The 82,598-nt window shown below is 69.1% G+C and carries 74 protein-coding genes and 12 pseudogenes; 38 read left to right on the top strand and 48 right to left on the bottom strand.

Going from position 1 to position 82,598, the window contains the following annotated elements; translation table 11 throughout:
* Window positions 1–1,115: 1,115 nt before the first annotated feature.
* Together ABZ904_RS29655 and ABZ904_RS29650 are read right to left on the bottom strand one after the other, a co-directional pair.
* Window positions 1,116–1,382: a hypothetical protein gene (locus ABZ904_RS29655; protein WP_361826621.1), complete on the bottom strand. Its 267-nt coding sequence runs from the start codon at window positions 1,380–1,382 to the stop codon at window positions 1,116–1,118.
* A gap of 470 nt (window positions 1,383–1,852) precedes the next feature.
* On the bottom strand, window positions 1,853–2,059 hold the full coding sequence (locus ABZ904_RS29650; RefSeq protein ID WP_361001989.1) for a DUF6417 family protein: 207 nt from the start codon (window positions 2,057–2,059) through the stop codon (window positions 1,853–1,855).
* A 140-nt stretch (window positions 2,060–2,199) separates the two neighbouring features.
* Here ABZ904_RS29650 and ABZ904_RS29645 point away from each other — a divergent pair, with 140 nt between their 5' ends.
* The 6 genes from ABZ904_RS29645 to ABZ904_RS29620 all read left to right on the top strand — a co-directional run bounded on the left by ABZ904_RS29645 (window position 2,200) and on the right by ABZ904_RS29620 (window position 10,073).
* Window positions 2,200–2,385: a hypothetical protein gene (locus ABZ904_RS29645; protein WP_361001986.1), complete on the top strand. Its 186-nt coding sequence runs from the start codon at window positions 2,200–2,202 to the stop codon at window positions 2,383–2,385.
* A gap of 589 nt (window positions 2,386–2,974) precedes the next feature.
* Complete coding sequence (locus ABZ904_RS29640; RefSeq protein WP_361002031.1) at window positions 2,975–6,628, top strand: nitrate reductase subunit alpha; 3,654 nt, start codon at window positions 2,975–2,977, stop codon at window positions 6,626–6,628.
* Window positions 6,628–8,259, top strand: coding sequence for a nitrate reductase subunit beta (gene narH / locus ABZ904_RS29635; RefSeq protein ID WP_359410363.1), 1,632 nt, complete (start codon window positions 6,628–6,630; stop codon window positions 8,257–8,259). Before ABZ904_RS29640 ends, narH begins: the two co-directional genes overlap by 1 nt.
* A gap of 50 nt (window positions 8,260–8,309) precedes the next feature.
* Complete coding sequence (gene narJ / locus ABZ904_RS29630; RefSeq protein WP_361001982.1) at window positions 8,310–8,975, top strand: nitrate reductase molybdenum cofactor assembly chaperone; 666 nt, start codon at window positions 8,310–8,312, stop codon at window positions 8,973–8,975.
* Window positions 8,972–9,715 (top strand): respiratory nitrate reductase subunit gamma, encoded by a 744-nt coding sequence (gene narI / locus ABZ904_RS29625; protein ID WP_361001979.1) that lies wholly within the window; start codon window positions 8,972–8,974, stop codon window positions 9,713–9,715. The genes narJ and narI overlap by 4 nt, the downstream gene beginning before the upstream one ends.
* 25 nt (window positions 9,716–9,740) lie before the next feature.
* The gene (locus ABZ904_RS29620) at window positions 9,741–10,073 is read left to right on the top strand and encodes a cupin domain-containing protein (protein ID WP_359410360.1); all 333 of its coding nucleotides are present in this window, start codon (window positions 9,741–9,743) and stop codon (window positions 10,071–10,073) included.
* 211 nt (window positions 10,074–10,284) lie between these two features.
* Here ABZ904_RS29620 and ABZ904_RS29615 read toward each other — a convergent pair whose 3' ends face one another.
* The 3 genes and pseudogenes from ABZ904_RS29615 to fdxA all read right to left on the bottom strand — a co-directional run bounded on the left by ABZ904_RS29615 (window position 10,285) and on the right by fdxA (window position 11,592).
* On the bottom strand, window positions 10,285–10,713 hold the full coding sequence (locus tag ABZ904_RS29615; RefSeq protein ID WP_359410359.1) for a hypothetical protein: 429 nt from the start codon (window positions 10,711–10,713) through the stop codon (window positions 10,285–10,287).
* A gap of 51 nt (window positions 10,714–10,764) precedes the next feature.
* Window positions 10,765–11,136 (bottom strand): cupin domain-containing protein, encoded by a 372-nt coding sequence (locus ABZ904_RS29610; protein ID WP_359410358.1) that lies wholly within the window; start codon window positions 11,134–11,136, stop codon window positions 10,765–10,767.
* Window positions 11,137–11,271: 135 nt separating this feature from the next.
* Window positions 11,272–11,592: pseudogene (gene fdxA, locus ABZ904_RS29605) on the bottom strand (ferredoxin).
* Between the two features lie 110 nt (window positions 11,593–11,702).
* Here fdxA and ABZ904_RS29600 point away from each other — a divergent pair.
* The 4 genes from ABZ904_RS29600 to ABZ904_RS29585 all read left to right on the top strand — a co-directional run bounded on the left by ABZ904_RS29600 (window position 11,703) and on the right by ABZ904_RS29585 (window position 13,572).
* The gene (locus ABZ904_RS29600) at window positions 11,703–12,044 is read left to right on the top strand and encodes a hypothetical protein (protein WP_359410357.1); all 342 of its coding nucleotides are present in this window, start codon (window positions 11,703–11,705) and stop codon (window positions 12,042–12,044) included.
* 61 nt (window positions 12,045–12,105) lie between these two features.
* Window positions 12,106–12,414, top strand: a complete 309-nt coding sequence (locus tag ABZ904_RS29595; RefSeq protein ID WP_361826614.1) for a DUF2249 domain-containing protein — start codon at window positions 12,106–12,108, stop codon at window positions 12,412–12,414.
* 50 nt (window positions 12,415–12,464) lie between these two features.
* Window positions 12,465–13,166 carry a DUF2249 domain-containing protein gene (locus tag ABZ904_RS29590; protein ID WP_361001972.1) on the top strand — a complete coding sequence of 234 codons (702 nt, stop codon included), beginning with the start codon at window positions 12,465–12,467 and terminating at the stop codon, window positions 13,164–13,166.
* Entirely contained in the window at window positions 13,159–13,572 is a 414-nt protein-coding gene (locus tag ABZ904_RS29585) for a hypothetical protein (protein WP_359410354.1), read from the top strand. Before ABZ904_RS29590 ends, ABZ904_RS29585 begins: the two co-directional genes overlap by 8 nt.
* Window positions 13,573–13,602: 30 nt before the next feature.
* Here the strand turns inward: ABZ904_RS29585 and ABZ904_RS29580 are convergent.
* A pseudogene (locus ABZ904_RS29580) lies at window positions 13,603–15,141 on the bottom strand (IS200/IS605 family accessory protein TnpB-related protein); the annotation flags it as partial.
* 258 nt (window positions 15,142–15,399) lie between these two features.
* On the opposite strand from ABZ904_RS29580, the gene ABZ904_RS29575 reads away from it, so the two are divergent.
* The 6 genes and pseudogenes from ABZ904_RS29575 to ABZ904_RS29550 form a co-directional block, all read left to right on the top strand.
* Window positions 15,400–15,579, top strand: a complete 180-nt coding sequence (locus ABZ904_RS29575) for a DUF6104 family protein (RefSeq protein ID WP_361005559.1) — start codon at window positions 15,400–15,402, stop codon at window positions 15,577–15,579.
* A gap of 87 nt (window positions 15,580–15,666) precedes the next feature.
* On the top strand, window positions 15,667–16,371 hold the full coding sequence (locus ABZ904_RS29570) for a helix-turn-helix domain-containing protein (protein ID WP_361005556.1): 705 nt from the start codon (window positions 15,667–15,669) through the stop codon (window positions 16,369–16,371).
* A gap of 138 nt (window positions 16,372–16,509) precedes the next feature.
* Window positions 16,510–16,662, top strand: coding sequence for a hypothetical protein (locus ABZ904_RS29565; protein ID WP_361005553.1), 153 nt, complete (start codon window positions 16,510–16,512; stop codon window positions 16,660–16,662).
* Window positions 16,663–16,695: 33 nt separating this feature from the next.
* The gene (locus tag ABZ904_RS29560) at window positions 16,696–16,836 is read left to right on the top strand and encodes a hypothetical protein (RefSeq protein WP_361005550.1); all 141 of its coding nucleotides are present in this window, start codon (window positions 16,696–16,698) and stop codon (window positions 16,834–16,836) included.
* A 132-nt stretch (window positions 16,837–16,968) separates the two neighbouring features.
* Window positions 16,969–17,139 (top strand): hypothetical protein, encoded by a 171-nt coding sequence (locus ABZ904_RS29555; RefSeq protein ID WP_361005547.1) that lies wholly within the window; start codon window positions 16,969–16,971, stop codon window positions 17,137–17,139.
* Between the two features lie 44 nt (window positions 17,140–17,183).
* Window positions 17,184–17,363 (top strand): annotated as a pseudogene (locus tag ABZ904_RS29550) (LLM class flavin-dependent oxidoreductase); the annotation flags it as partial.
* On the opposite strand, the gene ABZ904_RS29545 reads toward ABZ904_RS29550, so the two are convergent.
* Window positions 17,308–19,431, bottom strand: a complete 2,124-nt coding sequence (locus ABZ904_RS29545) for a HEAT repeat domain-containing protein (RefSeq protein ID WP_361826608.1) — start codon at window positions 19,429–19,431, stop codon at window positions 17,308–17,310. The pseudogene ABZ904_RS29550 and the gene ABZ904_RS29545 overlap by 56 nt on opposite strands.
* Window positions 19,432–19,931: 500 nt before the next feature.
* Here ABZ904_RS29545 and ABZ904_RS29540 point away from each other — a divergent pair, with 500 nt between their 5' ends.
* From ABZ904_RS29540 to ABZ904_RS29525, 4 genes are all read left to right on the top strand, one after another.
* Window positions 19,932–20,393 (top strand): hypothetical protein, encoded by a 462-nt coding sequence (locus tag ABZ904_RS29540; protein ID WP_361005537.1) that lies wholly within the window; start codon window positions 19,932–19,934, stop codon window positions 20,391–20,393.
* A gap of 308 nt (window positions 20,394–20,701) precedes the next feature.
* Window positions 20,702–20,995 carry a transposase family protein gene (locus ABZ904_RS29535; protein WP_361005534.1) on the top strand — a complete coding sequence of 98 codons (294 nt, stop codon included), beginning with the start codon at window positions 20,702–20,704 and terminating at the stop codon, window positions 20,993–20,995.
* Between the two features lie 12 nt (window positions 20,996–21,007).
* Window positions 21,008–21,241, top strand: a complete 234-nt coding sequence (locus ABZ904_RS29530; protein ID WP_359411530.1) for a hypothetical protein — start codon at window positions 21,008–21,010, stop codon at window positions 21,239–21,241.
* 251 nt (window positions 21,242–21,492) lie between these two features.
* On the top strand, window positions 21,493–22,167 hold the full coding sequence (locus tag ABZ904_RS29525; RefSeq protein ID WP_361826603.1) for a DUF4097 family beta strand repeat-containing protein: 675 nt from the start codon (window positions 21,493–21,495) through the stop codon (window positions 22,165–22,167).
* Between the two features lie 165 nt (window positions 22,168–22,332).
* Here the strand turns inward: ABZ904_RS29525 and ABZ904_RS29520 are convergent, their stop codons facing one another.
* The 6 genes and pseudogenes from ABZ904_RS29520 to ABZ904_RS29495 all read right to left on the bottom strand — a co-directional run bounded on the left by ABZ904_RS29520 (window position 22,333) and on the right by ABZ904_RS29495 (window position 25,400).
* Window positions 22,333–23,229, bottom strand: a complete 897-nt coding sequence (locus tag ABZ904_RS29520; protein WP_361005527.1) for an ISAs1 family transposase — start codon at window positions 23,227–23,229, stop codon at window positions 22,333–22,335.
* 161 nt (window positions 23,230–23,390) lie between these two features.
* Window positions 23,391–23,549, bottom strand: a pseudogene (locus ABZ904_RS29515) (ISAs1 family transposase); the annotation flags it as partial.
* A 79-nt stretch (window positions 23,550–23,628) separates the two neighbouring features.
* A complete protein-coding gene (locus ABZ904_RS29510) occupies window positions 23,629–24,174 on the bottom strand; it encodes a transposase (protein WP_361826599.1) in 546 nt (181 codons plus the stop codon).
* Window positions 24,171–24,665 (bottom strand): winged helix-turn-helix domain-containing protein, encoded by a 495-nt coding sequence (locus ABZ904_RS29505; protein WP_361826596.1) that lies wholly within the window; start codon window positions 24,663–24,665, stop codon window positions 24,171–24,173. The genes ABZ904_RS29510 and ABZ904_RS29505 overlap by 4 nt, the downstream gene beginning before the upstream one ends.
* 52 nt (window positions 24,666–24,717) lie before the next feature.
* Complete coding sequence (locus ABZ904_RS29500) at window positions 24,718–25,062, bottom strand: HAD-IA family hydrolase (RefSeq protein WP_361002202.1); 345 nt, start codon at window positions 25,060–25,062, stop codon at window positions 24,718–24,720.
* Window positions 25,062–25,400, bottom strand: a complete 339-nt coding sequence (locus ABZ904_RS29495; protein WP_361002205.1) for a hypothetical protein — start codon at window positions 25,398–25,400, stop codon at window positions 25,062–25,064. The genes ABZ904_RS29500 and ABZ904_RS29495 overlap by 1 nt, the downstream gene beginning before the upstream one ends.
* Before the next feature lie 92 nt (window positions 25,401–25,492).
* Here ABZ904_RS29495 and ABZ904_RS29490 point away from each other — a divergent pair.
* From ABZ904_RS29490 to ABZ904_RS29480, 3 genes and pseudogenes are all read left to right on the top strand, one after another.
* Window positions 25,493–26,163 (top strand): annotated as a pseudogene (locus ABZ904_RS29490) (L-threonylcarbamoyladenylate synthase).
* Window positions 26,160–26,651 (top strand): Sua5 family C-terminal domain-containing protein, encoded by a 492-nt coding sequence (locus ABZ904_RS29485; RefSeq protein WP_361826592.1) that lies wholly within the window; start codon window positions 26,160–26,162, stop codon window positions 26,649–26,651. Before ABZ904_RS29490 ends, ABZ904_RS29485 begins: the two are co-directional and overlap by 4 nt.
* Before the next feature lie 626 nt (window positions 26,652–27,277).
* Entirely contained in the window at window positions 27,278–27,814 is a 537-nt protein-coding gene (locus ABZ904_RS29480; protein ID WP_361002208.1) for a phosphate-starvation-inducible PsiE family protein, read from the top strand.
* Here ABZ904_RS29480 and ABZ904_RS29475 read toward each other — a convergent pair.
* On the bottom strand, window positions 27,788–29,962 hold the full coding sequence (locus tag ABZ904_RS29475) for an FUSC family protein (RefSeq protein ID WP_361002211.1): 2,175 nt from the start codon (window positions 29,960–29,962) through the stop codon (window positions 27,788–27,790). The two genes, ABZ904_RS29480 and ABZ904_RS29475, sit on opposite strands and share 27 nt — an antisense overlap.
* A 285-nt stretch (window positions 29,963–30,247) precedes the next feature.
* Between ABZ904_RS29475 and ABZ904_RS29470 the strand changes: the two genes are divergently transcribed.
* The 3 genes from ABZ904_RS29470 to ABZ904_RS29460 all read left to right on the top strand — a co-directional run bounded on the left by ABZ904_RS29470 (window position 30,248) and on the right by ABZ904_RS29460 (window position 32,788).
* Window positions 30,248–30,442 carry a hypothetical protein gene (locus tag ABZ904_RS29470; protein ID WP_361826588.1) on the top strand — a complete coding sequence of 65 codons (195 nt, stop codon included), beginning with the start codon at window positions 30,248–30,250 and terminating at the stop codon, window positions 30,440–30,442.
* A gap of 338 nt (window positions 30,443–30,780) precedes the next feature.
* Window positions 30,781–31,230: a DUF1931 family protein gene (locus ABZ904_RS29465; RefSeq protein ID WP_361002214.1), complete on the top strand. Its 450-nt coding sequence runs from the start codon at window positions 30,781–30,783 to the stop codon at window positions 31,228–31,230.
* Between the two features lie 364 nt (window positions 31,231–31,594).
* Window positions 31,595–32,788, top strand: a complete 1,194-nt coding sequence (locus ABZ904_RS29460) for a PP2C family protein-serine/threonine phosphatase (protein ID WP_361002217.1) — start codon at window positions 31,595–31,597, stop codon at window positions 32,786–32,788.
* A gap of 59 nt (window positions 32,789–32,847) precedes the next feature.
* Here ABZ904_RS29460 and ABZ904_RS29455 read toward each other — a convergent pair whose 3' ends face one another.
* The 12 genes and pseudogenes from ABZ904_RS29455 to ABZ904_RS29400 all read right to left on the bottom strand — a co-directional run.
* A complete protein-coding gene (locus ABZ904_RS29455; RefSeq protein ID WP_361002220.1) occupies window positions 32,848–33,240 on the bottom strand; it encodes a DUF2267 domain-containing protein in 393 nt (130 codons plus the stop codon).
* A gap of 694 nt (window positions 33,241–33,934) precedes the next feature.
* Complete coding sequence (locus ABZ904_RS29450) at window positions 33,935–34,432, bottom strand: Hsp20/alpha crystallin family protein (protein ID WP_361002223.1); 498 nt, start codon at window positions 34,430–34,432, stop codon at window positions 33,935–33,937.
* Window positions 34,433–34,473: 41 nt separating this feature from the next.
* The gene (locus tag ABZ904_RS29445) at window positions 34,474–36,258 is read right to left on the bottom strand and encodes an FAD-dependent oxidoreductase (protein ID WP_361002226.1); all 1,785 of its coding nucleotides are present in this window, start codon (window positions 36,256–36,258) and stop codon (window positions 34,474–34,476) included.
* On the bottom strand, window positions 36,258–36,521 hold the full coding sequence (locus ABZ904_RS29440) for a UBP-type zinc finger domain-containing protein (protein ID WP_361002228.1): 264 nt from the start codon (window positions 36,519–36,521) through the stop codon (window positions 36,258–36,260). Before ABZ904_RS29440 ends, ABZ904_RS29445 begins: the two co-directional genes overlap by 1 nt.
* Window positions 36,522–36,526: 5 nt before the next feature.
* Window positions 36,527–36,973, bottom strand: a complete 447-nt coding sequence (trxA, locus tag ABZ904_RS29435; protein WP_361002231.1) for a thioredoxin — start codon at window positions 36,971–36,973, stop codon at window positions 36,527–36,529.
* Window positions 36,970–39,609, bottom strand: a complete 2,640-nt coding sequence (clpB, locus tag ABZ904_RS29430) for an ATP-dependent chaperone ClpB (protein ID WP_361002234.1) — start codon at window positions 39,607–39,609, stop codon at window positions 36,970–36,972. Before clpB ends, trxA begins: the two co-directional genes overlap by 4 nt.
* Window positions 39,600–39,974 (bottom strand): chaperone modulator CbpM, encoded by a 375-nt coding sequence (locus ABZ904_RS29425; RefSeq protein ID WP_361002237.1) that lies wholly within the window; start codon window positions 39,972–39,974, stop codon window positions 39,600–39,602. Before ABZ904_RS29425 ends, clpB begins: the two co-directional genes overlap by 10 nt.
* A complete protein-coding gene (locus ABZ904_RS29420; protein WP_361002240.1) occupies window positions 39,971–40,909 on the bottom strand; it encodes a J domain-containing protein in 939 nt (312 codons plus the stop codon). The genes ABZ904_RS29425 and ABZ904_RS29420 overlap by 4 nt, the downstream gene beginning before the upstream one ends.
* Window positions 40,910–40,915: 6 nt before the next feature.
* Window positions 40,916–41,500, bottom strand: coding sequence for a nucleotide exchange factor GrpE (locus ABZ904_RS29415; protein WP_361002243.1), 585 nt, complete (start codon window positions 41,498–41,500; stop codon window positions 40,916–40,918).
* 10 nt (window positions 41,501–41,510) lie between these two features.
* Window positions 41,511–43,415 (bottom strand): molecular chaperone DnaK, encoded by a 1,905-nt coding sequence (gene dnaK, locus ABZ904_RS29410; protein WP_361002246.1) that lies wholly within the window; start codon window positions 43,413–43,415, stop codon window positions 41,511–41,513.
* Between the two features lie 81 nt (window positions 43,416–43,496).
* The gene (locus tag ABZ904_RS29405) at window positions 43,497–43,706 is read right to left on the bottom strand and encodes a hypothetical protein (RefSeq protein WP_361002291.1); all 210 of its coding nucleotides are present in this window, start codon (window positions 43,704–43,706) and stop codon (window positions 43,497–43,499) included.
* 166 nt (window positions 43,707–43,872) lie between these two features.
* A pseudogene (locus ABZ904_RS29400) lies at window positions 43,873–44,037 on the bottom strand (general stress protein); the annotation flags it as partial.
* Window positions 44,038–44,630: 593 nt separating this feature from the next.
* Between ABZ904_RS29400 and ABZ904_RS29395 the strand changes: the two are divergent.
* The 3 genes from ABZ904_RS29395 to ABZ904_RS29385 are packed head-to-tail and all read left to right on the top strand — an operon-like array spanning window position 44,631 to window position 46,470.
* Entirely contained in the window at window positions 44,631–45,008 is a 378-nt protein-coding gene (locus tag ABZ904_RS29395; RefSeq protein WP_359557260.1) for a DUF2267 domain-containing protein, read from the top strand.
* 8 nt (window positions 45,009–45,016) lie between these two features.
* Window positions 45,017–45,397 (top strand): glycogen debranching N-terminal domain-containing protein, encoded by a 381-nt coding sequence (locus tag ABZ904_RS29390; protein WP_361002250.1) that lies wholly within the window; start codon window positions 45,017–45,019, stop codon window positions 45,395–45,397.
* Between the two features lie 17 nt (window positions 45,398–45,414).
* The gene (locus ABZ904_RS29385; RefSeq protein ID WP_361826577.1) at window positions 45,415–46,470 is read left to right on the top strand and encodes an LLM class oxidoreductase; all 1,056 of its coding nucleotides are present in this window, start codon (window positions 45,415–45,417) and stop codon (window positions 46,468–46,470) included.
* A 41-nt stretch (window positions 46,471–46,511) separates the two neighbouring features.
* On the opposite strand, the gene ABZ904_RS29380 is transcribed toward ABZ904_RS29385, so the two are convergent.
* From ABZ904_RS29380 to ABZ904_RS29370, 3 genes are all read right to left on the bottom strand, one after another.
* Window positions 46,512–47,120 (bottom strand): NAD(P)H-dependent oxidoreductase, encoded by a 609-nt coding sequence (locus ABZ904_RS29380; protein WP_361002256.1) that lies wholly within the window; start codon window positions 47,118–47,120, stop codon window positions 46,512–46,514.
* A 13-nt stretch (window positions 47,121–47,133) separates the two neighbouring features.
* Complete coding sequence (locus tag ABZ904_RS29375; RefSeq protein WP_361002259.1) at window positions 47,134–47,979, bottom strand: aldo/keto reductase; 846 nt, start codon at window positions 47,977–47,979, stop codon at window positions 47,134–47,136.
* Window positions 47,980–48,081: 102 nt separating this feature from the next.
* Window positions 48,082–49,455 carry an MFS transporter gene (locus ABZ904_RS29370; protein ID WP_361826574.1) on the bottom strand — a complete coding sequence of 458 codons (1,374 nt, stop codon included), beginning with the start codon at window positions 49,453–49,455 and terminating at the stop codon, window positions 48,082–48,084.
* An 80-nt stretch (window positions 49,456–49,535) separates the two neighbouring features.
* On the opposite strand from ABZ904_RS29370, the gene ABZ904_RS29365 reads away from it, so the two are divergent.
* Complete coding sequence (locus ABZ904_RS29365) at window positions 49,536–50,426, top strand: LysR family transcriptional regulator (protein WP_361002265.1); 891 nt, start codon at window positions 49,536–49,538, stop codon at window positions 50,424–50,426.
* Here the strand turns inward: ABZ904_RS29365 and ABZ904_RS29360 are convergent.
* The 3 genes from ABZ904_RS29360 to ABZ904_RS29350 form a co-directional block, all read right to left on the bottom strand.
* Window positions 50,413–51,597, bottom strand: a complete 1,185-nt coding sequence (locus tag ABZ904_RS29360; protein WP_361002268.1) for a hypothetical protein — start codon at window positions 51,595–51,597, stop codon at window positions 50,413–50,415. The genes ABZ904_RS29365 and ABZ904_RS29360 overlap by 14 nt on opposite strands.
* A gap of 143 nt (window positions 51,598–51,740) precedes the next feature.
* Complete coding sequence (locus ABZ904_RS29355; RefSeq protein ID WP_361002271.1) at window positions 51,741–52,121, bottom strand: DUF2267 domain-containing protein; 381 nt, start codon at window positions 52,119–52,121, stop codon at window positions 51,741–51,743.
* Window positions 52,114–52,452: a hypothetical protein gene (locus tag ABZ904_RS29350; protein ID WP_361002288.1), complete on the bottom strand. Its 339-nt coding sequence runs from the start codon at window positions 52,450–52,452 to the stop codon at window positions 52,114–52,116. Before ABZ904_RS29350 ends, ABZ904_RS29355 begins: the two co-directional genes overlap by 8 nt.
* 188 nt (window positions 52,453–52,640) lie before the next feature.
* On the opposite strand from ABZ904_RS29350, the gene ABZ904_RS29345 reads away from it, so the two are divergent.
* Complete coding sequence (locus tag ABZ904_RS29345) at window positions 52,641–54,065, top strand: NAD-dependent succinate-semialdehyde dehydrogenase (protein ID WP_361002273.1); 1,425 nt, start codon at window positions 52,641–52,643, stop codon at window positions 54,063–54,065.
* 838 nt (window positions 54,066–54,903) lie between these two features.
* Window positions 54,904–55,073: pseudogene (locus ABZ904_RS29340) on the top strand (IS5/IS1182 family transposase); the annotation flags it as partial.
* Between the two features lie 111 nt (window positions 55,074–55,184).
* On the opposite strand, the gene ABZ904_RS29335 reads toward ABZ904_RS29340, so the two are convergent.
* Window positions 55,185–56,954, bottom strand: a complete 1,770-nt coding sequence (locus ABZ904_RS29335; RefSeq protein ID WP_361002276.1) for a helix-turn-helix domain-containing protein — start codon at window positions 56,952–56,954, stop codon at window positions 55,185–55,187.
* Window positions 56,955–57,172: 218 nt separating this feature from the next.
* On the opposite strand from ABZ904_RS29335, the pseudogene ABZ904_RS29330 reads away from it, so the two are divergent.
* Both ABZ904_RS29330 and ABZ904_RS29325 read left to right on the top strand, forming a co-directional pair.
* A pseudogene (locus tag ABZ904_RS29330) lies at window positions 57,173–57,446 on the top strand (thioredoxin family protein); the annotation flags it as partial.
* Between the two features lie 170 nt (window positions 57,447–57,616).
* Window positions 57,617–57,951 (top strand): annotated as a pseudogene (locus tag ABZ904_RS29325) (Hsp20/alpha crystallin family protein); the annotation flags it as partial.
* Window positions 57,952–58,575: 624 nt separating this feature from the next.
* Here ABZ904_RS29325 and ABZ904_RS29320 read toward each other — a convergent pair.
* Together ABZ904_RS29320 and ABZ904_RS29315 are read right to left on the bottom strand one after the other, a co-directional pair.
* Entirely contained in the window at window positions 58,576–59,358 is a 783-nt protein-coding gene (locus ABZ904_RS29320; RefSeq protein WP_361826624.1) for a tetratricopeptide repeat protein, read from the bottom strand.
* Between the two features lie 428 nt (window positions 59,359–59,786).
* Window positions 59,787–60,191, bottom strand: a pseudogene (locus ABZ904_RS29315) (HU family DNA-binding protein); the annotation flags it as partial.
* 743 nt (window positions 60,192–60,934) lie between these two features.
* Between ABZ904_RS29315 and ABZ904_RS29310 the strand changes: the two are divergent.
* Window positions 60,935–62,803, top strand: coding sequence for a serine/threonine-protein kinase (locus ABZ904_RS29310; protein WP_361826568.1), 1,869 nt, complete (start codon window positions 60,935–60,937; stop codon window positions 62,801–62,803).
* 735 nt (window positions 62,804–63,538) lie between these two features.
* On the opposite strand, the gene ABZ904_RS29305 is transcribed toward ABZ904_RS29310, so the two are convergent.
* The 5 genes and pseudogenes from ABZ904_RS29305 to ABZ904_RS29285 form a co-directional block, all read right to left on the bottom strand.
* The gene (locus tag ABZ904_RS29305) at window positions 63,539–63,991 is read right to left on the bottom strand and encodes a Mov34/MPN/PAD-1 family protein (protein ID WP_361004111.1); all 453 of its coding nucleotides are present in this window, start codon (window positions 63,989–63,991) and stop codon (window positions 63,539–63,541) included.
* Complete coding sequence (locus tag ABZ904_RS29300; protein WP_361004114.1) at window positions 63,988–64,176, bottom strand: hypothetical protein; 189 nt, start codon at window positions 64,174–64,176, stop codon at window positions 63,988–63,990. Before ABZ904_RS29300 ends, ABZ904_RS29305 begins: the two co-directional genes overlap by 4 nt.
* On the bottom strand, window positions 64,173–64,922 hold the full coding sequence (locus ABZ904_RS29295; protein ID WP_361004116.1) for a hypothetical protein: 750 nt from the start codon (window positions 64,920–64,922) through the stop codon (window positions 64,173–64,175). Before ABZ904_RS29295 ends, ABZ904_RS29300 begins: the two co-directional genes overlap by 4 nt.
* 38 nt (window positions 64,923–64,960) lie before the next feature.
* Window positions 64,961–65,431 (bottom strand): annotated as a pseudogene (locus ABZ904_RS29290) (beta-ketoacyl synthase N-terminal-like domain-containing protein); the annotation flags it as partial.
* Entirely contained in the window at window positions 65,431–66,393 is a 963-nt protein-coding gene (locus tag ABZ904_RS29285; protein WP_361004142.1) for an acyl-ACP desaturase, read from the bottom strand. The gene ABZ904_RS29285 and the pseudogene ABZ904_RS29290, both read right to left, overlap by 1 nt.
* A gap of 48 nt (window positions 66,394–66,441) precedes the next feature.
* Between ABZ904_RS29285 and ABZ904_RS29280 the strand changes: the two genes are divergently transcribed.
* Both ABZ904_RS29280 and ABZ904_RS29275 read left to right on the top strand, forming a co-directional pair.
* A complete protein-coding gene (locus ABZ904_RS29280) occupies window positions 66,442–67,848 on the top strand; it encodes an IS1380 family transposase (RefSeq protein ID WP_361826563.1) in 1,407 nt (468 codons plus the stop codon).
* Window positions 67,849–68,790: 942 nt separating this feature from the next.
* Entirely contained in the window at window positions 68,791–69,390 is a 600-nt protein-coding gene (locus ABZ904_RS29275) for a hypothetical protein (RefSeq protein ID WP_361004122.1), read from the top strand.
* Window positions 69,391–69,582: 192 nt separating this feature from the next.
* Here ABZ904_RS29275 and ABZ904_RS29270 read toward each other — a convergent pair whose 3' ends face one another.
* Window positions 69,583–69,792: a hypothetical protein gene (locus ABZ904_RS29270; RefSeq protein ID WP_361004124.1), complete on the bottom strand. Its 210-nt coding sequence runs from the start codon at window positions 69,790–69,792 to the stop codon at window positions 69,583–69,585.
* 330 nt (window positions 69,793–70,122) lie between these two features.
* Between ABZ904_RS29270 and ABZ904_RS29265 the strand changes: the two genes are divergently transcribed.
* Window positions 70,123–70,734: a hypothetical protein gene (locus tag ABZ904_RS29265; protein WP_361004127.1), complete on the top strand. Its 612-nt coding sequence runs from the start codon at window positions 70,123–70,125 to the stop codon at window positions 70,732–70,734.
* Here ABZ904_RS29265 and ABZ904_RS29260 read toward each other — a convergent pair.
* The 7 genes and pseudogenes from ABZ904_RS29260 to ABZ904_RS29230 all read right to left on the bottom strand — a co-directional run.
* A complete protein-coding gene (locus ABZ904_RS29260; RefSeq protein WP_361004128.1) occupies window positions 70,685–73,594 on the bottom strand; it encodes an AAA family ATPase in 2,910 nt (969 codons plus the stop codon). The genes ABZ904_RS29265 and ABZ904_RS29260 overlap by 50 nt on opposite strands.
* A gap of 290 nt (window positions 73,595–73,884) precedes the next feature.
* Window positions 73,885–74,073 (bottom strand): annotated as a pseudogene (locus ABZ904_RS29255) (hypothetical protein); the annotation flags it as partial.
* Between the two features lie 89 nt (window positions 74,074–74,162).
* Window positions 74,163–78,221, bottom strand: a complete 4,059-nt coding sequence (locus ABZ904_RS29250; RefSeq protein ID WP_361826558.1) for a carboxypeptidase regulatory-like domain-containing protein — start codon at window positions 78,219–78,221, stop codon at window positions 74,163–74,165.
* 55 nt (window positions 78,222–78,276) lie between these two features.
* Entirely contained in the window at window positions 78,277–78,462 is a 186-nt protein-coding gene (locus ABZ904_RS29245; RefSeq protein WP_361826555.1) for a hypothetical protein, read from the bottom strand.
* Window positions 78,463–79,309: 847 nt separating this feature from the next.
* Complete coding sequence (locus ABZ904_RS29240) at window positions 79,310–81,016, bottom strand: hypothetical protein (RefSeq protein ID WP_361826552.1); 1,707 nt, start codon at window positions 81,014–81,016, stop codon at window positions 79,310–79,312.
* A gap of 365 nt (window positions 81,017–81,381) precedes the next feature.
* Window positions 81,382–82,305: an ATP-binding protein gene (locus tag ABZ904_RS29235; protein ID WP_361826550.1), complete on the bottom strand. Its 924-nt coding sequence runs from the start codon at window positions 82,303–82,305 to the stop codon at window positions 81,382–81,384.
* 82 nt (window positions 82,306–82,387) lie between these two features.
* The coding region (locus ABZ904_RS29230; RefSeq protein WP_361826629.1) for a hypothetical protein at window positions 82,388–82,598 on the bottom strand (211 nt) is incomplete at its 5' end.

Here is an 82,598-nt window from a genome sequence, read left to right as displayed (position 1 = left end):
TCCATCGCCGTTGTCGCCCTTGGTCGACCTCGCACGGCCCAGCGAGCCCGGCGCTGAGCGGGCCAAAGCTCGCCCGGTGAATCACCCAGCGATGAACACCCGGCCCAGCCGCTCGTTCGTCTGCCCGGGCAGGCTCGGGACGGGTGTGCCTCACTCAGTCCACCCCAGGGCGGCACGCGCATGCCTGGTAGGTAATAGATCCGCCGGCCCGCCTCCCTTGCGTCAGATCGAGCTGTGCCTGGTCCGGCGCTCGCCGAGCATCGTCTCGAACGTGAGATGCACGAGACCCAGATGGTGCCCGCGAAGTGGTGTAGTTGGTCGTTCTGGGAACGTGCGGGTCACGGCGAGGGCGTCGCGCTGCGGGTGCCGATAAATCATCCGCCCAGTTCACAGCCTTGATCACCAGTCTCCGGCCGTGCCCGCTGATCGCGTCAGAGCCTCGGCCAATGCCGGGCATCGACGGCCGGCCCGGTATAGGGAGGCCAGCCACCTCTCCCCCACGAAGCCCACCAACCTCACGGAACTGGCCATCGCCAGTGTGCAGACACCTCCACCGCAGGGGCGGCGCAGCCGACGCACAGGATCCACGTCGCCGCAGCCCCACGCCGCAACGCGAAAACCCCACCCCCGCGGCAGGGGACGGGGGTTCGCAAACGAGCGCCGGGCCAGCCTTGCACCGGCATCTCCCCGCAGGAAGCGGAACATCTTTTCCCGGACCACCAACGCACAACCGGCCACCAGAAGTTGCGGCGGCCTGCTCAAGATCAGTCCTAGCCCATGCCCACCCGTGAGCCCGCCACTCGGGCCGAGCCGGGCAGTGCGCAGCGTCACCGTGTCCATGCACACACCCCGCCGCAGGGAAACTGAGGCCCATTTGCGCAGGCTTCCACCCCCGACCACAAGCCCGACCACGGCAGGTCACAGTACCGCGCAGCCCGCCGGGCCGGACTACGCAGCTCCCGGGCGCCTGCGCATCGCGTGCGCAACCGGGCCACGCCCTGCCGAGGCTGCACACGCACGGTCAGCGATGACGCATCGCGGCCACGGGCGCCCTCCGCGACCCGGGGCGCTGACCAGGCATGGCCACACCTGTGGTCGGGCCGGCATGGCGACGGTCAGGGGGTGTCTCCGCACCAGTCGAACCGGCGCCGGTCCACCGCTCTCGGGGAATACAGGGCGTGGCCGCCCGACCCGTACCGGCCTATCTCCGTATGAAGGGCGACGTCTTCGGCTCGAGCGTGGTCGGGCCAGTCCGTGACGTCCAGGAGCAGACCATCCAGCGGGCCGGCCACCAGCTCCACGTAGGTGCGCCCCTGCCGCGGTCCGGCATCGTCGTGGTCGGCCCCGTCGACACGGCCGCGCAGGAACTCCAGCTCATCCATGACGGACAGCGTCCGCCACCGACAGCCTGCGTGACCCACTCGTAAGACGGCCGCTGAACCGGGCTGACGGCGACCACATCGTCGCTGCACACCTCAGCCACCGTCGTCTGCTGCGGGCCCAAGCCCTCAGCCAGAGCCCGCACCACCACGTCGCGGTCACTCACTCAGTCTCACTGGAGCGCTCACACACAAGATCGTCGCGCCCCGCAACGGCACTCGCGGCCGCACAACCCGGCCCGGCCACAGAGAATCGTTACATCCCGAAGGGTCACAGGGCTGACCTCCTCGCCCCGGGGCGATGCCCCCGTTGGCAGTCGTCTCCGCCTTCGCCCCTATGGGCATCCCTGCGCATCGCGACGGCTTTATCCCTTCCTGAACGTGGCGGGGAAAGGTTGAGACATCGGAACGCGTCAGGGCCGCACCCGAACCTCGGGTGCGGCCCCATGTCCAGGTTCATCCGGGCAATGCGGTCAGTTCCCCGAGGGGATGCGGGCGGCGATCCCCCGCGCCAGCCGCGCCGCCTCGCGGGACATCAGCGCGCCGGCCTGGGCGACTGCCACCAGCAGGCGCAGCAGATCGTGCGCCTGTTCGAGGGAGAGCAGGGTCAGGCGCTTGGTCGTGTGCCCGACCGGCGCGAAGTCGATCTCGTCGAGGTCGAGGTGATCGTGAGCGTCCATGCCTGAGCAACGTGGTCGGCAGCCCCGGCCAGCGCGGGCACCGGTCGAGGCTGAGCGAAGTGTGATCGTGAAGGGCGGTTCGCCTACGCGGCGAAAGGCTCATGAGGCTTCAGCCGAACGATCGTCCTCATGGGCAATAGGTGAGGCCCGGGGTCCTGCTCGCTGTGCGCACCGCCTCCGGTGCGCCGGTGACGTTCTCCAGCGACCTGCCCGCCGGCAGCGCCTTCGTCCGCGTGGTCGGGGGTGTGCCGATGCATATCCGGCTCACCGACACCGAGCTGTACGGCGGCGCGTACGCGGCCGAGCCCCAGAACCTGTACCCGTAGGCGCCAGGCCCGGGGGGCGAGGGCATGCGATGTGAAGGGCGGGAGAAACGACGCAGCACCACCACCTCATGGCGCAAAGCGATCAGCCCGGCATCTCCGGCCTGGTCGGTACGGGAAGCAGCGGAAGCCGGGCGAAGATCCGGGCAGAGCATGCGCAGTGCCATGCCCGCCGAACGCACCAGGTCCGCCGACCCTCGCAAAGTTCCAGTCCAGTGCCTATACGGGAGTTTCGGCATCTCCCAGGGGCTGGCGTAACCGCAGAGCCTGCGGTGGGTGGATAGGGGGTGGCCCGGTGGCCACGGCAGCGGCGGTTGCGCCTGCCGGCAGGGCCCCGTGCGCAGTATCGCAACGCCTGGCCTGCACACAGGCCACTGTTCTTCAGCCGTTCAAGCTTCTGGTCTGCCGCGTATGTGGGCTGACGGAGTGTCGGCTCCCGTTCGGTTCGGCCGTGGGCAGAGCATGGTGGTCACCACCCCGCGGCCGGCCACGCGAGGCACCGGGGGATGCAGGTCGCGAGTAGGCAACGGCAGCATCCGAGGAGGCGAATGGTGTGAGCACTGACCGGGTCGACGCCGCGGCGGAACGGCTGATGCGTACGGCGCAGTACTTCTTCCCCGGAACCCAGTCACCCGACCGGCGGATGCTGTACCGCGAGGGCGGCCGGGCGGCGGAGGAGTTCTACCGGGAGCGGTGGCGCCACGATCGGGAAGTGCGCTCCACGCACGGCGTGAACTGCACCGGGTCGTGCTCCTGGCGGGTGTTCGTCAAGGACGGTCTGATCACCTGGGAGACGCAGGCGACCGACTACCCCTCGGTCGGCCCGGACTCCCCGGAGTACGAGCCGCGAGGCTGCCCGCGCGGCGCGTCGTTTTCCTGGTACACCTACTCGCCCACCCGCATCCGCTACCCGTACGTGCGCGGCCCGCTGCTTGAGCTGTGGCGGCAGGCGAAGGCGCGGCACGCGGATCCGGTCGAGGCGTGGGAGTGGCTGACCGCAGACCCGAAGCGGTGCGCCGCCTACAAGCGGGCCCGCGGCAAGGGCGGCTTCGTACGCTGCGGCTGGCGCGAGGTCACCGAGTTGGTGGCGGCGGCGCAGGTGCACACCGTGAAACGGTACGGCCCCGACCGCATCGTGGGGTTCTCCCCGATTCCGGCGATGTCCATGGCGTCCTACGCGGCCGGGACGCGGTATCTGTCGATGATCGGCGGCACGATCTCTTCCTTCTACGACTGGTACGCCGACCTGCCGATGGCCTCGCCGCAGGTGTTCGGCGACCAGACGGACGTACCGGAGTCCGGTGACTGGTGGAACGCCGGCTACCTGATCGTGTGGGGCACCAACCTGCCCATCACCCGCACCCCGGACGCCCACTTCATGACCGAGGCCCGCTACCGCGGGCAGAAGGTCGTGGTGGTCTCCCCGGACTACGGCGACCACACCAAATTCGCCGACGACTGGCTCGCGGCGACCCCGGGCACGGACGGCGCGCTGGCGATGGCCATGGGGCACGTCATCCTGACCGAGTTCTACCGCGACCGGCAGGTGCCGTACTTCACCCAGTACGCCAAAACCTACACCGACCTCCCGTTCCTGGTGCGGCTGCGCAAGCGCGGAGACGCGTTTGTGCCGGACAAGTTCCTCACCGCCGCCGACCTGCCCGGCCGGGATGGCAAGGAGGAGGCGGCCGAGTTCAAGACGGTGCTGCTGCACGCCCGTACGGGAGAACCAGTGGTGCCGAACGGGTCGCTGGGCTTTCGCTGGACGTCCCAGGACGGTGGCCCCCGGTGGAACCTGAACCTGGAGAGTACGGATCCGCTGCTGTCCCTGCACGGCCGGCCAGACAGTGAGGCGGTGGCCGTCGACCTGCCGCGCTTCGACGCAGGGCCCAGCGAGTCCGGCGGAGTGCTGGGGCGCGGGGTGCCGACGCTGCGGGTCGGCGGACACCTGGTCACCACCGTCTTCGACCTGGTGCTCGCCCAGTACGGCGTGGCCCGCCAGGGCCTGCCCGGAAAGTGGCCGGCCGGGTACGACGACGCGGACACCCCGTACACCCCGGCCTGGCAGGAGGCGATCACCTCCGTGCCGGCCAAGGCGGCCGCCCGCGTTGCCAGAGAGTTCGCCCGCAACGCCGAACGCACCGGCGGCCGTTCGATGATCGCGATGGGAGCGGGGACCAACCACTGGTTCCACTCCGACCAGATCTACCGGGCGTTCCTGTCGCTGGTGATGCTCACCGGCAGCCAGGGAGTGAACGGCGGCGGCTGGGCGCACTACGTGGGCCAGGAGAAGGTGCGCCCGCTGACCGGCTGGTTCCATCTCGCGTTCGGCCTGGACTGGCAGCGGCCCACCCGGCACATGGTGGGCACCCCGCTGTTCTGGCTGGCCACCGACCAGTGGCGCTACGAGGCGTTCCCCGCCGACACGCTGACCAGCCCGCTCGGGCAGGGCCGGTTGGCGGGACGTAGCCTGCCGGACTGCAACGCGCTGGCCGCACGGCTGGGCTGGATGCCCTCCCACCCCGCTTTCAACCGCAACCCCCTCGACGTGTGCGACGAGGCCGAACGGGCCGGTAAGGAGGTACCGGAGTATGTCGTAGAGGAGTTGAAGGCCGGCCGGCTGCGGTTCGCCGCCGAGGACCCCGACGATCCGGCCAACTTCCCCCGCGTGCTGCTCATCTGGCGGGCGAATCTTTTCGCCTCGTCCATGAAGGGCCACGAGTACATGCTGCGGCACCTGCTCGGTACCGACGACGCGGTGACCGCCGCCGAGACCCCGCTGGAGCTGCGCCCCAAGGACGTCACCTGGCGCGAGCGGGCCCCGGTCGGCAAGCTCGACCTGTCGGTGGCCGTCGACTTCCGCATGACCAGCACCTGCCTGTTCTCCGACGTGGTGCTGCCGGCTGCAACTTGGTACGAGAAATACGACCTGTCCTCCACCGACATGCACCCCTTCGTGCACGCCTTCAACCCGGCCATCGCACCGCCCTGGCAGACCCGCACCGACTTCGACATCTTCCACACCGTCGCGGCCGAGTTCTCCCGCCTGGCCGCCACCCATCTCGGCATGCGACGGGACGTGATCGCCGCCCCGCTCGCCCACGACACGGCAGACGAAATGGCGCAGCCACACGGGCGGGTACGCGACTGGAAGGCCGGCGAGTGCGAGCCGGTACCGGGCCAGACGATGCCGAAATTGATCGTGGTCGAGCGCGACTACACGGCAGTGGCCGAGAAGATGGCCGCCATCGGCCCGCTGCTGGACCGTCTGGGCACCACCACCAAGGGCCTGACCTGGAAGCCCGACGAGGAGATCGACTACCTGCGCCGCCGCAACGGCACCGTGCGCGGCGGCATCGCCACTGGGCGTCCCTCGATCGCCCGAGACGACCAGTTCTGCGAGGCGATCCTCACCCTGTCCGGCACCACCAACGGCCGTTTGGCCGTGCAGTCGCTGCGCGCGCTGGAGGAGCGCACCGGCGTGGACCTGGCCGACCTGGCCGAGGAACGCTCCGGCGACCGCATTACCTTCGAGGACACCCGGACCCAGCCCCGCGCGGTGATCACCTCGGCGGAGTGGTCCGGCACCGAGTCCGACGGCCGCCGCTACTCCCCGTTCACCGTCAACGTCGAACGCCTCAAACCCTGGCACACCCTCACCGGTCGCCAGCACTTCTTCCTCGACCACGACTGGATGGCCGAGTTCGGCGAACAACTGCCCGTCTACCGGCCGCCGCTGAACATGATGGCCCGCTTCGGCGACCCGACCCGCTCACCGGACGGCCACCCGGAACTCGTGGTGCGCTACCTGACCCCGCATTCGAAGTGGTCCATCCACTCCGAGTACCAGGAGAACCTGCACATGCTCACCCTCTTCCGCGGCGGCCCGGTGATCTGGATGAGCCCGAAGGACGCTGAGAAGATCGGGGTGGCCGACAACGACTGGATCGAGGCGTACAACCGCAACGGGGTAGTGGCCTGCCGGGCGGTGGTCACCCACCGAATGCCCGAGGGCACGGTGTACATGTACCACACCATGGACCGGCACCTGAACGTGCCGAAGACGGAGACCTCCGGGCTGCACGGCGGCGGTGACAACTCCCTGACGAGGCTGCTGATCAAGCCGACTCATCTGATCGGCGGCTACGCACAGTTCTCCTACGGCTTCAACTACATCGGCCCCACGGGCAACCAACGGGACGAGGTCACGGTCGTCCGGCGGCGCAGCCAGGAGGTGCAGTTCTGATGCGCGTGATGGCTCAGGTCGCCATGGTGATGAACCTCGACAAGTGCATCGGCTGCCACACCTGCTCGGTCACCTGCAAGCAGACCTGGACGAACCGGCCGGGATCGGAGTACGTCTGGTTCAACAACGTCGAGACCAAGCCCGGCGCCGGATACCCGCGCCGCTACGAGGACCAGGAGAAGTGGAAGGGCGGCTGGACCCTGAACCGCCAGGGCAAGCTGAAGCTGAAGGCCGGCGGCCGGGTCCGCAAGCTGCTCAGCATCTTCTACAACCCCGATCTGCCCTCACTCGACGACTTCTACGAACCGTGGACATACGACTACCAGAGCCTGACCACCGCGCCGCTGTCCGACAGCTTCACCAGCGCCCGCCCCAAGTCCCAGCTCACCGGACGGGACATGCGTCCGGTGCACGGACCGAACTGGGACGACGACCTCGCCGGAGCCGCCGAGTACGCAGACGCCGACCCGAACCTCAAGGGACTGTCGGAGCGGGTGCGGATGGAGTTCGAGCACGCGTTCATGTTCTACCTGCCACGGATCTGCGAGCACTGCCTCAACCCCTCCTGCGTCGCGTCCTGCCCGTCCGGGGCGATGTACAAGCGGGAGGAGGACGGCATCGTCCTGGTCGACCAGGACCGCTGCCGCGGCTGGCGGTTCTGCGTGTCGGGGTGCCCGTACAAGAAGGTCTACTTCAACCACCGCACCGGCAAGGCCGAGAAGTGCACCTTCTGCTACCCGCGCATCGAGGCCGGGCAGCCCACCATCTGCTCCGAGACCTGCGTGGGTCGGCTGCGCCACCTCGGCGTCATGCTGTACGACGCCGACGCCGTCCTGAAGGCCGCCTCGGTCAAGGACGACAAGGACTTGTACGAGGCCCAGCTGTCGGTCTTCCTCGACCCCAACGACCCCGAGGTGCAGGCGGCGGCAGAACGTGACGGCATCGCCCACGACTGGGTCCAGGCCGCCCGGCGTTCCCCTGTGTACGCGCTGATCAAGAAACATCGGGTGGCGCTGCCGTTGCACCCGGAGTACCGCACGATGCCCATGGTCTGGTACGTGCCGCCGCTGTCCCCGGTCACGGACGCGGTGCATGCCACCGGCTACCACGACGACGACCCCGACCGGGTGTTCGCCGCCATCGACGCCCTGCGCATCCCCATGGAGTACCTGGCCAACCTCTTCACCGCCGGGGAGACCACCGTGGTGGAGGGCGTGCTGCGCAAACTGACCGCGATGCGCGCCCACATGCGCTCCCAGCAGCTCGGCGACCCGCCCGACCAGGACCTGCTCTCCCAGGTCGACAGCAGCGCCGACGACATCGAGGACCTGTACCGGTTGCTGGCCATCGCCAAGTACGACGACCGCTACGTCATCCCCCGGGTGCACGCCGAGGGCTCCGGCGCCCTGATGGCCCAGCACTGCTCCCTGGACTACCCCGGTGGGGTGGCCGATCTCGCCGCCCACGAGGAGGATCAGTTGGCCGCCGCTCCGCCACCCCTGCCGGGCCTGGCCCCATCGAGCGGCGGCAGCCAGTTCCGCGACGGCGACGGGAAGGTGCGCTTCAACCTCCTCGGCTGGAACGGCACCGGCCCCGCTCCCGGCCTCTTCGGCGACGGGGGCAACCGGTGATCCGCCGCCGCGCCCGCCGTCCGGCGGCCGATACGCCATTGGTGCACCGCATGGCCTCTATCCTCCTGCGCTACCCGGACGAGACGATGCTCGCCTGCCTGGACGACATCACCGCGGTCCTGCCCGCCGTCGACGATCCGGCTGACCGCGCCCGGTTCGCCACCGCCCGCGACCACCTGTGGCGCCTGGCCCCCACCGAGGCCGCCCAGCAGTATGTGGACACCTTCGACCACACCCGCCGCCGCAGCCTGCACCTGACGTACTACCGGCACGGCGACACCCGCGCCCGCGGCATGGCCCTGCTCGCCCTCAAACACACCTACCGACAGGCCGGCCATGAACCGCCCGAGGCGGAGCTGCCCGACTTCCTGCCGCTGGTCCTGGAGTTCGCCGCCCTCGCCGCCGAGCCCGGCCACCGCATCCTGCTGCAGTGTCGGCCAGGACTCGAACTCCTCCGGCAGGCGCTCCACGAGCACTCCACCCCGTACGCCGGCGTGCTCGACACGCTCTGTGGCCGGCTGCCCGAACCGGCCCGCCATGAGCGCGACGCCTGGCGCCGGCCGGCCATCGAAGGGCCCCCGGGTGAACAGGTCGGGCTGGAGCCCTTCGGCCCACCGGAGCAGACCGGACTGGAGCCGTTCGCCCCGCACGGACACCCGACAGCATCCGCATATCCGACGCCAGAAGCGTTCCTGAGCGCAAAGGAGGGCCGGTGAGTTCCTGGGACCTGTGGTGGTGGGTCATCCTGCCCTACCTCGCCCTTGTCACCTTCGTCGTCGGCCACGTCTGGCGCTGGCGCTATGACCAGTTCGGCTGGACCAGCCGCTCCACCCAGCTGCAGGAGCGCCGCTTGCTGAAATGGGGCGGGCCGCTCTTCCACTACGGCACCTTCGCCGCCATCGCCGGCCACGTCATGGGCATCCTCATCCCCGAGTCCTTCACCCGGTGGCTCGGCATCCCCGAGGACACCTATCGCTGGTTCTCCTCCATCGGCGGTACCGTCGCGGCGCTCGCCGTCTTCTTCGGCGTGGTGATCCTCGCCTTCCGCCGCACCACCGTGCCCAAGGTCCGTGCCACCACCAGCCCCGTCGACTGGGTGGCCCTCATCCTGCTCGCTATCGTCATCGTGCTCGGCATCATCCCGACCATGGGCGTCAACCTCCTCGGTGCCGGCTACGACTACCGCCAGAGCGTGGCACTGTGGTTCCGCGGCCTGTTCGCCGGCAACCCCGACGTCGACGCGATCTCGCACGCCCCGCTGATCTACCAGGTCCATGCCACCGCCGCCTGGGCCATCCTCGCCGTGTGGCCCTTCACCCGGCTCATCCACGCCTGGAGCGTCCCGCTGTGGTACCTGTGGCGTCCTTTCGTCCTCTACCGCTCCCGCACCGCGGCCCACCCCACAGAGCCCGGCACCAGTGGACGCCGCTGGCGCCGCATCGGCGTCCGCTACTGACAAGAGAAACGGCACACCCATCCCCATGCAAAAGCTCTCCCTCGACGCCCGCGTCCGCGAACACCTGGAACGGGCCGCCGCATCCTCCACCGGCCGCAGCGCCGAAACCGTCTACGGCGGCCACGAACACACCCTGCGTCAGACACTCATCGCCCTGCGCGCCGGCACCACCCTGGCCGAACACGAAAACCCCGGCGAGGCCACCGTCCTCGTCCTGCGCGGCCGGGTGCGGCTGCACAGCGGCGACGAGGCATGGGAAGGCATGGCCGGAGACCTGCTCCTCGTACCACTCGCCCGCCACAGCCTGGAGGCCCTCGAAGACGCCGCCGCCCTGCTGACCGTCGCCAAGACCGCCTGACCTCGGCGTCTCCTGGTGGACCGGCTCCGGGAACCGGGCCCGCCTCCGGATCGGTTGCCGAAGGTGAGCGGAGGCGTCGGCTACGGCCCGGGCCAGCGGGTCAAGCTCTCCGGTGAAGGCCGAGGTTGGAGTGCGCTGGCCGCTGCGTGACCTTGCCCGTTCCGCGCGGCCAGCCCTCCCTGTACTGCCTGTAGAGGCCCGGCCAGGCGGATTACCGTGCCAGCAGGCTGATCCCCAGCACGGTCAGGGCGATGACCTTGGCGATCTCGAAGGCCACGTAGTACACGTGCCCGTGGGAGCGGGGCAGGTCCTCCCCGGCGAGAACCCGGTCCGACCTGCGGTTCAACCGAGGGCGGACCACCCCCAACTGCACGGCGAGCAGCACCGCCGTGACGACGGTGAGCACCACGACGCCCGCCGGAGAGCCGCCGACGGCCACCGCCGCGACGACGACGGCTGCCAGGACGGACTCGACGAGGTTCAGTGCCCGGAAGACCATGCGGCCGATGCCCAGTCCGATGGAGATGGTCACCCCGGGGGCGCGAAACTTCAGCGGCGCTTCCAGGAAGGAGATCGCCAGGACCATTCCGAGCCAGAGGAAGGTGACCGCGCCCGCGGTCACGGCCGACGTGGTGTTCATCGATGCGTTGCCTCTCTGCCGTGCCCAAGGACGACTGTCGGATGTGTCGGATCAAGCCGGCGGCCAGGACGCGAGCCGGCCCGCGAACTCCGGTGGCGAGGCCACGACCATCAGCGAGGCCGGCTGGTCACCGGGGTTGGCCAGGCTGACGCGCTCCCCGATGGCGATGTGGGCGGCGGCCGTACCTGCCGTCAGCGTCCGGGTCTGGCCGTTGTGGTGCAGTTCGACGGATCCGGCCAGTGGAATGAGCACGATCTGCGAGGCGCCGTGGTCGTGTTCGGGCATGGTGGCACCCGCGGGCAGTTCCACGTGGAGGACGGCAACCTGGTCGGAGGTTTCCGCAGTGGTGAGCCGGGCCGCGGTCGGGCCGCCTGGCACGGGTGCGCGGCGGCGGGGGGACGTGGCGATCTCGGCGATGTGCATGACGTTCCTTCCTCGGATACGGGTAATGCGGCGTGGGGGAATCAGACCGGGCTGGGCGGTCACGGGCGCTTCGGCAAGTCAGGCTGGTGCCGGGCTCCGCGAACGGCCCAGCGCCCGTGATGGCTTCCGGCGCCCTCACTCCCCCTGCGGCGGAAGGGCAGCGATGAGCAGGTGGTCACGCTCGATCAGTCCCAGCTTGGCCGCACCGCCGGGCGACCCGAGCGCGTCGAAGAACTCCACGTTCGCCCGGGTGTACTCCCGCCACTCGGCCGGTACGTCCTCCTCGTAGAAGATCGCCTCGACCGGGCAGACCGGCTCGCACGCCCCGCAGTCCACGCACTCGTCCGGGTGGATGTAAAGCGACCGCTGTCCCTCGTAGATTCAGTCCACCGGGCATTCCTCGACGCACGCCTTGTCCTTCACATCGACGCACGGCTGCGCGATCACGTAGGTCATCGGCGCACCTCCTCCCCTCGGTAGAGGTTTTTCAGCACCAAGTTTCTACGAATAATAACTGTAATAATTAATGTATCTGTTCGGGGCGTGACAGGAGAAGGGCCAGAGGCATGCCGCTGACGTCCGGGGTGTTCATCCAGGCCACCGATACCGACCCGGCCATCCAGGCGCGGGCTGTGATCCGCACCGGCCAGCAGCGGCTGCTCGCCGACCTGCGGCCGAAGGCCACACTGCTGACCGACCTGGAACTGGGCACCGATGCCCGCGAGGCCGCCCTGTCGACCCTGACCGAATTCTGCACCGGCCCGGTACGCCGCCACCTGAACGCCACCGACCAGGCCCTGTACGCCCCCGCTGCAGACTCTCCGGAAACCCGCCTGCTCATCCGGGGCCCTGCGTACTGCCGCGACCGCACTGGACCAGGAGATCGACACTCTCACCCGCACCGATGACGCGCACCGCGCGAAGGCCATCGCCCAGAGCATTGAGGCGCACCTGACCACCTACGTGGCGGTGGAGCAGGCCGCGCTCCTGCCCGCCCTCGCCGCCCTGTTCGACGGTGAACTCACCACCCTGACCGCAGACTTCAGGGCCCTCCTCGACGGCGGTCGCCTCGACCGGCCCGCCGTCCTGGACGTGACCGGCATCCCCCACTGCCGGCGTCACCCTCATGTTTTCGCCCGCTGGGCACGCCTCATCCCCGGTGAAGCCTTCACCCTCGTCAACGACCGCGACCCCGAACCCCTGCGCCATGAGTTCGAAGCCTTGGGACGCTCCTCGGCAACACGGACGTCTTCAGAATTTTTACGAAGTAACATGTAATAATTGTGGCGGTATTCGCAGTACCCCAGCCGGACGAAAGAGGATCACGCATGCCACCTGCTGCAGAGGTGTTCATCCAGGCAACCGACACTGACCCGGATGTCCAGGCCCAGCGCGTCGTCGAGGAAACCCACCGGCAACTGCTGGAACGGCTGGCCGCGCTCACCGAGCCCCACGAGGAACTCACCACCGCGTCCACCGAACAACTCCGCCGCCTCCTGACGGCCACCGAGCAAACGCTGTACGCCGCCGCGTCCGGCGCCGCCGAAACACGGCTGCTGATCCGGGCACTGCGCACCGCGGCCAGCACGATCGGCCGGCACGCCGACTCCCTGACCATAGCAACGGACGGCTCTGAACGCGCCGGAGCAGCCCGCACCCTCGCGGGCATGCTCAGCGTCCATCTCGGCATGGAGCGCGCCGTGCTGCTGCCCGCCCTGCGGGCGCTGCCGGGAGTCGACCTGTCCGCGCTCGTCGGCGACTTCACCACGGTCCTGGCAGGCGGCCGACTGGAAGATCCGGCGGTCGTCGACGTCCGCGGGATCCCGCACGGCCAACGCCACCCGCGCATCTTCACCCGCTTCGCCCGCCTCGCGGACAGGGAGTCCTTCGTCCTGGTCAACAACCACGACCCCAAGCCGCTGCGCCATGAATTCGAGGCCACCCACCTCGGCCGCTTCACCTGGGAGTACGTCGAGTCGGGGCCCGAGCAGTGGCAGATCCGCATCACCCGGGTCGACGGCGATGCCTGAGGCGCGGACCGGCCGGCAGCCGGAGGAGGCGACCGTGGCACGCATGCTGTGCGACGTCCAGGCCCTCACCGGCAGACTCCCCGAGCCCGCCGGTGTCCTGTGGAAACTGGCCGAATCCGGCCGCCAGCTCGATGCCAACCTGATCCGGCTGCCCGCCGGGGAACACATCGGCACCCACTCCGAGCCCGACCTGGACGTCCTGGTCCTCATCGTCACTGGCGACGGCGTAATGAACACCCCCGAAGGAGAACTGCCCCTGACCGAAGGAGCACTCCTGTGGCTGCCACACGGCTCGACACGCAGCCTCACCGCAGGGCCTGGCGGCCTGGTCTACCTGACGGTGCACCGCCGCCGCCCCGGCATGCAGATCCGTCGCCGCTCCGATCTGACCGTTCCTGAGGACTGAGCATGGGTTGCACAGGCTCAGTCGGACGCTCCGGACGGTGTTGGGCGTCCTGGTCTCCCGCGTTCGCGCCGCGTCTGGTCCCAGTGGATCGTGTCCGTGGTCCGGGGATGCGGGGGCGGGTTTCCTCACGGCCTGGGGTGCCGTGTCCGGCCTGGGCGGTCCGATGCCCCACATGATCGCTCTGGTCGTGTGGGGGCGGTGTTGTCCGTCGCCGGATGCGGTGCCCGAGGGCGCGCCTGCCGATCGCGATGCTCGCGGCATCGTGACGGGTGGTCTTGCGGTTCTTGCCGGTGAGGGGCTTGTGCCAGTGCTGGGCGCCCCATCTGCTGGTGTAGGCGGGGTCGACGGCGATGATGGGGATGCCGAGTTCGGCCGCCATGCTGACGAGCCGGGCCCGCAGCTTGGACACGGGCATGCCGGAGATCACCTGCCTGAACCGCTTCTGGCGGCCGTGTTTCTCCCGGGTTTTCTCCGCGGTGAAGTCGAGGTCTTCGATCACGATCGACAGGCCGTGGCGTTGGGCCCAGTGCAGGAGCCGGATCAGTGCGTGCCGTACCTGGGCGTCACGGTGCATCGCGGTGCCGGACAGGTCGTAGACGAACCGGCGCGGTTGGCCGACCGGATTGCCGTGGGCATCGAGCCGCCAGGCGGCCAGATGGTCGGCGTTGGTATCGACACTGATGAGGCCGCGGGTGCGGGCGTGGGACAGGGGACGGTTTTGACTGGTGGGATGGTCCAGGAGGCGGTGAGGTACCAGCGGGAGCGGTCTGTGTCGTAGTGGATGCGGTAGGCCACGGCCCGGTTCGTGGTGATGCGGTCGGCCCACTCCTCGCGCCGGTGGTGGAAGAAGGCAGCGCCGGTGAGCGTATACCGGCCGTGCGGGGCGTTGGCCAGGTGAGCGAGCGGCGCCGGCAGCTTCAGTGACACCTCGCCCTCAGGCGTGACGCGGATGGTCTCATTGCCGTACCGCTTGCCCGATTCCCCGTCAGCCTGGAGGAACCAGCGTGATGCTTCCCAGCGTTGCCGCCACTGGGCCTGCGTGAGCTGGGCGGCCTTGAGGTGGTGCCTGTTGCGCGCGAGCCGCTTCCCGCCGCGCACCACCCGGACCCGGCCCACGGCGTGGTCGGCCTGCTCGGCACTGAGCCGGTCTTCAAGGGCCTGCAGGCGCCGGGTCTTGGCGAACCACTCCCGTGCGCTGCGGTAGCCGCCCGGCGCTCGCCTGCTTCCCTTCTCTCCGATCGGCAGGGACGGGCGGTGCGCGATCGTCCGCACGCCCGCCTGAAGGCTTTGAATGTGCGCGAGTTGGGCACGCCGCGCAAGCGCCCACTGATCATGCGTGGCCTTGGTGATGCTCCCGGCCCAGCGCGACGAAGACTCCCCCGTCAGGGCTCGCTTGCGCCCCGCCCACGTATCAGTGGAGTGCTCCAAGCCATCAGCGCACCGGCGTTTGAGGTCCTTCGAGGCCAGCGAGCCCAGATGCGCGCCCACCAGACGCAACACCTCCTCGTCCGCGGCGCTCAGGTGGCCCAGACGGGTCCGGATCGCCACGCCCGACGGGCCGACGGCCACGAAGCGATCGTGCGCAGCGACCCCTCATACATGGATGTACTCCCTCCCCAACGCTTGATCAGCAACAGGAAGAACGGTACGGGCGGGCACTGACAGTGCCCGCCACGCGACGTGTGCGCGCTGCAACACCACGAACCAGTACATGCTCGTGCACACTCACGCGCGCTCCTGCACATCTGAAAATGAACAGTTCCCAACCCCGCTGACGGCACAGCCTCACAGCCCATGACACCAGCACGGCACACGGGAGAGTGAGCGATGCACCTCACCGACCAGGCGATCGAGGAACTCCAGGAACGCCGGGGCAAGGAAACCATGAGCATGGCCCGGCTCGCCGACCGGCTGCAGTACTTCGTCGACCTGAACCCGCAGTTCGAGATCCCCATCGACCGGCCCTCAACCTGGCTTGCCCGGCTCGACGACCCCGACGACGAATGACGGCTAACGAATGACGAAGCCAGTAACGGGACGCGGGAGACAATTTTTCACTCGTTTCTACAACGCACAGTGGGTAAAATTGGTGAAATGAGTGAGCAGACGTTGCATGATCCAGCCGGCCCTCCCGCCGTGGGCGAGAGCCGGGCCCATGTACTCGACGTACTGCGCGCCACGCCCGAAGCAGTGGGCGTACGGGAGATCGCCGAGCATACGGGCCTGCACTCCAACACGGCCCGGTTCCACCTCGACACGCTGGTCAAGAAGGGGCTCGCCGAGCGCAGTACCGAGGGACGCGGCCGGCCTGGCCGGCCCCGCACCGTCTACCGCGCCGCCGCCTCCCCCGTACCGGCAGGCCGCCGCAGCTACCAGCTGCTCGCCCAGATGCTCACCGGCCTCGTCACCGAAGCACTGCCGCAACCCGCGCAGGCCGCCGTCAACGCCGGAGAGGCATGGGGCCACTACCTCGCCGACACCCCCTCTCCCGCCCAGCGCATCGACACCGACGACGCCATCCGGCGGCTGACCCAAGTGCTCACGGACGTCGGCTTCGCCCCCGGCCCCGCCGAGAACCGGCCAGACCCGGTCATCCCACTGCGCCACTGCCCGTTTAGGGAAGTCGCCGAAGGGCACCGCGACGTGGTGTGCTCCCTGCACCTGGGCCTCATGCGAGGCGCCCTGAAAGAAGTACGCGCCCCCCTGGGCGTCGAGCGGCTGGAGCCCTTCGTCGAGCCCTCGCTCTGCTTGGCCCACCTCACACCCACGGAACAGCACGGGGCAGACCGCACCGCCTGAGCACGCACGACGACGCTGACGACCTACCTCCGTCACCTCGCCATCTTCCCGGCACCGGCCCACTCCCAGGCCCTGGCCGCCCGCGTACACGTGGTCGCCACGCCCCCAGGGCTGCGGCACCGGAGCTACGCCCGCGCCGTGGTCTCCGCACTGCTCGACCACCTCGCCGACGTCGAGGACGTCACGCCTGTCGGCCGCCGGGTTGCTCAACTACGGGACCGAGCGGTGGCACTGGTCGTGCAGCGCCCCCTACTGGGCGCTGCAGACGAAGCAGCCGGCTGCCCTGTATAGGCCCGTCGAACTGCCGGATAGCGCACCACCCCCGTGTCTTTCACGAACGAGGAGGGCTGGCCCATCCTGCGCCGCGAATTCGCCACCGCCGTACGTACCCACACGCCCACCGCACTCGACGCTCAGCGCGGCCTGTATCTGCAAACCCTCATTGAACGAGCCACACAGCAGTGAGCTGACCCGAGCCCAGACACGACGAGCCCCGCCCTTCCACGGGAGGACGAGGACCGCTCATTCTCACCACGTGAGGCCGCCGAGGGTGACCCGCTGCCCCTTCTGCAAGGACAGGTACGCCAGGCCCAGCAGTTGGATGAGCAAGTCATAGTGATCCTGCGGCAGAGTGCGCCGCGCACGTCCGGCACCCAGGCGGTGTCGAGCACCCTCCTCGGCGTGCTCTCACGGCCTTGCCGACCAGCCTTCCTCGGCGTCAGCGGCGGCGGAGACGACGACATCGCCTTGATCGTCGTCCGCCTGTGAGGCCCCAACTCGCCGCACCGCCGCTTTATCTCCGGCCGCTCTGGAAGATCAAAGCGAAGGGCCTGTACCGCGTCCTCATGCCGCAGCAGAGCGTGGCACGGGCCCTGCAGAGCCTAGTGCTGCATCCGCTGGTGGGTGGGATGCCGGTGGCGGAGGGGTGGCGCAGCCTCAGGCTGTTCGCGGAGCGAGTGCTCCCGGCGCTGAAGAATCGAGCAAGGCGATGAGGGTACGGCCGACCCGCTGGAGTTCCTCGTCGTGGTCGACGCTCTGGAACCTGCCGCCACGCCGGGGCAGGGCCAGTTGCTCGCGGAGCAGAGGCAGGGACGGTGCCGCAAGAGGGCCCATGCGGTCCAGACAGGCCACGACGTGGTTGGCCGTCGCGGAGTTCTGGGCCATCGCCTGCAGCAGGGCGTCCAGGACGGCCGGTGCCTCGGCCTCGCCGCCGATCTCCCAAAGCGCGGCCGCACAGTGCACCCGAACCCATTCGTAGCCGTGCGTCAGGAGGTCCCGCAGGCGCGTCAGTGCGACGGAGGCGGGCGGGCCTATCTCGCCGAGCAGATCAGCCGCGTCGCTGATCCGGAACGTGATGTGGTCGTCGAGGAGGCCGAGCAGGAGCGGCATGACCTCGGCCAGGTCACTGCCGACGGACCACAGTGCGGCAACGGCGGCAGGGCGTACGTGCGCGTCGGTGGCGGTGGTCAGCGACCGGATCGTGTCCCGTGCGCCGGTCGCCGCCGGGCCGAACGCCCCCAGCGCCTTCAGGGCCGATCGCGTGACGCGGTCCTGCTCATGGCACACCGCGGCGTCGAGCGTGTCCACAACCGCAGGAACCGCAGCCGGGTCGCCCAGCGCGGCCAGGGCGGAGAGGATCGCGTTGGCGCTCATCTCGGTCCACTGCTGGGAGAGGTCGATCCGGCGCAAGTGGTCGCAGAGCAGGGGCACCAACTGGTCCGCTGCCTGTGGCAGATGACCTGCGACCTGGATCGCACGCCAGGCGTCGACGTCGCTGTCCAGCGCGGCCAGCAGACTCGGCAGCGCGCGTGCGTCACCGAGGCGCGCCAAGGCCCGGACGGCCTCCTGGTGGCTTCTGCGCAGCCGCGCCTGCGGTGCGGCCCATACGTTGGGGCCGTGCGCCGCGCGTTGGGCGTCGATGTGCGCGGCGAGTGCCTCCCGGGCCGGGGCGGCGATCGGGTGGCACGCCTCCAGGACAGCCGCAGCCTCGGCGGCGACCTCCTGGTCGGCCGTGGTGAGCTGGTCGGTGACCAGCAGGAGGAGCCGGGTGTGGTCCCCGCGCCAGGCCCGCATCAGCTCCCCGCTCATACGGACCGCGTCCAGGCGCGAGCCGGGGTCGGGGCTGCTCAGCTGCTCGGCCAGCACCGCGGTGCGCTCGGGCACCCGGGCCCCCAGGGCTTCGTGAAGCGTACGCAGCAGGGCCGTGGTCGGTGCGTACACGCGCGTGTGCCGGTCGAGATCCTCGAAGGCAGAGACGATCTGGGGCACAACTCCCTCCGTGGGTGCCGCCGGGCGGCTCGGGACGGGTGCGATCCGTCGCACGGGTATGGCGCGGTCGGTCTCGCGCAGCAGGCCGACGGCGGCCGGCACGATGTCCTCGCCGATCTCATCCGGGGCGCAGCGGGCCCGCTGGACCAGAGCCGCGAGCCGGGTCGCCGGGCCCTGGGCAGGGTCGGAGGCGAGCCCGGCGAGCCAGTTCATCACCTGTTGCGAGGCCGCCGGCAGGCGCAGTGCCAGGGTGGCCGCCGCCTCCACGATCCGCAGCCGCGCCGCGATGCCGCGCTCGGCGGCCAGCCGCTCGCGCAACACCGCAGCGGCCCGGTCGGCGTCGTCGAGGAAGAGCCCGAGCCCGGGGATCGCGGCCAGGCGCACGTCCGGGTCGGGGTCGCGGGCGAGGTTAGCGAACTCCACACCCCGCTCGCGCAGGAAGGCGACGGCCTGCGCGCAGCCCATCGGTGGGTAGTACTCGATCTCGGTGCCGTCGTCCTCAAAGCCCCGGTCGAGGGACTCCCGGCCGATGCTGACCAACAGCGCGACGACGGCGGCCCGGTCGGGCGTCGCGCCGTCGACAGCCAGCTCAAACAGGAAGGGCAGGCTGGCTGCCGTGGGCGGGTACACGCTGCCCTGGTGGTGGACCGCGCCGTAGAAGCGGTCGAGGGCCTTGTGGCGTTCCTCGGCGTCCGGGGAACGCAGCGCCGTCAGCAGCACCGGTACCTCCTCAGCCGAGCCGTACGCGTGCTCCAACGAGGCCCAGTCGATGTCATGAAGTCCGTCGAACATGATCAGAACCATGCCAGGCGGCACTGACAACAGTGGCGTCCCGGGACGGAGCCGTACGACACCATCGGCACGGGACAACGGGACCGGGCGGACTGCGCTGGAGGGACGTACGGACGGCAACCACCGCGAGCATGGGCTACTCAACGCCGCTCCCAGACCCAAGAGTTCTCAGAGGGCGGTTCGTGAGTTCATGCCCGTTTCGGACATGGCGAAGCACTTCAGTTGGCGAGTGAGCGCGTCGGGGCAGTAGCTTGACTGGAGGAGGCTGGCTGTGGGGCCTCGTGACACGCCCGGCAAAGGTGCGTCACGATGATCACTATGACCGACGGAATTACATGGCTTGCTGCTCCCCAGTCGATCGCCTTCGGTGGCTACAGCGTGGTGCTCGCTCGAGGGTTGGACGCCGAAGAGCTGGTGTCTCGGCTGACCGCGACAGTGTTCGGGCCGACGCGCACGGGCGTAGTCTGGCCCACCTCACCAGCAAGGACCTGATCGATGTCATGGAGGACGGCCCCTGGGACCCCTACCCCGCGATAGGTCTGCGTTATGGAGAGATCGGCGAATGGGTCTTCGTGGTCAAGTACGGTGAATGGCAGGCTGAGTTCGGTCCGCAGCCACCTGTTTCTCGGGGTGGTGCACACGTCTTCCAGCTGGAATTCGAAGAGGAGAACGGCAAGCCGGTACCGCCTCAGTTCTCCTACCTCCATGACGGTCGTCTCATGTGTGCCTTCAATCTCCACCTGGACCGTTCATGGGGATATGACGGCGTGAACGGTGACCGCGAGGTGGCGGTACGCGTCGAGGAGATGCTGGCTGCTGCCGGCCTACCAGAAGCCAACGTGCCTCGCCGCGAAGTGCACCGCACCGCACTAGAGATCATCGAACGATACTTCGGCCTTTCCCTGCCACGCAGGCAAGTCCTGGAGGCCGCGCTTCCCGCTGTGGTCCTGGAGATCGCGTAGCCGGCGAATCCCTCCAACTGAATCGGCTACTGAGATTTTCGGTTCGGGGTGACGTCATGGCGGGGCCGGGATGATTCCGGTCTCGGCGATGAATCCGTCGAGTAGACCGGGCTGGTACTGCATCCGTTTCAGGCGGGAGCGGGCCAGTGCGGCAAGCTCGTCGAGGCTGCACGGGGCCAGGTCAGGGCCTCGGCATAGTCGCCGGACGTCCTGTTCATGACGATCTATCAGGTATGTCCTGGGGACATGACAGGCACGGCTTCCAAGATCATGGAGTTCTCGACGCCCCGTGATCCGAGTGGAAGACCGTGCCTGCCGACGCATCATCGCCGATCCCGCCTGCTCTTGACCAGCTTCGCCGGAAGCCCGCGCCCCGGCCTGAGGAGATCCCGGGCCTGCTGGAACAGCTCGCGGAAGTGCCAGACCCGCGTGATTCGCGCGGTGTGCGCCACGCCCTGGCCGTGGTGCTCGCACTGATCGCGTGCGCGGTTCTGGCCGGGGCGACCTCGCTTCTGGCGGTCGGCGAGTGGATTGACGACGCCCCGGCCCACGTGTTCGACGTCCGCCCCGATCCGGAAGAGGCGGACCCGGCGGACGACTGACCCGACCTCGTCATGGTGCGCTCCGTAGCCGAGGCAGCCGGATGGGCCGAGCCCCTGCAGAGGGCGGTCCGCAGGGCGCTGCGCACCGTCCGTCCCGGCCGGCAGCGACGTGGCCCGTCGGTCTATCACCCGTGGATGCCGGCAGCGCTGGTCCTCGGCGGCTGGCTGATGGCCAGGGCAGGCGCACTCGTCCCAGCGGGCTGGGCCGCCAGGTCCCACACCGCCGCGGCGCTGCGCACGGAGTAGGGCCTCGGCGCCCCAGGCCGGGCCGGGGGGCCTATGACGCGGCAGGTCAGGGGTGACGGCACCCCGAGCCGAAAACCTCAGTAGCCGCCCGCTTTGACCTTGCGCTTCCCGGAGGCGAACGGCTTAGCCGCTTTCGCACGTCACTCTTGCGACGGACAGGCAAACCGCTCGTACGAGGGATCTCGGCGGGTTCGGCGGATGGCACGCTGTGACCAGCGAGAACCGTTGAGGGGAAAGTAATGATCCACCGTTTGGCAATCCGACTGCTCGGTACGGCCACCGCCGCCACGACCGCTGTCGTGCTGCTGTCCGCATGCTCCGCGCTGGCCCCTAACCAGCACCGCGAGGTCAGCTACGGCGTGAGTGCACCGGTGCACAAGCCGGTCATTGAGGGCCACACAGGGGACGTACAGGTGACCGGCGGTGGTTCGACGGTCAGCGTCACCGAGAGGCAAGACTACAAGAGTGCCCCACCGCACACCACACACACCGCCGCCGACGGTACTCTGACCCTGACCTACAACTGTCTTGACTGCGGCGTCGACTACGACGTACGAGTCCCGACCGGTACGATGGTCTACGTTACCGAGGACACCGGTGCCGTGTCGCTCACCGGCATAGGCGGCCCGGTGACGGCCAACACCGACACCGGTACCATCACCGGCACGCAACTCACGGCCGAGCAGGCCCGATTGACCACGCACACCGGCGGTGTCCGGGCGACATTCAGCCGCACCCCGTCCGTCGTCCACGCCACCAGTCAGACCGGCAGTGTCAACATCGCCGTCCCGCGCGGCACGCGGTACGCGGTCCAGGCCGGCGCTCGGACAGGCAAGGTCAATGTCAGTGTCGATCGGGCTGACGACAGCCCGCACGCCATCACCGCGAAGACCGGGACTGGCAACGTTACGGTCGAGGCGGCGTGAGATCGCTTTTCAATGTGAAGCGATGGAGGCGGCGACTGCCCGCTCTTCCCCCGGACGCTGTGGACACTGCCCGCGCGCTACTTACAGTGGTGGACCGATCACGAAAACGACGAAGCCCTGGTGGCAGGGTGGCCATCAGGGCTCTGCGCGATCGGCGCGGAATGATCAGTTGAGTCCGAGGGCGGCCGGTGGCCGGGTCATGTCCCGCCCGTGATGGCGCAGGCCCTCCGCGATGTTGGCCCACCCGGCCAGGCGGAGCGCGCCGATGGCCAGATTCCGCAGGGAGGCCATCGCCCGCGGCGCGCCGCCGGTCCGCACCCGCGAGGCGTCCTCCGTGAACGTCACATCCCTGACGTGGTGCTCACGATTCTCGATAGCCCGATGCCCGCGGACGCGTTCCGCCAGGTCAGCAGCGTTCGCCTGATGCGCTGTCAGATTCGTGATCGCGTAGACGCGCTCGATCGACACCTTCCCGGTGCGCAGGGTGCGCCGTCGGCGGACGATCTGCAGTGCCTGGTCGGCGTGCGGGAATGGCAGTCCTGGCATGGTGGCGGCCTTGAGCCGGCGGATCTCGTCACGGCCGTGAGTGGTGGCCCGGGTGCGGTCCAGTAGCGGAACCTCCTTCCACGGTAGGTCCTTCACCAGTGCGTGCAGGCTCGGATGGTTGCCCTTGAACACGGCGATGTAGTGCGCTCCTTTCTCCTCGACCAGGAACTTCGCGTGGTCGGTCTGGGTCAGCAGCGCGTCGAAGGTCACCACCGCGCCGGTCAGGTCCAGCGGGTCCAGCAGTGGCCGGAAAGCGGTGATCTCGTTGCTCTTGGCGTCGACTTCACGCTGGGCCAGCACGATGCCGTCGTCCCGCAGAGCGGAGATCAGATGGACGCAGCGGCCGTCGGCGCGAATCGCTCCGCGCAGGGACTTGCCGTCCACCGCAACCGCTGCCCGCATCCGGCGGGTCGGCGGGTGTCTGTCCTGGTCGCCGGCGCGGGAGGCGGCGGCACGAGCGGTGAGCCAGCCGCCGATTGCCGTGTCGAACGCGTCGCCGCCGATGCGCTGCAGCACCCGGCGCACGGTCGCCTCGCTGGGCGCCCGGCAGGGCCGGTCCGGGTCACGCAGAGCGGCCCCGCAGCAGAACAGCAGCCGGTCAGAGGCATCGGTAGCCCATCGGCGATCGCGGTGAGGGACTTCGCTCCGGCCAGGACCGCGCAGGCGGCGACCGCCAGGACATACGGCAGCGGGTGACGGCGGCCCCGGCGGCGGCGCGCGTCGGGCAGGCGAGACAGCCGGGCCAGAAGGTCGGGCAGTTCCTCGGGGCAGGCCGGATCGCAGCCCGCGAGTTGGCCCAGCCCGACGGGGATGAGTGACGATGGCGCAGCAGGCACGGTCTTCCGGTGTGGTGATCAGCGAACTCGACACTCCATGATCACCGGAAGCCGTGCCTGAACGCGTATCCGTCGCCCATCACGAACCGCCCACCACCGCCGACTTGAGGCATCGGGCCCATACCTGGGACTCCGAGTCCAACCGCGAGAACGACGGAGCCCTGGGGGCCAGGTTGCCCAGGCTGTTCTTCAGATGTGCCCACACGCCTTCGGCGGGGTTGAGGTCGGGCGTGCAGGCGGGGAAACGGAAGACGGTGAGCCAGCTCCGGGCCTCGATCAGCTCACGCATCGCGGCGTCGACGTGATGGGTGTAGTTGTCCCACACCAGTACGACGGGCCCGCCAAGCCGCTGGTGAGCCGCGTCCAGCAACGCGGCGAAGTCCTTCTCCCGGAACCCCTTCCGCTCGCCCTTGCGGCCGTGATGCACCAGCATCCGGAAGATGAGCTGGGTTGGCCGGCCCGGCCTGCGGCACACCACACCTGCCAGTGAGATACGTCCCGAGCCTCCGCCCCGGACGGTGACCCGGGGCGTGTGGCCACACCGGGACCAGGTCCGTGCTTTCGGCGGCCGCAGCACCTGGCCCGACTCGTCGGCGAAGCACAGCCATGCGTCCTGGTCCCTCACCGTCTTTCCACGCGGGGCCAGGTCTCCCTGATCCAGGTGGCCACCACGTCCTCGTCACGCTCGGCGGCCCGGCGCTGCGGGACCTGCACGGTGAAGCCCATCTGGTGCAGGATGCGCCAGGTCTGCGCCGGGCTGAACCGGACGTGGAAGCGCCGCGCGATCACTGTGGCCACCCGGGCCAGCGTCCAGCGTTGATCGTCCACCCGGCCGTGCGCGGCCGGCCCCTTCTCCAGCTCGGTGGCCAGCCAGGCCCGCCAGTTGGGCGTCATCCGCGACGGCCGCCCCAACGCCCCCTTGGACCGAAGGGCCTGCACGCCGCCCTCCCGCCAGCGAGCGTGCCAGGCATACGCGGACTTCCGGGAGACCCGTAATCGCCGCGCGACCCGCGGCGGCGTCACACCTTGCGCGAACAACTCGGCGGCCTCGAACCGCACTTGCTCCCGTTGAGCCCGCTGCTTCGCGGTCAGACCGCCCCCATCGGGATATCGCATGACACCGGGATACACCCACCAGCGAGATCACCGTCACCCTAGGCCGAAACCCTCAGTAGTGCTGGACCCCGAGGCGTTGCGGCAGAACTTCAACCGGCGGCCGGCCTCGGCGCCGCTGTGGCAGCCGCCAGAGCAGGCATCTGGCAGTCACTGAACACCGCGACGGGGGCGCGAGCGGCAGGGGCTGCGGAAGACGGCGCGCCAGAGTGTTCGGATCTCCGTCAAAGTGCAAGGCCTGCATGCCGAGTTGGGACGCGACAGCGCAGTTGTCGTGCCGGTCGTCCACGAAGAGGGTCTTCTCCGGCCGGGGCGATCCGGCGGCCGCGAGCGCTGCCTCGAATGCGCGCGGTGATGGCTTATTTATGCCGATGCGCGCGGAAAAGAGGGCCTTGGACATCAAGTGCTGCACCACGGCGTGCGGTCGAGCGCGTCGGAAAGTGGGTGGGGGGCGTTCGAGAGGAGTAGCAGGCGTGTCCCGGCGGCATGGGTTGCTCTGGGTACGGACACGACCGCGGGGTCGGTGTGGGTCCACATGTCGGTGTCCGTCTGACGCAGGGTGTCGAGCAGGGCGCTTCCGGGAGAGGCGATCAGGCCGCCACGCAGGAGGCCGCTCCAGAAGGCGTGGGTCGTGATTTCTCCTGCGTCGTAGGGCTCGCGGCGCGCCCAGAACGCATTCTCAAAGTCCCAGGTCTGGTCGGCCGGCCATCCGACGAGGGCGGCCAGGCGGTCCCACATCTGGGGGGTGGGCTGTCGGCCTATGACGCCGTTGCTAGGTAGAACTCGCTGTCTCAACGCCGCACGTATCGCAGGCGGCACATCACCCGCACGTGTATGCCAGCCTGATTCCGGCTTCGGGATCAACGGAGCCTTGGTTGGCACTGAGATTGGCCGTCGCGGTCGTTCGTGCTCCTAGGACTGCGAGGGTGACGGCAAGAACCAGTGACATCGAGAAGGCGGCAGGTCTGCTGCGCGCTGGCGGTCTGGTGGCCTTCCCGACCGAGACCGTCAAGGGTCTGGGCGCCAACGCCGAGGACTCCGCCGCCGTCGCCGGCATCTTCCAGTCCCAGGGGACGTCCGCCCTCCCACGCTGATCGTCCACATCGGCGGCGCGGAGCATCTGGACGACTGGGTCCAGGAAGGACGTGCCTGCAACGGCGCGCCTGTTGGCCGAACGCTTCTGGCCGGGGCCGCTCACGCTGGTCCTGTGGCGCGGTTTCCGCGTGCCCCTCGAAGCGACCGGTGGTTTGGAGACGGTGGCCGTGCGCGTGCCCGACCACCCCGTCGCCCTCGCGCTGCCGTCGGCCTTGGGCGGCGGTGTCACGGCGCCGTCCGCTAACCGCTCGGCTCGGTCAGCCCCACGACGGCGGACCATGTCCGTTCCGAGCTCGGCAATGCTGTCGACTTCGTACTGGACGGCGGCACTTGCGAGGTCGGCGTCGAATCGACCATTGTCGACGCCACGGGTAGACCCCGAGCATCTTGCGGCCAGGCGGGGTGACGCGCGAGGACCTCGAAGCGGTGCTGAGACACCCGCTTGCGGTCCCCGCCACCAGCCGCATTCGGGTGCCCGGTCAGCATCCCTCCCACTACACGCCGCGCGCGGGTCGTCCTCGTCGAACCGGAGAAGGTCGTCTCCGAAGCGAAGCGTGCGCAGGAGCTGGGGCAGCAGGTGGGCGTGTTTTTCCCGTCCTTCGCCGACGCTGCGCTCAAGGCGCACGCCGTGGTGGCAGTCCCCGCATCGATGGCCGCCTACGCGCGCGGCTGTACGGGTTCCTGCGCGAACTCGACCAGCAGGGGTGCGACCTCATCGTGGCCTCCTTGCCGGTGGAGGAGGGGCTAGGACTGGCGATTGCCAACCGGCTCCGCCGCAGGGTCCCGGCCCAGCGCGTGACCAGCACCGACGCCGTGCCTTCAAGAAGCTGTTTCCCGACCGCGGCTGCGTACGGCCGAAAGGTGCAGGAGATATCTGCCTGGGAAGTTGCGTGATTGACAGGGTGCGGGCGGGACGGCGTCGGCCAGGGGTTCCAGCTCTCTGTACACGGCGGCGTGGAGTGCGGCGGCGAGTTCGCTTCTTCGCTCTCCAGGCCGTGCATCATGAAGTACACCGGTCCCGGGTAGGCGTCCAGATCAACCTCGTGGGTTTGGATCAGACGGGTGATCGAGGCCCGGATGGCATCGTTGACGGCGTCGGCGACCGTGTGGCCTGCGGTGGCGAGGGCCTCCATCCCGCCTTCCCGCCAGGCACGCCGCCAGCGTTCACCGACCGCTCGCTGACCTGCAGATCCTTCGCGATCACCACGTTCTTCTCGTCGCGTGTGAACCGTTCGCTCGCCTCGTACCGGTTCCGCTCCCGAAACTGTCGCCGCTCGGCGGTCAATCGGCCGCCCTGCGCATGCCGCATGCCACCGGCCTACCGAAGGGATCAGCACCCGACAACAACCCGAAAAGATCAGTAACTCCCCATCCCTCACACCAACGCGGAGGCGAGGTCCCGGGGTAGGCCTCGGTGATGTCGCGTCTCGCCGCTTCCCTCAGGCTGCCACCACAGGGAGCTATCCGCTCGTCCACCCGTTCGGCAACACGCCGCGCCTGCGGGCCGGGCCACCCCTAGCATGCTGACTGTGCGACCCATTCTCCCGAAGATCGAGGGCGGCCGGCTACAGGGCCTCCTGCAGCTCATCGAGGACGGCATCCACCTCGTCGTCGCGGCGCTCCTCGTACTGCTCGCGGGGCTCCTGACCGTCGGGGTCGTCCACGACGTCATCAGGTCGATCCAGGGGCCGTACCGCGAAGAGACGGTCGTTCTCTCCGCCCTGGACAACGGCCTTGTGCTGTTCATCGTGGCCGAGCTGCTCCACACCGTCCGCCTCACCATCAGGAACCAGACCCTCGACGCGGAGCCGTTCCTCGTCGTCGGCCTGATTGCCGGCATCCGCAGGGTGCTCATCGTGACGGCCGAGGCGGAGAAGTCCTTCCGGTGGAATGTCGAGGGGATCGAACTGCTCATCCTGGCGGGGCTGATCCTCGTGATGGCGACAGCGGTGTACGTGTGGCGGCGCTCGACGCGGCCGGAAGACTACTTCCCGCTCCAGGAGGCGCGGCGCTCCCCGTCGCCGACTTCGTCACCCACCCCGGTGCGCGGGTCCTGATCCGTCACCTTCCGCCGCCGCGGCCGCCCGCACTCGCTGCTCCTCGCGAGTAGAGCCGACGTCCCGTTCCAGGGCGGTGCGGCTCACGGCCGTCGCGAGGTCCTCCAAGGCTTGCGTCTGCAGTTCCGCCTCGCGCCGCACGACCGGGCTCCGGTCCCCGGCGGCGCCCTCCCACGCGTGGAGCGCCTCCTCCACGCGCCCCCAGTCCGGATTCCTGTGCTCGCGCACGTCGACTGCCGCCTGCGCGGTGTCCTCCTCCAGGGCCTCGGCGAACCGCTCCGCCTCGGGGACGACACGGCTGTCGGCCCGCGGGACGTGGCTCTCCATGAGCATCGCCGCGCGGCCGAACCCCTTGAGCGCCTCCTGCGCCTCCTGCGCCTCGCGCGACGTCAGCCCCCTGGGGCGGACCGGTTCCTGCCTTGCCCGGTCGTATGCCTCCTGCCAGGCGGCACGTGCCTCCCTGCTCGCCAGCAGTGCCCTGCGCATGTCGGCGTGATGCTCCCGGGTCGGTTCGGCGTAGTTGCGGAGCACCGCGGCCGCATAGCGGCCGTTGGCTGCGAGCCAGTCCGCAAGCCGGCCCGGCAGCCGGGGTGTCTCCCATGCGGGGAACACCACGTACGCCAGCATTGCCAGGGCCCCGCCGAGCAGGGTGAGCACCACCCGCTCCGGGACCGTCTGCTCCCACGCCTGGCCGCCCATGCCGAGCAGAAAGACGACGTACGCGGCGGTGAAGCACTGGGAGTAGGCGTAGCCGGTACGGATCAGCGTGTACGACAGGCCCGCCGAGACCACCGCCAGCGCGCCGAACACATGGGCATCCGGTCCCAGGGCCCGCACCATCAGGGTGGCGAGCGCGACCCCCGCCAGGGTCCCGGCGAGACGGGCCACCGCACGTGCGTACGTCCGGTGGAAGTCCGGCCGCATCACCATCACGGAGGCGATGGGCGCCCAGTAGCCGTGGCCCAGGGGTAGCCGGGCGGCGATCAGATAGCCGAGCGTGGCCACCGCCGCCAGGCGGACGGCGTGCCGGAACACGGGCGAGTCCGGGCGGAGCTCACGGCGGACCGCCCGGATGACGACCGGGACCAGCCGGAGCATTGTCGGGCGTACCAGGAACTGGGCGCCCGCGGGGCCGGGCGGCGTGGGCGTCCTCCCGCGCGCGCTGCCGCTCCCGGCGATCTCCAACGCCTCGCCGAGCAGTTCCACGAGCCGCTCGGCGGCCTGCCTCGCGGGGCCCTCCAGTACCTCGTGCTCCTCGTCGACGCGCAGGACGTCCGTGCTCCCGGGCGGCACCTCGGCGGGAGTGCCGCGGCGGATCGAACGGGCGACCGCATCCAGAACGTCGGCGGCCGCGTTGAGCAACTCCCGCGCGCGGTCCCGCCCGGGTCCCTCCGCCGGGGCGCCGATGTCCGGGTCGGCGAGCGCGGCGACGACCGGCCGGATGCGCTCGGCGAGTCCTCGGGGGCCGTGGAGGGCGGGGGGACGGGTGCGGGCCTGTGACGGCGTCACGGCGGCCGCGTCCCGGGCCGTCATCAACGGCTCCGGGTCGAACGGGGCGGTCGGGTCGTGCCGCAGCCGGCGGGCGTAGTCCGCCACGGCGGCCAAGGCGTCGGCGAGCGCGTCACGATGTGCCCCCCAACGGCGGATCGGGAACAGCAGGATCAGCACGGCCTGCGTCACGCCTCCGAGCGCGATGACCCCGGCGTGCTCCAGGGCTCGCCCGACGCTCGTGGGCAGGGTGATGGTCACCAGCATGCTGCCGACGGTCGTCGCTGCGACGATCCCAGCGGTCGATCCGACGGCCCACGCCATTCCCGCGGCAAAGGCCCATACGGCCAGCAGTGGGAGGAACGTCACGAGTCGCCCCGCCGCCAGGTAGCCCGCGAAGGTGCTGAGCGCCAGACCCGCGCCCGCGCCGAGCGCGATCACCTTGCGTGGACGCCAGGTGCGCTGGAAGGTGGCCCCACCTGCGGAGTAGGCACCGAGGGCGGCGGACGCGGCATACGCAGGGGAGACCAGCCACAGTGCCGACCCGATGACGATCGCCACCCCAGCGGCCGTGCGCAGCGCGAGCAGAGGCTCCAGCCGCGTCTCCTCGATCGTGAGCCCGGATCGCACGACCTCCCCGAAGGCCCGCAGCCACGTCACGGGTGTGAGCCTAGCCGGAACGCCCTGCCGGGTCGCGTCGGCCGCGCCGCCGCCTCCTGGCGGCGCCGCGCTCGGCGGACGCGCGATCCCGGGCCGACCTACACTCACAAACCGGCACCCTCGCGTACAGGGCGATCGATGACCACACCCCCGGCGCCAGCTGTCAGCCCCAGCGGCCGCGGCTCGACGTCGTCCTCGTGGCCGATCCGGGATGGCCAACGGAGGTCGCGAAGCGACTGAAGAACGGACCTGCCCTACCAGGACAACACCCGCCTCGTCATCGCCATGATCAGCCCGCCGGAGCACATCGCGCTGCTGTCGCTGCCCATGCTCAGCCTGATGCGCGCCGCCCACCGGCTGGGGGGAGCGGCCCTCGGCGTGATCGGAGCGCTGATCTCAGAGTCCGGCAACGCCCTGCCACCCGGGAGCTCCAGTACACCAGCGAGGCACCGCACGTCCGCGGGCGGTTGCGGCTGCTAGGCAGGATGGTCCGCGTCAACCGGCCCTGGCTGTGCTGTTCACCGGCCTCTCCCGAGCGCTCCCTGGCGTGTTCGCCACCACCGCGTTCGGCCTCATGAGCAGCGACATCTGGGGTCACCCTTGACGTGGGGCCGCTCCGCAACACGGTGTTCGCCCTGCTGTCGATCCGCACGCCCGTCCGACTACCCGGGCAGTCGGACGCCTGGGCCTGGCAGGGCAATACAGGGAGGCTAATTGGGCCCGACATGCGCATGCGTTCGCGCGCCCCGTCGGCCAGGCTGAATGGGAAGCCCAGGGGCCGGGAGCCACCCCGGCGCCCGCAGCCGGAGGTTGCCGTCATGACCGTGATGTCCATCGCCAGGTTCGAAAGGTTCTTCCGCGCGGCCGCGGGGCTGGACGTCGACAAGAACGATCTCAAGCGCTACAGCGACTTCGTCGACGCCAAGCTCTACGATCTGCTGACCGTCGCCCAGGCCACTGCCAAGGCCAACGGGCGCGACATCATCCGGACCTGTGACCTACCGATCACGAAAGGCCTGCAGGAGAGCATTCACCGCTTCCGGAAGATTGACCAGGAAGTAGAACTCAAACCGATCCTGGAAGAGCTCGCCACCCACCCCGCTCTGGACCGCACGCCCGACGAGGAGACCGAGGCGGCCTATCCGGACATCATCGGCGGACTCAGCCTGGCCCTTGCTCAGTGCTTCAAGATCCTCCACCCCGAGCTGAAGAACCCCCAGACCCAGCACTGGGACGAGGCCCGAGCCGTCTTCGACCTCCTGCTGTGAGTGGCGACCGGACCAGGCGGTGCAGACCACGGCCAAACAGCGTCAGCGCGCTCTGCTTCCTCGGCTGCCGCAACGATCTGCTGGCTCGCCGCAGGCTCTCGTCCACGTCCAAGGTGCTGCCGAAAGCGGTCCTGGTCGGTGAGCTGGCCGAGACCGCGGGCGGGCACCCGCCGGCTGCTGGAGCAGACCGCTGTGCGGCTTGCGGGGATCCGCACGATCCCGTATCGGCTGGTGTCGTAAGTCGGTCCCGAAGCCCGACCGATCCGCGAGGGCAAGTCCCAGCACTCCAGGCTGATCGGCCCACATCTCGGGTGTCGGAGAACTCAGATTGTGGCGGCTCGACCTCGCAGGGATCATCGAAGGCGTGGACAGGAACATGTCCGTCGGGTTCGGGGAGCGGCTGCTGGAGGAACTGGTCAGAGCAGCCCAGCTGGCATCACCTGCGGAACTGCCCGTGGTCCTGAACCGGTATGCCGAGGCCATGGGTCTGGGCAGGGCCGTTATCTATCTGGTCGACATCCAGCAAAGACTGCTGGTGCCGCTTGTCGAAAGCGAGCCGGAACTGGAGCTCGACACTTCGCTGGCCGGATGGGCCTACCGCACCGACTCTCTCCGAGTGGAAGAAGGCCCCTCCGGCGGTCTGCACGTATGGCTGCCCCTGGCCGACGGGGCGGAGCGGCTGGGTGTCGTAGAGCTGAACATGAGCACCCTGGACGGGCTCAAGCTACGGCGCTGTCGAACGGCGGCGCTGCTCCTCGCACTGATCATCGCATCCAAGCGCACCTACAGCGACACCATCGCACAGCGCATGCGTACCAGGCCGATGCACTTGCCCACGGAGATGGTGAGGGCTTTTCTCCCTCCCCGGTCGATCGGCACCGGGCGGGTCGTTTCGACGGCGGTTCTGGAGCCTGCGTACGAACTGGGCGGCGATGCTTTCGACCATGCGTTCACCGAGGACGTTCTGCACGCCACAATCCTTGACGGCATGGGGCACAACCTGGCGTCCGGACTTGCCACCTCTGTCGCCATGGCAGGCTGCCGTAACGCCCGGCGCAGCGGGGCAGACCTGAACGAACTCGTGGGCACCGTGGACGAGGCGCTGGCGAAGTGGCTTCCGGAGCAGTTCTGCACGGGTGTCTTCACCCAGTTGCACATGCCCACCGGCGTCCTGCGCTGGTGCAACTGCGGCCACCCGCCTCCGTTGCTCATCCGTCGCCACCGCCTGCTCCACAATGCCTTGGAGCGGCCACCTGAGCCTCCTTTGGGTCTGCCCGCCAGTCTCGCCGGGACCGTCCGCCAGGTGCACGAGGTCAGCCTCGAACCCGGTGACCGAATACTGCTCTACTCAGACGGCGTCGTAGAGTCACGCGACGAGGCAGGCGAAGAGTTCGGCCTGGAACGCTTCACCGACTACATCATCCGGTCGACCGCAGCAGGGCAGAGCGCCCCGGAAGCGCTGCGCCTGCTCATCCACGCCATCCTCGAGCATCGGCACAACAAACTCAGCGACGACGCCACGATCTTGATGTTCGAGTGGCAGCCCCCTGATCCGTGACCGCAAGAGCCGGAGAGCGCAGCCGTGGCGCCGGCTTTCGTTCTGGGCGCCTCACGAGCTCAGTCCGCGAGGTCGGCCTTGCCGAACAGGACCGCGTAACTGGAGGGGAGTTGGCTAATGATCTGATTCAGCTCTCCGCCGGTGACAGCGTCGGCAACGGTGGTCAGGACCGCGCTGGCGTCCCACTGCGCCGTACGCGGCCGGGCATGGGTGCGCTCGGCGACCCGGCGGTAGAACTCTTCGATCCCGAAGCTTCGCGCATGCTGCGGCGTGGCATGGTCCAGAACTTGTCCCAGCGGGCCGGGCAGCTGGGATGCGAGGTCCTTGACCTCTCCGGGGCTGATCCGTTGGGCCAGCACTTCCAGCACGGCGTTGGTGACGTCCGCGGCTTCGGCCTGGTCGTTGTATTCGCCTCGCTCGCGCACACGGGCGAGGAATCCGTCGTATTTCATAGCTGCCCTCCTTCTGCCCCGGTCACCGCTGGTCATGAGGGTCGCCCGGTGCGCTGTCGCGCAGGGCGGCAACCGCCCCGACGATCGTCACTTCGAGTCCGTCCAGAATCCAGACGGCTCCCAAACCGATGACGATCCGCCAATGGAATCGGGACCACGCAGCCGGTCGGCCGGGCGGGGACCTTGGTCGTGACGACGCCGAACTCGAAAGTGGTGGTCATGCCACGCCTCCTCGTTCAGGGCCATGGGCTGCTGCCTGGAGAGGGACAGAACAGGCCGGAATGGACAGGTCTGCATAGCGTGGTCTTCTGTGCTGCGCTGCCACCTTCTGGGACACCGTTTTCGCTTTCTCCATCAGGGCGACACGATGCTCCGGCACTGCGCGCGTGGGTGCGGAGCGGAGGGCAGCAAGCGATATCCGTCGGCCCAGGACGCCGAGCGTTACGCACGGGCATTCGACCGCGAGGACCAGGCGGACATGGGCCGGCGAGCAGCGCTGGGTCTGCTCCCCCTTCGGCTGCTGCGCGCCTGGCGTCTGCGGCGCCGAAAGGAAGCCGGTGGGAAGCCGCGTGCCGAGTCTCCGCCGCCGTGAGGGGTTATGACACGGGACGTCATCCATGAGTCACCCGGGTGTCGAGCGTCGCCGGCCCGGCCGCGGCGCCGGACGTGTGTCCGGAACCGCGGCGTTCGCGTCTCAGCCGCTGCTCTCGGTGCTTTCACTCGTCTCGCTGATCTCGACGTGCCGCGGCTTTGCGACCTCGGCCTTGGGGACGGTGATGGTGAGCACCCCGTCCGACATCTGAGCATTGATCTTTTCGGTGTCGACCTCTCCGGGCAGCCGCAGCCGGTACTCGAAGGCTCCGGTGCGGCGGGTGCTCCGGCGCAGGACGCCTTTGCGTTCCTTCTCCTTGATCTCTCCGGTGACCACCAACTCCTGGCCGTTGGCTTCGACGTCGATGTCCTTGCTCTTGACGCCGGGGAGTTCGATCTCGACGTGAAAGGCGTCGTCGGACTCCGTGACATCCGCCAGGGGTGTCCACGCGACTGCGGGCGCCACGCCTCCCACCGTGGATTCGATCAGTCCGCTCATCTCGCCGAGCAGTTGGTCGAACTCCGTCAGCGGATCGCGTGCCCAGCCCAGGGGCCTGTCCTGCACTGCGCCACCGCGGTGGCGCCGGACGGGCATGGTCATTCCCATCGCCTCCTTCTCGTGATCTCCTCGCCCGCTGGGCGTCATGCGAGCCAGGCGGACTCCTTCGGACGGGTATATGGGGAGCTGTCGGTGCCGCCGGGCGCGGCCGTGTGGCCCAGGTAGCGGTGCACGAAGTGAATACTCATCGCGCCTTCGCCGACCGCGGAGGCCACACGCTTCACCGAGCCGCTGCGGACGTCGCCGGCGGCGAAGACGCCAGGCAGGCTGGTCTCCAACGTCAGGCAGTCGCGGCCCTGGCTCTGCCACAGTTCGGGAACGGAGCACGCCTGCGCCTCCGCGCCGGTGAGCACGTAGCCGCGCGCGTCGAGGGCGAGCGCGCCGGACAGCCACTCGGTGTGAGGGTCTGCGCCGGTGAAGACGAACAGGGCCCGCACCGCGAGGTGGCGGTGCTCGCCCGTACGGTGGTCGACCACGGTGACCGCCTCCAGCGCCTTGTCGCCGAGTGCCTCGGTCATCTCGGTGTGCAGCATCACGCGCACCCGCGGGTGGCGCTCGATCTGATCGATCAGGTAGCGGGACATGTGCGCCTCGAGGTTCGGCCCACGGACGAGCAGATACACCTGCGGTGCGTACCCGGCCAGGAAGAGCACGGCCTGGCCTGCGGAGTTGCCGCCGCCGACCACCGCCACCGGGTCGGTACGGCACTGCTGGGCCTCGTAGACGCTCGCCGAGTAGTGGACGCTCGTTCCCTCCAGGCGTTCGATGCCGGGCACCTGGAGCCGGCGGTAACGGGCACCCGTGGCCAGGACGACGGCGCGGGCGGCGATCTCGCTGCCGTCGGCGAACGCCACCACGTAGTGGTCCTCGTCCTTGGGATGGAGACCGGTCGCCTCCACCGGAATGCTGATCCTGGCACCGAACTTGTCGGCCTGGAGCACGGCGCGTTCGGCGAGTTCGGCGCCGGAGATGCCGGAGGGGAAGCCAAGCAGATTCTCGATGCGGGACGACGTGCCGGCCTGGCCGCCGGTGGCCATCGCCTCCACCACCGTGGTGCTCAGGCCCTCGGAGGCGGCGTACACCGCGGCAGCGAGGCCGGCGGGTCCGGAGCCGACGATCAGGACGTCGCCGTGACGGCTTCCGGCAGGCAGTGACGGCAGACCGATGAGACCGGCCAGTTCCGCGTTGCTGGGGTTGCGCAACAGGGTGGTGTCCCGCCAGATGACGAGCGGTGTCTCCTCCGGGCCGACGCCGAAGCGGCGCAACAGCTCCTCGGCCTCCTCGTCGGTCTCCAGGTCGATCCACCGGTGCGGCAGCCGGTTGCGGACGGCGAACTCGCGCAGCCGCCTGGTGTCGGGCGAGTAGCGCGAGCCGACGATGCGGAAGCCGGCGCCCTGTCCGACGAGCAGCGCGCGACGGCCCAGACAGGCGCGCAGCACGACGTCCCCGATGCTGGAGTCCTGGGACACCAGGTGGCGCAACTGGTCCAAGGAGACGACGAGGACCTCGCCCGGCTCCCTGGCGACAGCGGTGTAGAAGGCCACCTGTCCGTGCAGCAGCCCGAGTTCGCCGATGAAGCGACCGGGGCCGTGCACGCGCAGCACGTGCTCCTCGGGAGTGCCGTAGTCCTCGACGACGGCGAGGGAACCGCTGAGGACGACGAAGAACGTCTCGCAGCGCTCCCCCTCCCGGATCAGCACCTCGTTCGGAGCCATGCTCCGGCGTTGCCCGTGCTCCGCCAGACGTGCTATCTGGTCCTCCGTAAGACGCGGATACGCGCCGTAGATGTCCGGGGTCTCCCAGAAGACGGCCTCGTCCGCTTCCTCCGGCACCGGTTCTTCGCCCGGCAGCGACTGGTCGCCGGACATCAGACGAACGCCTCGTGAACGTAGCACCAGCGCCAGTCCTCGCCGGGCTGGAACGACTGCACGATCGGATGGGCGTCGGCAGCTGCGTGCCTACGCGCGTGCTTTTTCGGCGAGGAGTCGCAGCAGCCGACGTGCCCGCAGGTCAGGCAGAGCCTCAGGTGGACCCACGGGGAGCCGAGCATCAGACACTCCTGACACCCTTGTGGGGTCAGCGGCTTGACCGGCCGGACAAGCGCGAGGTGGGGGTCTGCGTGCAGGGTCATCCGGATCACCCTTTCCGGGCGGTGATTGACTGTTCCACCCACTGGCGCAGAGCGGGGGCGGGCGCCGCCCCCGCCTGCCGGGCGATGGTCTGTCCTTTGTCGAGGACGAGCAGTGTCGGTACCGCCTGGACCTCGAACCGCCGCGCCAGACGCGGGTTCTTGTCGATGTCGACCTTGACCAGCTTGATCTTTCCCGCGAGATCGGCGGCGACCTTCTCCAGCGCGGGGCTCACCATGCGGCAAGGGCCGCACCAGGTGGCCCACAGGTCAACAACGACGGGCACGGTGGCCTGCTCGACGACCTCGGTGAAGTCGTCGTCGCCCGCGTCGGCCATCCACGGCAGAGGCTGCTTGCAGTTGCCGCACCTGGGGCGGCCCTCGGCGGCCACGGGTACCCGGTTGGTGCGCCCGCAGTGCGGACAGGTGACGTTGGTGGCTTGCACGGGACTCATGCCGCCCTTGCTCCCTTCACGTCCTCGGGCTGGTCGTAGGTGACCACCAGTTCGCCTTCCTGGGCGTCGACGCGGACCTTCGCGCCGTCCTGGACGTCGCCGCGCAGCAGGGACCGTCCGACGAGGGTTTCGACCTCGTGGGATATGTAGCGGCGCAGCGGTCGGGCCCCGTAGACCGGGTCGTAGCCCTGGTGGGCGATCAACTCCCGTGCCGCGTCGGTCAGTTCGACGGTGATGCGGCGTTCGGCGAGGCGGCGGCGCAGTTCGTCGAACTGGAGCTCCACGATCCGCTCGATCTGGCGCTCACCGAGCGGCTTGAACAGCACGATGTCGTCGACGCGGTTGAGGAACTCCGGGCGGAAGTGCCCGCGCAGCTCGCCCATCACCAGGGCGCGGGCGTCCGGCTTGATCTCGCCCTCGGCGGTGGCGCCGTCGAGGAGGTGCTCGGAGCCGATGTTGGACGTCATGATGATCACGGTGTTGCGGAAGTTGACGGTGCGGCCCTGAGCATCGGTGATGCGGCCGTCGTCGAGGATCTGCAGCAGGGTGTTGAAGACATCGGTGTGCGCCTTCTCGATCTCGTCGAACAGCACAACCGAGTACGGCTTGCGGCGTACGGCCTCGGTGAGCTGGCCGCCTTCCTCGTAGCCGACGTATCCGGGAGGTGCGCCCATGAGCCGGCTGACGGTGTGCCGCTCCTGGTACTCACTCATGTCGAGGCGGACCATGTTCTCCTCGGAGTCGAACAGGGCCGCCGCGAGGGTCTTGGCCAGCTCCGTCTTCCCGACGCCGGTGGGGCCGAGGAAGATGAACGAGCCGATGGGGCGGCGAGGGTCGCGGATGCCGGAGCGGGCGCGGATGATGGCGTCGGCGACGAGTTTGACGGCCTCGTCCTGGCCGATGACGCGCTCGCGCAGGATCTCGTCGAGGCGCAGCAGTTTCTCGCGTTCGCCCTCCTGGAGGCGGGCGACGGGGATGCCGGTCCAGGCGGCGACGATCTCGGCGATCTCCTCCTCGGTGACGACCTCGCGCAGCAGCCGGTTCTGCCCTTGTTTTGCGGCCAGTTGCTCCTCCTCTGCGGCGAGTCGGCGCTCCAGGTCCTGGAGGCGGCCGTAGCGGAGTTCGGCGGCGCGGTTGAGGTCGTAGGCGCGTTCGGCCTCCTCCGCCTCGTGGCGGACCTGCTCCAGTTCCTGGCGCAGTTCCTGCACGCGGCGGATCGCCTGCCGTTCGGCCTCCCACTGGGCGTGTTTGGCGTCGGCCTCGCCGCGCAGGTCGGCCAGTTCCTTGCGCAGTTCCTCCAGGCGGGTTTTGCTGGCGGCGTCGGTCTCCTTGGACAGGGCCGCCTCCTCGATCTCCAGGCGGGTGACGCGGCGGGTGATCTCGTCGAGTTCGGCGGGCATCGAGTCGATCTCGGTACGCAGCCGGGCGCACGCCTCGTCGACGAGGTCGATGGCCTTGTCGGGCAGGAACCGGTCGGTGATGTAGCGGTGGCTGAGGATGGCCGCGGAGACCAGCGCGGTGTCCTGGATCTTCACGCCGTGGAAGACCTCCAGACGTTCGCGCAGTCCGCGCAGGATGGAGATGGTGTCCTCCACGCTCGGCTCGTCGACCAGGACCTGCTGGAAGCGGCGTTCGAGGGCGGCGTCCTTCTCGATGTGCTTGCGGTACTCGTCGAGGGTGGTGGCGCCGATCATGTGGAGTTCGCCGCGGGCGAGCATCGGCTTGAACATGTTGCCCGCGTCCATGGCTCCCTCGGCGGCGCCCGCGCCGACGACGGTGTGGAGTTCGTCGACGAAGAGCAGGATGCGTCCCTGGGCGGCCTTCACCTCGGACAGCACGGCCTTGAGGCGTTCCTCGAACTCGCCCCGGTACTTGGCGCCGGCGACCAGGGAGCCCATGTCGAGGGCGAACACCGTCTTGTCGCGCAGGCCCTCGGGGACGTCGCCGCGGACGATGCGCTGGGCCAGGCCCTCGACGATGGCGGTCTTGCCGACGCCGGGATCGCCGATGAGGACGGGGTTGTTCTTGGTCTTGCGGCTGAGGATCTGGGTGACGCGGCGGATCTCCGCATCACGGCCGATGACCGGGTCCAGCCGCCCGGACCGAGCCTCGAGGACCAGGTCGCGGCCGTACTTCTCCAGAGCCTCATAGGCCACTTCAGGGTTGGCGGAGGTGACGCGCTGGTGGCCGCGGACCTGGGTCAGCGCGCTCAGGAACGAATCCCGGGTCACGCCGTGCTCCTTGAGCAGGCGTCCGGCGGCGGTCGCCGAGCCCTCCTCGGCCAGGGCGAGCAGGAGGTGCTCCACGGACACGTACTCGTCCTTGAGGCGTTTGGCCTCCCGCTCGGCCGCGTCGAGCAGGCGGGACAGGCGCTGAGTGACGAAGACCTGGCCGGGTGCCGCGCCCGGACCGGTGACCTTCGGGCGGCGGGAGAGTTCCTCGCGCACGGCCGCGCGCAGCTCCTTCGGCTCGGTGCCGGCCTGTTGCAGCAACCGCGGGATCAGACCGTCCTCCTGATCGAGAAGCGCGAGCAGCAGGTGTTCCCCGTCGACCTCGGTCTGCCCCATGCCGACGGCCGCGCTCTGGGCCTCCTGGAGGGCTTCCTGGGACTTCTGGGTGAGACGGTTCATGTCCATGGGGGTGTTTCACTCCTCGTACCGGCGCGGCGCAGAGCGGCTTCGAGCATGCTGATGCGGTCCAGCAGGTCGAGCACCAGGCCGATGGATGCGTAGTTGAGGCACAGCCCGGTGCGCAGCCGCTGGACGCGGGCGAGGGCGGCCGGTGCCGTGGGTTCGAACACCAGCCCTCCGGAGGCGTCGCGCTCGGCCTCGACCAGGCCCAGAGCGACGAACCGGCGGATGAGGTCGGGATGGACGCCGGAGCGGCGGGCCACGGTCTGCAGAGAGAGCCTGGGCACCGGCACGATCGCGTACCGGACGCGTGCCGGCGCTGGAGCTGTCAGCCGAGACGCCTGGCGCGCCCCGACGCGTGGGTCACTCATCGTGTCCTCCTGGGGTCGAACGAGGAGACGGCGGCGAGCTCCTCGAAGAGTGCGCGCTCCCGGTCGCTGAGCCTGGACGGCACCATGATCCGGAGCTCGGCGTAGAGGTTGCCGTTCGTGCCGCGCGGGTTCGGCATGCCCTCACCGCGCAGCCGCAGCCGCCGGCCGCTGGACGAGCCCGCGGGCACGCTCACCTTCGCCGTCGCCCCGCTCGGCGTGGGCACCGGAACTGTGGCACCCAGCGCGGCCTCCCAGGGTGTGACCGGAAGCTGCACGTACACGTCCCGGCCGTCGAGGCGGAAACGGGGGTGCGGCTGGATCCGCACCCGCAGGTACAGGTCCCCCGCGGGGGCGTCACCGTTGCCGCGGCCGCCCTCGCCCGCCAGCCGGATACGCTGCCCGTCGGTGACACCCGGTGGCACGTCGACCTCGTACCGCCGCGGCTGCCCGGTGGGACCGGCGAGCGTGACGGTGCGACGACCTCCCCGGTACGCCTCCTCGACGGTGAGCGGCAGTTCGGCCTCCTGGTCGGCTCCGGGGACACGTACCCGTCCGGCGCCCCCGAAGAACGAGCCGAACAGGTCGTCGACGTCGACGCCCTCCGCGCCGAAGCCGCTGGTGGCGTACCGGACCCGGGGCCCGTCCCCGGTGGACCAGCGGAAGCCGCCGCCGGGTCCCGCGCCGGCACCGACCCGCTCCTCCCAGTCTTCGGGAACCTTCCGGAAGTCCTCGCCGAAGCGGTCGTAACGGGCCCGCTGGTCGGGGTCGGACAGGGCACTGAAGGCCTCGTTGATCTCCTTGAACCGCTCCTCCGCCGTGGGGTCCTTATTGACGTCCGGGTGGTACCTGCGGGCCAGTTTGCGATACGCCCGCTGGATCTCGTCCTTGTCGGCGTCTCGCGGGACCCCGAGAACCTCGTAGAAGTCGCGTGCCATGGCCGCTCACTCCCGCTTGGCGACGGTCACGGCGGCCGGCCTCAGTTGCCGCTCGGCCTCGCCGTAGCCGGGGCGCAGCACCTGCGCCACGGTGTTCGGTTCGGCGTCGGGGTCCTGGACCACGCCGACGACCTCGTGCCGGGAGGGGTCGAACGGGACGCCGGTCTCGGCGTGACGCTCGTAACCAAGGCGTTCAAGGATGGACACGGCCTGGTCGCGCACGGCGCGAACCCCCTCGACGATCGCCCTGGGGTCGGAGCCCGCGTGGTTCAGGGCCAGTTCGAGGTTGTCGATGACGGGAAGGAAGGCCGCCGCCGTGCGGGCGCGTTCGACCGCGCGCTCCCGGTCCAGTTCCCTGGCGTGTCGCTTGCGCAGGTTGTCCAGATCGGCGAGAGCACGCCGCCAGCGGTCCTCGACCTCTTTCAGCGCGGCCGCGTACTCGTCCTCGACCCCGGCCGGACCGGTGGCCGCGTCGGGCCCCGGTTCGGCCTGCGTGGTCGGCGGCGCGGGCTCGGGCAGGTGGCCCTGCGGCGGTTGTGCGGCGCCTTCGGGCGGTAGGTCGGACGATCGGTCCTGGGGAGGGATCGGCATGGCGGGTACCTCAGCCCTTGTCGAACTCGGCGTCGATCACGTCTTCGTCGGCGCCGGCACCGCCCTGCCCGGAGCCGTCCGGCCCGGTGGTGTCCGACGGACCACTCGCCGCCGCGGCTTCGGCCTGGTGGGCGGCGAGCCCGGCGTAGACCTGCTGGAGTTCGGAGATCAGCGGCCTGACCTTGTCCACTCCGGCCTCGTTCTTGACCGCGTCGCGGGCCTCTGCCACCAGCATCTCGCCTCGCGCCTTTTCGTGCGCGGGCGCGGCCTCGCCCAGTTCGTTCAGACGCTTTTCGACCTGGTAGGCGATCGCGTCGAGTTCGTTGCGGGCGTCGACGGCCTCACGCAGTGCCTGGTCCTGGCCCCGGTTGCTTTCGGCCTCCTGGACCATGCGTTCGACCTCGCTCCGGTCCAGGTTGGAGCTCTCGCTGATGGTGATGCCCTGTTCCTTGCCGGTGTCCTTGTCGCGCGCGCTGACGTTGAGGATGCCGTTGGCGTCGATGTCGAAGGTGACCTCGATCTGCGGTTCGCCCCGCGGCGCCGGCCGGATGTCGGTGAGCTGGAACCGGCCGAGGACCCGGTTGTCGGCGGCCCGCTCGCGCTCGCCCTGGAGGACGACGATGTCGACGGCCGGCTGGTTGTCCTCGGCGGTGGAGAAGGTCTCGCTGCGGCGCACCGGGATGGTGGTGTTCCGCTCGATGATCTTCGTCATCACTCCGCCGCGCGTCTCCACGCCCAGCGACAGGGGGGTGACGTCGAGCAGCAGGACGTCCTTGACCTCGCCCTTGAGCACCCCGGCCTGTATCGCGGCGCCCAGCGCCACGACCTCATCGGGGTTGACGCTCATGTTGGGGTCCTTGCCGCCGGTCAGCCGGCGCACCAGGGCCTGTACGGCGGGGATGCGGGTGGAACCGCCGACGAGGATGACCTCGTCGATGTCGCTCTCGCCGACCTTGGCGTCGGCCATGGCCTGCTGGACCGGACCGAGGCAGCGCTCCACCAGGTCGCCGGTGATCTGCTCGAACGTGGACCGCATGATCGAGTCGGTGAGGTGCTTGGGCCCGGAGGCGTCGGCGGTGATGAACGGCAGGCTGACCTGGGTCTGGGTGACGGAGCTGAGCTCGGTCTTGGCCTTCTCCGCCGCCTCGAACAGTCGTTGCAGCGCCTGCGGGTCCTTGCGCAGGTCGATGCCGTTCTCCTTCTGGAAGTCGTCCGCGAGGTAGTCCACCAGACGCCGGTCGAAGTCGTCGCCGCCCAGATGGCTGTCACCCGCCGTGGAACGCACCTCCACCACGCCGTCGCCGACGTCGAGGATGCTCACGTCGAAGGTGCCGCCGCCCAGGTCGAAGACGAGGACGGTCTCGTGCTGCTTCTTGTCCATGCCGTACGCGAGGGCGGCCGCCGTCGGCTCGTTGATGATCCGCAGCACTTCCAGTCCCGCGATCCGTCCGGCATCACGGGTCGCGGTGCGCTGGGCGTCGTTGAAGTAGGCGGGCACCGTGATGACCGCCTCCGTGACCCGCTCCCCCAGCTGCTTGGAGGCGTCGTCGGCGAGTTTGCGCAGCACCAGGGCGCTGATCTCCTCAGGCGCGTACAGCTTGTCGCGCACCTTGAAGCGGGCCTCGCCGTTGTCTCCAGGGACGACGTCGTAGGCGACGGCCTTGGCCTCGTCGGGGATCTCGTCGAAGTGTCGGCCGATGAACCGCTTGGCCGAGTAGATGGTGCCCTTGGGGTTGAGGATCGCCTGGCGCCGGGCCAGCTGGCCCACCAGACGTTCCCCGGTGTCGGTGAAGGCCACCACGGACGGTGTCGTGCGGTTGCCCTCGCTGTTGGGCACGACGGACGGCTCGCCGCCCTCCCACACGGCGATCACCGAGTTGGTGGTGCCCAGGTCGATGCCCACTGCCTTGGCCATGAGGAACTCCTTCCGCGGCGGTCGACGTCCGTCGGCGACCGTTCATCCTCCGGGCCCTGTCCGCCCGGCTTCGAAACTCGTTCAGCTGGGGGCGGGGTCGCTGCGCGGGCGCCGGCCCCTGGAGGAGGCGCTCTCCGTGTTCGCGCCGGCCCTGCTGTCCAGCCCGGCGACCAGCCGGACGGCCTCATCGGCGACGTCCTCGTCCGCCACGACGTCGTACCGGCTGGGCTCCGTCCAGCGAATCGAGGCGAAGTCCCGGCGGCGGCCGCCCTGGGCCGCGTGCAACAGCACGCCGAGCAGCGCACCGACGACCGCTCCGAAGATCAGCCCGTACAGGGCGAGGAGCAGACCGGAGACGACCGGAGCCGACCGGATTCAGCCAGTTCAGCAGCCCGAAGATCCAGCCGACGAGTACGCCGGGCAGCGCTCCGGTGGCTGCGCCGTGGAGGGCGGCCTCGCCGTACCCCATTCGACCGATCACCTGTTCGACCAGGCGCATGTCCCGGCCGATGATCGCCACCTTCTGAACGGGAAAGCACTGGTCGGCGAGGTGATCGACGGCACGTTCGGCTTCCTGGTACGTCGAGTACGAGGCAACGGCCCTGCGGGCCTGCTCGGTCATGGCCGCTCCTTCCGCCGACAGACCGCCGAGCGGTCCCGACAGGCCCCAGAGTGGCTGTTCGCCCGGTCACCCCGCCTGCGCCCAGCGGGTCGAAAAGTGGCACCGGCGGTCGGTCTGCGAGGACAGGAGGCGGAACGACGATTCGGGCTCGCGGCTCGCGGCGGGGTACCTCAGGGTTCGGCCCGGCATGAGGTAGCGGGGCTCACGGATGTTCCGACGCAAGGGGACAGCTCGCCGCCGTCGAACGCTCTCGACGCCGAACGGGCCGAACGGGCCGGCCGGAAACGCGACGGCGGGAAAGCCGACCGCGCCCACAGGCACGGCGCCCTGACGCACATCCGGCAGACCGGCGTCGGTGTCCCCTTTGCCGTGGCGGAGGCCGTCTGCACTTGTGCTCGGAGGTCTATGGAGCCCGCCGCTTTTCCGCCCGCCGGGAGCAGGCAGGGTGTGGCCCACATCCGGAGCATAGAAATGGCCTCTGCTGAGGCGCATGCACCATGACGCGCATCAGCCCGCCACCCCCACACGCACCCTTCGGTGGCTGTCTCAGGTCCCAAGCCAGGCAGTTGCAAAGCTTCAGAAAAGGACGGCTCATGGACTACAACACCTTCCTCGACACCATCACCCGGCGCGCCCCTGTCCCCCCGGAGAAGGCGGAGCCCCTCACCCGTGCCACCCTGGAAACCCTGGCCGAGCGGCTCACCAGGGGTGAGGCGGAGGACCTCGCGTCCGAACTGCCCAAGCCGCTGAAGGAACCGCTGGTCTCTCCCACTCCGGAGGCCGAGCCCTTCGGACTCGACGAGTTCATCAATCGGGTGAGCAGGCGAGCAGGGGTGAGCCCGGACGAGGCCCGCGAGGGCGTACGGGCGGAGCTGAGCACCCTGAGGGACGCGGTCAGTGATGGCGAGTTCCGCCACGTAATATCCCAGCTGCCCCGGGACTTCGAGGCTCTCGTCGGCGCCCCGGGCTAGAAGGAGCCATGACCGACGAGGTCGGCGCCATCCTCGAGGAGACGGAACCGGCTGTACTCACGACGGCCACCGTCACCCTGGCCGAGGGGCGGACGTTCTGCGTCTCGTGCCCCTCGGGCGACATGGAGGCCGAGGTGCCGCAGGGGCTGTTCGTCCGCGACGTGCGGGTCATCTCCGACTGGCAGATCCGGGTGGACGGCCACCGGCCTCACCACCTCACCGTGCTTTCCCAGGACGCCTACAGCACCACGCTCGTCTCCCTCGTCCCGACACACGGCGCGCAGAGCGAACTCCTGTTGGAACGTCGGCGCTACGTCGGCGAGGGAATGCGCGAGGACCTCCGGTTGCGCAACCTCAGCACGCGTCTGATGCGTCCGGACTCGGCATGAAATCGCCGGAGGATCGCATGACACAATCGACAGTTCCTTCAGTCGGCGCACCCGTGGACGTCGAAGGCGGGGCGCAGCGGCCGTTCTCCGAGCACGCGGCCATGGCCAGGGCGTATCCCGGCGGCAGGATGACCGTTGGCGCCATCACGCCCCTGGAGGGCTTCGAAGGGCCCGTGCCGTCCCTGGCCGGGCACATCGAGCGGATCCAGCAGGCCGAGCGGGCCGGCTTCGCCTCGGTGTGGGTCCGTGACGTGCCGCTGCTGGACCCGAGCTTCGGGGACGCCGGGCAGGTCTTCGACCCGTGGGTGTACCTGGGGCAGCTCAGTGCCCGCACCACCTCGATCACACTGGGGACCGCCAGCATCGTCATGCCGCTGCGGCATCCATTGCACACCGCCAAGGCGGCCGCCTCGGTGGACCAGCTGTCAGGCGGACGGCTCCTGCTCGGGGTGGCCACCGGTGACCGGCCCGTGGAGTTCCCGGCCTTCGGTCAGGACCTGGGTGGCCGGGCCGAGAGGTTCCGGCAGTCGCTGGAGTACTTCCGTGTCGTCCTCGAGCACCGTTTCCCGCACGTGGAGTCGCCGCTCGGCCGGATGCGCGGCACCGATCTGCTGCCCAAGCCGGTGTACCGGCGGATCCCCGTACTGATGACGGGACGCGGCAGGCAGGACGTCCGGTGGATCGCCGACAACACGGACGGCTGGCTGTACTACACCCCGCCGCTCCAGCAGCAGGCCGAGAACATCCAGCGGTGGCGGGAGCTGACCGAGGGCGATGGCGGTGGGTTCAAGCCGTACGCGCAGGCCACCTATCTGGATTTGACCGAGGACCCGCTGGCCCTGCCCCGGCGCATCCACCAGGGCTTCTCGGTGGGCCGGGTGTCGTTCCTGGCGATGATGCGGGCCTGGCAGGACATCGGCATCGACCAGCTGATGATCAACTTCAAGCACAGCCGCCGTCCGGTCGCCGAAGTGATCGACGAACTGGCCGAACACGTGCTGCCGCACTTCCCGCCCGGGCGCTTCGGGGCGCGCGGCGAGCACCGGCGGCCCGTGGAGCGGACCGGGCCCTGAGGAAGCACGACCCCCGGCGCCCCTGCCTGACAGGGCCGGGCTCAGTCCCGGACGGCACCGGACGGCCGCTCCTGCGCGTAGTCGCACGTGCCCTCCGCCCGGAACTGCAGCGCCGCCCTGGTCACCTCCGCGCCGAGGCCGCGCAATTGGTCCGCGACCGCCTGGTCGGTGAGGCGTCCGTCGCCGTCGAAGACCCGGGAGGACCGCGGGACCGCGAACACCAGCGGCACGGCCCAGCCGCGCAGCGACCGCACGATGAACTCCATCGCGTTGATCGCCTGCAGGCCCTGCACTCCACCGGCGGTCGTCAGCATCCCCACGGGTTTGTTGCTGAGGTAGGGCGGGTCGTGGTCGGCCAGGAGGGCGAGCCAGTCCACCGCGTTCTTGAACGCGCCGCTGACCGACCCGTGGTATGTCGGGCTGCTCCACAGCAGGGCGTCGGCGGCCTGAACGGTGTCCGCAAGCCGGCGGGCGGACGCAGGGATCCCGTGCTCGGACGTGTAGAACGGAAGAGCCAGCCGCTTGAGGTCGATCACCAGGGTGCCGGCGCCCGCATCGGCCGCCCCCTCGACCGCCACACACAGTGCGGTGAGGCTGGTCGACGGGGTGCGCAGCGAACCTCCCATTCCGACGACGAGCGGGCGCGCCATCCTGTCAACTCCTTCAGAGGATCTCCAGGGGCGTGGGCCCGCTGGGCGGCGGGAACGCCTCGTCGAGGGCGTCGAGCGCCTCGGCGGGAAGGTGGAGGTCCACTGCGCCGCGGTTCTCCCGAACGTGGTCGGGTGATCCGGAACGCGGGATCGCGGCCACCCCCTGTTCCAGCACCCAGGCGAGCGCCACCTGGGCCGGCGTGGCTCCGACGGCCCGGGCCACGGCACCCAGTGCCTCGACCTTCAGGAGCCGCCCCTGCTCGATCGGGGAGTAGGCCATGACCGTCACCCCGGCTTTGCGGCACCAGGGGAGCAGATCCCACTCGATGCCGCGCCGGGAGAGGTTGTAGAGCACCTGGTCGACGGCCGCGGCGGCGCCACCGGGGAGGGTGGTCAGCTCGGCCATGTCGGCGACGTCCAGATTGCTCACGCCCCAGTAACGGATCTTCTCCGCCTCCATCAGGTCGGTGAATCCCGCAAGGGTCTCCTCGAGGGGCCACCGTCCCCGCCAGTGCAGCAGGTACAGGTCCAGCCGTTCCGTACGGAGCCGCCGCAGGCTGCCCTCGCAGGCGGCGACGGTGCCCTTCCGGTCGGCGTGGCCGGGCAGCACCTTGCTGACGAGGAAGACCTCCTCCCGGCGCCCCCGGAGGGCCTCCCCGACGAGCTCCTCGGCTGCGCCGTCGCCGTACATCTCCGCCGTGTCGACGATGGTCATGCCCAGGTCCACGCCCAGCCGCAGCGCGGCGATCTCCTGTTCACGCCGGGCCGGGTCCTCGCCCAGGTACCAGGTGCCCTGCCCGAGCGCCGCGATCTCCTCACCGGAGGGGAGCGCCGTCGTTCTGGCCGATTCCGCAGACATCTCGGGCCTCCCGTCTGCCGCGGATCCGTGTCACGCGCACCCGCACCGAGTGCCCAGGTCCGCGCCTCCCAGACAACCGGTGTCGCATGCGCCGCAGGGAGGTCAGGAGGGGCGAGCGGACTGCGCCGAGAGCTCGCCGGGACCGGGTGCGCGATCGCGCAACGCGACGGCGACCGACACAACGGCGCCGCAGGAGAGGACCGCCGCGAAGCCGATCATCGCGGTCTGCACGGCGAAGTGCCGCAGGGCGATGCTGAACAGGACGGAGGGCAGGCCCATTCCGAGGTACGCGACGACGAAGAACACGGCGAGGACTCCCGCGCGTGAGGCGGGCTCGGCCACTGAACCGGCACGTTCGACTCCTCCCTTGAACAGCAGCCCGGAGCCGGCTCCCGAGAGGGACACGGCGACCAGGTAGAGCCAGAGCGCCGGGTGGTAGAGGGCGACGGCGCACAGGACCAGGCCGACCGGAAAGACCACTGCCCCCACGGTCAGGACCCGGGGCAGCGGGAGGCGTCCCAGCACCAGCTGGGCGGCCGCCGCGGAACCGAACATGAGGAAGGCCGCCAGGCCGACCACGAGGTGCGAGTCGGTGTGCAGGGTGCCGTGGAGCACGCTCGCCCCGAGGGAGGAGATCAGGCCGAGGATCGCGAAGGCGAAGGCGCCCAGCGCGCCGGCCGCGCCGAACGCCCGCCGGCCGCCGCGGCGCAGGACGAACCTGCTGGGCGGTTGGGCCGCGGGCAGCTCCAGGTCCACGGTCTCCGGGGTGCACAGCACCAGCGCCAGACACACTGCCATGGCGAGCGTGAAGATCGCCTGGGCGGTGATCAGGGGCGTGGGAAGCCACTCGGCGGCGGCTCCGGCGACCAGGGGCCCTGAGGCCAGGCCGCCGAGGTTGGCGGCGGTGGCCACGATGCCGGGCAGCACCGAACCCGTCCGTTCCGGACGGACCTCGTGGTGGAGGTCGTGCAGATACGTCGTCGCGGTCGAGGCCATCAGCCCCAGTCCGACACCGTTCAGGATCCTGCCCGCGATCAGCCCCGGCAGGTCCCGCCACACGATCAGTACGACCGACGCGACGATGCCGACCAGCAGCGCCGGGACGATGATGCGCCGCCGCCCGAGCCGGTCCGACAGGTGTCCCAGTCCTAGGAAGGCGGCCGCTGCGCCCACGACCATCGAGGCGTACGCCACCGTGACCGTGGTCGCGCCGAAGTGGTCCCGGGCCTCGTACAGCGGCCACAGCGGGGTCGGCGCGGTGCCGAAGGCCATCAGCACGGTGAAGGCCACCGCCACGAACCAGAAGCCGGTCGTGTGCGAGGCACGGCGCCGGGCGGAGGCGCGGGGCGGCAGGTCGGCGGGAGCGGGTGCTGGGATCCGGTGGGTCGGGTCGTCGGGAGCGTCGGCTGTGGGACGGCTCAGCGGCGTCGGAACGGCAGGCAGGGGTACCCCTCCTCGGGCGGAAGCGGATGGCACTTTCCATCCTCCTCACCAGCCAGAATCAGTGCCAACGAATGTTTTTGCTGGGCTCCAGCAATGCGAGTGATACTTCTCGTGTGGAGCTACGTCAGCTGGAGCACTTCATCGCGGTCGCCGAGGAGCTGAGTTTCACGCGTGCCGCCCGTCGGCTGCACGTGGTGCAGTCGGGGGTGTCCGCCGCGATCCGCTCCCTGGAGCGCGAGCTTGGCTGCGCGCTGTTCGAGCGCACGTCGCAGCAGGTCCGGCTCACCGGGGCGGGCGCGGCGCTGCTGCCGGAGGCTCGGGCCACCCTGCACGCCGCCCAGGCCGCCCAGGACGCCGTGCGCGCCGCGCAGGACACGCTGCGCGGCACGGTGAACGTGGGCGCCATGGCCTCGGTCGAGGTGGTGGACCTGCCTGCGCTCCTCGGGCAGCTGCACGCGCGGCATCCGGCGATCGACGTCCGGCTGCGGCTGGCGACGGCCGGCTCGGCGGGACTGGCGCACGCGCTGCTCAGCGGGGACCTTGACGTGGCCTTCCTGTCGCTGCCCGAACGCAAGCCCGCCGGGATCGACGCACGGGAGCTGGCCACCGTGCCGCTCGTCCTGGTGGTGAGCGCCGTCCATCCGCTCGCGCAGCGGGGAAAGGTGGCACTTTCGGACCTCGCGGGGGAGCCCTTCGTGGACTTCCCGCCGGGCTACGGCAACCGCGAGGTGGTCGACCGGGCGTTCGCGGCGGCGGGCGTCGTACGCCGGGTGGCACTGGAAGTGCCCGACATCGACATGGGGGCGGCACTGGTCCGGCACGGTCTGGGCATCGCCTTCCTGCCCGCGTTCGCTGTTGCCCGCACCCCCGGCCTGCACGTCCTGGACGTCCACGGCACCATGCTCCGCTGGAGTATGCATCTCGGCACGTCGTCGACCCGGCGGCCCAGCTCGGCCCTGGGGGCGCTGCTCGACCTGGTCGACCTCCACGTCATCGCCCTGTGACGCCCGGGCCGCGGCCCGGGCGTCGCCCGTCGGTGGTGTCCGGCCCCCTGCGTCCGCCTCGCTCCGGCCGCGACATCTGCCGCAGCATCCGCTGACGCTCACGCTGCCGTCGTCCATAGGCGGCGTCGGACACCTTCTCGTCCCCTTCGAGGCTGGTGCCGAAGGCCCCGCCGATCATCGCGATGGCGGTGATGAACCAGGCCAGGAAGAGGTAGTCGCCGACGCCGACCTGCCGTCCGATGAACTTGCGCAGGACGGACGCGTCCAGCAGCAGGAAGGAGACGGCGACCAGAGTCACGAACAGGGCCGTGGCCAGCACCACCACCGCGAGCGCGATGGTGACCAGGGTGACCAGGTTGTAGGGGTACAGGGGGTGGTGCCGTGCAGGGAGGTGGGTGCTGCGCTCCCAGAGCTGGTGGTCGACGATGATCCACAGAGTGAGAGCGACGGCGGACACAGCGGTGATGACGGCATGCTGCACGGCGCCGAGTGCGGTGGCGAGGTTCCAGGTGGCGCTGTTGATGAACAGGACCGTAGCCGTGGCGAACACGCCCGCCAGGGCCCGGGAGAGGGAGCCGAACAGCCGCCAGGGGCGGTTGGCGTACACCATGCCGGCGACGAGTCGGGCGTGGCCGCGCAGGCCGGGCACGACGTAGCGCCGGGGCTGCTCGGGGCCGGGACGGGTGTCCGGTACCGGTTCCCGCGGCGGGCGGCCGATCACCTCCGGGTGCGTGGGCGTCTCCTCGTGCGCGACCAGCTCTCGGACGACGTCCACGACGGCCTGCCGCACCCGGCGCCGAAGGCGGCGGACCCCAAGGGCGGGAAGGGAGATGAGCGCGGCACGGAGCGCGGTGTCGACCTCGACGCTGATCGGGTAGAGCCGGGCCCGCCGCGGAAGGTCGGTGAGAAAGATCGCCACGTCCCATTCGGCACCGTCCAGGTGGTTTCTGACGGCCTCGGCGATGTCGGAGACGTCGGCCTGTTCGCTCCCGCTGAGCGGGGCGGTCATCGCGTCGACCTGCCATCCGACCCGAGCACGGACTGCCCGGCGGAGATGGTCGGGCAACCGGGGGGCGAGAGCCCGGGCGATCTCCGACGGCAGACCGGGGTCGGCCACCAGTACGACGCGCACGGACCTGCCGGGGGACGTCTCGGGCACGTCAGCCGTCATGACCACACCTTCGTGTGCGCGCCTCGCGCCATGGCGGCCGCGCGGGCCAGCGGTCCGCGGGTGTCACCCACCGTGCCCCGGCGCACACGCAGCGTCCGGGCCGCTGGCGCCGTGACGCGGGCGCCATGCCGAAGGCTCCGGGGTCACCCGGGGGATTCGAGGGCCTGGGAGAAGTCCGTTCCAAGCTGCGACATCAGGTCGTTGAACTCCTTCTCGCTGATCGCCTCCCGGAGCACGGCCAGTACGGTCCGCACACCCCGGTCGGCTTCCTCCTCCTTGAGCATGGTGCGTTCGGCCACGCGCCGCACGCTGTCGTATTGGCCGAAGCGCTCGATGCGGTCGGTGGTGCCCCGGCGCACCGCCTCCGCGAGGCCCTCGGGGAGCTCGGTGATCAGGTCCCTGGCCTCCCCGGGGCTCAGCCTGTGGGCCAGCGTCTCGAGCGTGGCCCAGGTCAGGTCCGCCGCCTCCTGCCGGCTCAGTCCGGTGCGCTCGGCGACGGTACGGACGAATTCCTGCTCATCCATGCGTCGTCCTCCTTCGCTGCTGTGTTGCGACGAACGGCGCGGACCTCCTGCAAGCCTGCCACGCCGACCAGGCCCGCGCCCGCGCACGGACGGCGGTGACCACGACCACCCACAGCTTGACGCCTCCGTGCACCGTGGTTTGCAGGGCCTCGCCGTCCAGGTTGAGTCCGTCGTGTCCGTCGTGTTGCACATAGGTGAAGAGCCACACCATGAGAGCGCCGACGTAGCCGAACTCGGGCCGCGACCGATGGGGCAGCCCCAGCTGCGGGCCCTGGACCGAGTACAAGGCCATGAAGAAGGTGCCGATCATGGTGCCCGCCATGATGGCGATGAGGGACCAGACGAGTCGCCGCCCTCAAGTGAGGCCGATCAGTCCCACTGCCGGTGTGGCGCTCTGCGCGTTCGACGTGAACCACAGAGGACCCGGGTGCCACAGCTTGCCGTGGCATGGGACGAATCAGCACGTGTGAGCGGGTCCGGGCATGGAAACCCGAGGGGTCCCGACTCCAGGGAGGCGTCATGGACACCCATGCCATTGCCCAGGGAAGCCCCATCGCCACGGTCAACCCGTACACCGGTGAAAGGGTTCGTGAGTTCCCGGCGCTGAGCGCGGAGGACGTAGAGCGTGCGATCGACAGGGCGCACCGCAGCTTTCCAAACTGGCGTGCCCGGTCGACGGCCGACCGGGGGGCCCTCGTGCAACGCGCCGGCCGGCTCATGAGGGAGCGCAAGGAGGAACTGGCCCACCTCCTGACCCTTGAGGTCGGCAAGCTGATCAACTCGAGCCGAGCAGAGGTCGACCTCGCGTCCGACATCCTCACCTACTACGGCGAGCACGGCCCCGAGCTGCTGGAAGAACGACCCCTGCCGGTGCCCGAGGGCACGGCCGTGCTGGTGAACGAGCCGCTCGGCGTCCTTCTCGGCGTGATGCCGTGGAACTTCCCGCTGTACCAGGTGGTCCGATTCGCGGGTCCGAACCTCGTCCTCGGCAACACGATCCTGCTCAAGCACGCGAGTAGCTGCCCCCAGTCCGCACTGGCACTCGAGCAGCTGTTCACGGATGCGGGTGTGCCGAGCGGGGTCTACACCAATCTCTTTGTGCGGGGCAGAGACGTTGGCAAGATCATCGATGACTCTCGAGTGCAGGGAGCGTCACTGACCGGAAGCGAGCGGGCAGGCGTGAGCTTGGGCGAGATCGCCGGCCGTAATGTCAAAAAGTCCGTCCTCGAGCTGGGTGGCAGTGATCCCTTCGTCGTGCTGGACGGTCACAACCTCGAGCGCACCGTGTACGCCGCGTTCCTCGGCCGGATGGGCAACACCGGGCAGTGTTGCGTGGCGGCCAAGCGCTTCATCGCCCTTGCCGACGTCTACGACGCCTTCCTCACCGGGCTGCGTGACCGGATGAGCGAGGTGCAACCGGGAGATCCGGTCGACCCCGCCACCACGCTCGGCCCGCTGTCCTCCGAGGCCGCGGCCGAACTTCTGATGGAGCAGGTTCGTGACGCGGTGGACAAGGGAGCCACGGTGGTGCTGGGCGGCGGGCGGCCCGACCTGCCGGGCGCCTTCGTCGAGCCGACCCTTCTCACCGACGTCACACCGGACATGCGGGCCTACCGGGAAGAGCTCTTCGGCCCCGTCGCCACGGTCTACCGGGTCGCCGACGAGGATGAGGCCGTGGCACTGGCCAACATTTCCCCCTACGGCCTGGGAGGCGCGGTCTTCGCCGCCGACCCGGAACGTGCTCGCGGGGTCGCGGACCGACTGGAGGCGGGCATGGTGTGGATCAACCACCCGACCGCGTCCCGACCGGAGCTGCCCTTCGGCGGCATCAAGCGCTCCGGCTACGGGCGCGAACTCGGCGACGTGGGCATCGTGGAATTCGCGAACCGCAAGCTCGTGCGCTACGTGGACGCCGACGCCCCGATCGAAGAAGTGCTGGGCTGACCTACGAGCCGGTCGACCGCGCTCTCCATGGCGAGCTGGTGGTGTGGGAGCGGGACAGGCTGCGTTCGAGCGGCTACAGCAGCGGCTCGCCGGACGCGGGACGACTGCCCCCAGGCACCGCGGGAGTGGCGACGCACTTCGCGGCCTTCGACCTGGTCCACCGAGGCGACGACCTGACCGGCTGGCCGTACGCGCGGCGTCGGGCGGCGCTGGAGGCGTCGTTCGCGGACCGCGGCCTGGCGGCGCCGTTCACGTTGACGCGGGATTGGCTGGCGTGGACGGCGGCCGGGGTGGAGGGGCTGTGCTTCAAGCGGCTGAGGAGTGGACACGGTCCCCAGCACAATCCGGGGCATCTCGTCAACACCATCATCCGGTTCGCCGAAAACGTCCTCCCGGTATCTGGAGCGGGCTCTCGCGGTGCCTCACCAGGCCGGTGCGCACCAGTAGCGCGCCACCGTGGGCACCTGGTGCGTGCCGCGCGACAGTCGGTCCACACCACCGCCGTGCAGTGCGCACCGATGCGGTGCGCATCGACGGTGGATACGCGGTATCCCCGGTGCCGATACGGCGAATCGTCGGTGCTCGCCGCACGCCCTCACGGGCGCGCAACGGTACTCTGGCCAAGGCCGGGCTGGTGCGGTTGGCTCGCGCCCTGGTCGTCCCGCTCTGTCCGCTGGGAGCGGCGCACCGAACTCCACGACGCCTGCATCACCGCCGTCTGCAGCCTTGTCTGCTGGAGACGCATCAAGAAGGCCAACACATGAGCCCGGTTCTTGCAGCCTGGGGCTTCGAGCGCCGCGGCCACGCCTGGACCTCCGCCTGCCGCCCGAGCACGGACTTGAAGACCTACACCAGCGTTCCCTCCGCCAGCCAGAGCACGGATGCGGGTAAGAAGATCGTGGGCCACAAGCGACGCGTCGTGACCGACCTATCGGCCTCCTCCTGGCGGTGCTGGTCACCGCGGCCGGTATCCAGGACTCCGCAGCCGGCACCCGGCTGCTCGACCAGGTCGCCGCCGGCAGTCCCGGCATCCGCAGGGCGGCCCAGATGCTCCTCCGCCGCCCGACCCACCCACTGCAGCGCTGCTGACACCACTCCCACAGGAGTTCCAGCGAGGCGTCAGCCGGGCCCGCCCAGCACGATCTTCCACACTCGGGTGGCCACCTGGAGGTTCAACCGGTCCTCGACGTTCGCGAGGTCGTTGCCGCTGATGTCGCGGATGCGCTGGAGCCGATAGCGCAGCGTGCTGCGGTGGATCGCGAGGGATTCGGCGGTCTCGTCGTAGTTGCCGCCGCAGTCGAAGTACCGGGACAGGGTCTCCACCAAGGTCGCGTGGTGCCGGGAGTCGTAGTCGATGAGCTGCCCGAGCCACTCCTGTACGAACGTCTCCAGTTCCCGGTAATCGCTGCCAGGTCCCAGGATGCGGTAGAGGCCAAGCTCGTCGAAGAACGTCGTGCCGTAGCGCTCGCGGGAGTGGCGGCGCACTTCCAGGGCGCGCTGCGCCTCCTGGTAGTGGTGGGGGATGTCTTTCAGCGAGTCGGAAGGGGCGCTCACCCCGATCGTCCCGGACCGTGTCCCGGTCTCCCGGGCGAGCGCCTCGTACAGCGCGCGGGCGTGCGGCCTGTCGTCGGCGACCAGGACGACGTGGTCGGAACGTCGGGTCAGCAGCGAGCGCATGCCCACGGCAGAGGCCGCCCGCCCCACGGTCTGCGCGAAGGAATCGTCGGCGGTCCGGTTCGACCACTGCACCACGACGACGTAGTGGCTGCGGTGCAGGTCGTGTCCGACTGCCTCGGACCGGGCGTAGGCGCTGGCCTCGTCCGTCCCTGCCAGGAGATCGTCGACCAGCTCGCGGTGCAGCCTCAGCTCCACTTCGGCCAGATTGCGCAGGTGTGTCAGCTCCGGGGCGAGTGACGCGGCAGCGTGTTCCAGCGCGAGCACGGTGTGCTCGGCGGCCTCATTCCGGGCATCGACCAGGGCCAGCACGCCGAGGATCTCGCCGTGCGGGCGGATCAGGGTGATCAGCCGGTCCCTTATCCGCACCGGCCCGGCCTGACGGGCGACGGCGTGCAGCATTTCGTCCTGGCGCACGGGGTCCGGTTCGGGATAGGGGACGGGGCGGCTGGGGCCGGTCCAGGACCTCAGCCGACCGAAGCGGTCCTCGAGCAGCGCAGGAAGTCCAGTGAGCCCGTGCAGTGCGCGGGTGACAGCTTCCTCGCCGCCACCCGAGGCAGCGACGCCGGCCATGAGCGCGTGAACGGCTCGCTCGTAGCTCAGCTCAGCCACCACAGAGATCAGCTGCCGCTGGAGGGCTGTGCGTTCGTCCCTCAGCCGGTGCAGCTCCAGCGCGTCCTCGCGTCGGCGGCGATGTGCGAAAGCGACTGACAGTGCAGCAGCGGTGTGCTGGACGAGCATGGCGAGCAGGGATCGCTCGGCCTCGGTGGGCCGGGAGCGGGACGTCACCACGAGGTAGCCGTGGAGTCCCTCAAGTCCGCGTAGCCCCAGGGCCCGGCCCCAGGGCATGCCGGCTACGGTCACGTTGCCGTCCTGCCCGGCCAGCTCCCGCACCCTCCGGCCCACGGCCAAGGGAGGCATCTGCCCGTCCCTTGGACTGGGGACCAGGTCGCCGCCCACCTTGAGGTATCCGGCCTCGGCACTGTATGGCCCGGCGGCGGCTATGTGGTCCATGGCCAGGCGCAGGATCTCGCCTTCGTCCAGAGTGCCGAACAGGGCACGGGAGAGCGCGACCAGTCCGTGGAGGGCATGGTCGGCTGGGGTGCGAGCGGGCGGGCGGGGCCCTCCGCGCGCGGCCGTGGGGTGCCGCCCGGCGCTGCCCCGCGGGGGGCCGCCCTTCAGGTGGGACAGGCTGCGCGCCCGACTGCCGACCATGGGATCACTCCGTCCCTCGAAGCCTTCAGAGAACCGAGCGGCATGTCGCGTACCCGCTCACTGGCCGGTTTACCCGAGATGCGTGGATCCTTTCTCTCGTACTCGTGGGGCGACCGGACCTGTGCATTCCTGACTCGCCAGACGCAGGCGTGGAGCCACCCGGTTCGTCACCCTGGGAGTGCTCGAGACTCTCCGTGCGCACCGGTAGGAACCCGGCGTGGGCCACCGGGTGCGGCTCTTGCTGCATGGTCAGCCCCGCCCCCTCGGACAGGTCGCCCGCGACCTCGCCGGAAGGATCAAGGTCGTCGAGGTCGACATCAACAGAATCCACGGGTCAGTCGGCGGCTTCGACGTGCAGGCGGTGCCGACCCTCCTCGTCGTTTGGACCAGGGCGAGACGCTCGCCGTCAAGGCCGGCGCGGCACCCGCGCACGTCCTGCGTTCGCGGGTCGAGCAGGCGATGGCGGGCCGGCGAACCACTGCAGGAGGGTGAACACGATGGACCACCGCGGAAGCCCCCGGAAGCGCAGAACAGAACTGCATGTTCCCAGGTGCGAACCATGAGCTCCTCTACCGAAGCAGAACCTTCGCCCGGCCGGTCCGCCGCGCCGGGTGAAGAAGGCGGTCTGCCGCGAACCCACGAGAAGACGGAGATGAAGGGCGATGGCCATGGCCCGGCGGAGCCACCGCAATGGCGGAACAACGGAGCGGCGCCTCGGGTGGGCCCGCAATCCGCTGACTGAATTCGACGAACTGCTCACTCAGATGAGCGGATTGCTCGAGGCCACGGTGGGCGGCGCCGCGTCCGCAGCCGCGTGGGCCCCACTCGCGGACGTCACAGAGACCGACGACGCCTTCGAGGTCGAGATCTAACTCCCTGGTGTCAAGAGAAGGACATCGACGTCGAGGCCAACGGACGGGACCTGGTGGTCACCGGAGAGATCAAGGAAATGGAGCGCAAGGGCGTCCTGCGCCGTGGCACCCGCCGGACCGGTGCCGGCAACCGACGAAATGAGTCTCAACAGGTGACGGAACGCGGCATTGGGCGCCGCCTCTCGTGAGAGAGACGGTCCCCATGAGTCGGATCGTCGCACTGTTCGGAGAAAAAGCCATCTCGGAGTGCCGGACGCCGCAGATCGCGGAGGAGCGTGCCGCTGCACTCGTACGCAACACCAGTGCAGGGCCATCGGCGGGTACTGGGAGGACTACGCGCGCCTGGTATTGCGGTGCTATCTGCTGGCGGCGGCACTCTCCGGTGCTGACTCGGCGCAGGTCATCGCCTGGGCGAAGCGGCCTGAAGACCCTAGCGCCGCACAGGTACTGAAGGGTCACCCAAAAGATGTTCCCGAGCGCTGGGTTGAGACGTTGGAGTCGGGGCTGCCACCTGCTGGGATGGAGCGCTCCGCGGTTCTCGGCACCGTGCTCCATGCGATGCACCCAGACACCGTTCCGGATCCAGGGGAACCGACGGAACTCGCTGACCTGCGCAATCGTGGCTCCCGTTGTGTGTAGTTCCCGTGCTGGGATATGCGCGTTCCCGGTGGACTTCCGTCCGTCGTTGTCAGTCCGGGTGGTTCAGTGCGCAGGTGAGGGGCGGTCAGGTAGATGGAGTTGCCTCCGGGTCACGAGCCGTCGATGCGATCGAATAGCGCCAGGGCCTCGGCGGTGCGGCGGTGGTCCGGGCCGAAGGCAGCCAGACAGGCATGGTGGGCGGTCGCGGCGAGGGCGCGGGCCTCGGTACTGCGGCCCAGCCCCAGCAGGGCGGTGGCCAGAGCCAGCCCGACGGCGCCACTCTCCGGGCGGCACTCCTGCTCGGGCAGGCTGCGGCGCAGCTCGTCGGCGTGCTCCGCCTCGGCGAGAGCCTCCTCATGGCGACCCTGGCCATTGAGACTGCGGGCCAAGCCGAGCCGCAGGACCAAGACGAACCGGCCCGCCAGGCGATGAGCGGCAAGAACCTCGCGGGCAAGCACCTCGGCCTCAGAGTGGCGGCCCTGACCGTTGAGAGCGTAGATCAGTCCGTTCCGGGCGGCCGCCGCCAGGATCCGCATCTGCAGCCCCCTGCCGCGGGCCGTGACCCGGGCAAGGGCCACGCACTCCGCCTCGCATTCGGCGTGCCGACCGAGCGCGGTCAGCGTCCGGGCGCGGTTCGAGCGCAGCGCCAGGGTCTCCGCATAGCTGGCGCCGAAGAGCCCTTCGAAAACCGGCAGCAGTTCGTCATACGTGGCGAGCGCCTCGCCGTAGCGGCCCTGGGCGTCCATCGCCGCCGCGGCAATGCCCAGAGCCCGCGGTGCCTCCTCGCGCGACCAGGACCGGGCCGAGGCCATGGCGCGGGCCACGGCTTCCGCCTCCGCATAGCGCCCGGCTTCATACAGGGCCATAGCCTGAGCCAAGGTCGGTCTCGTCATCTGCCCGTCGTCATTTCGGCCACGCGACCCGAAGAGCTTCATGCCCGGAGCATACGAAGCCGCGCACACTCGTCCGAAGCCGGGTGAAAGCCGGCTGGCCGGCCCCGCACCACTGTCGGGTGGGCCATACGAACCCGCACGGCACCGGCGCGAAGCAAAGCGTTGATCCACAAACCGAGGGCCAGAGTGGCCAACTGAACGACACCGTGGCCAAGTAGCGTGCTCACCCACAACGCGAGCCGACCGCCCGGCCCGCTGACGCAACCAGCATTCCATCACCTAACGAGCCTCATTTCGTCGGTAATCCATCCAAGCCGATAGAGGAGCGCCAAGTCCCCGGCCTACCCATGTAGGCCGGGGACTTGGCGGCATCCCACTGTCGATCATGCTGTCCGCGACAGCTCTCCCCCGATCGTCCTCACCTACGCGGCCGCGGCCTTCTTGGCGGGCGCCTTTGCCCGGGCGGCCTTCTTCGTTCCCTTGGGGGTCGCACCCCCGGCCTGGAGGCTGCCCTTGGGCGCCTTCTTCACTGCGATCCCACCCCCGCGCGGGAGCTTCTTCGTGCCGCTGACCAAGTCCTTGAATCCTTGGCCGGCGCGGAATCGCGGCACCGACGTCTTCCTGACGCGCACCCGCTCACCTGTCTGAGGATTGCGGGCATAGCGGGCCGGCCGCTCCACCCTCTCGAACGAACCGAATCCGGTGACGGACACCCGGTCCCCTGCAACGACTGCACGAACGATCGCGTCCAGGACCGCATCCACGGCATCAACTGCCTGCTGACGTCCGCCCATCTTGTCGGCAATCGCCTCAACGAGTTGCGCCTTGTTCATACCGAGAAATCCTCTCTCCCTGGATTGCTGCACAGTGCCGCCGCCCCCCTCTCCATCGGTCGGTCGGCGGGGGTGGCAACATCAAGGACCTTGCGGGACGGGCGAGTTAGCTCCGCAACCCGTTGACCACCCCGGTCCGGCGTCCGGGACCACAGCCCCGGCCGGGGCCGGTGGCGACTAGAAGGGCGGCTCGTCAACAGAGCAAGAGCCAGGGCATGACTCGTCTGCGCTGGCGCTGTCCCATGGATTGCGAGCCGTCGTGCAGTCGACAGGCGCGTGCCGTGCGCGCCTACGGCGCCACCACCACACCAACACCCGGTCGACCGTGCCCACTGGCCACAGAGGCAGCCAAGGAACCAGCACCCGGAGCTTCGGACAGTGCGGGCACGGCTCCGACACGTTCGGGTTGTCGTCGGTGCCGCGCTCCCACCGCGTCAGATAGCCGTTGCCGTGGCAGGTAGGGCACGACTTCTTCGGGCCTCGCGACAATTTCAACGCCTTCAGGCTCACGATGTAGATCAACTCGAGATGGCCGCACCGCCACGCCCACTCGAAGGGCTCTTTCGGATCGTCGTAGGGATGCGCGGGCTGCGCCAGCCACATGTCTGGGCTCCTGTTCGGATCGGACCGGATGCCGAGGTGCATCCAGCTCACCGACCGTGCCCCGCCGCCCGCCAACCCTCGCAACCTCCGCATAGACGCGCTAGCCCAACGGCCCGCCCGCGGCCCGTCGGAGAGCGGTGATGGGTACCCTGCGGACGAGTGGGCCGGGACTTGGGGGTGTTGTGCGGTCGGGCGAGCAGGTGGCAGGGAAATACAACCTGGTGGAGCAAATCGGCTGGGGAGGCATGGGGGAGGTTTGGAAGGCCCACGACCTGCAGTCGGGTGCGTTCGTGGCCGTGAAGCTGTTGCTGGGCGACGTGGGGAACGAGGAGGCTGTTGCCCGATTCCGTCGCGAGGCCCGCATCGGTGCGCGAATCCGGCACCCGGGAGTCGTCCCCGTGTACGACGCGGGACAGGACGAGGGGCAGCCGTTCATCGTCATGGAACTCCTGGAGGGCTCGGACCTGGGTGCGCTGCTCGACCGCACGCCTGGGGGCCTGCCGCTGCGCGAGGCCGTGGACTTGGCCTTGGAGGTCTCCGAAGTGCTCGCCGCCGCGCACGAGGAAGGCGTCGTGCACCGGGACCTCAAGCCCGCGAACGTCTTCCTCGAGGCCGAAGGGCGTGTGAGGATCTGCGACTTCGGCATCGCCCGTACGGCCGACGCGACCCGCGGCCTGACGGTGACGGGACAGGCTTTCGGCTCTCCGGCGTATATGGCTCCCGAACAGTGGCGCGGCGCCCACGTCGATGCCCGCTGCGACCTGTACGCCTTCGGGTGCGTGCTGTACGAGCTGCTCACCGGGTCCCCGCCCTTCAGCGGTGACCTGCTCCGCCTGATGTACCGGCACTGCGAAGACACGGCACCTCCGCTGCGGAGCCGGCGCGCCGACGTCCCCTTCGAACTGGACCGGCTCGTAGCCGCGCTGCTGCAGAAGGACCCGGCCCGGCGCCCGGATTCGGCGCGCGAGGCGTCGGCGGTGCTGTCACGGATCCGGAATCTGCCCGGCGGGACCCTTCGTCTGGCCCAAGCGCCCGGCGGCCAACCGGTTGAGGGTCAAGTCGTGGCCGAGCTCCTGGAACGGGCCAGGACCTCGACGGACGGCTGGTGCCTCGCCCAGGCGGCCGATCTTGCGGCCAGGGTGAGTCCCGCGCTCGCCCTGGAGCTGGTAGAGGCCGCCGAGGCACGGATGTGGGAGCTGGAATCCGATCCAGCACGGTTCATGGACGCGCTCTACCAGTTGTGCCTGTGCTGGGACACTTTGGCGCCACGACGGGTGCCGAGCTTGGTGGCTGCGGCGACAGCGCGGTTCGGTCATACCGAGGTCGCGCGCAAGCTCCCCGAGTCGCTGCGGTTCGACCTGCACCGCGAGCTAGTGAAAGTCCGGCGTCTGCCACCCGGGAAGAAGGCGGACCAGGCGTGGGCCTCTTTGATGATCTTTACCCGGGACAACAGGCTGTCCATGTCCTGGCTGAGCAGCATCTCCGATCCGTTCGAACGCGAGCAGGCACTGATCCTGATCGCGGAGAACGCGTCGGACAGGGATATGGGCGAGGCAATGAGGATCCTCTCCATGCTCTCCTTCCAGTGGGCCTTCATCCAGGGCCTGGCCGCCATTTCGCTCCGCCGGGGAACACATTGGCACGATCCGGCCGGGGCCGGACACTTCCTGGAACGGGCCCGCAAGGAAGAGGCCGCTTACCTCCCTGAGCGCGAGCCCGACCAGGAAAAAGGCCGGACCCTCATGTCCAGTGCCATCGACCGTGCCGACCGGTGGATCCGCGTACGTGGAGGAGTCAGCAGGTCCCTGCGGGCCCCTCTCGACGGAACGACCGCGCGTGCCCGGGCAGCAGCGATCCCCGACCCTCCAGACAGCTACGAGGTGCTGCTCGATCTGACCCGGAAATGCCTCGGAATGCCCCTCCCAGGCCCGTTCGGCACCGAGCTGATCAACGCCGTGAGCACACGTGCACCCATTCCACCGGAGCTCTTGGACACCACCACCGCATAACTTCCCGAAACGTCGAGGGTGTGCAGGCCCTCGCTTCGACCACCAACACGCGAGCAATACAGCGGGGTTTCTCAGATCCGAGGCCGATTGGCCAGCGAGTACCCATCGGCCGTGAGACTCGGCCACGGCATCTGAGATCCCACAGATGGTGTATGACCTCGCGGCTCATGTCATGAGACAGCCGGCTGACCTGGTGCTCTGCGAGCTGTCTCACCGTGTGGCATAGAAGATCCGTCTCACGAGGGTGGCCATTTCCTCCGCGCAGGCGGCAGACTCCGCCGGTAACCTCGGATTCCCCTCGCCCCGCCACTCCCGCCGACCCTGAACTCTATCCGGATCTTGCGGCTGCTGGCGGTCTGGCCGCGGCCCTGGAACTGCCTGCTGCCGAGCAGGGGCTCGACCTGGATGCGGTGCTGAGCGACGATTCGGACCCGCTGCGGACAGCCGGGGTCACAGCACAACCCCTGACCGGGAACCCTGCTGGATCTTCATCGGGTCCGAGAGCCGCTGGCTCAACATCCTTGGCCTGCGTCAAGGCGTTCAACTGCCGCACTCGCCGACCTACTCGAAACCCGCACCGACTAACGACCAGTTCAAGAGACCGCACCGCGCACTCGACCTCAACCCGCCCGACGGCCGAAACCCGACGCTACTGTCAGAGCCCAATCGTCTGCAGCGTGGTGATCTGCTGGGCGGACTCATCCACGAATACAACCCCGCGTGAGTTCGCGAACCCTACGGCTCGTGGCGCGCCGAGGACGAGGCGCCAGCGGAGTCCTCCCGCACCTCGAGCAGCAGACGATCGCAGGAGCCGGCGCAAAAAGCGGCGAGCTCGTAGCAGCCGGTCTCGTCGAAGCCGGCTATCAGCCAGGGAAGCGTCGAATACGCGAGCGATGCTCGGTCGACGGGGCTCGGCTCGGCGCGGCCCGCCGTGTGGCTGTGGACGATGGCGACAACCTCGCGCGCGAGCTCCGCGGCGACGCCGCGCGCACGTCGCAGCTCTGCGTCGGCAATCGAGAAGCGCGACGGCCGGGTATCGCTGTTCCGCAGCCGGACGATGTCGATTGCTGAGATCAGATCCCCGTCGCGATCCCCGATCACCACTCCGCAGAACTCGCAGGGCTGCGCCGCGCGCGCGGCCTCCTCGATTGCGGCTACGGCTGTGGCGGAAATCTCGATTCGCTTCATGCGGCGACGGGACGGTTCTGCGCGGTCAGATTCGTCAGCTCGCCCTTTATGAGGCGCGAGGCCGCCGCGAGCCCGACCTCGCACTCCCTACGCAGGGACGCCGAGTTGAGGGCGTCATAGCGGAACCCGGCCGCGCGCCCGGCGAGTGAGGCGGCGTAGGCTCCGGCACCGGTCGCCGCGTTCATGCGTGCCGTACTGTCGCTTGGAAATCGGTCAGCGCGCCATCCACGAGGACCGTTCCGAGCGCGACGCTCGTCGAACCACCCTGCGTCATGGATTTCTTACCCACGACCATGAACAGGGCGATAATTGACATCCAGTATAGGATCTTCGCGATCACGCAGCCCGTCGGACCGGTGTTGAGGTTATGGAAATCGGTGAACGGCGGACAGTAGATCGCACTAAGGATTCCGCCGGCGAGGAACAACACGAGCGAGGCAATGCCGAGCACGGTGACCACTGTCCCAGGATCGGCGCCGGAGTATGTCTCGAGACCCGTGTCCTCGAGCTTTCGCAGGTGCCGCACGCCCTCGCGCGCCGCACCGAGCGCGCCGACGAGCACGACGTCCTCGGCATGCATCTCGTCGTCACGGAGCGGCATGCCGTACAGGTAGGCGGGCTCGCCACGGCCGAGCGCCGCCGAGAGCGCATCGAAACGGCCGCGCGCGAACAGGTCGGAGACGCTCGTCGCCTGTGGAGACCTCGGCGTTGTCAGAAGCATTGCCTGCACGGGACTGCCGGCGACGGTGCCGCTCAACACGATCCGGCCATCCTGCGCGCTCAGATGTGCGTCGACGGCTGCCATCGTCTCGTCGAGCGCTGCGAAGAGCGCGTCGTCGACGCCGGCACCGCGGATGAGGTCGCGCCTTGACGACGTGCCGGCTGCTCGCCGCCAGAGATCGGCGAGTGTGATCTCACCGGCGGCGGCCACCGCGGCATGCCAACCCAGTACGAGCTGGTCGAGTTCGCCCCCTGCGCTCCCAGGTCAAGAGCTACCTCCGACACCGCTGAACTGGGCACGCTGCGGGGAATCGCGTGAGGGGAAATCGTCCTCGCGGCCCCCGCGGCCAACCGGGCGAACTCGGGCGACCAGCTGTCCACCGAGCTGCTGCCCACGCCCATGACCACACCGACTCGCGGGGCGTCCCAACTCATCGGGTCCAAACCCGCGTCGGCGATGGCTTCCCGCGCCGCGAGGACAGCGAATGTGGCGAACCGGTCCAGTCGGCGCGCGGTCTGCCTGCTGCCCAGGTGGGTGGGTGCGTCGAAGTGCGGGACGCGGCAGGAGATGCGGACACGCAGTCCGTCAATCTTGGCGAAAGCCTCATCGACGGTTGCTGTTGAGAGCCCGCGGCACAGGGCGCGCCAGGTGGCGTCTGCGCCGATTCCGCCCGGCGAGAGGACGCCGATCCCGGTGACGGCCACAGGGCGAGTTGGCATCAGGCACTCGCCCTTCCCAGTGGTCGGAGTTCCTCGCGGTGTGTGCGCCGCTGCCGGCGCTGTTCGATCCTGTCGTCTTGCCGCACCACCGCGTCGTCGCGCGTGCTCAGGAAGGACGCCAACTCGTCCCTTGCGCGCTGTCCTTCGGGTCCCAGGTCCGTCCGGTGCAGGGCGTCGACGGATCGCAGCAGGGGCCGGAGCACGTCGTCACGGTGGATGCGCAGGTTGTAGATCCCGGCGTAGGCGATGGCCAGGCTCATCCGGTCGAAGCCAGGGATGGCGTGACCAGGCATGCGGAAGCTGGTGACGGTGTCGGTCAGGGCCCGCATGGTCTGATCCGGCCATGTCTCGAACGATGCGCCCAGGAGCCCGCGGTAGAAGACCATGTGCAGGTTCTCGTCGGTGGCGATGCGGGCCATCATGCGATCGCAGACGGGATCGCCGGATTGGTGACCGGTGTTGCGGTGGCTGACCCGGGTGGCCAGCTCCTGTAGGGCGACGTAGGCGATGGTGTGGAGCCCGTGGGGCTGGTCGGTGGAGAAGCCGGTGCCGACCAGGCTCATTCGCATGCGCTCGAGTGCGACAGGGTCGACAGCTCGAGTGCTGTGGAGGTAGGCCCGGATGGCGGCACTGTGGCGGTCTTCCTCGGCGGTCCATCGGTGTACCCAGGTGCCCCATGCTCCGTCGCGGCCGAATGTGGTTGCGATCTCGTGGTGGTAGCTGGGGAGGTTGTCCTCGGTGAGCAGGTTGACGATCAGTGACGCCCGTGCGGCAGGTGGCAGGGCCGATTGGCTGGGATCCCAGGCCTGTCCTCCCAGTGGGCCGTCGAAGTCGGTGCCCTGGCTCCACGGCACGTAGCTGTGAGGGAACCATTCGTGGGCGCGCTCTAGCCTCGCCGTTTCGGTTGGGGCAGAGTCAAGCGGTGGCCGGGAACGCGAAAGTGCCTTCTGAACTGGGACGATGAACCTTGTCGAGGGGTTCTATCGGTCCAAGTGGAAGGCACTTTCTGCGTGAAGGCTATCGGTTCGCGTCCCCGGGTTCATGTCTCCGCTGACGGAACGGGGGTGGTCGGGCATGCCGGAGCACGTCTGCTGGCCGATCTCGCCGATGCAACCGGGTTGACGAGTGCGTACTCCACCGTGCTGGGTCCGCTGCGGCCGCGTGGGACCGGCCATGATCCCGGCCGGGTCGCCGTCGATCTGGCGGTGCCGCTCGCCAACGGCGGCGAGACCATCACGGACGTGGCCGTGCTGCGGGACCAGGGCGAGGTGTTCGGACCGGTGGCTTCCACGCCCACCGCGTGGCGACTGCTCGCCGACGCCGACGAGAGGGTGCTGGCCCGGCTGCGATCGGCACGTTCTCGTGCCCGGGAGACCGCGTGGCTGCAGGCCGCCGAGACGAGCGGGGGCATACCCACCGCACGGGCTGGAGGACGCGAACTGCCCGGTCTGGTCCTGGACCTCGACGCCACGCTGATCACCTGCCACTCCGAAAAGGAGCAGGCCGCGCCGACCTACAAGGGCGGCTTCGGCTACCACCCGCTGCTGTGCTTCCTGGCCAACACCGGCGAAGCCCTGGCGGGGCGACTCCGGCCCGGGAACGCCGGAGCGAGCACCGCCAGTGATCACATAGCGGTCCTGGACGATGCCCTCGCCCAGGTCCCCGACGCCTACCGGTACGGCACCGACCTCCTCATCCGCGCGGACAGCGCCGGATGCGCCAAGGCCTTCCTCGCCCACGTCCGCAGCCTGCGCGATAGAGGAATGAGAACGTACTTCTCTGTCGGTTACGCGATTACCGAACCGGTCCGCCGCGCGATCCGGGCCATCCCCGACCGGCTCTGGCACCCGGCCCTCGACCAGGACGGCAGTCTGCGGGCAGGGGCCGAGGTCGCCGAGCTGATCGGCATGGTCGACCTGCCGGGCTACCCGACGGGCACCCGCATGATCGTGCGACGCGAGCGCCCGCATCCCGGCGCTCAGCTGTCCCTGTTCGACCAGGACGAGGGCCTGCGTCACCAGGTCCTCCTCACCGACACCCCGTTCTCCGGCGGTGGCTCGGCCCAGTTCCTGGAAGTCCGCCACCGCGGACACGCCACCGTCGAGGACCACATTCGGACAGGGAAGACCACCGGCTTCGACCGCTTCCCTTCTCGTCGCTTCCAGATCAACGCCGCCTGGCTGGAACTGTCGCTGACCGCGATCGACCTGCTCGCCTGGACGAGGATCCTGCTGCTGGACGGTGAACTGGCCAGCGCCGAGCCCAGGAAACTGCGCTACCGGATCCTGCATGTCGCAGCTCGCCTCACCCGCGGCGGCCGCCGCCTACGACTGCGCATCTCCGCGACCTGGCCCTGGAGACACGAACTGACCACGGCCTTCCACCGGCTCGCCGCCCTGCCCCGCCCAGCCGGCTGACGGCTACCCGTCCCATCCGCCCACGACCTCAAGGACCACGGAGAAGCCGACCACCGCGCCGGGACTTCGCCATGCCCAAGAGACAGAAGACGTCTCGAACATCCAGCAGTTGATGATCAGAGACGTCTCGTCATCGCAACCGAAACAGCGAGGCTAGGGCCCGAGCAGCACCGGAATGCCCACGGAAGGAACGGGCGCACCGGCACGGTCCGCGCCGATCACGAACAGGAGGTACGGGCCCGGGGCAGAGAATGCCGCCGCCCTCGCTCCGCGCGCCGGTCAGGGACCTGTCGCAGTCTGCTGAACAGCGCAGACTCCACTGCCGCAGGGTCGGCGGCGAGCTCGGCCTCCCACAGCGCGAGGTCGGTGAGCCGGCCAAGGACAGGGCTGATCAGAGAGGATGCGGACACGAGCGCGGCTCCTGAGACGATCTTCTGGCGTAGGAACCTGAAAGATCATCAGAAGCCGTGCTTGCCTTGCAACTTGCCACCTCACTCCACGGACAAACAACCCAAAACCCATCAAAGATCAACTACGCCGGGGCCGTGCAGCTGCCGTGGCTGAACAGCTACGCTCACGCAGACCGACCGGCCGCTATCAAAACTCCACGTACTGACAACACACATCCACGTCGAAAAATAAATACCGAAAAACCGATACAGCTCAACAGGTCAACGCGGGCGGGCGCCCTGAACAGAGGGGCGGGCCGGGAAGCCCACGGTGCCCGGACGCGATGCTATCGCTTCCGCCTCTCCCTATGAAGATTTGCTGCCCGGGGTCCGTGTCTGGGATCTTGTCCGGGGCGGCTACCTCAAGCGGCGCGCCCAGCCGCCTGCACCACTCGCCCCGGGGTCACCACTAGACCGACTGGTGGGGCCGTGACCGAGCCACGAGCAGCGGCTCTCCGAACTGTCCGTGGCCATAAGAAGAAGGGGAAATAGCGTGAACACCGAAAAGGTTATGGCTCGACGTCTTACGACCGAGGAGGTTTCAGAATTGGGCCTCCAGGAGGATATCTTCGTCTCGGCAGAGATGGACGATCTTCCTCTCGACTGCTATGCCCCGGCTTTCCTTACGAAGCCGGGTAAATATTTCGATGGAGGATCCTTCACGGCAAGGACGATCTTCGGTAAGGAAATTCATATCCTTCCGGACAATGCCGAAGAGCGGGGGATCTGGGTTGCCGACGAGGCAGGGGAAGAAATCGAGGTTCTCCAGAGTGCTGGCGTCCTCCTGAATCTCGCCCTCTTCGTGCCCAACGGGAACAAGGAATCTCTGGAGTCGCTCTACACCGCCGCAAGAGAAGCGTTCGGCGCCGGACTCGTTCAGCGCTGGAACGAGGAAGTCGTCGCGGTCCCGGACGTCAAGGTCGACCTCTTCGAAGAGCCGACCCGCGGGCGGAAGAACACGAACAGCCAGACCCGCGACCGCCGCGCCCTGGACATCTACCCCACCCGAGTGCGGTTCATGGAGCCCAGCGCTGGCTGGAGGTTCATCGTCGAACCGCACGAGGAGACCATCGACAGCACACCGACGATCTGAGCTGACAGCAGCCCAGAGAAGGTACGCCAGCCGATCGGATGCGATCTCTCACAGGCCGATTCCAGCACGCAACATGAGCCGATCGGCTCGGAACGGGGCGCTGGTGGCCGGCGCCCCGCCCTGCGTCACCCACATAGGTTGCGGAGCACGGCCCTGGCGTTGTTCCGTTACGCCCGACTTCGTAGTAGTTGATCAGATGCCGTAGACGGCGAAGGCGTCGTTGTGGTTGAGGAGATCGCGGCGGGCGTGGGCGATGTTGGCTCGTCCGGCGAGGCGGAACGTGCTGATGCCCAGGTTGCGGAAGCTGGCCAGGGCTCGGGCAACCGGCGCATCACCGTCGGCAGCCACGTCCGCCCGCTCGACGACCTCACCCACCGAGCGGTCCTGGACTGGCTCGACCACCGCCGCAACCGCTGGCCGAACACGGCCAACCCCCACCCGCTGATCACCCATAAGACCGCCGTCGAACTCGGCCCGGCCGGCAAGCTCTGGACCACCAGGGCCACCCGCAACCTCACCGCCACCCTCGAACGGCTCCGCGTCGACGTCAGCTCGAAGAGGCGCTCACCCACGGCGCCGACCCGCTCCCCCTCGCCCTCGTTTTCGGCATCGACGAGAAGACCGCCATCCGCTACGCGGACTCAGCACGCGCGCTTCTGGGAGAAGCTGCCGAGCAGGCATCGCAATGAAACCCACTCGACCCGCTCAACCCACTGACGAGATCATGGACAGATGCCGTCGACCGAACCAGCAGCCCGCGAGCTTCAGGACCGTGCCGTCCTCTGGCGGATGGGCGAGATCCGCGCAACCGACGTCGTCACTGCTGCCTGTGATGCACTCGTTGCCGGCCTCGACAGTCCTGCCCTGCGGATCTTGGCCGCGTGCACACGCGCGGAGGCGGATTACGATGTCCCCGACCTCCTTCCCCCGGCACTCGACGAACTGGGTCTCACCTTCTACTCAGTGGGCAGCGTTGCCGGACAGGAAGCCGCCGCACGAGCACTTGCCGCCCGGATGCTGGCCGGCGAGCTGACGCCACGCGAGCTGGCCTTCAGGATCCATCAGTGCTTCGGGCACGAGCTGCCTCTGGCCGAGCGACTTGCCGAACTGGACGACGACTACGACGTCCTCGAATACGGCGACAGAACACCGGCACAGACAGCCCCGAGCTTGCCCGCTGATCATGCTGGCGCACCGGGAAACTCCAAGATCCCCGACAGAGTCAAGCCAAGCCCAGGCCTGCGGAAGACGAGAGGGAGCTGGAACGCGGCGGACGCGGTGCGTCCGACACCCCTCAGGATGTCTCTTCCGCCGGGACGGCCGGTTCGATCCCGGCCTGCATGACGCTGACGGCCAGCGCCGTGCGCGAGGCCACTCCATGTTTGCGCATGGCGGACTTCAGCTGGACGGCGACGGTTTTGGGCGAGCGGGCCAGGGTGCGTGCGATCTCTGGGTTGGTCAACCCGGCGAGCATCAACCGCACCACCTCCAGCTCCCGGGGGGAAAGCTGGTCGCCGTAACCGAGCGGACCACGCCGCCCATTGCGCGAACCGCTTGTCGGACCCGCCGAGTTCAGGGCGCCGACCAGTCGCTCCGCGTCGTGCCCGGCGCCCAGCTCGCACAGTCCGTCCCGAGCCGCCACCAGCAGTGCGAGAGCCCCGTCGCCCTCACCGGCGGCAGCGAGACAGCGCGCCTGCGCCTCCCGGGCGAGCAGTCCCTCGTACGGCCTGGGCAGGGCCTCCCAGGCGGTGGCGGCTGCAGCCCAGGCGGCAGCGGCTCGTGCGGGTTTCCGTGGGGCATCGATCATGTGGGCCCGGCAGGTGGCCAGGGACGCCTTGAGGATGGGAGCGGTGCAGCCGCGCGCGCCACGTGCGAACGCGGACACCAGCTCAACCGCGTCCGCCTGCTGCCCCGCCGCGACCAGTACCTGCACGCGGATCGGGGCGATGTCGGCCGCGGCCAGCCAGACGCCCTTGCGCAGCACGGCGTGCCAGCCTTCCTCCGTCACCCTCAGCGCCTCGTCCAGGTGCCCCTGCGCCAACCGCACACGGGCGAGAGCGGCGGCGGCCTCCAGCGATATGTCGAGGAGGCCCCGTGTGCGGCTGTCGACCAGCACGTGCGTGAGCCGGTCCGCGGCCGCGTCCAGGTCGCCGGCGGCCGCGGTCACATGACCGGTGACGAGCGAGGTGTCGAGTTGGATCAGCGGCTCGTCCCCGGCGTCGGCGGCCACAGCGGCGGCCCGCTCGCCGAGTCCTTCCCAGGCCCCCGTGTGCCAATCAAGGTGGATCAGGGTCGCGGCCGCCAGGTCGCGCATCCGGAGAAACCCCCGTTCCACGGCCGCACGGTGGCTGATGGTCAGGCGTTGTCTGGCTTCGCCGTAATGGCCCCAGCGTATGGCCTCGTCACCGATGTTCAGGTCTGCGCGGGTCAACTCGACCGCGTCCCGGGCGGAGGAGACGGTTGCGGGTATCTGCCGCGCGGCCTTCCATCCGGCGGGATCACCCATGCCCAGCATCGCGGTGACCCGCTCGACCAGCATCCTCAGACGGTACTCCGCCGGCAGAACTGTCCGCGCCAACTCGGTGACCCGGTCCAACCAGTCGCGTTGCTCTGCCACCGACAGCCACGGCGCAGACGGCTGGGCCAATGCGCTCATCGCGCTCACCGCTTCCAACGGACGGTCGGCGAGTTCGGAGATCCCGCACTCCAACTCGGCGGCACCCGCGCCGTACTGGCCCGTGAGGACCAACATGCGGCCCAACTGCAGGCGTATCCGCCCTCGTTCGACGACATCCAGGGCCGCATCGTCGATCAGGGAGCGCAGCGTGCGGATCAGGTCCGTCCCGCCCAGGTATCCCGTGCAGGCGAAGACGGGGAACTTTTGGCACCACCGCACCACGCCCTCGGTCGGCAACTCGCCCTCGGCCAGGAGCATCTGCATCATCGCGACCGCGTTCTGGTAATCGCCGGAGGCCAGGGCCAGGTCACCGGCCCGTTCGGCGTAGTGGCACCACCGCTCCCTGGCGCCCGCCTCGCGGAAGTGGTGTACCAGCCGGGCCAGCGGGGCGGGCTTAGTCTGCTCCAGGGCTTGGGCGGCCCGTAGGTGCAGGGCCCGGCGGGTATGCAGCGGAATATCGTCGTGGACGGCGCGAGCGGCCAGGATGTGCCGGAACCCCAGCCGACCCGGAGCCTGTTCGATGAGGGTCCCGCTGCGCAGGGCCGCGGCCGCCGCGGCCACGGCGCGCCGTGCGGGCAGGGCGCTGATGTGAGCGATCAGGGACTCCTCGGCCGGCTCGGTAAGGACGGCCGCGGCACGGACCACCTGCCGCACGTCCGGGGGTTGGCGGGCGAAACGCTCCAGGACGGCGTCACGGATGGTCGGCGGCACACTGATCTCCTCCAGAGCGCGGCGGACCCACTCACCGTGGGAGCGCACCAGGTCGCGGCGGTCCCCCAGCAGCCGGACGGATTCCTCCAGGGCGAGTGGCAGGCCCTCGGTGCGCCGGTGCAGGAGACAGGCGAAGGCGTCGGAGACGTGCTCGTCGTCAAGCATGGAGGAGACCAACTCGGCGCTGTGGGACACCGACAGCGGGGCGAGGCGAACGCGCACATGCCCGGCCCCGGCGGTCGACCGCGCGGCCAGCGAACGCAGTGCGGAGCCGGCCGGCACCTCCTCGGGGCGATAGGTGAGCACCAGACTGACGCGCCGAGTGTGCTCAGCGGCAAGAAACAGCAGGAAGCCGAGCGTCGCGTCATCCGCCCAGTGGAGGTCCTCGATGACCAGGATCTCGATACCCAGCCCTTCCAGCAGCTCACCCAGCGCGCGGAACAGCCGGTGCCGCGCGGCGCCGGCGTCGCCGAGGGGACCCGGATCCGGCGGCAACTCGTGAGCCCACTCCGGGAACAGCGGCCGTAGCGCCCCGGCCAGGGCGGTGAACTCGATCCCCGCCGGCCCTGTGCGGGCCTGGCGTACCGCGTCCACGACTGGTTGCAGGGTGAGCGCTTCCTTGAAGGGCAGGCACATGGCAACCAGGGGGCCGCGCGCCTCTACGGCGTGGGTGTGCAGCGCCTCCCGGAGCAGGCGGCTCTTGCCCACGCCCGCCTCGCCCTCGATCAGCACCGTGACCGCAGCGCCGGTCAGCGCCTGGATGATCGACTCCAACTCGGCGCGGCGGCCGACCAGGCGTGGAGGTCGCGCGGGCACGCATTCCGGTGCAGCGTCCTGCGCCCCTCGTCCCACTGAAACCCCTCCCTATGGTGTCGCCGAGACAACGGTCCACACTCCCACGCGCGCTGCTTGGCGTCGCCCCACGGCGCCGTCTTACCAACAACGTCGCGATCTCGCCCGTTCCTCGCGATACCAGGTGTGAGGTCGCACTTGTTCAGTTCGGTCGGCGTCCGAGCCCAAGGGGACCGCGGAGTGGGGCCGGGCGCGTAGCGCTCGGCCCCACCATCGGTTCAGTCGTGGTCGACGTAGACCGACCGTGGCTGTGTTTACGTCAGGTTGAAGTTGATGGTCACCTTCTTGCCCGCATGCAGCGGCATCCTCTCGGTTGCCGGCTGGTAGCCGTTCTTGGTCACGGTGATCGTGACGGGACTGTCCGTGGCGTCCGGCCACAGGTCGTACTGGCCGTTGGCCTGGGTCGTGAGCCTGCAGGGGCTTGTCCGGCCGTTGATCTGGACTGTGGCCCCCGCGGCGTGAGGTTACCGGCGTGTGTCGCGGGCGCTCGCCGTGCCGGTGATCTCCATCCGGGCCGTCGGCGCCTGTACCGTCATGGCGCCTGTACCGTCATGGAGACCGGAATGGTGGCGTTGGGGTATTGGGAGTTGGTCTCCATCATGAGGGTCGCGGTCTCGGTTCCCGGCCGCGTCAGCGCGGCGTCACGCGCGTTCAGCTGCACGCGTACGGTTGCGTGATGGCCGGGCTGGATGGTCAGTGTCGTTCGGCTCTCCGACAGCCATGGCACGTTGACCGGGCTGACCTGGTCGTAGCCGGACAGCACCGAGCCAGCCGCCATGTCCGACTGCCAGCCTCCGATCGAGTAGAAACCGAGCGCGCCGACCGCATCGAGAGACGCCGTGGGCGCATTGGGCAGCGGTGTCCACCAGTTCATCGCCGGGTCGTAGGCGTAACCCGCGTTGGTCATCCGCGTCCCGTCGCCGAGCGAGCCGCCGGAGATGAGCAGTCGTCCGTCGGCTGTGCTGTACGCCGCCGTGTCCAGGCCGAGGGGCATGTCGGCGACGCGTTGCCAGGTGTCGCTGGACGGGTTGTAGACGTAGGCGTCTGTAGTGACGGGTGTAGTGATGCCGTTGTCGCCAGCGCCGTTGTCGCCACCAGCGCAGTAGAGCTTGCCTGCGATGGCGCCGCACGACTCACCCTCGATCGATTCGGGGTAGGAGTGGGCCGTGCTCCAGGTGTCGGTCTTCGGATCGTAGACCTTGACGGCGGAGACAGTGGTGAGAGTAGTACCGGTACTGGTGATTCCGCCGACGACGTACAACTTTCCGTCCAGTACAGCGGCGCCACTGTCGACCGTCGGGCTGGGGTTGTCAGCTGCCGTGCTCCAGCTGTTGGTCGCGGGGTCGTAGACCTGCGTCTTGGCGGTGAACCTGACGCTCGCGTCCATGCCGCCGGTGACGTAGAACTTGCCGCCGATGAAGTTGCCCTGCCCCCATTCCGCGGCGTAAGGTGCGCTGGCCTTTTGGCGCCAGGCTTTCGCGGCCGGGTCGTAGGCATAGAACGTTTGGTTCGTGTCCCAGCTCGCGCCCTTGGCGCCCAGCCCCGCGTACAGCGTGCCCTGGTAGCTGCCGGCCACCATGGCCCAGCCACCGGAGGGCAGGTCGGCGATTGATGTCCAGTCCGGCCCCGAGGTCGTCGCTGCGCCGCTGGTCTCGTTGGTCTTCGCGTTCGTCCGCGCAGGGGTGCGGTTCACGACAGACGTGGGGATCGGCAGGCCGTGCGTCTTGAGGCTGTTCCTGTTGATCGGCACACGCTCGAGCGCCGGGCCCTGCGTTTGAGCGGGCGTCGTCGAACCGCTGAACTCATCGAGTTTGACCGTCAAAGGACCGTCACCGGTGTTGGTGAGCGTCAGGTCGCGGGTCGCCGAACCCTGCCACGGCACGGTCGCGCTGATCGGGCTGCTGCTGGTTACCAGTCGGCCGGCGTGCTGCGTCAGGTCGACCCCGGTGACTTTGTTGGCGTCCAGCTTCACCTTCGCGGAGGCGGGGTCGTGGCCGTACGCCGTGGCGGTGACCGTCTGGCGGCCGGTCAGTGAGGAGAAGAACCAGTAGAACCCGTCGCTCCGGCCTGCGAGGCCCGCCATGGGCGCGCTGAGCGCGGACTGCTGCGGCCGGCCCGCGACGGACACCCTCGCGCCGTCCAACGGCTTGGAGGCCATGCCGTCGGTGATGTTACCGACGATGAGGTCGCCGGTCTGCGGGGTCACCCAGGCGCCGCCCAGGTGGACGTTGTCGATCTCCGAACCAAGGCCGAACGGGGAGCTTGGGGTGTTGGCCTGATAACGGAACCTGACGCGCGCCGAGACCGTTTTGCCGCTGGCGGGCAGCTCAACCGTCTGGAGTCCGAGCTTGTCCGCGATGTCCTGCCTCTCGGTCGTCCAGGTCTTGCCGCCGTCCGCGCTGTAGTCGAGGTCCATAACGCCACCGATGCTGACAGTGTCGAAGGACACGAACGGTGTCTCGGAGGCGGGTACCGTCACCACGGAAGTGAGCAGCGCCGAGTCAGTCGGAACAGGCTTGAGGTTCTGATCCATAGCCAGGACCATGGCGAGATTGCCGGTGCCTCCCGTAGGGTTGTCCCCCAGATTTGTATATATCTGCCAGGGTTGTCCCTCGGTGGCGTCGGCACTCCATCCTGCCGGCAGCGTAGTGCCGTCGAAGGTCTCGGTATTGCCCGAGGCGTGCTCGGTGTAGCCGGGCGCGGAACCGTGCGCCGACAGTAGCTCGGCGGTGAGCCCGATGTTGTGGACCACGCTCGTGGTCTTCGTCGTCACGCTGGTGTCACGCGCGGTGTAGCCGGGGTAGTTGGAGGTGGTGTGCAGCGTGTAGCTGCCGTTCTCCGGCAGCTGGACGGAGTACGTGCCGGTGACCGGGTTGCTGTAGAGCGTGCCGTAGGGTGTGCCGTCGATCTTGATGGCGGCGTAGAGCGGCCAGCCATGCCCGGAAGCGTCGGTGACGGTACCGCTGACGGTCACCGTCGGCACCTTGGTTAGCGTCATATTGGCCGTGCTGGTGTTGTCTGCGGTGACGACAATGGTGTCCGTCGGCTTGCCTGTGTAGTCGAAGGCGGCCACAGTGACGTCATAGGAGCCAGGCGCCAGCCTCAACTGGTAGGTGCCGTCAGCACCCGTGGCCGTGGTTTCCGGAGACGGTCCGGACACGCTGACCTTCGCCCCGGAGACCGGCTTGCCGGTCGATGCATCCGTGACGGTGCCGCTGAGCGTACCGACCGGCCCGCCACTGAACGCGGCGGTCCCGTTCGGCGTGCCCAATCCGGTGGGACCGTCGTAGCCCGGTCCCGCGGTGCACAGATACGCAGGGGTGCAGGTGCCGTTGGAACCCGACGTCACGTCGTTGAGAGTGTCGGTGTGCGCGTACGGGTAGCTGTTGGGATACGTGCCCTTGGCTACCGGCCCGGCATCCGCGTAGGTCGAGGCGATGATCGGGGAGGAGGCGCTGGTGCCGCCGGCTTGCAGCCAGCCGGTCTCGCCGTAGGTGTCGTACATCGCGACGCCGGTGGCCGGGTCGGCGACCGCCGAGACATCGGCGACGGTGCGATTGGTGCAGCCGGTGTCCTTCTGGAACGCCGGCTTCGGCTCGATGGTCGAGCAGCCGGAACCAGGACCGTAATTCCGGCCGTCGGACCCGCGGCTGTTCCAGGCCGTCTCGCTCCAACCGCGTGCCGTGGACGGATCCTTGACCAGCGAGGTGCCGCCGACGGAGGTGACATAGGGCGAGGACGCGGGAAATGAGACGCCGTATTCCTCGTCACCACTGGAGGCGACGACCGCGACACCGGGATGGTCGTAGTACTCCTTCGACGCCTGCAGGTCTGCCGCCGACTCGCCGCTGCCGGGTGTGGAGCTGTACCCGGACCCGTAGCTGTTCGACACGTAGCCCGCGCCCAGCGCGACGGCCTCGTTCACGCTGGCACCGAGGTCGGGTGTGATGGCGTTGTTGGCCTCGACGAGGATGATGTTGGCCTTGGGCGCGACAGCAGAGACCATGTCGAGGTCGAGTGAGATCTCACCCGCCCAGCCGCTGTCGGCCCGCGGGTAGTTGCTTTGAAGGCCTTCTTGGTTGACCTTGATGAACTGGCCCGGGTTCAACGGCGGCAGGCCGTACTGCTGCCGGTACACGGCCAGGTCGGAGGCCGCGTTCGGATCATCAAAGGCGTCGACGATCGCGATCGTCGCGCCGGCGCCCCCGTCCTTCGGCAGATTGTAGGCGCTGACCAGGTCACTGGGCCCCAGACCGGAAGGCGGGGTGGCGGCAGCCCTAAGGCCCTTACCGCCGTTGACGGCATTGACCCGCATCGCGAAACACCGCGCCACAAACTTCGACGTCGGGGTCGCGCACATCGATGTCACACCACCTGCAGCCGCAGCTGACGCATGCGATGCCTGAGGTGCCGGAGCGGGGGACGTTGCCGCCAGCAGGGAGGCCTCGGCCCGCGTGGCGGGCGACCCCGTGGAGTGCTGCATGACGGTTGGCTGAGCCGCAGCCGCCGGAACGGCGGCGATGGCGGGGGTCTGAGCCGCGGCGAACACGCCGAGGCTCGTGGCTATAAGGACCGAAACAGGAGCGCGCAAGCGCCCACGTCTCTTCATGGACTGAGAACCCTTCAGTCGGGGTTAGAGGGTGGAGTCAGAGCGGAACGTAGGCGGAAGGCTCCTTCGAGTCAGTACGTTCTTCTTCTGCGTACTCGGGCTCGTCGCGATCGCCGTGGAGTTCGCGCCCGCACGCACCCGTCTCCTCGGCTGCGTACTCGGGCTCGTCGCGATCGCCCTGGAATTCGCGCCCGCACGCACCCGTCTCCTCGGCACTGCTCATAAGCAATCCATTTCGTCGATGCGTCCCGGCGGGACGCAGTCCGCTCAGGGAGTATGGGACCGGTCATCGGGCGTTATCCATTGGGCAGATGGGCTAAAAGAATGCATGGGCGCACACGGGAACATCGGACTTTTCGGACGATTCCCGCCCGCATCAGAGTCACTGCCAGTACAGTCCTGGATGTCACCCCGTGCTTGCGCATGGCCGACTTCAACTGCGTCGCAACTGTGTTGCAGGACTCGACGGCTCGACGGCGACCTGGCGATTCGTTCAAGCCCGCCCAGGAGAGCCGGTCACCGAGCTCGCGTAGGTGCTCGCCGACGTAGGCGGCATCGCCGACACGTGCACGGTCCGGTCACGGCCGGCCTGCTCCGCTACAGCGGCCCCGCCTACCAGTGTCGCCGACAAGCGGCCCCGCCTACCAGTTCCGCCATCGTGAACTCCAGCAATGGCTCACCCTGTGCGCCACGCCCATCCACCGCTACGGCCCCCGAAGCCCCAAAGCATGCCCCACCTGCCGCACCACCACCCACCACCCGCAGAACACGCCGCCTATACCAGCGATCACTGAACCTGATCGCCGGTCACCACAACTGACACCACCCGATCACCCGGCCCACCAACTGACAAAACCGCAGGCCAGGACCCACACATCAAGACGCCATCCACACTCGCACCCGGCCACACCAGCACATCAAACTGATAAGCCCAGGTAAAACCACCAGACACTGATCAGAAACACCGCTCCTGGACAACGCGCTGCGGGAGCTGGGCATGGAGTGGGCGTAGCCCGGCATGGCGCAGGGCGGCCTGCCGGCGGGCCGCCCCTGTCCGTCGGCGTGCGCCTCTACTGGGTGCTCTGATGTTGTGTTTCGGCGTGCTGCGCGAGTGCTCTGAGGGCGTCACCGGTCAGAGTGAGGACCTGCACGAACTGCTCATCGGGTCTCAGCCCGTCCAGGCCAGCTCGCGTCAGAGTGGCGTGCCAGTCCTTGCCGCGCAGATGGGCAGGTCCGGTGGAGCGGAGGCCTTGCAGGAGGCGCAACGGCCGGATCAAGGTGTCGCTGTCCTCTCCGCTGGAAATGACCCATGCTTCGAGACAGTTGATGCCCAGCGCCTTGGGGTCGGTCACCCCGGGGAGGCGTCGGAGAGCCTTGACGTTCAGGTAGTCGATCACGCCTTTGGCGAGCAGCAGGATGAGGGTGTCGGCCTCATGCTGCTCGCTGCTGGTAGGCATGTGCAGGCCCTCGAAGGCAATCTGGTCGGCGGGATGCCATGTCTTGTAGACCGCTTGTCCAAGGAGCGTGATCAGGGCTGTGCTGAAGTGCTCCCGTGCGGCAAACAGTCGGCGTAGCGGGTCGGGTGGCCCATCGGTCCACTGGCCGAGGATGTCTCGGCTGAAGCGGCCCTCGTCACGGCCTCCGCTGGGAGGGACGTTGAAACTGAGCCAGTGGTCGCGCTCTTCCGCTGGAAGGTCGCGTCCGAGGTCTCCGAGGTAGACCTCAGTGAGGCCTTCGGGGTTGGTGCCGATGGAGATGCCCCACAGGCCCAGGCAGCTCAGTCGGCCGGCTTCTATGCGGTAGCGGGACGGCTGGGAGGTGTACCGGTTGAGGACTTCGCGCCGGAAGTACACCCGCGTCAGGTAGTGCGGGGTACCGCGGTCGGTGAAGTAGTTGCTCAGCTTGTCGGGATCGCACGTGGAGGTGATGCGCTCCCCGGTGCTGGGGTCGACGCCGACCGTGTAATCCGGAAACCGGCGTTCGGAGGTGTGTGGGCGAGCCAGGTCAGCTGGCGCTGCGTCGATGGGCAGCACGATCTGCTTTCCGACCAGCCGTACAAAGCCTGGGCGGTCCACGGAGTGGATGTCTCCGCTGTGGAAGGCGAAGTGCCGCAGGTCGGAGCGCTCCACCGCGTCGATCTCCGGATCGGGCACGTGATCGAGTCGAGTGATCCGGTCATGCTGAATCACCAGCAGGCGGCTGCGTACCGCGAAGTAGCGGCGCAGAGGCAGGGCCGCGATGTCGATACGCAATTCGGTGTCAGTGCGGCGAGTGCGCACCAGTTCGTGGTCGCGGCCGGCGTCGTCGAGGTAGTACCAGGAGCCGTCGTTCCTGGGGATGGCGTCGAAGTACCACAGGAACGAGGGGGTGAACTCCAGCGTCGGTTCGGCGAGCCCATGGTGGGTGCGGCGCTGTACGAAAAACTCCGCGCGCTCGTCTTTGTCTCGCAGTCCCTCTTCGAAGACGGTGCGCATCTCGGGGTAGAAGGTGCTGATCCCGGCGGAGCCAATCATCGCCCGGGTCCCGGTGTACTCCTTCAGGGCGTACGACCGTGCCTCAGGGCGGGTGAGGTGGCTGCTGATCCCCCAGTCAAAGCGGTCATGGACGGGCGTTCCGAGGACCGTGACCCATTCGGTGGGCGTGGCGGTGAGCGGGGCCAGGTAGCCATCCGGCCTCGCGTGTTCGGGAAGGTCATCGCAGCTTCCGCTGCTGTAGATCAACGCCACGGCCACGAGTTTAGGAAAGACGAGGTCGACCTGGCGCACGGTTTTCGCCATCACCTATAGGCCAGCAGGCCCGTTCTCATTGTCGGTGGTCTGGTCGGGGCCCGCTGCTGCCGTGACCGGTAGATGCGGCGCCGGACAGGACGGCGCCGCACCGGACGGGAAGCGAGCAAACCCGTGATGATCGGCTTGGACGCGGGCAGAGGGGACCGGATAGCGCTGGCCGTGCTGGCGCGGTGCCAGATGGCCACCACCCAGCAGATGCACCGGGTGATCGCCCCCGAGGTGCGCATCGAGCAGACCCGGCAGCGGCCGGCCAGACTGCGCACCGAGGGGCTGATCGCGCGGGCTGCCCGGTCACAGGCCCAGGTGCGGGTGCGGGTGCGGGTGGAGGCGACCGCCGCCCCGAATCGCCCTGGTCATCCTGCGAACCTGCTGGAGGTGTCGCCCTCAGTGCGTCCCCTGCTGAGAACGGCTTCGCTCAGGTCGTTCGGCTGTGCGGGAAAGGTGCTGGCCCCACGGCGGACAAAGTACTCGGGCTTGTCGCGTGCGTCGGGCGTGGACAGCCCGTAGGGCGGGCTAGTGCCCGGCGATACCTCAAGGACCAGGATCAGCTTGTCATCGATCCTGTAGTCTCGGGCTTCCACGTGGGGCATCGGAATCACGGTGCCCCGTACCAGGTCGACCAGGTGGTCGCGCAGCTTGGTGGGCGGCTTGTCCTCGCTCAAGCCGGTGACCGTGACCTCGTCACGGTTGATCCCGAAAACCATGGTTCCGCCGTCCCCGTTGGCGAATGCCGCGACGGTCTTCAAAGTCCGCCGGCTCTGCTTGGTCGGTAGGCACTCCTTGAATTCGACATGGGGTCCCTCGCCGGAAGCGATGAGGGCCTCGATGCGGACCTGCGGCTCGACTGGCACCTCGATCTCCACGCCTGCCCGGTCCAGATCGCCCGTCCAGCCGGACCTGGGATCGATCGAGCGGTAGTCGAGCCACATGGTGCCTCGCTTCAGCCACAGCCACGCGTGCGCAGGCAGGCCATGCGCGAGCGGGAACGTGGCCTCGCCCGCCGCTTCGAGCCGACGGCTGCTGCGCTCGGACTCCCCGAACAGCTCGAGTTCCGCATCGTTCACACGGCTGCCTTCCACGGCAACGACCATCTGCGTCGGAGTCACGTGCACTCGGCCGAGCCAGGCGCCGCCCTCAGCGAAACGCAACCGGGCCAGGTCGTCGGGCGGGCCCTGCGCGCCGATGAGTGAGTAGTCGCCCTCGAAGAAGGCGCGCCAAGCGCTGTTGGGTTCCGGGAATGACGGAACGCCCTCGCCCACCAGGATCGTCTGCGGCACGTTGCGCGATCCTCGGTCTGCTGGTGAGATCGTGACGTCTGCTGCCGGGACCGGCAACGGAGCACGTTCATGTCGGGCGTAGCTAGGGTGCCGGTTTTTGTGTGCGGGTCTCGGCGACGGGTGAAAACGGACCGCTGATCGGCGGATGAACGGTGACCCACTTCGCGATCTTCTGATCATCCTGATCTTCTTCGAGGGTCAGGAGGAGAGGGTGATTCATGTGGAGGACTGGGCTGAGATCCGTCGGCTGCACCGGGCCGAGCAGATGCCGATCCGGGCGATTGCCCGGCATC

The organism is Streptomyces sp. NPDC046900, assembly GCF_040644975.1.
Taxonomy (GTDB): Bacteria; Actinomycetota; Actinomycetes; order Streptomycetales; family Streptomycetaceae; genus Streptomyces.
This window is presented reverse-complemented; position numbering and strand designations above follow the sequence as displayed.

Coding starts and splice junctions, on each gene's coding strand:
- ABZ904_RS29385 (WP_361826577.1), top strand. CDS start 45,415: ATGACACAATCGACAGTTCCTTCAGTCGGCGCACCCGTGGACGTCGAA.
- ABZ904_RS29360 (WP_361002268.1), bottom strand. CDS start 51,597: ATGACGGCTGACGTGCCCGAGACGTCCCCCGGCAGGTCCGTGCGCGTC.
- ABZ904_RS29505 (WP_361826596.1), bottom strand. CDS start 24,665: ATGCGATATCCCGATGGGGGCGGTCTGACCGCGAAGCAGCGGGCTCAA.
- ABZ904_RS29380 (WP_361002256.1), bottom strand. CDS start 47,120: ATGGCGCGCCCGCTCGTCGTCGGAATGGGAGGTTCGCTGCGCACCCCG.
- ABZ904_RS29620 (WP_359410360.1), top strand. CDS start 9,741: ATGCAAAAGCTCTCCCTCGACGCCCGCGTCCGCGAACACCTGGAACGG.
- ABZ904_RS29575 (WP_361005559.1), top strand. CDS start 15,400: ATGCACCTCACCGACCAGGCGATCGAGGAACTCCAGGAACGCCGGGGC.
- ABZ904_RS29470 (WP_361826588.1), top strand. CDS start 30,248: ATGATCAGCCCGCCGGAGCACATCGCGCTGCTGTCGCTGCCCATGCTC.
- ABZ904_RS29480 (WP_361002208.1), top strand. CDS start 27,278: ATGCTGACTGTGCGACCCATTCTCCCGAAGATCGAGGGCGGCCGGCTA.
- ABZ904_RS29615 (WP_359410359.1), bottom strand. CDS start 10,713: ATGAACACCACGTCGGCCGTGACCGCGGGCGCGGTCACCTTCCTCTGG.
- ABZ904_RS29425 (WP_361002237.1), bottom strand. CDS start 39,974: ATGAGTGACCCACGCGTCGGGGCGCGCCAGGCGTCTCGGCTGACAGCT.
- ABZ904_RS29465 (WP_361002214.1), top strand. CDS start 30,781: ATGACCGTGATGTCCATCGCCAGGTTCGAAAGGTTCTTCCGCGCGGCC.
- ABZ904_RS29600 (WP_359410357.1), top strand. CDS start 11,703: ATGCCGCTGACGTCCGGGGTGTTCATCCAGGCCACCGATACCGACCCG.
- ABZ904_RS29335 (WP_361002276.1), bottom strand. CDS start 56,954: ATGGTCGGCAGTCGGGCGCGCAGCCTGTCCCACCTGAAGGGCGGCCCC.
- ABZ904_RS29420 (WP_361002240.1), bottom strand. CDS start 40,909: ATGGCACGCGACTTCTACGAGGTTCTCGGGGTCCCGCGAGACGCCGAC.
- ABZ904_RS29585 (WP_359410354.1), top strand. CDS start 13,159: ATGCCTGAGGCGCGGACCGGCCGGCAGCCGGAGGAGGCGACCGTGGCA.
- ABZ904_RS29390 (WP_361002250.1), top strand. CDS start 45,017: ATGACCGACGAGGTCGGCGCCATCCTCGAGGAGACGGAACCGGCTGTA.
- ABZ904_RS29245 (WP_361826555.1), bottom strand. CDS start 78,462: ATGAGCAGTGCCGAGGAGACGGGTGCGTGCGGGCGCGAATTCCAGGGC.
- ABZ904_RS29320 (WP_361826624.1), bottom strand. CDS start 59,358: ATGACGAGACCGACCTTGGCTCAGGCTATGGCCCTGTATGAAGCCGGG.
- narJ (WP_361001982.1), top strand. CDS start 8,310: ATGGCCTCTATCCTCCTGCGCTACCCGGACGAGACGATGCTCGCCTGC.
- ABZ904_RS29445 (WP_361002226.1), bottom strand. CDS start 36,258: ATGTCCGGCGACCAGTCGCTGCCGGGCGAAGAACCGGTGCCGGAGGAA.
- narH (WP_359410363.1), top strand. CDS start 6,628: ATGCGCGTGATGGCTCAGGTCGCCATGGTGATGAACCTCGACAAGTGC.
- ABZ904_RS29395 (WP_359557260.1), top strand. CDS start 44,631: ATGGACTACAACACCTTCCTCGACACCATCACCCGGCGCGCCCCTGTC.
- ABZ904_RS29650 (WP_361001989.1), bottom strand. CDS start 2,059: ATGGACGCTCACGATCACCTCGACCTCGACGAGATCGACTTCGCGCCG.
- ABZ904_RS29530 (WP_359411530.1), top strand. CDS start 21,008: ATGGTGCGCTCCGTAGCCGAGGCAGCCGGATGGGCCGAGCCCCTGCAG.
- ABZ904_RS29375 (WP_361002259.1), bottom strand. CDS start 47,979: ATGTCTGCGGAATCGGCCAGAACGACGGCGCTCCCCTCCGGTGAGGAG.
- ABZ904_RS29455 (WP_361002220.1), bottom strand. CDS start 33,240: ATGAAATACGACGGATTCCTCGCCCGTGTGCGCGAGCGAGGCGAATAC.
- ABZ904_RS29310 (WP_361826568.1), top strand. CDS start 60,935: ATGGGTACCCTGCGGACGAGTGGGCCGGGACTTGGGGGTGTTGTGCGG.
- ABZ904_RS29355 (WP_361002271.1), bottom strand. CDS start 52,121: ATGGATGAGCAGGAATTCGTCCGTACCGTCGCCGAGCGCACCGGACTG.
- ABZ904_RS29345 (WP_361002273.1), top strand. CDS start 52,641: ATGGACACCCATGCCATTGCCCAGGGAAGCCCCATCGCCACGGTCAAC.
- ABZ904_RS29640 (WP_361002031.1), top strand. CDS start 2,975: ATGCGTACGGCGCAGTACTTCTTCCCCGGAACCCAGTCACCCGACCGG.
- ABZ904_RS29415 (WP_361002243.1), bottom strand. CDS start 41,500: ATGCCGATCCCTCCCCAGGACCGATCGTCCGACCTACCGCCCGAAGGC.
- ABZ904_RS29495 (WP_361002205.1), bottom strand. CDS start 25,400: ATGTGGGACCGCCTGGCCGCCCTCGTCGGATGGCCGGCCGACCAGACC.
- dnaK (WP_361002246.1), bottom strand. CDS start 43,415: ATGGCCAAGGCAGTGGGCATCGACCTGGGCACCACCAACTCGGTGATC.
- ABZ904_RS29570 (WP_361005556.1), top strand. CDS start 15,667: ATGAGTGAGCAGACGTTGCATGATCCAGCCGGCCCTCCCGCCGTGGGC.
- ABZ904_RS29300 (WP_361004114.1), bottom strand. CDS start 64,176: ATGAACGCGGCGACCGGTGCCGGAGCCTACGCCGCCTCACTCGCCGGG.
- ABZ904_RS29500 (WP_361002202.1), bottom strand. CDS start 25,062: ATGTCCAAGGCCCTCTTTTCCGCGCGCATCGGCATAAATAAGCCATCA.
- ABZ904_RS29305 (WP_361004111.1), bottom strand. CDS start 63,991: ATGAAGCGAATCGAGATTTCCGCCACAGCCGTAGCCGCAATCGAGGAG.
- trxA (WP_361002231.1), bottom strand. CDS start 36,973: ATGAGTCCCGTGCAAGCCACCAACGTCACCTGTCCGCACTGCGGGCGC.
- clpB (WP_361002234.1), bottom strand. CDS start 39,609: ATGGACATGAACCGTCTCACCCAGAAGTCCCAGGAAGCCCTCCAGGAG.
- ABZ904_RS29610 (WP_359410358.1), bottom strand. CDS start 11,136: ATGCACATCGCCGAGATCGCCACGTCCCCCCGCCGCCGCGCACCCGTG.
- ABZ904_RS29545 (WP_361826608.1), bottom strand. CDS start 19,431: ATGTTCGACGGACTTCATGACATCGACTGGGCCTCGTTGGAGCACGCG.
- ABZ904_RS29440 (WP_361002228.1), bottom strand. CDS start 36,521: ATGACCCTGCACGCAGACCCCCACCTCGCGCTTGTCCGGCCGGTCAAG.
- ABZ904_RS29655 (WP_361826621.1), bottom strand. CDS start 1,382: ATGGATGAGCTGGAGTTCCTGCGCGGCCGTGTCGACGGGGCCGACCAC.
- ABZ904_RS29590 (WP_361001972.1), top strand. CDS start 12,465: ATGCCACCTGCTGCAGAGGTGTTCATCCAGGCAACCGACACTGACCCG.
- ABZ904_RS29540 (WP_361005537.1), top strand. CDS start 19,932: ATGGAGGACGGCCCCTGGGACCCCTACCCCGCGATAGGTCTGCGTTAT.
- ABZ904_RS29240 (WP_361826552.1), bottom strand. CDS start 81,016: ATGGCGAAAACCGTGCGCCAGGTCGACCTCGTCTTTCCTAAACTCGTG.
- ABZ904_RS29450 (WP_361002223.1), bottom strand. CDS start 34,432: ATGACCATGCCCGTCCGGCGCCACCGCGGTGGCGCAGTGCAGGACAGG.
- ABZ904_RS29265 (WP_361004127.1), top strand. CDS start 70,123: ATGCCGTCGACCGAACCAGCAGCCCGCGAGCTTCAGGACCGTGCCGTC.